The 115,343-nt window shown below is 35.6% G+C and carries 100 protein-coding genes and 12 tRNA genes (1 of these 112 running past the window's edge); 77 read left to right on the forward strand and 35 right to left on the reverse strand.

Annotated features, from left to right (window positions below; translation table 11 throughout):
• Nucleotides 1–24 precede the first annotated feature (24 nt).
• From DEU39_RS18585 to DEU39_RS18600, 4 genes are all read right to left on the reverse strand, one after another.
• Nucleotides 25–98: transfer RNA gene (locus DEU39_RS18585), tRNA-Arg, on the reverse strand.
• Nucleotides 99–110: 12 nt separating this feature from the next.
• Nucleotides 111–185, reverse strand: a tRNA-Pro gene (locus DEU39_RS18590).
• A gap of 244 nt (nt 186–429) precedes the next feature.
• Nucleotides 430–503: transfer RNA gene (locus DEU39_RS18595), tRNA-Arg, on the reverse strand.
• Between the two features lie 12 nt (nt 504–515).
• Nucleotides 516–590, reverse strand: a tRNA-Pro gene (locus DEU39_RS18600).
• Between the two features lie 232 nt (nt 591–822).
• On the opposite strand from DEU39_RS18600, the gene DEU39_RS18605 reads away from it, so the two are divergent.
• From DEU39_RS18605 to DEU39_RS18640, 8 genes are all read left to right on the forward strand, one after another.
• Nucleotides 823–1,368: a hypothetical protein gene (locus DEU39_RS18605; protein ID WP_228436841.1), complete on the forward strand. Its 546-nt coding sequence runs from the start codon at nt 823–825 to the stop codon at nt 1,366–1,368.
• Between the two features lie 95 nt (nt 1,369–1,463).
• On the forward strand, nt 1,464–1,907 hold the full coding sequence (locus DEU39_RS18610; protein ID WP_147367619.1) for a hypothetical protein: 444 nt from the start codon (nt 1,464–1,466) through the stop codon (nt 1,905–1,907).
• Between the two features lie 33 nt (nt 1,908–1,940).
• Nucleotides 1,941–2,276 (forward strand): hypothetical protein, encoded by a 336-nt coding sequence (locus DEU39_RS18615; protein WP_120232954.1) that lies wholly within the window; start codon nt 1,941–1,943, stop codon nt 2,274–2,276.
• A 47-nt stretch (nt 2,277–2,323) separates the two neighbouring features.
• Complete coding sequence (locus DEU39_RS18620) at nt 2,324–2,962, forward strand: hypothetical protein (RefSeq protein ID WP_147367620.1); 639 nt, start codon at nt 2,324–2,326, stop codon at nt 2,960–2,962.
• 93 nt (nt 2,963–3,055) lie between these two features.
• Nucleotides 3,056–3,403, forward strand: coding sequence for a hypothetical protein (locus DEU39_RS18625; protein ID WP_120232956.1), 348 nt, complete (start codon nt 3,056–3,058; stop codon nt 3,401–3,403).
• A 116-nt stretch (nt 3,404–3,519) separates the two neighbouring features.
• On the forward strand, nt 3,520–4,263 hold the full coding sequence (locus tag DEU39_RS18630) for a hypothetical protein (RefSeq protein WP_120232957.1): 744 nt from the start codon (nt 3,520–3,522) through the stop codon (nt 4,261–4,263).
• 125 nt (nt 4,264–4,388) lie between these two features.
• Nucleotides 4,389–4,991, forward strand: coding sequence for a hypothetical protein (locus DEU39_RS18635; protein WP_120232958.1), 603 nt, complete (start codon nt 4,389–4,391; stop codon nt 4,989–4,991).
• A gap of 126 nt (nt 4,992–5,117) precedes the next feature.
• Nucleotides 5,118–5,642, forward strand: coding sequence for a thermonuclease family protein (locus tag DEU39_RS18640; protein WP_120232959.1), 525 nt, complete (start codon nt 5,118–5,120; stop codon nt 5,640–5,642).
• A 154-nt stretch (nt 5,643–5,796) separates the two neighbouring features.
• On the opposite strand, the gene DEU39_RS18645 is transcribed toward DEU39_RS18640, so the two are convergent.
• The 3 genes from DEU39_RS18645 to DEU39_RS18655 form a co-directional block, all read right to left on the reverse strand.
• Nucleotides 5,797–8,883, reverse strand: a complete 3,087-nt coding sequence (locus DEU39_RS18645; RefSeq protein WP_120232960.1) for a T9SS type B sorting domain-containing protein — start codon at nt 8,881–8,883, stop codon at nt 5,797–5,799.
• Between the two features lie 91 nt (nt 8,884–8,974).
• Nucleotides 8,975–12,121, reverse strand: coding sequence for a T9SS type B sorting domain-containing protein (locus tag DEU39_RS18650; protein ID WP_228436843.1), 3,147 nt, complete (start codon nt 12,119–12,121; stop codon nt 8,975–8,977).
• 79 nt (nt 12,122–12,200) lie between these two features.
• A complete protein-coding gene (locus tag DEU39_RS18655) occupies nt 12,201–14,492 on the reverse strand; it encodes a fibronectin type III domain-containing protein (RefSeq protein WP_120232961.1) in 2,292 nt (763 codons plus the stop codon).
• Between the two features lie 386 nt (nt 14,493–14,878).
• Between DEU39_RS18655 and DEU39_RS18660 the strand changes: the two genes are divergently transcribed.
• The gene (locus DEU39_RS18660) at nt 14,879–16,522 is read left to right on the forward strand and encodes a helix-turn-helix domain-containing protein (protein WP_120232962.1); all 1,644 of its coding nucleotides are present in this window, start codon (nt 14,879–14,881) and stop codon (nt 16,520–16,522) included.
• Nucleotides 16,522–17,655, forward strand: a complete 1,134-nt coding sequence (locus tag DEU39_RS18665) for a hypothetical protein (protein WP_120232963.1) — start codon at nt 16,522–16,524, stop codon at nt 17,653–17,655. Before DEU39_RS18660 ends, DEU39_RS18665 begins: the two co-directional genes overlap by 1 nt.
• A 121-nt stretch (nt 17,656–17,776) precedes the next feature.
• Here the strand turns inward: DEU39_RS18665 and DEU39_RS18670 are convergent.
• The 3 genes from DEU39_RS18670 to DEU39_RS18680 form a co-directional block, all read right to left on the reverse strand.
• Nucleotides 17,777–17,850 (reverse strand) — tRNA-Arg (locus tag DEU39_RS18670).
• Nucleotides 17,851–17,892: 42 nt separating this feature from the next.
• Nucleotides 17,893–17,967 (reverse strand) — tRNA-Pro (locus DEU39_RS18675).
• A 15-nt stretch (nt 17,968–17,982) separates the two neighbouring features.
• Nucleotides 17,983–18,067 (reverse strand) — tRNA-Ser (locus tag DEU39_RS18680).
• Nucleotides 18,068–18,202: 135 nt separating this feature from the next.
• Between DEU39_RS18680 and DEU39_RS18685 the strand changes: the two genes are divergently transcribed.
• The 4 genes from DEU39_RS18685 (at nt 18,203) to DEU39_RS18700 (ending at nt 22,807) form a co-directional block, all read left to right on the forward strand.
• Nucleotides 18,203–19,228, forward strand: coding sequence for an N-acetylmuramoyl-L-alanine amidase (locus tag DEU39_RS18685; RefSeq protein WP_120232964.1), 1,026 nt, complete (start codon nt 18,203–18,205; stop codon nt 19,226–19,228).
• 72 nt (nt 19,229–19,300) lie between these two features.
• Nucleotides 19,301–20,701: an aspartate ammonia-lyase gene (gene aspA, locus DEU39_RS18690; protein WP_062676437.1), complete on the forward strand. Its 1,401-nt coding sequence runs from the start codon at nt 19,301–19,303 to the stop codon at nt 20,699–20,701.
• Between the two features lie 91 nt (nt 20,702–20,792).
• The gene (locus DEU39_RS18695) at nt 20,793–21,647 is read left to right on the forward strand and encodes a glycosyltransferase family 2 protein (protein ID WP_120232965.1); all 855 of its coding nucleotides are present in this window, start codon (nt 20,793–20,795) and stop codon (nt 21,645–21,647) included.
• 119 nt (nt 21,648–21,766) lie between these two features.
• Entirely contained in the window at nt 21,767–22,807 is a 1,041-nt protein-coding gene (locus tag DEU39_RS18700; RefSeq protein WP_120232966.1) for a hypothetical protein, read from the forward strand.
• Nucleotides 22,808–22,845: 38 nt separating this feature from the next.
• On the opposite strand, the gene DEU39_RS18705 is transcribed toward DEU39_RS18700, so the two are convergent.
• The 3 genes from DEU39_RS18705 to DEU39_RS18715 all read right to left on the reverse strand — a co-directional run bounded on the left by DEU39_RS18705 (nt 22,846) and on the right by DEU39_RS18715 (nt 26,081).
• A complete protein-coding gene (locus DEU39_RS18705) occupies nt 22,846–24,345 on the reverse strand; it encodes a lipopolysaccharide biosynthesis protein (RefSeq protein ID WP_062676434.1) in 1,500 nt (499 codons plus the stop codon).
• Nucleotides 24,346–24,353: 8 nt separating this feature from the next.
• Complete coding sequence (locus DEU39_RS18710) at nt 24,354–25,148, reverse strand: FkbM family methyltransferase (protein ID WP_062676433.1); 795 nt, start codon at nt 25,146–25,148, stop codon at nt 24,354–24,356.
• A 267-nt stretch (nt 25,149–25,415) separates the two neighbouring features.
• Complete coding sequence (locus DEU39_RS18715) at nt 25,416–26,081, reverse strand: DUF2461 domain-containing protein (protein ID WP_062676432.1); 666 nt, start codon at nt 26,079–26,081, stop codon at nt 25,416–25,418.
• Nucleotides 26,082–26,648: 567 nt separating this feature from the next.
• On the opposite strand from DEU39_RS18715, the gene DEU39_RS18720 reads away from it, so the two are divergent.
• The 9 genes from DEU39_RS18720 to DEU39_RS18760 all read left to right on the forward strand — a co-directional run bounded on the left by DEU39_RS18720 (nt 26,649) and on the right by DEU39_RS18760 (nt 34,993).
• Nucleotides 26,649–28,349, forward strand: a complete 1,701-nt coding sequence (locus tag DEU39_RS18720) for a DEAD/DEAH box helicase (RefSeq protein ID WP_062676431.1) — start codon at nt 26,649–26,651, stop codon at nt 28,347–28,349.
• 151 nt (nt 28,350–28,500) lie between these two features.
• Nucleotides 28,501–29,139: a DUF47 domain-containing protein gene (locus DEU39_RS18725; protein WP_027374906.1), complete on the forward strand. Its 639-nt coding sequence runs from the start codon at nt 28,501–28,503 to the stop codon at nt 29,137–29,139.
• Between the two features lie 13 nt (nt 29,140–29,152).
• Nucleotides 29,153–30,295 (forward strand): inorganic phosphate transporter, encoded by a 1,143-nt coding sequence (locus DEU39_RS18730; RefSeq protein WP_034700227.1) that lies wholly within the window; start codon nt 29,153–29,155, stop codon nt 30,293–30,295.
• Between the two features lie 246 nt (nt 30,296–30,541).
• Nucleotides 30,542–30,799, forward strand: coding sequence for a hypothetical protein (locus DEU39_RS18735; RefSeq protein WP_120232967.1), 258 nt, complete (start codon nt 30,542–30,544; stop codon nt 30,797–30,799).
• Between the two features lie 42 nt (nt 30,800–30,841).
• On the forward strand, nt 30,842–31,612 hold the full coding sequence (locus tag DEU39_RS18740; protein ID WP_120232968.1) for a GLPGLI family protein: 771 nt from the start codon (nt 30,842–30,844) through the stop codon (nt 31,610–31,612).
• Nucleotides 31,613–31,702: 90 nt separating this feature from the next.
• Nucleotides 31,703–32,674 carry a polyprenyl synthetase family protein gene (locus tag DEU39_RS18745; RefSeq protein ID WP_062676428.1) on the forward strand — a complete coding sequence of 324 codons (972 nt, stop codon included), beginning with the start codon at nt 31,703–31,705 and terminating at the stop codon, nt 32,672–32,674.
• 76 nt (nt 32,675–32,750) lie between these two features.
• Nucleotides 32,751–33,701, forward strand: coding sequence for a GSCFA domain-containing protein (locus DEU39_RS18750; protein WP_120232969.1), 951 nt, complete (start codon nt 32,751–32,753; stop codon nt 33,699–33,701).
• Nucleotides 33,702–34,223 (forward strand): DUF4269 domain-containing protein, encoded by a 522-nt coding sequence (locus DEU39_RS18755; protein WP_120232970.1) that lies wholly within the window; start codon nt 33,702–33,704, stop codon nt 34,221–34,223. It begins immediately after the preceding gene.
• 5 nt (nt 34,224–34,228) lie between these two features.
• Entirely contained in the window at nt 34,229–34,993 is a 765-nt protein-coding gene (locus tag DEU39_RS18760) for a TatD family hydrolase (RefSeq protein WP_120232971.1), read from the forward strand.
• Between the two features lie 57 nt (nt 34,994–35,050).
• Here the strand turns inward: DEU39_RS18760 and DEU39_RS18765 are convergent, their stop codons facing one another.
• The 6 genes from DEU39_RS18765 to DEU39_RS18790 all read right to left on the reverse strand — a co-directional run bounded on the left by DEU39_RS18765 (nt 35,051) and on the right by DEU39_RS18790 (nt 40,429).
• On the reverse strand, nt 35,051–36,355 hold the full coding sequence (locus DEU39_RS18765) for a DEAD/DEAH box helicase (RefSeq protein WP_062676423.1): 1,305 nt from the start codon (nt 36,353–36,355) through the stop codon (nt 35,051–35,053).
• 179 nt (nt 36,356–36,534) lie between these two features.
• Nucleotides 36,535–37,173, reverse strand: a complete 639-nt coding sequence (locus DEU39_RS18770; protein ID WP_120232972.1) for a porin family protein — start codon at nt 37,171–37,173, stop codon at nt 36,535–36,537.
• Between the two features lie 95 nt (nt 37,174–37,268).
• Nucleotides 37,269–37,760, reverse strand: coding sequence for a DUF6438 domain-containing protein (locus tag DEU39_RS18775; protein ID WP_120233171.1), 492 nt, complete (start codon nt 37,758–37,760; stop codon nt 37,269–37,271).
• A gap of 343 nt (nt 37,761–38,103) precedes the next feature.
• The gene (gene obgE / locus DEU39_RS18780; protein WP_076596748.1) at nt 38,104–39,087 is read right to left on the reverse strand and encodes a GTPase ObgE; all 984 of its coding nucleotides are present in this window, start codon (nt 39,085–39,087) and stop codon (nt 38,104–38,106) included.
• A 56-nt stretch (nt 39,088–39,143) separates the two neighbouring features.
• Nucleotides 39,144–39,722 carry an adenylate kinase gene (locus DEU39_RS18785; protein ID WP_034697446.1) on the reverse strand — a complete coding sequence of 193 codons (579 nt, stop codon included), beginning with the start codon at nt 39,720–39,722 and terminating at the stop codon, nt 39,144–39,146.
• 152 nt (nt 39,723–39,874) lie between these two features.
• A complete protein-coding gene (locus tag DEU39_RS18790) occupies nt 39,875–40,429 on the reverse strand; it encodes a phosphoribosyltransferase (protein WP_047374145.1) in 555 nt (184 codons plus the stop codon).
• A 396-nt stretch (nt 40,430–40,825) separates the two neighbouring features.
• On the opposite strand from DEU39_RS18790, the gene DEU39_RS18795 reads away from it, so the two are divergent.
• A complete protein-coding gene (locus DEU39_RS18795) occupies nt 40,826–42,415 on the forward strand; it encodes an ABC-F family ATP-binding cassette domain-containing protein (protein WP_120232973.1) in 1,590 nt (529 codons plus the stop codon).
• 156 nt (nt 42,416–42,571) lie between these two features.
• On the opposite strand, the gene DEU39_RS18800 is transcribed toward DEU39_RS18795, so the two are convergent.
• Together DEU39_RS18800 and DEU39_RS18805 are read right to left on the reverse strand one after the other, a co-directional pair.
• On the reverse strand, nt 42,572–43,495 hold the full coding sequence (locus tag DEU39_RS18800) for an alpha/beta fold hydrolase (protein WP_120232974.1): 924 nt from the start codon (nt 43,493–43,495) through the stop codon (nt 42,572–42,574).
• 13 nt (nt 43,496–43,508) lie between these two features.
• The gene (locus DEU39_RS18805; protein WP_065119740.1) at nt 43,509–44,093 is read right to left on the reverse strand and encodes a hypothetical protein; all 585 of its coding nucleotides are present in this window, start codon (nt 44,091–44,093) and stop codon (nt 43,509–43,511) included.
• Nucleotides 44,094–44,271: 178 nt separating this feature from the next.
• Between DEU39_RS18805 and DEU39_RS18810 the strand changes: the two genes are divergently transcribed.
• From DEU39_RS18810 to DEU39_RS18995, 38 genes are all read left to right on the forward strand, one after another.
• Nucleotides 44,272–45,558, forward strand: a complete 1,287-nt coding sequence (locus tag DEU39_RS18810; protein WP_062676417.1) for an adenylosuccinate synthase — start codon at nt 44,272–44,274, stop codon at nt 45,556–45,558.
• Nucleotides 45,559–45,880: 322 nt separating this feature from the next.
• Complete coding sequence (locus DEU39_RS18815; RefSeq protein WP_120232975.1) at nt 45,881–46,723, forward strand: energy transducer TonB; 843 nt, start codon at nt 45,881–45,883, stop codon at nt 46,721–46,723.
• A 164-nt stretch (nt 46,724–46,887) separates the two neighbouring features.
• A complete protein-coding gene (locus DEU39_RS18820) occupies nt 46,888–47,661 on the forward strand; it encodes a ParA family protein (RefSeq protein ID WP_002981269.1) in 774 nt (257 codons plus the stop codon).
• 69 nt (nt 47,662–47,730) lie between these two features.
• On the forward strand, nt 47,731–48,621 hold the full coding sequence (locus DEU39_RS18825) for a ParB/RepB/Spo0J family partition protein (protein ID WP_034697457.1): 891 nt from the start codon (nt 47,731–47,733) through the stop codon (nt 48,619–48,621).
• On the forward strand, nt 48,622–49,260 hold the full coding sequence (locus DEU39_RS18830; protein WP_034697458.1) for a DUF5683 domain-containing protein: 639 nt from the start codon (nt 48,622–48,624) through the stop codon (nt 49,258–49,260).
• A gap of 61 nt (nt 49,261–49,321) precedes the next feature.
• Nucleotides 49,322–50,023 carry a 4-hydroxy-tetrahydrodipicolinate reductase gene (gene dapB / locus DEU39_RS18835; RefSeq protein ID WP_062676415.1) on the forward strand — a complete coding sequence of 234 codons (702 nt, stop codon included), beginning with the start codon at nt 49,322–49,324 and terminating at the stop codon, nt 50,021–50,023.
• A gap of 131 nt (nt 50,024–50,154) precedes the next feature.
• Nucleotides 50,155–51,801 (forward strand): signal peptidase I, encoded by a 1,647-nt coding sequence (lepB, locus tag DEU39_RS18840; protein ID WP_120232976.1) that lies wholly within the window; start codon nt 50,155–50,157, stop codon nt 51,799–51,801.
• Nucleotides 51,801–52,475 carry a signal peptidase I gene (gene lepB, locus DEU39_RS18845; RefSeq protein ID WP_183037444.1) on the forward strand — a complete coding sequence of 225 codons (675 nt, stop codon included), beginning with the start codon at nt 51,801–51,803 and terminating at the stop codon, nt 52,473–52,475. Before lepB (DEU39_RS18840) ends, lepB (DEU39_RS18845) begins: the two co-directional genes overlap by 1 nt.
• Before the next feature lie 11 nt (nt 52,476–52,486).
• Nucleotides 52,487–53,104, forward strand: a complete 618-nt coding sequence (locus DEU39_RS18850) for a WbqC family protein (RefSeq protein WP_062676412.1) — start codon at nt 52,487–52,489, stop codon at nt 53,102–53,104.
• Nucleotides 53,105–53,191: 87 nt separating this feature from the next.
• Nucleotides 53,192–54,874: a S8 family serine peptidase gene (locus DEU39_RS18855; protein ID WP_120232978.1), complete on the forward strand. Its 1,683-nt coding sequence runs from the start codon at nt 53,192–53,194 to the stop codon at nt 54,872–54,874.
• A gap of 124 nt (nt 54,875–54,998) precedes the next feature.
• The gene (locus DEU39_RS18860) at nt 54,999–55,490 is read left to right on the forward strand and encodes a lipocalin family protein (RefSeq protein WP_047433063.1); all 492 of its coding nucleotides are present in this window, start codon (nt 54,999–55,001) and stop codon (nt 55,488–55,490) included.
• A gap of 26 nt (nt 55,491–55,516) precedes the next feature.
• A complete protein-coding gene (locus tag DEU39_RS18865) occupies nt 55,517–56,206 on the forward strand; it encodes an OmpA family protein (protein WP_062676410.1) in 690 nt (229 codons plus the stop codon).
• A gap of 107 nt (nt 56,207–56,313) precedes the next feature.
• Nucleotides 56,314–57,201: a decaprenyl-phosphate phosphoribosyltransferase gene (locus DEU39_RS18870; RefSeq protein ID WP_120232979.1), complete on the forward strand. Its 888-nt coding sequence runs from the start codon at nt 56,314–56,316 to the stop codon at nt 57,199–57,201.
• A complete protein-coding gene (locus DEU39_RS18875) occupies nt 57,198–58,517 on the forward strand; it encodes an FAD-dependent oxidoreductase (protein WP_062676408.1) in 1,320 nt (439 codons plus the stop codon). The genes DEU39_RS18870 and DEU39_RS18875 overlap by 4 nt, the downstream gene beginning before the upstream one ends.
• Complete coding sequence (locus tag DEU39_RS18880) at nt 58,517–59,242, forward strand: SDR family NAD(P)-dependent oxidoreductase (RefSeq protein WP_062676407.1); 726 nt, start codon at nt 58,517–58,519, stop codon at nt 59,240–59,242. The genes DEU39_RS18875 and DEU39_RS18880 overlap by 1 nt, the downstream gene beginning before the upstream one ends.
• 3 nt (nt 59,243–59,245) lie before the next feature.
• Nucleotides 59,246–59,833, forward strand: coding sequence for an HAD-IB family hydrolase (locus tag DEU39_RS18885; protein WP_062676406.1), 588 nt, complete (start codon nt 59,246–59,248; stop codon nt 59,831–59,833).
• 24 nt (nt 59,834–59,857) lie between these two features.
• The gene (locus tag DEU39_RS18890) at nt 59,858–60,325 is read left to right on the forward strand and encodes a hypothetical protein (protein WP_120232980.1); all 468 of its coding nucleotides are present in this window, start codon (nt 59,858–59,860) and stop codon (nt 60,323–60,325) included.
• 2 nt (nt 60,326–60,327) lie between these two features.
• Nucleotides 60,328–61,503 carry a cysteine desulfurase family protein gene (locus tag DEU39_RS18895; protein WP_120232981.1) on the forward strand — a complete coding sequence of 392 codons (1,176 nt, stop codon included), beginning with the start codon at nt 60,328–60,330 and terminating at the stop codon, nt 61,501–61,503.
• A gap of 83 nt (nt 61,504–61,586) precedes the next feature.
• Complete coding sequence (gene trxA / locus DEU39_RS18900) at nt 61,587–61,904, forward strand: thioredoxin (RefSeq protein ID WP_062676403.1); 318 nt, start codon at nt 61,587–61,589, stop codon at nt 61,902–61,904.
• A gap of 126 nt (nt 61,905–62,030) precedes the next feature.
• A tRNA-Asp gene (locus tag DEU39_RS18905) sits at nt 62,031–62,104 on the forward strand.
• Between the two features lie 32 nt (nt 62,105–62,136).
• Nucleotides 62,137–62,210, forward strand: a tRNA-Asp gene (locus tag DEU39_RS18910).
• 33 nt (nt 62,211–62,243) lie between these two features.
• Nucleotides 62,244–62,317 (forward strand) — tRNA-Asp (locus tag DEU39_RS18915).
• A 34-nt stretch (nt 62,318–62,351) separates the two neighbouring features.
• A tRNA-Asp gene (locus DEU39_RS18920) sits at nt 62,352–62,425 on the forward strand.
• 232 nt (nt 62,426–62,657) lie between these two features.
• Nucleotides 62,658–64,571, forward strand: a complete 1,914-nt coding sequence (locus tag DEU39_RS18925) for a polysaccharide biosynthesis protein (RefSeq protein ID WP_120232982.1) — start codon at nt 62,658–62,660, stop codon at nt 64,569–64,571.
• Between the two features lie 331 nt (nt 64,572–64,902).
• Nucleotides 64,903–65,613, forward strand: a complete 711-nt coding sequence (locus DEU39_RS18930) for a polysaccharide biosynthesis/export family protein (RefSeq protein ID WP_228432267.1) — start codon at nt 64,903–64,905, stop codon at nt 65,611–65,613.
• Between the two features lie 3 nt (nt 65,614–65,616).
• Nucleotides 65,617–67,959 (forward strand): GumC family protein, encoded by a 2,343-nt coding sequence (locus DEU39_RS18935; RefSeq protein WP_120232984.1) that lies wholly within the window; start codon nt 65,617–65,619, stop codon nt 67,957–67,959.
• 54 nt (nt 67,960–68,013) lie between these two features.
• Complete coding sequence (locus DEU39_RS18940) at nt 68,014–69,309, forward strand: nucleotide sugar dehydrogenase (RefSeq protein WP_120232985.1); 1,296 nt, start codon at nt 68,014–68,016, stop codon at nt 69,307–69,309.
• A gap of 11 nt (nt 69,310–69,320) precedes the next feature.
• The gene (locus tag DEU39_RS18945) at nt 69,321–70,487 is read left to right on the forward strand and encodes a nucleotide sugar dehydrogenase (RefSeq protein WP_120232986.1); all 1,167 of its coding nucleotides are present in this window, start codon (nt 69,321–69,323) and stop codon (nt 70,485–70,487) included.
• Nucleotides 70,488–70,498: 11 nt separating this feature from the next.
• Complete coding sequence (locus DEU39_RS18950) at nt 70,499–72,019, forward strand: oligosaccharide flippase family protein (protein WP_147367621.1); 1,521 nt, start codon at nt 70,499–70,501, stop codon at nt 72,017–72,019.
• 2 nt (nt 72,020–72,021) lie between these two features.
• Nucleotides 72,022–73,086 carry a polysaccharide pyruvyl transferase family protein gene (locus DEU39_RS18955; protein WP_120232988.1) on the forward strand — a complete coding sequence of 355 codons (1,065 nt, stop codon included), beginning with the start codon at nt 72,022–72,024 and terminating at the stop codon, nt 73,084–73,086.
• On the forward strand, nt 73,079–74,065 hold the full coding sequence (locus DEU39_RS18960) for a glycosyltransferase (RefSeq protein ID WP_120232989.1): 987 nt from the start codon (nt 73,079–73,081) through the stop codon (nt 74,063–74,065). Before DEU39_RS18955 ends, DEU39_RS18960 begins: the two co-directional genes overlap by 8 nt.
• Complete coding sequence (locus DEU39_RS18965) at nt 74,062–75,264, forward strand: O-antigen ligase family protein (protein ID WP_120232990.1); 1,203 nt, start codon at nt 74,062–74,064, stop codon at nt 75,262–75,264. Before DEU39_RS18960 ends, DEU39_RS18965 begins: the two co-directional genes overlap by 4 nt.
• Entirely contained in the window at nt 75,254–76,171 is a 918-nt protein-coding gene (locus tag DEU39_RS18970; protein ID WP_120232991.1) for a glycosyltransferase, read from the forward strand. Before DEU39_RS18965 ends, DEU39_RS18970 begins: the two co-directional genes overlap by 11 nt.
• Entirely contained in the window at nt 76,155–77,255 is a 1,101-nt protein-coding gene (locus tag DEU39_RS18975) for a hypothetical protein (RefSeq protein WP_120232992.1), read from the forward strand. The genes DEU39_RS18970 and DEU39_RS18975 overlap by 17 nt, the downstream gene beginning before the upstream one ends.
• A complete protein-coding gene (locus DEU39_RS18980; protein WP_120232993.1) occupies nt 77,255–78,388 on the forward strand; it encodes a glycosyltransferase in 1,134 nt (377 codons plus the stop codon). Before DEU39_RS18975 ends, DEU39_RS18980 begins: the two co-directional genes overlap by 1 nt.
• On the forward strand, nt 78,388–79,575 hold the full coding sequence (locus DEU39_RS18985) for a glycosyltransferase family 4 protein (RefSeq protein ID WP_062676389.1): 1,188 nt from the start codon (nt 78,388–78,390) through the stop codon (nt 79,573–79,575). The genes DEU39_RS18980 and DEU39_RS18985 overlap by 1 nt, the downstream gene beginning before the upstream one ends.
• 291 nt (nt 79,576–79,866) lie before the next feature.
• A tRNA-Asp gene (locus DEU39_RS18990) sits at nt 79,867–79,940 on the forward strand.
• Nucleotides 79,941–80,225: 285 nt separating this feature from the next.
• Entirely contained in the window at nt 80,226–81,251 is a 1,026-nt protein-coding gene (locus tag DEU39_RS18995) for a L,D-transpeptidase (protein WP_120233172.1), read from the forward strand.
• Here the strand turns inward: DEU39_RS18995 and DEU39_RS19000 are convergent.
• The 3 genes from DEU39_RS19000 to DEU39_RS19010 form a co-directional block, all read right to left on the reverse strand.
• Nucleotides 81,244–81,771 carry a hypothetical protein gene (locus tag DEU39_RS19000; protein WP_120232994.1) on the reverse strand — a complete coding sequence of 176 codons (528 nt, stop codon included), beginning with the start codon at nt 81,769–81,771 and terminating at the stop codon, nt 81,244–81,246. The two genes, DEU39_RS18995 and DEU39_RS19000, sit on opposite strands and share 8 nt — an antisense overlap.
• Before the next feature lie 4 nt (nt 81,772–81,775).
• Nucleotides 81,776–83,095 (reverse strand): PDZ domain-containing protein, encoded by a 1,320-nt coding sequence (locus DEU39_RS19005; protein WP_120232995.1) that lies wholly within the window; start codon nt 83,093–83,095, stop codon nt 81,776–81,778.
• 120 nt (nt 83,096–83,215) lie between these two features.
• Nucleotides 83,216–83,854 carry an alpha/beta hydrolase gene (locus DEU39_RS19010; protein ID WP_062676386.1) on the reverse strand — a complete coding sequence of 213 codons (639 nt, stop codon included), beginning with the start codon at nt 83,852–83,854 and terminating at the stop codon, nt 83,216–83,218.
• 245 nt (nt 83,855–84,099) lie between these two features.
• Between DEU39_RS19010 and DEU39_RS19015 the strand changes: the two genes are divergently transcribed.
• Complete coding sequence (locus DEU39_RS19015) at nt 84,100–84,531, forward strand: hypothetical protein (RefSeq protein ID WP_228432265.1); 432 nt, start codon at nt 84,100–84,102, stop codon at nt 84,529–84,531.
• Between the two features lie 43 nt (nt 84,532–84,574).
• On the opposite strand, the gene DEU39_RS19020 is transcribed toward DEU39_RS19015, so the two are convergent.
• The gene (locus DEU39_RS19020; protein WP_062676385.1) at nt 84,575–85,213 is read right to left on the reverse strand and encodes a response regulator; all 639 of its coding nucleotides are present in this window, start codon (nt 85,211–85,213) and stop codon (nt 84,575–84,577) included.
• On the reverse strand, nt 85,203–87,176 hold the full coding sequence (locus tag DEU39_RS19025) for a tetratricopeptide repeat-containing sensor histidine kinase (protein WP_120232997.1): 1,974 nt from the start codon (nt 87,174–87,176) through the stop codon (nt 85,203–85,205). The genes DEU39_RS19020 and DEU39_RS19025 overlap by 11 nt, the downstream gene beginning before the upstream one ends.
• A gap of 201 nt (nt 87,177–87,377) precedes the next feature.
• On the opposite strand from DEU39_RS19025, the gene DEU39_RS19030 reads away from it, so the two are divergent.
• Nucleotides 87,378–87,794 (forward strand): hypothetical protein, encoded by a 417-nt coding sequence (locus tag DEU39_RS19030; protein WP_062676383.1) that lies wholly within the window; start codon nt 87,378–87,380, stop codon nt 87,792–87,794.
• Between the two features lie 72 nt (nt 87,795–87,866).
• On the opposite strand, the gene tyrS is transcribed toward DEU39_RS19030, so the two are convergent.
• Nucleotides 87,867–89,162 (reverse strand): tyrosine--tRNA ligase, encoded by a 1,296-nt coding sequence (gene tyrS, locus DEU39_RS19035; protein WP_120232998.1) that lies wholly within the window; start codon nt 89,160–89,162, stop codon nt 87,867–87,869.
• A 199-nt stretch (nt 89,163–89,361) separates the two neighbouring features.
• On the opposite strand from tyrS, the gene DEU39_RS19040 reads away from it, so the two are divergent.
• Nucleotides 89,362–89,922 (forward strand): RNA polymerase sigma factor, encoded by a 561-nt coding sequence (locus DEU39_RS19040; protein WP_034692096.1) that lies wholly within the window; start codon nt 89,362–89,364, stop codon nt 89,920–89,922.
• A gap of 89 nt (nt 89,923–90,011) precedes the next feature.
• Here the strand turns inward: DEU39_RS19040 and DEU39_RS19045 are convergent, their stop codons facing one another.
• Entirely contained in the window at nt 90,012–90,644 is a 633-nt protein-coding gene (locus tag DEU39_RS19045) for a hypothetical protein (RefSeq protein ID WP_228436847.1), read from the reverse strand.
• Between the two features lie 115 nt (nt 90,645–90,759).
• Here DEU39_RS19045 and lipA point away from each other — a divergent pair, with 115 nt between their 5' ends.
• Nucleotides 90,760–91,626, forward strand: coding sequence for a lipoyl synthase (lipA, locus tag DEU39_RS19050; protein WP_002981042.1), 867 nt, complete (start codon nt 90,760–90,762; stop codon nt 91,624–91,626).
• 216 nt (nt 91,627–91,842) lie between these two features.
• On the opposite strand, the gene DEU39_RS19055 is transcribed toward lipA, so the two are convergent.
• Complete coding sequence (locus DEU39_RS19055) at nt 91,843–92,736, reverse strand: AraC family transcriptional regulator (protein ID WP_120233000.1); 894 nt, start codon at nt 92,734–92,736, stop codon at nt 91,843–91,845.
• A gap of 183 nt (nt 92,737–92,919) precedes the next feature.
• Here DEU39_RS19055 and DEU39_RS19060 point away from each other — a divergent pair, with 183 nt between their 5' ends.
• Nucleotides 92,920–94,119 (forward strand): MFS transporter, encoded by a 1,200-nt coding sequence (locus DEU39_RS19060; RefSeq protein ID WP_183037446.1) that lies wholly within the window; start codon nt 92,920–92,922, stop codon nt 94,117–94,119.
• Between the two features lie 71 nt (nt 94,120–94,190).
• On the opposite strand, the gene DEU39_RS19065 is transcribed toward DEU39_RS19060, so the two are convergent.
• Nucleotides 94,191–94,571, reverse strand: coding sequence for an STAS/SEC14 domain-containing protein (locus DEU39_RS19065; protein WP_047432974.1), 381 nt, complete (start codon nt 94,569–94,571; stop codon nt 94,191–94,193).
• Between the two features lie 114 nt (nt 94,572–94,685).
• On the opposite strand from DEU39_RS19065, the gene DEU39_RS19070 reads away from it, so the two are divergent.
• Entirely contained in the window at nt 94,686–95,891 is a 1,206-nt protein-coding gene (locus tag DEU39_RS19070) for an NAD(P)/FAD-dependent oxidoreductase (RefSeq protein ID WP_120233001.1), read from the forward strand.
• Nucleotides 95,892–96,033: 142 nt separating this feature from the next.
• Here DEU39_RS19070 and DEU39_RS19075 read toward each other — a convergent pair whose 3' ends face one another.
• Nucleotides 96,034–97,224 (reverse strand): VWA domain-containing protein, encoded by a 1,191-nt coding sequence (locus DEU39_RS19075; RefSeq protein WP_120233002.1) that lies wholly within the window; start codon nt 97,222–97,224, stop codon nt 96,034–96,036.
• Between the two features lie 352 nt (nt 97,225–97,576).
• On the reverse strand, nt 97,577–98,251 hold the full coding sequence (locus tag DEU39_RS19080) for an SIMPL domain-containing protein (RefSeq protein ID WP_062676377.1): 675 nt from the start codon (nt 98,249–98,251) through the stop codon (nt 97,577–97,579).
• A gap of 309 nt (nt 98,252–98,560) precedes the next feature.
• On the opposite strand from DEU39_RS19080, the gene DEU39_RS19085 reads away from it, so the two are divergent.
• Nucleotides 98,561–100,354 (forward strand): histidine kinase, encoded by a 1,794-nt coding sequence (locus tag DEU39_RS19085; protein WP_120233003.1) that lies wholly within the window; start codon nt 98,561–98,563, stop codon nt 100,352–100,354.
• Between the two features lie 25 nt (nt 100,355–100,379).
• Here DEU39_RS19085 and DEU39_RS19090 read toward each other — a convergent pair whose 3' ends face one another.
• A complete protein-coding gene (locus DEU39_RS19090) occupies nt 100,380–100,733 on the reverse strand; it encodes a WG repeat-containing protein (RefSeq protein WP_120233174.1) in 354 nt (117 codons plus the stop codon).
• A gap of 175 nt (nt 100,734–100,908) precedes the next feature.
• On the opposite strand from DEU39_RS19090, the gene DEU39_RS19095 reads away from it, so the two are divergent.
• Together DEU39_RS19095 and DEU39_RS19100 are read left to right on the forward strand one after the other, a co-directional pair.
• Complete coding sequence (locus DEU39_RS19095) at nt 100,909–101,643, forward strand: LytR/AlgR family response regulator transcription factor (protein WP_065119735.1); 735 nt, start codon at nt 100,909–100,911, stop codon at nt 101,641–101,643.
• 74 nt (nt 101,644–101,717) lie between these two features.
• The gene (locus DEU39_RS19100; protein ID WP_120233004.1) at nt 101,718–102,260 is read left to right on the forward strand and encodes a lipocalin family protein; all 543 of its coding nucleotides are present in this window, start codon (nt 101,718–101,720) and stop codon (nt 102,258–102,260) included.
• A 65-nt stretch (nt 102,261–102,325) separates the two neighbouring features.
• Here DEU39_RS19100 and DEU39_RS19105 read toward each other — a convergent pair whose 3' ends face one another.
• Complete coding sequence (locus DEU39_RS19105) at nt 102,326–102,799, reverse strand: hypothetical protein (protein ID WP_120233005.1); 474 nt, start codon at nt 102,797–102,799, stop codon at nt 102,326–102,328.
• Nucleotides 102,800–102,913: 114 nt separating this feature from the next.
• On the opposite strand from DEU39_RS19105, the gene DEU39_RS19110 reads away from it, so the two are divergent.
• The 4 genes from DEU39_RS19110 to DEU39_RS19125 all read left to right on the forward strand — a co-directional run bounded on the left by DEU39_RS19110 (nt 102,914) and on the right by DEU39_RS19125 (nt 112,275).
• The gene (locus DEU39_RS19110; RefSeq protein WP_062676371.1) at nt 102,914–104,164 is read left to right on the forward strand and encodes a CinA family nicotinamide mononucleotide deamidase-related protein; all 1,251 of its coding nucleotides are present in this window, start codon (nt 102,914–102,916) and stop codon (nt 104,162–104,164) included.
• Nucleotides 104,165–104,252: 88 nt separating this feature from the next.
• Nucleotides 104,253–107,651, forward strand: coding sequence for a polysaccharide deacetylase family protein (locus tag DEU39_RS19115; RefSeq protein WP_120233006.1), 3,399 nt, complete (start codon nt 104,253–104,255; stop codon nt 107,649–107,651).
• A 176-nt stretch (nt 107,652–107,827) separates the two neighbouring features.
• Nucleotides 107,828–109,885: a M13 family metallopeptidase gene (locus DEU39_RS19120; protein ID WP_062676369.1), complete on the forward strand. Its 2,058-nt coding sequence runs from the start codon at nt 107,828–107,830 to the stop codon at nt 109,883–109,885.
• 293 nt (nt 109,886–110,178) lie between these two features.
• Nucleotides 110,179–112,275: a M13 family metallopeptidase gene (locus DEU39_RS19125; RefSeq protein WP_120233007.1), complete on the forward strand. Its 2,097-nt coding sequence runs from the start codon at nt 110,179–110,181 to the stop codon at nt 112,273–112,275.
• A 60-nt stretch (nt 112,276–112,335) separates the two neighbouring features.
• Here the strand turns inward: DEU39_RS19125 and DEU39_RS19130 are convergent, their stop codons facing one another.
• Nucleotides 112,336–113,382, reverse strand: coding sequence for a hypothetical protein (locus tag DEU39_RS19130; protein ID WP_120233008.1), 1,047 nt, complete (start codon nt 113,380–113,382; stop codon nt 112,336–112,338).
• A gap of 354 nt (nt 113,383–113,736) precedes the next feature.
• Between DEU39_RS19130 and DEU39_RS19135 the strand changes: the two genes are divergently transcribed.
• The gene (locus DEU39_RS19135) at nt 113,737–114,183 is read left to right on the forward strand and encodes a type VI secretion system contractile sheath small subunit (protein WP_041461881.1); all 447 of its coding nucleotides are present in this window, start codon (nt 113,737–113,739) and stop codon (nt 114,181–114,183) included.
• 20 nt (nt 114,184–114,203) lie between these two features.
• Nucleotides 114,204–115,343 carry the 5' portion of a DUF5458 family protein gene (locus DEU39_RS19140; protein WP_062676366.1) on the forward strand. The gene runs 222 nt beyond the window's last position, so 1,140 of the gene's 1,362 nt are visible here — the first part of the coding sequence; it begins with the start codon at nt 114,204–114,206; its stop codon lies beyond the right edge, outside the window.

Consider the following 115,343-nt stretch of genomic DNA (forward strand, 5'->3'; position numbering starts at 1 on the left):
TACTGTTTCCAGTAAGTCTTTAAGTGAGCGCGAAAGGATTCGAACCTTTGACCGTCTGCTTAGAAGGCAGATGCTCTATCCAGCTGAGCTACGCACCCTAAATTTATAAGTCGGGGCGGCAGGATTCGAACCTGCGACCTCCTGGTCCCAAACCAGGCGCGATGACCGGACTACGCTACGCCCCGAAGGATCATCAGTAACGATTTTTACTTCGTTTTTGCGGTTGCAAAGGTACAATACTTTTTGGAATAAAAAAATAAAATTAGAGATAATTTTTAATTATTTTTTCGTGAACGCTCTTTGATTCGTTGTACCTGTTTAATAATCATATTCTTATATTATTTTTATTATTCCTCACTAAAATGGAGAACTTTTATCAGGGCCTGAGCAAAAACAAAAAAGACTCACTGTTTCCAGTAAGTCTTTAAGTGAGCGCGAAAGGATTCGAACCTTTGACCGTCTGCTTAGAAGGCAGATGCTCTATCCAGCTGAGCTACGCACCCTAAATTTATAAGTCGGGGCGGCAGGATTCGAACCTGCGACCTCCTGGTCCCAAACCAGGCGCGATGACCGGACTACGCTACGCCCCGAAGGATCATCGATAACGAATTTTACATCGTTTTTAGGGCTGCAAAGTTGCAATTCTTTTTGGAATAAAAAAAGAAAATGAGGTATAATTTTTAATTAATTTTTTATGAACTCTTTTTTATTACCTTTACCCTATTAATAACCATTGATTTAGCCCTCTTAAAAATGATGAAAGAATTTTCTTTTTTTTTGTTCACATTAAACATTATTACCCCAAAATATAGAAAAATAACCTTGAAAACAGAAGTTCGTTTTCTTCTGTTCTGTTTTTTGATGATGCTGTATTCTTGCTGTAAGGATCATGAATTTGTTAATTACACTATTGCTAATGCATCACTGAGTTTACCCAAATCAATGAGCATTAAAAAAGAAAGGGCCGAAGATTCTCAGATATACAGCATTAATGCTGGAAATAGGCATGTTGGCTATATTTACTATGGTGATTATAAACCTTTTGAGGAAAATTCTTTTTTCATTACAGATGATAAAGAATTATATGGAAAATATAAAAACAGAGAGTTAAAAGCTTATTTTTCTGATAATTCTGATAGAGATTACAGAAACGGAATTTATAATGTTAATTATTATTACTATGATACAATCAATAAGCACAGAACTCAGATTATGATGCCGAAAAAAATGGATAAAGGACTTATTGGGATTCATTTTGACAGTGTAGATATTCATCAAAATAAAATGGCAATAATTATCAATGATTTAAGTGAAGAGAATAAAGAATTATTTTTAAAAGTTTTTAAAACTATTAAATTCAATCCGTAAATACCCAATATGCAAAGTTTACTATCGTGATGAATTTTTTTATCAATTATATTACCCACCAGAGATAGTACATGAAGGTTGGATTTGATAAAATCATGAAAATTGATCAGCCCGGTTTACCATTACGAAAAATAAATAAAATAGAAGTGACCATTATTCAATTACATATACTTGACTGGTATGATGATATTATAACATCATGGGTTTCACTGGAAAATGATTCCTATATTTTTACTTGTGTTCAGAAGGATTTTACAGATGGAGAGAAAACATATTATGGTGTAAAAACAGATGAAAAATCATCTAAAGAGATGCAGAATATCATAGGGAAAAAGACTTTTACTAAAAGGGATTGGAGTACCATAAATCGTATTTTTGAAGAGAATAACAAAAGTGATAATGTATTTTTATTGAGAACATTATCATTATCCGTGGGTTTGGATATTACTTTTAGTAAAGTGAGAAATTCAGATATCAGAACGATTATGCTTCCTGTTGATATTTCAACACTATATACTTGTCAGGATAGAGATTTGTAGAAAGCAGGCAGTTACTGACTAAAACAAGAATTAATGAAAGATATATTTGAATTTAAAATTGTAATTCATGAAGATATGCCGGAGAATCTGGTAGACCGTTTCATTGCTTTTATTGAAGGTTGTTCAGTATATTGGGGTGGTGGCTGTTCTGATAATCAGATCAATGGAGGATTATATACTGATGAGAATATAATAATTAATATCAATGATTTTGTGAAAGAATTTGTTGAATTTTTTTTACACCTGGAAATTACGATCCAGAAAATTGAGATTGATATAGAAGATTTTTATTTTTATCGTTTTGATCATGATTTTTTTATTGAAAATTATTCTTCTCTACCTGTCAATATTGGCTGTTGGAAATTATAATTATTCCGGCGAAAACTGAAATATCTCCAAAAAAGCATAAGTGTTTTATGAAGAAATATAGAGATACCCATCATTATTACCTTTCCAATTTTTTTAAACACAGTGAATTGAACTATGATAGCTTGTGGTTGTTTTATAACTATGAAGACGGAATCCAAATGGAAACTTTTTTTCCTGATCAGAAGGTTTATTCTTTTTTGTGGGAGTATGCGGATACAGATATTTTAATAAAAATTGATGAGTGGAAAAGAGCTTTCAGAAGAAATGCTATTGAGATAGTGCAAGAAGCTAAGTTGCATATCCGAAACTATTTGTCACAAGAGCGAAAAGTATATCTGGATTGCCTGGAAACCAGTCTTGTAACGGCAGATGGAAAATTTAAAGACCTGACTGCATATGATATAGGACAACGTTTTGTTCAGATTGTAGCCGATGAAAATATCTCCTTTACTGATATTGATTTAAGTTTTCTGGAAGTAACAGATACAGCAGATAAATTTCGAGCGTTGATCAGGATTCTGGATACTGATGGTATTCAGGCGCTCATCTTAAATGGTTACCATCATCGGGGAGAATTACTTAAAGTTTGCATTGTGAAGAAGGGAGAAACCGGCTTAATAACAAAGGAAGTATTGTCCTTACCTATTTTTGAAAACACCTATGTGGCGATTCCATTTAATTGGTAAAACTACAATTCTGCTGATGTTGGTATTTTTGATATTGCTTTTAACCTTATGATTGGTTTTTTTGAATTTTAATTGTTTTTTTAATTAGGAAAAATGAATAGAAATAAGAGTTTTGTAATCCTGTTGGTTATTATTGCTATAGTATTCCTATACAAACGGATATTTTCTTCAAAAAATGAAGGCAGTTTTATTGATGAAATTAGAGAAAAGGATATAAAATCAATAGTTAGAAAAAAGTATATGAATCATGATAATCACAATATACCATTTCTGGTGTATGGCCATCAAGATAGTATTGTAGTTTACAGAGATTGGTGGGATAAAGTTGTGGTTGGAGACTCGATAATAAAACCAAAAGGATCTTTAGAAGTGATTATAAAAAATTCTGATAAAATTGAAAAACTGGATTATGAAAATCAATTTAGTTTAGAGGGGCAATAACTTAATATATTTGGTTTTTCCCTAATATCAACAAACTTATACAAACTTACAGACTTTGCCGGATAAGATCATAGAAGTAAAGTCCGTTTATGAATAGAATAATTTAGTAAATAAAAATGGAGATATTCTTAAATAATATTAAAATAGATTATCTAGATCTTACTAGAGATGAGAAAATTGTTAATGATAAATTATTACTGAAAGTTAAGCCTGAAGCTAAATCCATTATTTTAGATGAATTAGAAAAGCCTGAAATCAAACTAACTGTAAAAATTTACAATAAAGCAGGTAAAAAAGGAATATTATATAAAACCCGATTTATCATAGACTATGTTTTAACTGAAGAAGACTATAATGAGCCAGATGGAATTGTTCTTTATGGAACTATGATTAATAAAATGAGTATTACGGGAAGTGGATATGATCAATATCTCATGAAAATTTTTTACGATTGGTTCAATCATTCAGAATTTAACTGGCGGAAGACTGAGAACAGTGAACTTAAAAACTCTTATCTCCAGGCTTGTTTTATTTGGAATAACGGCCTTTATAAAATGAGTAAAGAGAATAACATCATGAAAATGGATGGAGATCTTGTTAAAGACAACAAAGATTTTTTCTGTTATTTAGGTGAATTGTTCTTTGGAAAAAAAGGTTTTATTGGAAGTGGGTTGGATTCACTTCATGATCATACTATAGACGTAAGTAAGAATAATAATATGAAAGATTTTCATCTATATATCAATTCTGCACAAGCAATAGAAGATGCCTTAGGAGTTAATTATTTTGCAACATCTCTGGAGCTCTTAAAAAGAACAGGTCTTAATATTTACATAGATCATTTAGTCTTTCAGGATTAATTGCTTCAATTATAGTAGTTTTCCCTCTTTGAGAAAAACAATAAGGGAAATATCCATGTGTATCTAAAGTATGCTCAAGCAGTTTACTTGTACGTTGCAGATAAAAATAATAAACAAAGTAAGTGATGAAAAAAATATTCATTGTTATAGTTTTTTTGCTATTTAATGTGATCATTTGGGGACAAACTCCTGTCGGAAATACCAAATATGAAAAGTTAAAGACATTTTTAAAAAAAGATAGTTTGGCATTTCAACAGTTTTTAATGGCTAAAAAATGTTTTTGCAGAGAGAATTTTTTGACTCTTAATGAGCGTAGGGCTGTAAAAAAAACTAATCATTCTACTAAAGACTTAAATGAATTATTTCAAGTTTTAAAAAATGGAGGATATTTATTCTTCGCAGCAATTGATGCTCAAAAAATAGCCTCTTTTTTTAGTAATAAACTGATTGATGAATATGTTTCAAGTAGTGGACGTATCAGCGATGATGGTAATAGAATTGATAATAAAGATATACTATGCGAAACCATTTCTTCACAAACTAAATATAATTACAGTCAATACATTAGTTTCATTAACAATTTAGACAATTATATATTACCGCTAAATAAAGGGACTACCTTTCTTAAAGAAGATACATACTTGGATGAATTGTACTACTATTATCCCGGTAAAAAAGAACGCTGGTATAATTTTAACGATGTTCATAAAGTATTGGATGTTGAATAGTTCGCTCCGCAAAGTCTCCCGACTTTGAGGCAAAAAAAATGAAATAACTTAATTCAATATAAAAAACCTCGCAAAACGCGAGGTTTTTGTAATTAAACAAGACTTTCTAATCCCTATATTTGCTCCATGAAACGACTAATGCTGCTGTACGTACTTTTCCCTTTATTTCTATTCTCACAGACTACCGGAAAAGTGATCAAAATTTCAGACGGAGATACCATTACTTTACTCTTAAAAGGAAATCAACAAAAGAAAATTAGACTTGCCGAAGTTGATTGTCCGGAAAGCGGGCAGGCATTTGGAAAAAATGCGAAACAGTTTACTTCTGCTCAGGTATTCGGGAAAACGGTAAACTTTGTTGAAACAACTACAGATCGTTATGGAAGATCCATTGCGAAAGTATATTATGATGACGGGAAATATCTTTCCAAAGAGCTTATCAAAGCAGGATTAGGATGGTGGTATTTTTCCTACTCAAAAGATGCGTCTCTGGGCAAAATTCAGGAAACTGCAAAGCTTAAAAAAATGGGACTTTGGCAGGATAGTAATGCTCTTGCTCCCTGGGACTACCGTAAAATGAAACGTGAGCTTAGAAATAATAAGAAAATCGAAGCGGCAAAGAACGGTACAAAAATAAAAGGAGCTGCATAATATTCTGACGGAAGCTTGAAGATAGGAGAGGGTGTTAATAATTAAACGCCAGTATATATCTAAGGATAGAAGAAAAACAGAAACTGTCTCATTTTTTTGAGACAGTTTCTTTAAACAAAAAGTATTACAATCCTGATTAGGCTTTGTATTTGAATTAATTCCTATTTTTGACCATGATCCATCCTGTATAGGAAATGAGCTTTTGGGTATCCGGATCTGTCCATTTTATTTCATACCAATAAGTACCACTGCTCACTGGAGTACCACCGATGGTGCCATCCCATTTTAAGTTATTATTTTTATCGGATGAATGAATAAGCTGTCCGTATCGGTTGAAAATACCAAACTTCAGATCTTTCAAAAATCCAAGCTCTGAATAATCCAGACTATCATTGATGCCGTCACTGTTTGGTGTAATTGCATTGATGAGATTTGGAACCAGGATCTGAGTCTCCACAGGACGGCAATTATTGGAATCTTTTACGTAAAAAATATTTTTACCTCTCGGAAGACCTGTAAATATATTAGAATCCTGCCATATCATTCCATCCCTTGAATATTGATAAGGCGGTGTACCGCCTTCCACAGTAAGGGTAACTGTATTTCCTGTAGTTTCTATCTTTTTAATTTTTGGAACAGGAACAGATAGTACTTTTACAAACTGTTTCGTTTCGCATCCATTGGAAGTCAGGATTACCCAATAATTACCTATGGAAGCGGTGATAGATGGAGTAGTTGCTCCTGTGTTCCATAAATAAGAGGTATAGCCCGGCCCGGCATCCAATGTAACGCGTGCATCCGGACATATGTACTGATCCACCAGAAGAGCAGAAGGCTTGGGTGGAATCACAGTTAAAGTAATTGGGGCAAAATCAAAACAACCATTGCCAGTAATTACCTTTACATATACTGTTGTATTTGAAGAAATATAAGCGGTAGGAGTAGTTATTTCATTCGTCCCGTTTGTGGCATCCGTTAAAGTAGGATAATACTTTTTTGTCACAGGAGCAGTGCTTGTAACAAGGGCTGTGGTTAAATCGAAAGTTCCAGTATTAGGATTGCCTGGAACAAAGCATCCGTTGAGGGTTGCATTCTGCACATTAGGAGCAGGATAAAACTGAAGGGTAATTTTAGCATTGGCCGTACAGCCTTCCACTGTAGTTACTTTTACGAATACTGTCGCAGGAGCGACTGATGGATATGCATTGGCAGGAATAATTTCATTGGTTCCTGCATTTAAGTCAGCCATGGTAGGATAATATTTTCGGATGGCATTGGTTGGTCCTCCTACAGCAGCTGTAGTAAGATTGAAAATACCTGTTCCGTTGGTCTCGCAGGTTTTTACAGTCGTATCCGTTAAAATCAGAGGCTGTACTGTTATATTGACTTTTACCTGTTCACAATCTATAAAATCCGGGTCGTTTCCACAGAATTTATAAGTGAAAGTATCGGTGCTTGTTCCAGTATTGGCTGTATAAGTAAGAATTCCTGTTGAAGGATTTACTGTTAAAGTCCCGTTCACCGGAGCAGCAATGATCTGTACTGTTCCCGGGACCGGAGTCTGTGTAGAGTTGGAGAATGTAGGAGTGATGGCGGTAGGAGTACCGGCGCTGCAGACATTCATTGATTTTACAGTATTGACAAGGCAGGTGTATACTTTGTAGGGATATGTTGTGAGAGGATTACAGGTGCTTTTAGTAATTGATACGGTATAATTTCCTGCTTGGGTAGGAGTATAGGTATTATTGTTCGCACCCTGAATAGGAGTGCCGTTAAGATTCCATTGATAATGGTCAAAACCGCTTTCCACTTCTAACACAATTCCCGGAATACATTCTCCGGCGGATTTGCTGATTACCGGAATGGAATTGAAACCTGCAAAATATCCTCCGTAGCCAAGATTTCCACTACCTCCAATAATCCCGGCTGTAACGGCTTTGGTAGAAGTTACTGTTATATTTCCAGTGATATTGGGAATTGAGTATGAAACCCAGTTTGGAGTTCCGGTGACAGGAAATGGCCCTTCTGCTGCGGTGGGAGTTACGCCGTTTACTGCGACTCCGGCCCCGGTTTGGGTAAGAATATTAAGCTTTACAGAAAGAGGCGGATTGAATGTGGTATAATAAGGAAGTTCTCCTATTTTTCCTATTTCATCAATAACAGTAGGCAGAAAACAGTTAAGAGGCGGTATATAATTAAAACCTTCCGTAGCATCATTGTCTGCAATACCTGATAATAATTGATAGACATAAACATTCTTTGATGCTTTGATATACATATTATGATGAGAAGGCCCATTGAGTACATAATTCATTGCACTTACTCTGTAATATTGCCCTTCATTGAGTGTTATTACAGGTGTAGGGTTGTTGTTAAGCCTAATTTCTGTATTGTTCTCTGTCGCAACAATAATGGCTCCTTCAATTTCAGGAAGGAGATTTCCCATTCCTTTAATGAGAACAAACTCCTGTCCTAAACGTTCAACCGGAACAGACTGATCCATGATAATATCCTCCCCGTTATAAGGAGGTGTCATTCCAAACTGACCATGATAATTTCCATTGGTAACAGATACAGGTTTTGTAGATTCTATTTTAGCTCCGATAAAACCATCTTTATTTCCGGGTTTATTGGCGTAGCCTGCAAAAATATAAGACTGTCCTTTATTCAGAGTGATTGTAATACTGGGATGGGTAAGTCCGTTAAAATTATTGTAGAACCACGTTGTCATACCATATCCTGAAACTTTGATCTGGGTATTGTCTTCAGTTGCCAGGATACCACAGGAAAAATTTTGTGAAGACTGGTTATTCATCAATGGAGCATATACTGCATAGAATTTATTACCAATACCGGCTTTTCCCTTGGACGTCAGAATTTCTCCATGATTAACTTCCGAAAACCTGTAGGTGGCAAAAAAAGGAAGGTCTCCATGAAGATAAAGCCCTCTTGTTTTTACACTCATTGCATCGGTTGTATTTTGTCCTATCATCAGATTCATCGGGACATCAAATGTCTGCGGATTTCCTTTGCTGATAGTCACTGTTCCTATTACAGTGTTATTATTATAAATACTGACAGGAAACGGTGTTGTATTGTCTGTAGAAAGATATAATGCCTGTTTGGGTGAACCATTCGAAGAACTCGCCACCATAGGAGCAAACCAATGCTCTGTATCCCTTTGTGCAAAAACAGATGATGATACAAATAGTAATATAAAGATAAATAAGATCCTTTTCATAAGCTTTAAGGAAGATTAGATTAAATGAGGCAGACAGCTTTTCATGAAAGCCAGCTTTGTTACAGTTGATTGGTTGTTTTTAGATTAATCTTTAATTTTTCAGTAAGATCCATCCTGTGTATTTGATGATGGTGTCTTTCAGGGTGGGTTCTTTCCAGGTGATTACATACCAGTAAGTTCCGGTGAACAGTTTTTTATTATTGAACCTGCCGTCCCAAGTATAATTGTTAAAACGTGTACCAGTAAAAACATTGTTTCCATATCTGTCATGTACCGTAAAGGATAACTCTTTCTTGTAAGCAAATTCTGCGTAAGAAATACTATCATTTACATTATCTCCATTAGGTGTAATGGCATTGATGATGTTCATCACTGTCAGTTCTACCTGTATCGGCTCGCAGTTGTAAGAATCCTTTACATAAAACTTATTCTGACCATTAGGCAGGCCTGTAAACACATTTGAATTTTGCCAGTTAATCCCATCAATGGAATATAAGTAGGGTAGATTTCCTCCTATTACAGTAAGTGTTGCCTTATTATTGTCGAAATCAATTTGCCTGATAACAACGTCAGGTGCTTTTTTTACAGAAACATTCTGCTTTGTAAAACAGTTGTCATGTCCTAAAATCACCCAGTAATTTCCTACTCCTACATTAGAAATAGAAGAAGTTGTATCTCCTGTGCTCCATTCATAAGACTCATAGCCGGATCCTGCATCCAGTGTTGTTGTAGCATTAAAACATATGAATTGATCTTTAAGCAATGGGGAAGGATGAGGCAGTGTGACGGTAAGAGTTACTGTCGCAATAGTGTAACATCCTGTAGCATTGATAATTTTAATGTATACCGTTCCGCCGGAGGAAATGTAAACACTGGGGTTCAGGATAGCATTGATACCTGCTCCAGCATCCTGTAGTGTTTTATAATATTCTTTTGTAATACCTGTTTCGCTGGTAACAGATGCCTGGGTGAGATCAAAGCTTCCTTTATCCGGAGCGGAAGCAATATAACATGACGTTAAAGATGTATTCCGAACCTGCGGGGAAGGATTAAACAGGAGACTGATCTTTGCCTGGGCAGAACACCCTTCAAGGGTTGTTACTTTTACATAAATGTCTTTAGGAACAGATGATACATAAGCATTGGCTGGAATAATTTCATTAGTACCGGCAGCTAGATCTGCGGCGGTGGGATAATATTTCTTACTACTTCCCGATGGTCCTCCCACATTGGCAGAAGTGAGATCAAAAAGTCCGCTTCCGTTATTGCTGCATGCTTTAATGGAGGTATTCGTTACTGTGACTGTTTGGACAGTGATATTGACTTTTACTTCTTCGCAATCTGTAAATTCAGGAACATTGCCGCAGAATTTGTAGGTGAAAGTATCTGCAGCTCCGGTAGTGGCTGTATAAGTAAGTATTCCTGTTGTAGGGTTTACTGTGAGTGTACCATTGGCAGGCGGACTGATGATTTGTACCGTTCCCGGAACCGGAGTTTGGGATGAATTCGTAAATGAAGGCGTTATGTTTACCGGGGTTCCTGTTGAACACACCGTTAATGCTTTTGTGGTATGAGCTAGACATGAAAATGCCTTATAAACCGGTGTTGTGACAGAGGGACAGCTTCCACCCACAGATACGGTAACGGTGTAATTTCCCGGTTGAGTAGGAGTATATGTGTTGGTATTCGCTCCCGGAATAGCATTTCCGTTAAAATTCCATTGATAAGTTGTATAGCTATCATCTACTTCCAGTGACATTCCCGGAATACAGGTTCCGTTTTTCTTGGCAATAACAGGGATAGAAGAAAATCCGGCAAAATAACCACCGTAGCCTACATTTCCTTCACCGGCAGCAATACCAGCCGTCACAGCTTTAGTAGATTCTACGGTAATATTACCTGTAACATTCGGTACAGAATAAGTAACCCAATTAGTATTTCCGGTTACGGGGAACGGTCCTTGGGCGGGAGGTAAAGGTATTCCGTTAACAGTTACTGTAGCTCCTGTCTCAGTGATGATATTGAGTTTTACTGCAGGAGTGATAGCAGTATAATAAGGTAATACATTGATCATACCTATTTCATCAATCTTCTTAGGAAGAAAACAGTTGAGAGGAGGAATATAATTAGCCCCGATGGTAATTTCAACAAATGATGTTGCTGTTCCAGCCATCAATTGATAAACATAGGCTTTTTTGGTAGTCCGGATGTGCATGTTATAATGTCCGGTACTATTTTGATTCATATAAGAAGAAGAGCCGATCCGATAGAACTGCCCTTCATTAAGAGTGGCAATCGGATTCACATCATCATTGAGATATACCTGTGTATTATTCTCTGTAGCGGTTACTATAGCACCCTCTACATTTGATGCAATCGGAGCCATGCCCTTAACAAGGACAAAATCATCCCCTAAACGTTCTACCGGTATCGACTGGTCCATTAAAATATCACCGCCATTATTGGAGTTAACAATCTGACCGTTGAAATTTCCGTTAGTAACAGTTACAGGTTTATTAGACTCAATTTTAGCTCCAATAAAACCGCTTTGATTTCCTGTCTGGTTTCCTGTACCTTCTATAATATACGACTGCCCTTTTTGTAAGGTAAAAGTCATTGAAGGCGTATTGGTACCAGTAGTCCCATTGGAGAATTGAACGGAAGCTCCATAATTAGATACTGTTACCATTGTATTATCTTCAGTAGCAAGTACTCCACAGGTGAAATTGTTATTGGAAGAAGCTGTAGCAATAGGCCCATAAGCAACATAAAATTTGTTTCCAATACCAGCTTTTCCTTTGGACGTAAGGATTTCTCCATGATTTTTTGTAGAGAATCTGAAAGTACAGAAAAAAGGTTTTTCTCCTTTAACATAAATGCCTCGTCCGGTTACCTTAAAAACTTCTGATTGTGACCCCGTAATCATTTTATCCATAGGAATGTCAAAAGATTGGGGATTGCCTTTGCTGATTGTTACATTTCCAATGGCTGTATTATTGTTATAGATTGTGACGGGAAATGGAGTTGTAGAATCTGTCGATAAAAATAAAGCCTGTTTATTGGAATCATTAAGTCTGGACATCATTGGGGCAAACCAATGTTCCGTATCTCTCTGGGAAAAAAGCATATTGCTTCCAAATGATAAAATGAGCACTGCAAAAAGAAGCTTTCTGAGCAATAAAAGCCAGTGCTTTCCTGTTTCGGAAGCAGGCTTATAAACGAAGTAAAAATCTTTCATTGAATAAGTTTAAGGAGGATAAAAACTGTCATAAAAGCGATGGACAAGTTTCCACCGCTTTTGATGACAGAGACAACATTTATTTCTTTATAGCTTTTACGGTGTGGGAAGTACCGTCTTTCATGATCATTTTTATTAAATATATTCCTGATGCCAGATCTTTTAATGAAATTGTATGGTCAGGATTCCTGATCTCAGTGACGGATTTACCCGAAGCATCATATATCATAACGGATTGCATGTTTTTATGGTCAGTCATCATAATTACATCAGTGAAAGGATTAGGGGAAATGCTTGCTTTTGATTTCACTATGTTGTCCTGTACATTCATCGTTTGTGTGGGAGCCCATGAAACATTATCCCAGTAATACAATGCATTCCCTGAGGTTGCATATGTATCCCGGATAGCCAGTCTTGCCCCTGCCGGAACGGTATTAGGAATGACAATAGTGTACTCACTTCCTGTAGCTGGAGTATACGAGGTATTGGTAATATTCAATTGCTGGATCAATGTAAAAGTAGAAGCATCAGTAGGATTGGTCATATATCCCACCTCTAATTTTCCTGTATTCACACTGCAATAAGCATTCAGCTTCAGAGAATGAGTTCCTGCATTGATGTTGGTAAACTCAGGTAATACAGCAATGGATATATCTCCTGCAGAAATACTGCGTTGTAAAATATGTTTCGTTCCGGATAGAGCACCATTTCCATTAATATTTAAGCTTGCTATTCCTGTCACAATTCTTCCCCAGCATGGAGCATTGGTTAATAATCCCGTAGCATAAGAATCAAAATTTTCTGAAAGTGTTGCAACTGGTGCACAAAGAGTCTGTACCGATGCTATATTGCTCCATAGACTCTGATCTGAAGCACTGCATCTTGATCTTATCCATATATAATAGGTTGTTGCAGAGTTTAATCCCTGGATAGTATAAGGATTAGCTGTTACCCCTGTTATATTAGGTACGGTAGATGAGGTTGGCGCGGTGTTGTTGGTACTGTAATAAATGTCGTACCCCATTGCTGGTGTTGGTGAAGGAGCTGTCCATGCTATATTCGCTGTTGCGCTGGTTACATTGGATAAAACGATATTTGTTGGAGTAAAGCACGTTGGTTTAGGCTCCCAATATACATTATCCCAGTAAATATTTACAGAAGGAACACCTCCATGTCTTATGGCCAGCCTTGCATTGGCAGGAATGGTATTGGGAATTACAACACTATATTCAAATCCATCGAAAACAGTATTACTGATATTCACAGATTGGATATTCACAAAAGAAGAAGCATCCGTATCATTGGTTACGTAACCAATATCTAATACACCGGCAGTACTGCTTACTTTTGCTTTAAATCTTAACCAGTGGGTTCCCGCATTTACATTACTGAACATCGGAAGTACAGCAATTACTGTGTTAGCTGCACCATTGGCACTCTGATACATCGCTTTGCTACTGTTCACACCACTACCGGAACCAATTGTCTGGTATCCTGATCCTAAAATAATTCTATCCCAGCAGTCAGCATTATTAGGCCCGTTTACTGCACTTTCGAAGTCTTCAAACATTGAAGTTTTAGCATCGCACTTGGTTTTAAATATCCCCCTTAAAGACCATGCACTTTTATTAGATGTACCGCAAACTGATCTTACATAATAATAGTAAGTTGTAAAAGGTGAAAGTCCGCTGATGGGTGCTGAGATTGTATTACTGGTCCCTGATATTGGCGTAGAGGCATCCGGAATAGTGGTGGAAGAAGTATAATAATATTCATAGCTTCCCGGTGCTGTTGCAGGAGCACTCCAGGAAATCATTGCAGAATTGTTGGTTATATTGGAAGAAGTAAGTGTTGAAGGAACAAAACAGGTTGGTGAAGCATCGATCTTCAAACTGAAATCTACAAAATTTCCATAATTGTTAGGCCCGCATGGGGTTACAGGGTTCGGGAATGAAGTGCCGCTCTGTACCCTGATTCTATATATTCCAACGGCCTGAGAAGGTGGAATAAAAAACAGATCATCCACAACTGAATAGCTTGAAGGTCCTAGTGGATTTTCATAAAAATCATCAAAATCTCCATCATTATTCCAGTCGATCCAGACATAAGACTTTACTCCCGATCCTGCAAAATCCAGATGAACGTTCACTGTCCCTCCAGGATATGAAGATATTGTTTGGCTGGAAGAATTGTCAACATAAGCCTGATATGAAGATGCTGTATAGTATAAAGCTCCCTGATCAGAAAATATGGCATTCTTTAAATAGTTAGACTGGCTGGAAGTGCCGGCTGTAGGAACACAGTAGGTCTGTGCATTCAGTTGAAGAACTGAAAATAGGAAAATCATCCATAATAAGTAGTGTTTTCTCATTTTATTTCTATTTTTAAGGGTTAGATGTACCGGCTTTATCGTCAGATTTTGGGCGGTATACTTAATTGTGCAGTGTATTTTTTTTACTTCTTTTTTCTACATCAGTAAATATTGATTCATTGAATTATATCTTAAAAATCATATCTTAGATGATTAGAAGATTATCTTTAATTTTTTATAATGATAATGCTTAATAAGTATGATGGCTTCATTGAAATTTGAGAATAAGTCTAATATTTTGAATCAACTTAAAGGTTTGAACAATATTAGCGTTATATTTGCCCTTCGTCAAGGAATACGCTTGCATAATTCGTTGAATTTACAAGAATTTGAAAAATAAAATACTGTAAATCAGTAATTTGTATTTGAGTGTTTTAAAAGGAGTAATGATAGAAATATCAGATAAAAACAGTGGGGAAATGATCCTTATGTTCAAAAAAATACTGAAAAGTAATATAGCAATATTGTTTTTCATTCTGTGGTGCCCGGTTTTTATAAAGGGGCAGGCGATTCCGGATTTCAGTATTTTAACCGACAAAGCTTTTCAGAAATTATATCAGAATCCCGAAGAGTGTATCAGCTATTCACAGAGCCTTCTGATCAGTGATAAAAATGTGGAGCATAAAGTCATTCTGCGGAACATTATTTCCCAGGCTTATGCCCTTCAGGGAAACTATGTGCAGTCTGTAAGTATTTCCAATCAGAAAGAAGATGATGATAAAAAAGGAAGTCTTTCCCATTTTATTCAGTTGTTTGATGATTATAATCTGGCTGATCAGTATCAGAACTTAGGGTTGTACGGACAGTCGAAGAAAATCATTGCAGATATTTTAAAGGATTCAGAATTGTTAAAAACCAATAATCCCAAAGAACGGATGGTGCTTGCAAAACTATTCCAGCTTCAGGCTATAAATGCAGGGATTGTGAGGAACTATAATTCTGCTTTACAGAATATAGATAAAAGTAACTCCTACCTGAACAGTCATAACGCAGAAAACATGATTATCAAATGGGAAAATATCATTTTCCGGTCTACATTTCTGATGCGGCAGAACAGGCTGGGAGAATCAAAGAAATTACTTGATGATGTTATTCAGGACGTTGAAAAATATGAAAATAATGCCTTTATCTCTGCATTTGCCTATGAAAGTATGTCCCGATATTATTTTTTAAAAGGAGATTACAACGAAGCTGTAAAACAATTGGAAAAAGGATTTGCTCAAATTGAAAATCTTCCTTATAATGATCTGAAAATCATATTTTATGAATTGTTTGCACGGAGCTATCTGGCCCTCAATAATGATGAGAAATACTATTATTACAATAATTTATACACCGATTTAAAAGCAAAACTGGATTCCAATAAAAAGGAAGGAATACAATATGTTGTGAAATTGCTTGAAACCTACCATCACAAAAACCTTGAATTCCAGGAACAGAAGAAAGAAAAGCAGCTTAAAACTGCCGGTATTGCTATCTTGATTCTTATTGCGGGAATGGTTGCTTATCTCCTGAGCGAATCATCAAGAAGTAGACACCTCAAAAAACAGCTTGATTTCTTTGAAAAACTGAAAATAAAAGAAGAGCCTTCAGCTGTAGAGGTTGGCGGGCCGAGAGAAGATCCTGTAAAAGAAAATAAAAATCAGGAAAAGGATCCTTCTAAAATCTCAAAAGAAAAAGAAGATGAAATTTTACAGAAGCTTAAAGACTGGGAAAAATCTGACGGCTATCTGAATAAAAACATGTCACTGGCTATTCTTTCCGCACAGACGGGGATAAATACTAAATATCTATCTGAAGTCATCAATAACAATAAAGGAAAGAACTTTAACGGCTACATTAATGAGCTGAGAATTGATCATATTGCGCGTCTTTTGAAAACAGATCCTGCTTATCTTAATTATAAAGTAAGCTATCTGGCAGAATACGCAGGATTTTCATCTCATGGTGCATTTACGAACGTATTCAAATCTATTACAGGAATGTCTCCCAATACCTACATCCAGGAAATTATAAAAAATAAAAACTGATGAAATTCTTGATCCATATTGTTTTGATGATTCTTCTGCTTTTTCAGACAACTCTTGCCGGACAGAAAATTTCTGATGATTCTCTGATGAAGATTGCCAATCTGGAAATTTATAATAATCCGGACAATGCTATAAACATTGGAAAGAAACTGCTCCGAAAAGAAAGAGACCTCAATAAATCCATTAAAATATATCTGATTCTATCTACTGCAGGAATTGCCAAGAGAAACTTTGACGAATCTCTGCAATATATTCTGAAAGCAAGAGAACTGGTTCAGAAAACCAATGATCCTAAGATCCAAACCAGTTTTTTAATTGCAGCAGCTGTGCAGTACCAACAGATGGAACTTTTCAGCAAAAGCCTTGAAACATTGGACGAAGCTGACGAATATTTGGTAAAACTGCCTGAAGATTCCTATCTGAAAAATTTTGAAACAGCCAGAAGCTTTGCCCTGCGCGGAATGATCTATAAAAGCCAGTCGAATCCGGAAATCGCTCTTCAGGAGTTTTTAATCGCGATCAGAAACTTTGAAAAAATAAAAGAGAAAAAAGAGAAAACCTATTTCAACCAGAGTATCATTTATTACAATATTGGTCATTGTTATCTCAATCTTAACCAGCCGGACAATGCCGGAACGGCTTTTATGAAATCTATGAATCTTGCAGGTATGATCAAGGCAAAAAGTCTTGAAGCGTTTGCTTTAAAAGGCCTTGCAGAGATGAACAAGCAAAAACATCAGAATCAGGAAGCACTGAAACTGTTAATAAAAGCTGAAAACTTAGGTAAGGAAGCAGGTGATCTGTCCCTCAATGAAGGGATTTATAAAGAAATGGCGGATAATTATCTGGCGATGGGAAATCCTAATCTTTATCAGGTCTACAGCAGAAAATACTTTGAAACAAAATTTAAGAGAGAGCAGAGCGAACTAAGCTCCATCAATCACGCTATTGATGTCCACAATATGGAAACTCAAAAGAAAAGTAAAAAGCTAGCCACCCGATATAATTATTTTATGGCTGGCATGATAATTCTTGGACTTTTTATACTGAGTATCTTTTTCTATTTTGTTATGAAAATCAGAAAGCAGAATAAGAAATATCATGACGAAATTAAACAGCTTATCAGGGATTAAATAGAAGTTTTTCAGTTTTAAATTAAGAGTACGATTTCTCTGTGATATTGTTTGATTGTAAAATAAGATCTGTAGCCTTCTAAAAACAAAAGACCTCACAATAAAAATTGTGAGGTCTTTGTGAGCGCGAAAGGATTCGAACCTTTGACCGTCTGCTTAGAAGGCAGATGCTCTATCCAGCTGAGCTACGCACCCTTAGAAGTTGATTCTCGCTTAGTAAATAAGCACATTAAAAAGTCGGGGCGGCAGGATTCGAACCTGCGACCTCCTGGTCCCAAACCAGGCGCGATGACCGGACTACGCTACGCCCCGAATATATAAGAAGAGCGGAGGGTAAGGGATTCGAACCCTTGCGACACTTTCGCGTCGACAGTTTAGCAAACTGCTCCGTTAACCACTCCGGCAACCCTCCTTTTTGTTTATTTTTTAATGATCGTTGTTCCGTTATTGCGAGTGCAAATATAGAACAGATTTCTTTATTTACCAAATAAAATTCAAGAAATTTTTGTGTATTTTTGAGGTAATAAATCATTCAAAAACCAAACTGATGCGTAAAACATTATATATCATCGGATTAAGCACTTTTGTTTTTTCATGTACTTCCCAACAAAATGTGAAAAAAAATACTTACAAACCGAAAACCCCAATAACACAGGCGAAACCGACGGTTCAAACAACTCCTCCGGTGGCTTCAAAACCAAAAGTTGTATCTGATCATGGAGTAGACTTTTTTACTACTAATATAGCAGACCCAACAAAAAATGATAATACGGCAAGTTATGGTTCTATTGTATCTGCGAAACCAGCCGGATATAAAGTGGTGAAAACTTATTTCCCTGCGGTAGCCCAGAATTTCAGACAACGTTATCTTATATTACATTATACAGCACTTCCGGACGATAAATCTCTTACCGTTCTTACCCAACAGGCGGTGAGTGCCCATTATCTGGTAAATAATACAGGAGATAACGAGATCTATCAATTGGTGGATGAAAATAAGCGAGCCTATCATGCAGGAGTAAGCGCGTGGAGAAATGACAAAAATCTCAACGATAATTCTATCGGTATTGAAATTGTAAATACAGGGTATACCACGGATGCTACCGGGAAAAGAACCTTTGCTCCTTTTAGCGATGACCAGGTGAAAAAAGTAGCGGCTTTGGTTAAAGATATTGTGACGAGATATCAGATCCAGCCTACGAATGTATTGGCACATGCCGATATTGCACCTACAAGAAAACAGGATCCGGGACCAATGTTTCCATGGAAAAAGCTTTATGATGAGTACCAGATTGGAATGTGGTATGATGAAGCGGCTAAACAGACTTATCTTGAGGCAGCACAGGCTGATATTACAGCAAGATATAATGATTCCAGCTTTATTTTCCTTATTCAGACGTCATTGCAGAAATTCGGATATGCACTTGATCTTAGCGGAAAATGGGATGATGCTACGAAGAAAACAATTGAAGCATTCCAATATCATTTCCGTCCACAGAATTATGACGGAATTATGGATGGAGAAACATGGGCAATACTCCAGGCTTTAAATCAAAAATATCCAACAAAATAATTCAAATTAAAACGCATCGGTTAGATGCGTTTTTGCTATCTTTAAACGATCAAAAACAGTAAAATATCTGTAATGGAAAATTTCAGAAAAGAAAGTGATTTATTAGGCGAACTGAATGTGCCTTTAGATGCTTATTATGGGGTTCAGACACAAAGAGCTATTAACAATTTCAAAATTTCAGGGCAGCTTTTGTCTTCATATCCGGACTTCATAAAAGGATTGGCTTTTGTAAAAAAAGCAGCAGCTAAAACCAATTATGAACTAGGACTTCTAGACGAAAACCTGTATTTTAAAATAGCAGAAGCATGTGATGAAATTGTAGAAGGGAAATATCATGAGCAGTTTCCGGTAGATATGATTCAGGGAGGTGCAGGAACTTCCATCAACATGAATGCGAATGAGGTGATCGCCAATATCGTGTTGGAAAAATTAGGAAAAAATAAAGGAGAATACGAATTCTGTTCACCCAATGACCATATCAACCTTTCTCAGTCTACCAACGATGCTTATCCTACAGCAATCAAAATGGGATTGCTTCAGATGAACATTGGGCTGGTAGAAAAACTGGAAAGAATTATCACGGCTTTCCGTGCAAAAGGACAGGAGTTTCATGATGTTATTAAAATGGGACGTACACAACTTCAGGATGCTGTTCCAATGACTTTGGGACAGGAATTTGAAGCATATGCTGCCACTTTAGAAGAGGATATCTCCAAACTGAATAACAACGCCAACCTATTTGTAGAAGTAAATATGGGAGCTACAGCTATCGGAACAGGCTTGAATGCTCCGGTAGGATATGCCACGCTTTGTGCTAAAAACTTAGCTCAGATTACAGGATTCCCGATTGTTTCAGCACCGGATTTAGTAGAAGCTACTCCTGACACGGGATCGTATGTAATTTATTCTTCAGCTACAAAGCGTCTTGCGGTGAAGTTATCCAAAATCTGTAACGACTTAAGATTACTTTCATCAGGTCCAAGAGCTGGTCTTTTTGAAATCAATCTTCCGCCAATGCAGCCAGGATCTTCTATAATGCCAGGGAAAGTAAATCCTGTAATTCCGGAAGTAGTCAACCAGGTTTGTTTCAAAGTATTTGGAAATGATCTTACCGTAACTTTTGCCGCAGAAGCAGGACAATTACAGCTGAATGTAATGGAACCGGTACTTTCACATGCCATCATGGAAAACATCAACTTCCTTTGCAATGCTTTGGATACGCTTCGTGACAAATGTGTGGTTGGAATTACTGCCAATAAAGAAGTTTGTCTGAATATGGTGAAACACAGCATCGGTATTGTTACAGCATTGAACCCTTACATCGGATACAAACAATCAACACAGATTGCAAAAGAAGCATTGGAAACAGGAAAGAGCGTATACAACCTTGTTTTGGAGAAGGGAATTCTTTCTCAGGAAAAACTGGATGAAATTCTTGATCCGAAAAACATGCTGAAACCGCATAACAAATAAAATTATCAACGATAAATGATCAATGATAATTGATGCCCTCAAAAGCTTCTCATCATTGATCATTTATTCATCATCATTTATACTATAATTTGTGAGGTTTTTAATCATAATTCCTGCCCATAACGAAGAAGACAACCTCCCATTTACTCTTAACTCTCTGCAACAGCAAAGCAGCAAAGATTTTAAAGTAGTGGTAGTGAATGACGGTTCTACAGACAGAACAGCTGAGGTCATCAGAAACTATACAGAAACTGATTCCCGTTTTGAAACAACCAACCTACAGAAATCTGAACATCAGCCAGGATCTAAAGTCGTTCACGCTTTTAAAAACGGACTTCAGACTCAAGCTATGGATGAATTTGATATCATCTGTAAATTTGATGCCGATATTATTCTTCCGGAAAATTATCTGGCGGAAGTAGCAACAGCTTTTATCAATCATCCTGAATATGGGCTTGTGGGAGGACTTTTGTATATCGAAAAGGATGGGAACTGGGTGTATGAAGGAAATTCCAATAAACATCACGTGAGGGGTCCTATGAAGGCTTATCGTAAAGAATGCTTTGTAGAGATTGGTGGTTTAAGGGAAACATTGGGCTGGGATAATATTGATTCCATACTGTTGGAAAATCATGGATGGAAAGAAGTTGTACTTCCGGAGCTCCATGTAAAGCTGATTAAAGTAAAAGGAGCCGATTACACCATACGTCCTGCTGATTATTACGGAAGATATTTTTATTTCTTGGGACTGAACAGGTTTCTGGCTTATATTGCCTCTTCAAAAGAAGCTATGAAAAGTAAATCTGTTTCATTTTTCTTTGATATTATTACATCTTATGAAAACTGCAGATCAAAGAAATTAGAACTGAAAATTACCAAAGAAGAACAGAAGGCCGTTAATGATCAACGTTGGAGAATGTTGAAAAAGAAATGGCTGAAAATGTAGAAGGTGATTTTTATACGTTGTAAATGTCCATCAATAGAAATGGGTTTTAACCGTTTAATCAAAAAAGTAAAGATTCCATTGGCTTTAGCCAAAATTTAAGATATAACTCCCGTTAAACTGTGAAAAAAATAGCTTACATAGAAATAGATACCCACGCAGAAATCGCCAAGGCTTTCATGGATATTATGGAAGGTTCTCAGGATTTTACGGTAGACTATTATTTTTCAAAAAGAATCAAAGATCAGGTAAGCCACCGCCATGAAGCTGTGTTTTTATCAGATAGTTCTATGATTCTGGATCAGTTAAAGGGAAAAGGATATGATCTTGTGATCATAGGTACTGTACACCGTTATTTTAATACATTTTTAGCAGTCACAAAAAGTTACAATACGGCAGTTATTTCCCATAATCTTAATTTCATAAAAGCTTCCAAGCTGGATCTGATGAAAAGTGTTTTCAAGGGAGACGTTATCTTCAGACTAAAATTGTGGTTGAAAGAAGGTTTGTTCTACAAAACCAAAGTGTATAATACTTCAAGAACTCTTTTCGTGCTGGATGAAGCTCTGATATCAGGCAGATATCATTATTTGCCACTATTTTACACAAGAGATTTTGATAAAGCAAAAAATGAAGACCTTATGGTGGTGATTCCTGGTGGTGTTTCGCAGAAAAGAAGAGATTATCATTCTATTTTCGAAACCATTCGGAAACTTAATCCGGATAAATCTTGCCAATTTGTTTTCCTTGGAAAAGCAACCGGACACGAGTTAAAACAACTTGAAAATCTGTCTGGAAAATTACCTGAAAATATTAAAATCACCTATTTTTCTGAAAGAGTTTCTTCAGAAGAATTTGAACAATGGATGCAAAAAGCAGATGTCCTATGGTGTCCGATTCAACAGGATACAGAATTTTTTGGTATGAAAGAAACGTATGGACTCACTAAAATGACAGGAAACCTTGGCGATGCCATAGCTTATGGAAAACTGGCTGTTTTTCCGGGAAAGTATCCTTCAAAACTGAATTTTATTATTCCTGAAAAAGAAAATATTCTCGAACAGTTAAAAACCGTTTCTGAAAATCCATTTGATTTTTATACAACATACAGCAGGAAAAAAGTTCAGAAAAAACTGGAGCAATTTCTCAAAGGCTTGCTATAAAAAGCTTTAGATTATTCTATTTTCTGTCTTAAAAGCAATTATTTTATCTTAAATACACTCTTAATAAATCTCATATTCAGGTAATCCTCAACAGGGAAAATCCTGGTGAAGTAATTTCCGACATAGATCAGTATCAAGACCACTGCAGGTTTGTATATCAGATTAAGCAGATTGCTGTTGAAGTTGGGAAGAACAATGGCTACTGTAATGGCTAAAGTACAGATAATAGAGACGAAAATCATTTCAATACTCAACGGCGAAACCTTAAATACAATATAATTGAAAACAATTTTCACAACATTGTAAATAGTAAGTGAAATAGCCGTAGATAAAGCAATTCCGATCAGCTTCAGATCCGTGTTTTTAATGAAATAATAATTCAAGCCGATAGTCAGTCCTGCCAGCAAAAGCATCACCAGAATATTGAATCTGTAATATTTTGAGAGTGAAATAATATTCCCGTTGAATCCGGTAGCAAGATCTATTAATACTGCAGAACCCCAGATCCAGACTACGGGTTCATATTCTCTGAGCATGGTTCCGTTCTTTGGCATAAATTGCGTCAGATAAGGAAATCCTACCATAATACAGGAGAATAAAACGGCACCAAGGAAATATAAGGTCAAGGATGTCTTCTTATGGAACCTGTCCAGTTCCACCATATCTCCGTCTGCCAGAGTTTTGTTGATGATAGGTGCTGAAATATTAAATAATCCAAGCTGGGGAATAGAAATTAACGAGATCAGAGCATACAGAACAGAATAAATTCCAACCTCTTCCATTCCCATAAATTCTCCGATCATAAAGCTGTTGATCGCCAGATAATTTCCAAAAGTTCCCAGGAATCCAAAGAAACTGTAATTGAAAAACTCTTTCCAGAAATTATTCTTTTTGAAATAATCGGTATTAAAATCCAGCTGAATTTTTTCCAGTTTGTTGGTGTAATAAATATATCCCAAAAGCATTAAAAAGAAAATTCCAAAAAAGAAAGCATATGCAATGATCTGTGACGTAGAAGCTGTAACATTCTGTGATAAAGCAAAGAAAAAAAGACAGAATGCTCCCAGGTTCGCTATTTTCGGAAACAGATTGTCGAAGATATTGGAAACTACAATTCTTTTGTAATTGGATGTGTATTTATTGAAAATAGCACAGAATGAAAGGATTAAAATCAATGGCAGAATCATTTCCTTGATCTTCCATGCTTCTGAATGTCTGAATTTCGGATAAAAATAGGGAAGTATAAAAAATACAGCCGTGAAAATAATAAAGTTGATAAAAACCGTCAGTAGTGACAGTGACAGCATATTCTGTTTTTTACCATCTTTTTCTACTTTGTGAAAAAATTTCACATTCGAATAAGAAATACCCAAAACAACAAAAGGGACCAGCATTTCAGCTGTAGGAAGAATGTAGCGTAGCTTTCCGTAAAATTCAAAATCATTCGGAAATATAAATATTGCGGAAACGGTGCCCAGCAAAAAACCAATATAACCGATAATGGAATATTTGAAGCCTTGTCTCGCTACTACACTCATAAGTTGTTTTAAATGTTTTTAGGTATAAAAATAATATTGTTGATGTACTGAGTTTTATTTTTTTCGTCGTTTGTATTTTGTGTTATAATATCTTCTGTAAGATTTTCAAGCGTAAAGCTGTTTCTGTTTAGATATCTGGCATCATATCCCCAGCTCATCACTTCGGATATTTCATTCCATATAGGAGTTTCATGGTGTCTTTGCTCCATTTCAACCATTAAGGTCGGCTTAAATTGCCTAATAGTTTCTCTCGCTCCGGAAAGAGTTTTTATTTCGTTTCCTTCAACATCTATTTTGATAAAATCAAGTCTGTTGAAATGTTCCAGTGCTGCCCATTCGTCAAGTTTAATAACTTTTACTTGTTCCGTATAGCTTTTCTCTTCTCCTTTTTCTTTGTAAGAAGTGTTTAAAGTACCACGGGAAGCAATAGTTTTACCATTAATGATGGGTACTTTGAATTCTGCAATCCTGTTTTCATCCGAAAGAGCAAGAGGGAGAATATGCATGTCAGAAAACAGTCTTTTCAGTCTTCTGTAAAGCTTTTTATTAGGTTCAAAACCATAAATATGCTCATGCTTCAATGTATTTTCCAGCTGATAAAGGAAAGTTCCCACATTGGCACCAATATCCAGTATCACAGCATTTTTAGGAAGGTATTCTTTGATCCATACCAATTCCGGTTCTACATTACGTTCCGAAAAGTTATTTTTATTAAGATTATTTAGAGCTTTAAAATATCTTTTTTTGTAGAAATTCGGGCTTATGTATTGTAGTTTCTCTGCAATTTTTTGGTATAAAGACATCTTTGGCTTTTTGGCGAACAGCAAAGATACGTAAAAATATAAAACTTTTCTTAAAAAATGTTAATTATAATGGCTTGATTTTCAGGATTGATTTCTTAAATTTGTTTTTGTAACCTGGGGAGTTTTACTATAATTTTGATTTGTCACAGAGACACCTGTATCCCCCTGAACATCTGATTATGACATTCTGTAGAAATAGAACTTCAACCAGAATGCACCCAATGATCTTTGAAAACGAGTGAGCGGTAGTTGAAAAAGTAAAACTATCTAGAGAAAAGGTGTATTTAGAAAATCATTGAAAGGTTTCATCAGTTTGAAAACTTTGGTCATGTTTTTTACAGCATTTTTGTCCAGCACTTCCTCATCTTTCAGAGAATATACTACAATAAAATTTTTAAGTTTGAGATATTCTCCCATAGGATCTTCTTTTTCAAAACCCTGAGGTATTTTCTTTAGTTTATCGTCCTGGTCAAGCTCGGGAAAATGTTTTTTGAAATCTTTATTATTGAGAATTTTTAGAAAATCGTCTCCATACAAAGAAATCTCTTTGCGGACTTCTTTCAGGACAGAAGATTCCGGCATGTAGATTCCTCCTGCTAAAAAGGACTTTCCAGGTTCCATGTGAAGATAATAACCTCCTTTCTGATTTCCTTTTCCCATCCCCAGAGAAGCTCCGAAATTGGTTTTATAAGGCGATTTGTCCTTTGAAAAGCGGGTATCTCTGTAAATTCTGAATAAGGCCTTTTTACTGTCTATTTTAGCAAGTTCTTCATCAAAACCAGACATCTCCTTAATCAGTTCATCAAGAAATGACACAACATTTTGCTGAGATTCTGTGTACAGGTTTTTATTTTCAGTAAACCATTCGCGGTTATTGTTTTTATTTAATTTGTTTAAAAAATCAAATGTTTTAGAAGAAATGCTTGCAGACATATTATGTGAGGTATTTTTAGTGTTGTTGCTAAGTCAGATTTGGGTAGGCTATTCAATCCCGAAATTTAGAATTGGAAATTCATACCACAATTCAAATGTACAAAATCTATTTAGGTTTTAAACTTTCAGTATGGATAATACACGGATATTAGATGATAAAGGAATTTGCAGTGGCAGATTGGGAATCAAAACAGGTTGATAAGTAAGGGGCTGCCAGGTACCGGATACCTGAAGCTCTCCTTATTCTTTTGAAGAAATTTTTATGTTATTTTAAGTGGTCTTTTGTGAGAAATTCAATGTTTTGCATAATAATATAAAAAGAAAAAAATATATGTTCTATGGTTTTATTTTTGAAAATTCATAAATATCACAGAAAAAATCAATCCAATTTAATAAAAAAAAATAATGTTTAACAAGTCCTTAGTTTAAGGCTGTTTTTTTTACATTTAATTTTCAAAAAATCAAAGAAATATTAAAAGATTCTGAATTTAAGATTGTATATTTAAAACTTTATTCAAAAACAAATCAAATATTTATTGTATCTTTGCAAAAATTTTAAAATAGTTAATGAATTTATTTACGGAAACCAATTTAAGTCCTGATATCCTTAAGGCAATTGGCGAACTGGGTTACGAAAGCCCAACAGAAATCCAAAAACAGACTATCCCTTTTATTCTTTCAGATATTCGCGACTTGATCGCACTTGCGCAGACAGGGACAGGCAAAACAGCAGCGTTTTCGCTTCCGATTTTGGATATGATTGACGATACGAGTCGCAAAATCCAATTATTGGTGCTTTGTCCGACACGGGAATTATGTCTTCAGATTTCGAAGGACATAAAGAATTACTCTAAGTATATGAAAGACATCAAGACAACTGCGGTTTATGGTGGAAGTAGTATTGTAGAGCAGATGAGATCTTTGAAGGACAAACCACAGATTATTGTGGGAACTCCGGGAAGAGTAATTGATCTTATCAACAGAAAAGCATTAGACTTTTCTGCGATTCATTGGTTAGTATTAGACGAAGCTGATGAAATGCTTTCTATGGGCTTCAAAGACGAATTGGAAACCATTCTAAGCGAAACTCCGGAAACTAAACAAACTTTCTTATTCTCTGCAACGATGAATAAAGAGGTGGAAAGAATTTCCAAAAATTATCTTACAAAGCCGCATCGTATTTCAGTAGGTTCTATCAACGAAGTGAAGAAGAACATTACTCACGAATACTATGTTGTAGGATACCGTCAGAAAAAAGAAGCATTAAAAAGATTAATTGATGCTAACCCTAACCAGTACTCCATTATCTTCTGTAGAACGAGAATGGAAACTCAGGAGGTTGCTGATTTCTTAATGCAGAACGGATATGCAGCTGATGCACTTCATGGTGATCTTTCTCAGGCACAGAGAGATACGGTAATGAAGAAATTCAGATTGAAAAATATTGATATTCTTGTAGCGACAGACGTTGCAGCAAGAGGATTGGATGTAAACTCTTTAACTCACGTTATTCACTTCTCTTTACCAGATGATCCTGAAGTATTCGTTCACAGAAGCGGTAGAACAGGTAGAGCTGGAAAAGATGGTATTTCTATGGCTTTAATAAAGCCTGAAGAAAGCAGAAAACTGAAACAGATCAAATCGGCAACGAAAATTGAAATTAACGAAAAATTCATTCCTACAGGTGAAGATATTATCAAAGCTCAGGTAGGTGGTGTATTCGAGAAATTATTAACGGAACACGAAGATCTTTTTGAATTTGATGATAGCTTAATCCCGGATCTGAGCAACTTTACAAAAGAAGAACTGGTACACCAGCTTCTACAGTTTCAGTTGAAAGATCTTGCTTTATACTACAAAGACAAGCATGACCTTGTTGAGCAGAAATTAAGCAGCAGAGACGATGACTATTCTAGAAGAGATCGCGGACGTGACAGAGACAGAGATAGAGGTCGCGACAGAGATCGTGGAGACCGTGGAAGAGACAGAGATCGTGGTGGAAAGCCAAGAAGAAGAGATGAAAACATGGTAAGATTTTTCTTCAACCTTGGTAAAAAAGACCATTTGAAGAAACTTGATGTTTTAGATATTATCAACAAAGCTACTGCTGGCGGAAAAACCAAAAAAAGAGCGGAAATCGGTGATATTGAAATCTTAGAGAAATTCTCTTTCTTCGAAGTTGAAAAATCGTTCAAAGACAATGTATTGAGCAATATTCAATCGATGAAGTTCAAAGGAAAAGATATGAGAGCTGAAGTAGCAAACTAATCTCTTCTTATACCATACAAAACCGGCATTGATGCCGGTTTTTTTGTTTGATAATCAGTAGTTAAGCGAATGTTAACAAAACTTAATGTTATATAGTTTCACGTACAATCCTTTTTTAAGAAATTTGCACACGAATTATAAATACTAAAAAATGGGAATTGGTAATATTTTCCACGCTTTTCAACCAAAAGATAAAATCTTCTTTGTACTTTTCGAAAAAGTAACTGAAAATCTAGTTGCAATGTCAGAAGAATTCAACACAGGAATCAAGGATTTCGATCTTAATGACGATTCAATGTTGAAGAAAATGAGCGACTTTGAACACAAGAATGATGAACTTACTCACGAAATTTTCGTAGAATTAGGGAAGAACTTCATTACACCTTTTGACCGTGAAGACATTCACACACTGGCAACAGGACTTGATGATATCGCTGATTATATCTACGCATCCACAAAATATATTTTCCTTTACAAATCACCGGAGATGAAGGCTTATTCAGACTTCTCTTTATTAATCCACAAAGCATGTCTTGAAATTCAGAATGCAATGAAAAACCTTAAAGGGTTCAAAAATATGGAACAGGTGAAAGAAGCTTGTATTAAGGTGAACTCTATTGAGAATATTGCTGACGATTTGCTTTCCAACTCAATGGTAGAATTATTTGAAACTAATGATGCCATCAACATTATTAAAGTTTCATCTGTATTAAACTACCTTGAAATTGTAACAGACAAAGCAGAAGATGTTGCCAATACGATTGAGAACATCATGATTAAATACGCCTAATACATAGCAAAAAATGGAATTTCCGATTTTACTTGTAGTTATTATTGCGCTGGCCCTGATCTTCGATTATATCAATGGTTTCCATGATGCAGCCAACTCAATTGCAACTATAGTTTCTACAAAAGTTTTAACTCCATTCCAGGCTGTACTTTGGGCGGCACTTTGGAACTTTGCAGCGTTCTTTATTGCTGCTTATATTATTGGAGAATTCAAAATTGGTAATACAATTGCCAAAACAGTTAATGAGAATTTTATCACTCTTGAGGTTATATTTTCCGGCCTTATCGCCGCAATTGCCTGGAACCTTTTGACATGGTGGTTCGGGATCCCTTCATCATCTTCACACACGCTGATCGGAGGTTTCTTAGGAGCGGCTCTTATGCATGCCTTCATGATGGATTATCATGATGTAGCTGCAGCACAACCCGGGCTTGGGATGTGGGATACCATTAAAGAAGCTTTCAGCCAGGTAACACAACAGGGTGTCGTAAAGTTTGATAAAGTAATTCCTATCTTCCTGTTCATTTTCATGGCACCAATCATAGGGATGATTATCTCGATCATTATAACTCTGATTATTGTACATCTTTATAAAAGATCAAACCCCCACAAAGCAGACCAGTCTTTCAAAAGATTACAGCTGGCTTCTTCAGCTTTATTCAGCTTGGGACACGGTTTGAATGATGCTCAGAAAGTAATGGGGATCATTGGTGCAGCAGTAATCTATTATCACGTAAATATGCTTCAGGATGCGCAGTATTTGAATATTCCTTCTGCAGAACGTTTTGATTATTTTGCACAGCATTATATCTGGGTTCCTTTGGTTTCCTTCCTTGCTATTGGTTTAGGTACAATGAGTGGTGGTTGGAAGATCATCAAAACAATGGGAACAAAGATTACGAAGGTAACTTCATTAGAAGGAGTAAGTGCAGAAACGGCAGGTGCTATTACCTTATTCATCACAGACCACTTCGGTATTCCTGTATCTACTACACACACGATTACAGGTTCTATCATCGGGGTAGGATTAACGAAAAGAATTTCAGCGGTAAGATGGGGAATCACTGTAAGCTTACTTTGGGCTTGGGTTCTTACCATTCCAATCTCTGCAATAGTAGCAGCAATTACTTATCTTGCAGTAACCTTCCTTTTCTAAAAAAACAAATCATACAATTATATAAACTTTGTCCATTTGGGCAAAGTTTTTTTATTGTGCAATGTTGAAATTTAAATTATTAATCAACGAACAGATATTTATTGTTGTGATCCATGTTTTTGTGTTTTGTTTAAAATAAGTTTCTTATTTTGTTGATTTCTATTGTTTTATAGTTTATTTGTTTTATACATTAGATAAACACTTTGCAATACTTTTGAACAAAAAAGTTTATTAATACAAATTACAATGAAAAAACTATTACTTCTTTCAGCATTTATGTTGGCAGCACTTATTAAAGCCAATAATTTTAATTTTAAGAATGAAAAAACAGCCCAAGCCGTTTTATTTACACGTTATTTAATAACACTAAAGACTGTTTGTGGAACTACTTATCAAACTGTTCTAGATACTGATTTCGATACGTATGATTGTGTAAATAATGAATGGGAAATGTATAATCAACAGGATTGTGGCCATGCCAGCTATGAGAATCCGCCTGTTTAATGTTTTCTGAAGCTGTTTGACCTACCTTGTATTTATTTTTTTATGAAAAAAAAATTAGGTATATTTTTTTATTTTCTTTTAATCTTTATTAAAAGTCAATCTCCTAAATTAGAAAGAGATATTTCTATACTGGAAGTCAGATACAACTTTTCATATATAACGGATACTTTGAATATAGAAAGCGTTGTTTCAGAACCAATGATACTCCTGGCTAATAGTAACAAATCTGTTTATTATAGTGAGAATTATAAAGCATTTTCTGATGGTTTTAAGAAACAGCTGGAAACTGCAATAAAGACTGGCAGTATTGTAGAACCAGGTAAATTACTACAATCGAAAGTAAGACATTGTGTTTATAAGGATAATGATTCTATCTACATATCAAATCACTTAGGTAATGACTTTTATACCTTTCGTACAGAAAACATTCATTGGAAGATTGATAACTTGATAACTAAAGTTATTCAAGGATATAAATGTACAAAAGCTGTTGCTAAAGTTGGAAAGAGAATATATATAGCATGGTTTACTCATGAAATACCTGTTAATGATGGTCCTTATAAGTTTAAAGGTCTTCCCGGATTGATTTTAGAGGTCAGCGATGAAAAAAAATATTTTAATTTTGAGTTTCTTTCTATAACTAAAACGAATTTACCTATAGAATATAAAAAAGGATTGTTGATTACTCAAGCTCAATACATAGAAAAGCGTAAAGAATACATTAATGACCCTTCCCAGGGTAAAATTAATACTCCAGAGTACAGAAAAAGAATTGAAAAAAATAAGAAGAAATTTAATAATTTTTTAGAATAGCGAATAATCATAAAAATCCTCATCAAAACGATGTTTTTTTGTTTTATAAAGCCTTGGAAAATCGTATTTTTGTTCAAATTATAAGATTTTATGGAATTTTTAGACAGATACCAGCAGATTGTTGCAGATGCCATCACTAAATATACTTTTAAAGATAAACCTTCGGAGCTCTATGATCCGATGAACTATATTATTTCCCATGGTGGAAAACGCCTTCGTCCTATTATGGTGTTAATGGCATGTGATATGTTCGGTGGAGATCTTAAGCAGGCAATCAAGCCGGCATTGGCTATCGAGTTTTTCCATAACTTCACCCTGATCCATGATGATATTATGGATGAGGCTCCTTTAAGAAGGAACAAGCCTACTATTCATACTTTACACGGGCTTAATGTAGGAATTCTTTCCGGAGACGGACTGATGTTGAAAGCGTATAAGTTTTTTGAGGATCTGGAACCTGAAATATTCAAGGCATGTATCAGAATATTTACCCATACAGGACTTCTGTTATGCGAAGGTCAACAGTACGATATTAATTTTGAAACTCAGGAAAATGTTACTTTTGATGACTATATCAGAATGATTACTTATAAAACCGGGGTATTAAGTGCTTCTTCATTTGAAATCGGAGCTTTGATTGCAAGAGCAGATTTTAAAGATGCCAAAGCTATTTTCAATTTCGGAAAACATATCGGAATTGCCTTCCAGATTATGGATGATTATCTTGATGTATTCGGAGATCAGGCGCAGTTTGGTAAAAAACATGCCGGAGACATCTACGAAAACAAGAAAACTGTTCTGTATCTGCTAGCAAGAGAACACGCTACAGACGAAGAAAGAAAAGAATTGGACTACTGGTATTCTAAGAAGACTGAAAATGTTGATAAAGTATATGGAGTAGAAAAGATCTTCAGAAGAACAAAAGTAGATGAAAAAGCATTACGTCTGATTGAAAAACATAATGAGATTGGACAAAGTTATCTTCAGAAAATTGATGTGCCGGAAGAAAAGAAAAAACCTTTTATTGAACTGGCCAATTATTTGTTGAGAAGAGAAAGTTAATATAGGCAGCAGATGATAGGTAGCAGGTAACAGTAATTTGTCCGCTACTTATTTCCTGCAACCTAACCCTTATACAATGAAATTCAGAACAGAAGTTGATATTCCCGCATCAGAAAAGAAGATTGAAATTGAAGATAGAATATTTTCAATAGGCTCATGTTTTGCCTCTGAAATGACGGATTTACTCCAGGACGGACAACTTCAGACCCTTAATAATCCTTTTGGAACTATTTTTAACCCTTTTTCTATTAATAATGCAGTCAACAGATTACATGACTCTGCATTTTACGCAGAAGAGGAACTGATCACTTACAATGAAGAATATATATCTCTGGATCATCATACCAGTTTTGATACCCGTTATATTCATCAGACCCTGGATAAGATTAATGGAGCTATTGAAGCAGGAAATGCCTTTCTTCAGGAAGCCGACTGGATTATTATTACCTACGGGTCCTCATTTATTTATGAATTCCTTCCCAAGAACAAGCTGGTAGCCAACTGTCATAAAATTCCGCAAAAGTTTTTTGAGAAAAGACTGCTATCTCATCAGGAACTCACCACTTCAATTTACCAGACGATTCTGGATCTTAAAGATATTTGTAAAGAAGGAGTACAAATCTTATTTACTGTTTCACCTGTAAGGCATACCAAAGATGGAATGGTAGAAAATCAGTTAAGTAAGTCCAAATTAATCACTGCTATCCACGAGTCTATTTCTCTCTTTGAAGACTGTCATTATCTGCCTGTCTATGAGATTTTGATGGATGACCTCCGGGACTATCGCTTCTATAAAGAAGATATGATTCATCCTAGTACACAGGCGGTAAATTATATTTTTGAGAAGTTTGGAAAATCTTATTTTTCAGAAGAAACTCAGAATTTTATCAAAGAAAACTTTAAGATTATGAGAGCCCTGGAACATAAAACCAGTGATAAGAAAGATCCTAAGTTTATCGAGTTCAGAGAAAAACTGGATCAGAGAATTGAAGTACAGCGTAAAAAAGTAAAACATAGAATATTTTAAATGCTTGATTTCACCAGAATTGACTATCTGAAAGATGGAAATGAAAGACAGAAAAAAGCTTACGAAATTCTTACAAAATATCGTGTTTTTGATAAATTGAAGGACTATTCTCCTATTTTAGCAGGAACTGTTCCTATAGAGATTGACATCAAAGGAAGTGATCTGGATCTTATTTTCGAGGTGGATTTAAAATATGAACAGGATTTTCTGGATGATTTACTATTTTGTCAGCTTATTCCTCACGATGTAGAAGTGGAATATCCTATTGTAAACGGGGAAAAATGCATGACTTTAAATTTTATGCTGGAAGGGTTTCCCATTGAGATCTTTGGACAGAATAAGCCTACAAAACAGCAGAACGCTTATCTTCATATGATGGCCGAATACAAAATATTAAAAGAAAAAGGAGAAGAATTTAAACAAAGAATAATAGAACTTAAAAAACAGGGAATAAAAACGGAGCCCGCTTTCGGAATATTGCTGGGACTTGAAAATCCTTACGAAGATCTATTGAAATTTTAAATAAAATGATTGATACACATACACACTTATACGCAGAAGAATTTGATGAAGACAGAAAAGAAGCTATTCAAAGAGCAGTAGATAAAGGAATTACAGAATTTTATCTTCCTGCTATTGATTCTGAATCACATGAAAAAATGCTGCAGCTGGAAACAGAATATCCGGGACAGATTTTTTCAATGATGGGATTACATCCTTGCTATGTAAAACCGGAATCCTGGGAAAAAGAACTTGAAATTGTAAAAAAATATCTTGATCAAAGACATTTTCCAGCAATTGGAGAGATCGGAATTGACTTGTACTGGGATAAGACGACATTGGATATTCAGGTAAAAGCTTTTGAACAGCAGATTGACTGGGCAATAGAAAGAGACCTTCCGATTGTGATCCACACCAGAGAAAGCTTTGATGAGACTTTTGAAGTTTTAGAACGAAAAAAGCACCCGAAACTAAGAGGAATTTTCCATTGTTTTTCAGGGAATCTCGAACAGGCGCAGCATGCTATTGACCTTAACTTCATTTTAGGAATCGGTGGAGTAGTGACCTTTAAAAACGGAAAAATAGACCAGTTTCTGAATGAAGTTCCGTTGGACAAAATTGTTTTGGAAACAGATTCTCCATACCTGGCACCGGTTCCCCACAGAGGAAAAAGGAATGAAAGCTCTTATCTGGACCTGGTTGCCGGAAAGCTGGTGAATATCTATGGAAAAGATTTTTCTGAGATAGACCGCATCACGACAGAAAATGCCAAGAATCTTTTTAAATTATAAAATTCTGAACTTTAAGATAAATAGAAACCCTTTTCGTTTTTGAAAAGGGTTTCGTTTTTATTTTTTTCTGGTGAAATTCTTATTCTTAGGTTTTTTAAACCCTACTGAAGCCCCCGCTGCAGGCTTTTTACGGTTATTATTTGGCCTTGAATTATTACCATTACCTGTTTTAGGTTTTCCACCCCCTGCAGCTACAGGTTTGTTATTAGAATCCCTTTTCTGTGCTACCAGGTCATCAGTATGGAACGGATGATCCTTGATTACAGGAATTTTCTTTCCAATTAGTTTTTCAGTATTCTTTAAGTTCAAAAGATCAAGTCCGTCTACAAAAGATATAGAATTACCTTCGGCTCCTGCTCTTCCTGTTCTTCCGATTCTGTGTACATAGGTTTCAGAAACATCAGAAAGCTCAAAATTGATCACGAATTTCAGCTCATCAATATCAATCCCTCTGGCAGCAATATCAGTCGCTACAAGAACTCTTGTTTTTCCGGATTTAAAATTATTCAACGCATTCTGTCTCGCATTCTGAGATTTATTACCATGAATCGCTTCTGCGGAGATATTGTCCTTCTGAAGCTTTCTGGAAATCTTATCTGCACCGTGTTTTGTTCTTGCAAAAACCAATACAGAGTCTGAAATATCATTTTGAAGAATATGAGAAAGCAAATTCAGTTTGTTGTCTTTTTCTACGAAATACACAGATTGTTTGATAGTATCTGCAGTAGAAGAAACCGGAGTTACCTCTACCTTTACCGGATTATTCAGGATCGAATTAGCCAGTTTCTGAATTTCAGTCGGCATTGTTGCTGAAAAGAATAAAGTCTGTCTTCTCTGAGGTAAAAGTTTAATGATTCTTTTTACATCATGTACAAAACCCATATCCAGCATTCTGTCTGCCTCATCAAGAACAAAAATCTCAAGATTTTTCAGGCTGATGATTCCTTGTGCAATAAAATCCAGAAGTCTTCCCGGAGTTGCTACCAGAATATCAACACCCTTTCTCAAAGCTGCTTCCTGATTTCCTTGTTTTACTCCTCCGAAAATAACAAGTTGCTTTAAGGGAAGATATTTACCGTAAGCATTAATATTTTCCTCAATCTGAATCGCCAGTTCTCTGGTGGGAGTAAGGATTAACGCTTTTATATGTTTATTGGGAATTTTATTTTTAGATAAATTCTGTAAAATAGGGATAGAAAAAGCTGCTGTCTTTCCTGTTCCTGTTTGCGCACAACCTAAAAAGTCTCTGCCTTCCAGGATATCAGGAATAGATCTTTCCTGGATAGGAGTAGGAGTCGTGTATCCCTGTTCCTGAATTGCTTTTGCAATAGGTTCTATTAAGTTTAAGTCTGTAAAATTCAAATGAATTATTTTAAAATTTAAATAAAAATTCCTTCAGTCTGAAAGAATTACATTCTGCAAAGGTAGTCTAAATATTTTTAAGTATCTTATTCCACTTTTTTTAGACTTATTGCTTATTGAAAAATAGAAATGGCAACCCGAATGTGAGCCGCCATTTTTTTCTGTTACATATCCGCAGTTTATTTAAATCTATATCCTACACCAGCCTGAAGAAATCCAATTTTAGTAGGAACAGCATTGCTTCTATTCATTTCTATAAAATTGAAATTGTATCTGGCGTCAACAAAAAACTTTTGATTAATCTTATATTCTGCACCCAGAAAAGGAAATAAGTTCAAGGTTTTTAAAGATTCGTAATTGTGGGTTTCAGCCTCATCAAAAACAGTATTCATTTTTACTTTGGATGATATATTAAATCCTAAGTTCATCCCTACAGAAGCAGAAAGCTCTGGAACAATATAATATTTTACTGAAATGGGAACCTGTATCTGGTTGAATTTGTAATCAAAGTGCATATCACCCACGTCTACTACTTCATTGCCTACCAACTCATACCAGGGATAAGCGTCTTTACCACCCAATTGAGTATATAGTAATTCAGCCTGTAAGCCAAATTTAGAAGATAAAGGCTGCTCTGCTGCAATACCTAAATAAAAATAGGATTTTGAATCCAGCCCGGTTCCAAAAAACTTCATATTGGATAATGAATATCCTCCCTTGACGCCAAAGCTCATAGATGCCTGATCTTTTGTGTTTTCTTGTGCTTTAAATATTGCTGAGAAAGCAAATACTGTGATAAAGAAAATGTTCTTCTTCATATTTATTTTTAAATGATTAAAAGTTTTTATAAAAAAATAATTCCTCCAAACGAAGGAATTACTTTTACAAAGATAATTTAAATATTTTAGTGAAGCTATTTCACTTTATCCCATTGTTGATTCTTTCTTAAGTTTTCAAAAAACTGATACACTTCCGAAAGCTTTTCACTTCCACGTTTTCCATAATCTTCCACATTTTTTGAAGTTCCGTCAGCAAATTTGATTCTTAAATAAGACGTTGGAAGATCGGTAATATTGTGTTCACCGTACTTATCATTCAAACTTTTTACATGTAAGTCATCAAGTAAACTGATTAATTTATTGTAATCTTCTTCTTTAATGGTTCCTTTAAAAGTACCTTCACGGGGCTTTGAAAACTCATCTTTTGAAGGCTTATCATTAAAATTAAAATGTTCCGCTTCAAAAACTGCAGTTCTGTCCGGATTGATTGTCATTGTAAAAACAGGGCAGAATCCAAAACATGGAGTAGCCTCATATTCAATTTTAGTATATTTTGAACTTACTTTTTGAGAAGTTATACACGATGTTAACAATACAAATGCACAAATGGCTAACAAATATTTCATAGTTTTTTCAATTTGAAAAGGTCTCCCAATAATTGTTCCAAAAGTATTCATCTTACTATGTTTTTATGTTAAATATAGAAAAGGAAAGTTGTTTAAGCCTTTGCTTTTTTGAACCATTAAGATTGTATTAAGGTGTTAAGAATATAAAGATAAGCTTTGCCGTATGCTTAAGAAATCAGGATGATTCATCTTAACTTTACTTCATTTCTTATATCCATTCTTAATGGTTTAAAATATTGAATGGAAGAAATTGTATAAATGAAAACAGCCTCAGGTTCTCCTAAGGCTGTTGTTTTATAATGCAGTTCTATTTTCAAAATAAAACTGATAAATCAATGTATTTCTATCCGTGCAATTGTTTCCAGATAGCATCTTTCAGCTCCATAAGACCTTCTCCGGTAACACCTGAGAAGAACAGAGGCTGTTTGTTTTCCGGGAACTCTGCTGCAATTTCCTTCTTCAGTTCATCATCCAAAAGATCAGATTTTGAAACAGAAACAATGAAATCTTTATCCAGTAATTCTGGGTTATATTCTTTCAATTCATTTTCAAGAATTTTAAACTCCTGGAAATGATTTTCAGAGTCAGCCGGAATTAAGAATAAAAGGATAGAGTTTCTTTCAATATGTCTCAGGAATCTGTGTCCTAAGCCTTTTCCTTCTGCTGCTCCTTCAATAATCCCGGGAATATCAGCCATTACAAATGATTTGTAATTTCTGTAATCTACAATCCCAAGGTTAGGAGTTAAAGTGGTAAAAGCATAATTGGCAATTTTTGGTTTTGCCGCAGAAACAGATGCTAAAAGTGTAGATTTTCCAGCATTTGGAAATCCAACAAGTCCTACATCGGCCAAAATTTTAAGTTCGAAAACCACATAGCCTTCTTCACCATCCATTCCGGGTTGAGCATATCTTGGAGTTTGGTTGGTAGAGGATTTGAAATGTTCGTTTCCTTTTCCTCCTTTTCCTCCCTGCATCAAAATGATTTCCTGCTTATCTTCAAGGATTTCTCCGATAATTTCACCTTCTTCATTTTTAGCGATAGTCCCAATTGGAACATCAATATAAATATCAGAACCGTCAGCTCCTGTCAGCTGGTTTTTCGCTCCGTTTTCACCTCGTTCAGCTTTTATGTGACGAGTGTATCGGAGTGGAAGCAAAGTCCATTCATTAGCATTTCCTCTCATGATGACGTGTCCGCCACGACCTCCGTCGCCACCGTCAGGACCACCTTTAGGAATATACTTTTCACGGCGAAGGTGGGCAGAACCAGCACCTCCGTGTCCGCTTTTACAATGGATCTTTACGTAATCTACAAAGTTAGACATATAGTTTGTGTTGCGGGTTGAAGGGATGAAACTTCTTATCCCTTGCCATATCCCGATTATTTAATTTTCTCTACCTCAGCGAAAAGTTTTTGGGAAATCTCATCAATTTCTCCAACACCGTTTACTTCTACATATTTACCCTGCTGCTTATAAAGCTCGGCAACTTCTGCTGTTTTGGTATAATATTCTTTAATTCTGTTTTCGATGATCTCTACATTGCTGTCGTCTGATCTTCCGCTGGTTTCACCTCTTTTCAGAAGTCTTTCAACCAAAATTTTGTCCTCTACTACCAATGAAAGACAGATGTCAATCTCATCATTCAGTACTTCTTTAACGATGGTTTCCAAAGCTTCTGTCTGAGCAGTTGTTCTTGGATATCCGTCAAAAATAAAACCGTTGGTATCAGTAGGTTTTTTGATCTCGTCGATCAGCATATCTGTTGTTACCTGATCCGGAACCAATTCTCCCTTATCGATGTATGACTTAGCCAGTTTTCCAAGTTCAGTGTCATTTTTCATATTGTATCTGAAAAGATCACCTGTTGAAACCTGTTTTAAATTGAATTTCTCGATTAGATTCTGAGCTTGTGTTCCTTTTCCACTTCCTGGAGGGCCGAACAGAACAATGTTTATCATAATGTTGATACGCTTCCAGCAATGGGCATTTTGCTTCCGGCTTGTGGCTTTTGGCGGCTTGCTTTTTTGCTTTCAGCTTTTTTAAGTTATTATTAAATTTATTTCTTTATATAATTTTAAGCTAAAAGCTATCAGCTAATAGCCAACAGCATTTAATGGTTGATTTGTCCGTCTTCCAACTGATATAAATTCGGAAGGTTTCTTCCTAATTCATCATAATCCAGCCCGTATCCAAGTACAAATTTGTTCGGGATTTCTTTTCCGATATAATCCAGTTTGAAATCTTTCTTGTAAATCTCAGGTTTCAATAAGAAACTAGCCAGTTTTACAGATTTTGGACGTTGTGTTTCTTTGAAATATTTGAAAAGACTTTCAACGGTATTTCCTGTATCTACAATGTCTTCCACAAGAATAATATGACGGTCTCTTACGTCTTTAGTAAGCTCCATTTTCTGATAAACGATCCCTGTAGATTCTGTTCCTACATAAGAACTCATTTGAATGAAGGCAATTTCGCATTCTCCCGGGTAATATTTTAAAAGATCAGAGAAGAACATCACCACTCCATTTAACACCCCAATGAAAACAGGAACTTCATCCTTGTAATCTTCATAAATTCTTAACGCTGTCTCTTTTACAATTTCCTGAATTTCGGCATCCTTTAAATAAGGAACGAAAGTTTTGTCGTGAACTTTAATGCTTTCCATAAAATTTTTAGTAGTTGGCAAAGTTACGGATTTTTGATTAAAATACTTTCCTGTTTTTATCAGTTTGAAAGTTTGATGTTTTCCGGATCACAAAATTCAATATCCTGATGAAGTCTGTTTAAACATTCATAACAACAAGCTTTTTAATGAGATAGAATGGTATAGCCTCAAAAAATAGATTTTAAAAATACTTTTGAAAAGCAGGTGTTTGAAATAAGGAAGAAAAGGATAATGATAAATGTCCTGATTATTGATGAAAACAAATATTCAGAAAAATGAGTATCTTTGTTCTTTCAAAACCCAAAAAAACAGACATGTAGGATATCATTTCTTTCAGACTCAATAAAACGGTAACAAGAATGTTGCTGGTGTTCAACCTTTATTAAGAAAGAAATCATGATTTTACTGCAAAATATATCCTTTGGGTTTCCGGGAGGAAATCTTCTATTTAATCATATCAATTTAACAATACAGTCTCATACCAAATCTGCTCTGGTAGGGAGTAATGGCGTGGGAAAATCAACCCTGCTGAAAATAATCGCGGGAGAAATACAGCCTCTAAACGGCAATACCAATATCCGGGGTAATATCTTTTATGTACCGCAGATGTTTGGAAATTTAAATGATCTTACCATTGCAGAATGCCTGAGGATAGATCAGAAACTCCATGCTCTTCAAAAAATTACCAATGGAGAGGTGGACGAAATATATTTTGAAACGCTCAATGACGACTGGGATATTGAAGAAAGATGCCAGAATGCTTTGGAGCATTGGGGGCTCGAAAATTTTGAATTAACTCAAAAACTGGAAGACCTAAGCGGAGGACAGAAGACTAAAGTTTTTCTCGCTGGAATTCAGATCAACCAACCTGATATTATCGTATTGGATGAACCGACCAATCACCTGGACAGGGAAGGAAGAAAACTCTTGTATGATCTTATTGACAAAACAGATGCAACAGTGGTTATCGTAAGCCACGACCGTATTTTGCTCAATCTTGTAGATACCATATTCGAATTAAGCAATCAGGGAATTGCAACTTATGGTGGAAACTATGACTTTTATGCCAAACAGAAAGAAGTGGAGGAGGAAGCATTGCAAAATGATATCCATTCCAAAGAACGTGCTCTGAAAAAAGCAAAAGAAAAGGAGCGGGAAACTCTGGAACGAAAGCAAAAACTGGATGCAAGAGGTAAAGGGAAGCAGGAAAAATCCGGAGTAGCCAGAATTATGATGAATACGCTTCGGAATAATGCTGAAAAAAACAGTTCAAAACTTAAAAATGTACACGCAGAGAAAATTAGTGGGATTTCCGGTGACTTAAGAGATCTGCGTTCCTCCTTAAAGAATTCTGATCAGATGAAAGTTAATTTTAATGATTCCAATCTACATTCAGGAAAGATCCTTGTTACCGTTGAAGATATTAATTTCACTTACGGAAAAGAAAAACTCTGGAAAGAAAACATCAGTATGGAGGTGCGAAGCGGAGACCGAATATCAGTGAAAGGCTCAAACGGTTCCGGAAAAACTACCCTGATAAAGCTTCTGTTGGGAAATATTAAACCTTTGGAAGGAAAAATAAATAAGACAGAATTCAACAGTATCTATATTGACCAGGAATATTCCCTTATTGATAATGATTCAACGCTTTACGATTTTGTACAGACTTTCAATGACAATGCCATGCAGGAATCCGAAGTGAAAACATTACTGTCCAGATTTTTATTTTGGAAAGATACCTGGGACAAAAAATGTGGAATGCTAAGTGGCGGAGAGCGTTTACGGTTGCTTCTTTGCGGTCTTTCCATTAGTAATAAAGCACCCGATATGATTATCCTTGATGAACCTACGAATAATTTAGATCTCCAGAATGTGGAAATTCTCACCAATTCTATAAAAGATTATCATGGAACTCTACTGGTGATTTCCCATGATGAAGTTTTTCTTCAGGAGATTGGAATTGAAAGAGAATTGATGCTGGGGTAATTATTATATTTCTTGCAAATCAGACAAAATCCTTTAGATATTCAATAGGGGTGGGCTTTAGCCCGCCTTCAACATCAAAACAACTCCATCGGCTTTAGCCGAAACTTATACAGAAATTCCAGATCAATGCTATCTGGAATTTTTATTTTGTTCTTATTATTTTAAGATCCAGTTATGGATTTCCTTCAGAACCTGTTCTCTTATGGATTCGTTTAAAATCTCATGACGCATATCCGGATAGATTTTCACGTCCACATTTTGAAAACCATCAATTTTTAAGTTGTTGACGGTTTGCATGACTCCTTTTCCAAAATCACCGATCGGATCCTTCTGTCCGCTTACGAATAAAAAAGGAAATGATTTAGAAATAGGTGCAGCCCAGTTTCTCGCTGTCGCTTTTTTATAAATGGTAAATAAAGTATAAAAAGCATTATGAGTAAACGGAATTCCACAAAGTTCATCCTTTTCAAAAGCTTGTCGGTTTTTAGGATTTACACTGAGCCAGCTGGTATCACTGAAATCTTGATCCTTTTTAAAATGTTTGTTATTGACGCTCGTAAAAACAGAATTCAAAAAAGTACGGTGACGAGGAGCGATAGCTGTGGCTAATGACAAATAACCTCTCAATATATCGATTCCCGGTAAAGGTCCGCCGGTTCCTGTAATGATAGCTCCGGAAAATTTACTGCTTGCTTTTTGAAGAAGACATCGTGTAATAAAAGATCCCATAGAATGTCCCAGAATAAAATGGGGGACATCCGGATATTGTTCTGCAAGATAATCTGCCATCATTTCTGCGTCTGCTACAAGCCTTTCATCCGGTTTTTCAAGCTGAAAGAAACCAATGTCTTTTTTGTCCTTTACCGATTTTCCATGTCCCAGGTGATCATAGGTCAATACAGCAATTCCATGAGACGCAAAATATTCTGCAATCTCTGCATATCTTCCGCTGTGTTCCTGCATACCGTGAACAATGATAAGGGTGGCTTTTGTTGTCTCCGGAGAAAACAGAGTGTAGAAAAGTTCTGAACTGCTGTTTATTTTTGATGGTAAATAGGCAGACTTTTGTGATGGGTTCATAGTAATTGGAATATTATTTTATTTCAATATCTGGAAGTTTATAATTTCCAACCGTTTCAATTAATTTTGAAGAATTGGTTTTTAAATTATTAAAAAAAGAATCAATATTTTCAGGATACCCTCTTTCACTCAGTGCAAAAAGAAGAACGCCTTTATTCTTTCCATTACTAATGATTTTGTAGCGATAAATATTTCTTTCTGCAATAAGTATTTCCTTGCCGTCCTTTGAATTTTCACTGATAAGAAAATCTAAAATATATTCTTCCTTATTTTCAAAAATCTGGTAATTGACGACTGGGTTGGTCTTTTTCATTTCCTGCAGTTCAGCTACTTTTTGATCCACAACATCCTTGATATTAAAATCACCTTTTATAAAATCGACCAATACCATACTGTTGTATTTATGGATGTTATCATGTGAGCTTACATATTCCTGTTTAAAATAATTTTCATTAGGATGCGAACTCCATACGAGATTATATTCCTTTTGATTTAGCTTAATGGGACCACGTATATTTAGATAATCATTTACTTTATTTTGAGCGTTCACATAAATAAGAGGGATTATTAAAAGTAGAATCAGAATTTTAATTTTCATTTGTATAAATTTATAGTAAATATAATCCATTTTATATAGGTGTGAAAGTAAAAAGGTAGAAATGAAGTAATATTCAAACTCATGATTTTCACCCCAACTCAAAATAAATATCCTCTATAATTTGGTCGTCATTTTTTTTCAGAGTAATTTTGCACGAATCTAAAAACAAAAGTAAAATATGTCAACTTATGTAGTTGTAGGTCTTCAGTACGGAGATGAAGGCAAAGGAAAAATCACGGATGTTTTATCAGCAAAATCGGACTATGTAGTACGTTTCCAGGGTGGAGACAACGCTGGTCACACGGTTTATGTGGGTGATGAAAAATTCGTTCTACACCTTCTTCCTTCAGGAGTTCTTCAATGCAAAGGGAAATGTATCATTGCGAACGGAGTAGTGGTAAACCCTAAGTCTTTCATTAAAGAAGTTGGTCAGATCGAGAGCAAAGGCTTGAGAACAGATCATATCTTTATCAGCAGAAGAGCGCATGTCATCATGCCTTACCACATCCTTTTGGATACTTACCGTGAAGAGGAGCACGGAGGAACTCAGATCGGAACTACCAAAAAAGGAATCGGACCTTGTTATGAAGATAAAATTGCAAGAGTCGGGATCAGAATGGTAGACCTTTTAAATCCTGAGATTTTAAGAGATAAAATTGAGAAAAACTTAAAAGTTAAGAACTCTCTTTTTGAAAAATATTACGGAAAACCAACGTTAGACGTTGAAGAAATCTACAACGAATATTTAGCAATCGGAAAACAGCTTCAGGACAGAATTGTTGATACTGAATTAGAGCTTAATGAAGCGATCAGAGACGGTAAAAACGTTTTATTTGAAGGGGCACAGGCATTAATGCTTGATATCGACTTCGGTACTTATCCATACGTAACTTCATCTTCTCCATCTACAGGAGGTGTTTGTTCAGGAGCAGGTGTTCCGCCAACTTCACTTCAGAACCTTATCGGGGTGGCAAAAGCTTACTGTACAAGAGTAGGAAACGGACCTTTCCCTTCTGAACTGGATAACGAACTGGGTGAAAAAATCAGACAGATCGGTGGTGAATTCGGAGCAACTACAGGTAGACCAAGAAGAACAGGTTGGTTAGACCTTGTTTCCTTAAAGCATGCTTGTATGATCAACGGAATCAATAACCTTGTGATTACTAAGCTTGACGTTCTTACAGGAATTGAGAACCTGAAAGTAGTAACCCATTACAAAACTGAAGACGGAAAAATCATCGATTATTTCACTTCGTCAACAGAAAAGCTGTACAACTACGAGCCAATTTACCAGGATTTACCAGGCTGGAGCGAAGATATTACCAAAGCAAGAAGCTATGATGAACTTCCTGATACTGCGCAAAAATACATCGAGTTTATTGAGAAATACTTAGGAATCAACGTATACTTAGTTTCTGTAGGTCCTGAAAGAAGTCAGAACATCATTAGAAAAGAATTATTCTAATATTTCTTAGAACATACAATAAAAAGAGATCATCATTGATGGTCTCTTTTTTTGTTTTTATGAGCCTTGTCAAGTTTTTAAACCTTGATGTGGGTAAGTGGTCATTAAGTTTATTCCTCATTTACTTGAGAAGAAATAACTCCTTTTTCTTCTATAAACTTTTTACTTGTAAATGTTAAAATTTAAACTTTATCATAAAATTTTCTAATATTATGTTGTTTTGATAAAATTTTGGCAGATGTTTTGATATTGAAACACTACTTATCGATAAGAACAATAAAACTAATAATCAAAATTTTTAACAGTTTAAATAGTAGTAGTGATGAAACAACATAACCAAAACCAGGAATTTCGGTTCAACGAGGTCCTGTTCGAGCACCGCAATAAAGACTATGGTGCCTATGTATTAAGAAACGAATCAGATAGAATATTAACCAAAGCGCTTTTTATCGGAGCAAGTTTAATGGCTGCAGTATCCATTACGCCGTTTGTGATTTCTGCAATGAAACCTGTGGACGAGCCTGTAGGAACGGTATATGAACTTCCGAGAGTTGTTGAAATTCAGGAGGTAGAAAAGCCGAAAGATCCGCCGGTACAAATTGTAAAACCAACTCCTCCGGCTCCTGCTGTAAAAACTTATGATGACAGATTGCCGGAACCTAAAGCAATTGTTACCAATGAAAAGCAAGTTGAGGATAAAATTAATGCAGTAGCAAGCACACAGACATCGGAAGGCAAAGAAGTACCAAATACAACCTATATTCCAATTGTTCCACGTGTTATCGGAGGAGATGGGCCACCAGCTGTAAAGGCTGATCCGGTAGTGGAAAAGACGGATCCTACAATTATTGATAAGGATCCTAGTGTAGAAGCTAGTTTTGCAGGAGGAATAGATTCCTTCAGAAATAAAGTAATGAACAGCTTCGATGGTTCAGGATTTGAATCAGAAGATGTTGTAAAGACGACAGTTACCTTTATTGTAGAAATGGACGGAACGATCTCAGGGGTAAAAGCTAACGGAACCAACGCCGATTTTAATAATGAGGCAATGAGAACAATTAAAATGATTTCCAATAAAGGAAAATGGATCCCTGCCAAAAACAAAAAAGGAGAATACGTAAGAAGTTATTTCAAATTTCCTATCTCCATGAAATTTGAGAATTAATACGGAAAAGTAAATTTCAAATAGTTATCCACAAAGAATTTTTTTTGTGGATAATTTTTTTTATCGTTAAATTGCTTATTAACAATATTTTAACTCAATTTTGATTTTCCCCACTCACCGAGAGCAAAGAAAAAAGTGTATTTTTGAAACTTAAAGTTCTAATAATGGCAAAAATCATAGGTATTGCTAATCAAAAAGGAGGTGTTGGTAAAACTACCACCGCTGTAAATTTGGCAGCAGCATTAGGAGTATTGGAAAAAAGAATATTAATCATTGATGCTGACCCTCAGGCGAATGCAACATCCGGTCTGGGTGTTGAGGATGTTCAGTATTCTACCTATAATCTTCTGGAGCACAGTGCAGATACAAGAGTTTGTATCAAGAGAACTGCAACTCCGAACCTGGATATTATTCCGTCACATATCGATCTGGTAGCAGCGGAAATTGAATTGGTAGACAAGGAAGATCGTGAGTATATGCTGAAAAAAGCGCTGGCAAGTGTAAGAGATGATTATGATTATATTATCATCGACTGTGCGCCGAGTTTAGGTCTTATTACCGTCAATGCGCTTACAGCTGCAGACTCTGTAATCATTCCAATCCAGTGTGAGTATTTTGCATTAGAAGGGCTTGGTAAATTGTTGAATACCGTTAAAAATGTTCAGAAAATTCACAATAAAGATCTTGGAATAGAAGGTCTTCTTTTAACCATGTATGACAGCCGATTGAGATTATCCAATCAGGTTGTGGAAGAAGTAAATTTACATTTCCCTGAAATGGTTTTTGAAACCATTATCAGTAGAAACGTAAGATTGAGTGAAGCACCAAGTTTTGGAGAAAGTATCCTGAATTATGATGCAGAAAGTAAAGGAGCTGTTCAGTATATTCAGTTAGCTGAAGAAGTTCTTTTGAAGAATGAAAACTTAATAAAGAATTAAATTAATAATAAATGGCCAACAAGTGAATGCTAGACATCACTTTTCAAACATCATTTATCAATTATATCTATGAAGGACAAAAAAAGAGCTATGGGACGCGGCTTGGGCGCCATTTTAAGTGCAGAATCCAAAGCAACTATCAATTCCGCTACTGATGAAGGAGCAGATAAGTTTGTGGGAAATATTGTGGAAGTTGCGCTTGAAGATATCTATCCGAACCCAACGCAGCCGAGAACTTATTTTGATGAAAAAGCATTAAACGAACTTGCACAGTCCATTAAAAACTTAGGCGTAATCCAGCCGATTACCCTTAGAAAAGACGGTGAAAAGTTTGAAATCATTTCCGGGGAAAGACGTTACAGGGCAACTAAAATTGCAGGTTTAACAACTATTCCTGCCTATATCCGTTTAGTCAATGACCAGGAGCTTCTTGAAATGGCTCTTGTTGAAAATATCCAGAGAGAAGACCTGGATGCTATCGAAATTGCACTGACTTATCACAGGCTTCTTGAAGAAATCGGTCTTACTCAGGAAAACCTGAGCCAGAGAATAGGAAAGGACAGAAGTACGATTACCAATTCTATCAGACTGTTAAGATTAAATCCGGATATTCAGAATGCTATCAGAAGCGGTGAGATTTCTGCAGGACACGGAAGAGCAATCATCAGTCTTGAGAGTGAAGAAGATCAGCAGGTTTTATTTGATCTTATTATCAAAGAAAAATTAAACGTTCGTCAGGCTGAACAGGCTGCTGCTGCATTGAAGAACCCGAAGTCTCCTGCTGCCAAAAAAGCAAAAGTCGAGCTTTCCAATAACTATAAAAAAGCCCAGAAGACCATAGCAGATATCTTAGACGTAAAAGTAGAGATCAAATCTTCTGGAAATGGTAAAAAAGGTAAAATTGTTCTGGACTTCAAAAATGAAGAAGAGCTGGAATATATTTTATCCCATATTAAATAAATGAAGAAAATATTTTTCACATTTTTCTTGTGTATCGCTGCAATGGCTTACTCACAAGTAAAACCTATAGATACCGTTCGGATGCAGACTCTTCCGAAAGAAGAACCTCGTGTGGTAAAACCAAGCAAAACAGAAGCAAAGATTATTGAAGATCTTGAAAAAGCGAACGGTCCCACAGCAAAAACCATAAAGCTAAACCCTACCAGAGCGGGATTATATTCCGCAGTTTTACCTGGATTAGGACAGTTTTATAACAAAAAATACTGGAAAATTCCCATTGTCTGGGGAGCCGTAGGTGCTGGGGTTGGTATTGCCGTATGGAATGATAACCAATACAAAAAATACCGTGAGTATTACGTGGCAAAACTGAATGGAACTCCTAATGAATTTGTAGACAGTCACCCGTGGCTGGACAAAAAAGCTTTAGGTAACGCACAGGACAGAGCCAAAAGACAAAGGGATTATGCCATCGCCATTACAGGGTTGATCTATATCCTGAATATTGTAGATGCTGTAGTAGATGCACACCTTTACGAAAGCCGCCATGATCCGGATTTGGTTTTTAAACCATCGGTTATTCAGGATCAGTATGGGTATAGCGCACCAAAAACAGGATTCAGTTTAAGTTACAGATTTTAAAAGACAATACACCTGCAGAAGTTCTGAGGATCAGATGCAGATTAAAAAATAAAAAGATTATATGAAAATAGCATTAGTCGGTTACGGTAAAATGGGTAAGATCATTGATGAGATCGCACAGAAGAGAGGTCATGAAGTAGTTGCCCGTCTGAAGGAAACCCCAACTGCTGAGAATCTTAATAATCCGGATGTTGTGATTGAATTTTCACTGCCGGAAGTAGCATTTGAAAACATCAAAGCTTGTCTTGAAAATAAAATTCCGGTGATCTGCGGAACAACAGGATGGCTTGATCAAAAAGCTGAAATTGAAAAATTAGCGATAGATAATGATACTGCTTTCCTATATGGTTCTAACTTTAGTTTAGGCGTGAATTTATTCTTTGCTCTCAACGAAAAGCTTGCGGACCTGATGAAGAACGTAGATGAATACTCTTGCCAGCTGGAAGAAATTCACCACATCCACAAGAAAGATGCTCCAAGTGGAACAGCCATTTCCATAGCAGAAGGAATCATTCAAAACAACCCGAAATTCGATGCATGGAAACTGGAAGAAACAGAAGGCAAGCAGCTGGGAATTTTTGCGGTACGCGAAGACGAAGTTCCTGGAACACACAGCGTATATTATAGAAGCGAAGTAGACGAAATCGAGATCAAGCATACCGCTTTCAACAGAAACGGTTTTGCGCTGGGAGCGGTAGTCGCTGCCGAGTGGATTAAAGATAAAAAAGGAAACTTCGCAATGAAAGACGTTTTGGGGCTTTAATTTGTAACAAATTCTGTAAATTGCAGACCAATAAGCAGAAAATGATGAATAGTGAATTGTAACAGCGGACTGCTTTTATCATTTATTACTCATCATTTATCTTTATATCATAAGAATAGGCACAAAAATTTATGAATTATTTTTTAACTTATACAGTATATGTCATCATACTATCCGTGTTGATGGGGATTTCATCTTGGAAACTGTTCAAAAAAATGGGATATAGCCCTTTATTTGCTTTTATCCCTTTCTACAACTATTTCATTATTCTTAAAGAAACAAAACATCCGAAATGGTGGGCAATCCTTTCTTATCTCCCGATAGTAGGACCAATCATGATGTCGGTTTTCCACCTTTACTTAGTGAAGAAGTTCGGCAAAACACTTTTCAAAGATCAGATTCTTACCGTGATTCTGCCGTTTATTTATATGGCGGTCATCAACTATTCTAAAGATGTAGAGTTAGAAGATGAAAATACAAACGATCTGTTTCTTACAGATGAAGAGAAAAATGATAAGAAGAAAGATACATTCATTGGTTCTATTACCTTTGCCGTAGTCTTTGCTACCATTATTCACGTTTTTGTAACACAGCCTTTCGGGATTCCTACAGGATCTATGGAAAGAACTTTATTGGTAGGTGACTTCCTTTTCGTAAACAAATGGAGTTATGGTTACAGGCTTCCAATGCGTCCGGTAGCAATACCTTTCCTTCAGGGAACCATTATGGATACAGGACAGAAAGGTAATCCTAAAGATGATCCAAAGTCTTACGTAGATGCAGTGAAGCTTCCTTATACAAGAATTTTACAATTCAATAAACCACAGAAAAATGATGTAGTTGTTTTCAACTATCCTCAGGATTCAGTACATACTGCTATTGACAGAAAAGACCCTTACGTAAAAAGATGTGTGGCTACAGCAGGAGATACTTTTGAAATGAGAGCCGGAAGACTTTTCGTTAACGGAAAGCCGGAGACTGTTTTGGGAGATCAGGAAGTACAGCACAGATACCTTGTAACGACGGATGCTCAATTAGACATTCCTACTTTATATAAAGCTTATGGATTCTTACCGGTTCAGGAAGTGCAGCAGAATAACGGAGGTTTCCTTTATGGATTTCAGGGTTTAACGGATAAAATTGCTAAAGAAATCAAAGAACTTCCTCACGTTATTGATATGAAGGAAGATGTTTTGGCAAAGGAAGAATCTGGTATTGCTTATATAGATCCTGAGACAAAAACTAAAATTGATACTACACAGTCAATATTTCCAGTTAATAAAGCTTGGAATACTGATTGGTACGGACCTGTCAGAATTCCTACAAAAGGAGATGTAGTAGTGATCAATCAGGAAACACTGCCAATGTATCAGTGGATCATTTCTGAATATGAGCACAACAGCTTAGAGAAAAAGAACGGAAAGATCTTCATTAATGGTAAAGAAGCAAATCAGTATACTATTCAGCAGGATTATTATATGATGATTGGTGACAACCGTGATGCTTCATTAGATGCAAGATTCTTTGGTTTCGTTCCGGAAGAAAATATTGTTGGAAAACCAATGTTTACATGGATGAGTCTTCAGGGTGCATTCTCGGACAGCAGCTCTACTTATCAGGCACCATTTAAAATCCGTTGGGAAAGAATGTTCAAAGCTACCAATACAGGAGAAGCCAATAAAACTTCTTACTGGTGGATTGCAGCGATGATCCTGATTTTATTCTTCGGATGGGATTATTTCGTGAAATTATTCGGAAAGAAAAAAACTGAAGAATAGTGTTTAAAAGTAAAATATTTAATAGAGTCCTTTTAACAGGCAGCTTTATTGTAACTCTTTTTATTATTGCAAAACTCTCCGGGGTTTTGCAATATGCTTTTGTACCAGAGGCAGGAAATGAACCAACTATTAAAAGAAAGTCGTTTATTTTCATGACTAATATCTTACCTTATGAAAGATTTAAAATGATTGCTTATAATCAAAATAATTTAGATTACCCTGCTGGAGTCTATGTACAAAGATTAATAGGGGTGGGAAATGATAAGATTTTGATTAAGAATGGAAAATTATATGTTAATGATACTTTGATAGATCAATTCAATGTTAAACATTCTTATAAAATTGACAGAGGTTATGCAAACGATTTGATCTATAAAGGAGTTGAAGATAATGAGATTATTCAAATTGATGATGATTATTTTATAACTCAATTAAGTGAAAAGGAGCTTAATAATAACTTTTTTCACGAAAGATTTATAAACCCTAATACAGACGAGGATATTTACAAAGTTTATTCTAAAGATTGGAGTGCCGATAACTTTGGACCAATAGTTGTTCCAAAAGGAAAATTATTTTTCTTAGGAGATAGTAGAAATGGAAGCTTAGACTCACGTTATCTAGGCTTTGTTGATGAGAATGAAACGATTGGAAGAGTATTTTATCCTAAAAACTAGATTTTATTATTATGCAAAATATTTTATTGCCGGCATTTTATATGCCCCCAATCTCATGGTTCTCAGTGTTTTTGAATCCTGAGAATGAAATTGTATTTGAACAGTTTGAAAACTTTCCGAAGCAGACGTATAGAAACAGAGCCAATATTTATGGTGCCAACGGAAAATTGTCATTAATAATTCCTATTAACCATAACGGAAAAAGAGAATTCAAAGATGTTGAAATCTCTTACCGTGAAGACTGGAGAACCCTGCACTGGAAATCAATCAAAACAGCATACCAGAGCTCTCCTTATTTCGAATACTATGAAGATAAGTTCAGAAAAATATTTGACCTTAAAGAAAAATTCCTTTTGGATTTTAACCTTAAAGGGATAGAAGTGATCCAACAGATACTGAAAACAGAAAAGGCACACTCTTTGAATGAAGAATATATCAAAAATCCGGAGAGTATTAATTTCAGAGAAAAGTTTTCGGCAAAGCTTCCTTCAGAATTTCAGATGGAAGAATATTACCAGACATTTTCTGATAAATTAGGATTTTTGGAAGATCTTTCGGTTCTTGACCTTATTTGTAATAAAGGCCCGGAATCATTGGTGTATATAAAAAATATAAAACAATCATATTAGCATACAATCGCTTTTGATGAAATTTTCAGGATAGAAAACATGAAGGTGGCGATTGGAATATGTCTTTAAAAAATTAAATATCAACATATGAAAAAGGTATTATTAGCTGCAGTTTTTTTAGCAGGTTTTAGTTTCTCTTTTGCACAGGAATCTAAAGCTAAAAGTATTGATCCCAACGAAGATAAAGATCTGATGACATGGTATCATAAAGATTTTGCAACTTCGAAAGTATATGGAGTAAATACAGCAAATGCTTATAAATACTTGGAATCTAAAGGACTGAAGCCGAAAACCGTAGTGGTGGGAGTGTTAGACAGTGGAGTACAGGTAGATCACCCCGGATTGGTAAAGAACCTATGGTCAAACCCTAATGAAGTTCCCGGAAATGGTAAAGATGATGATGGAAACGGATATATTGATGATGTACACGGATGGAATTTCATAGGAGGTAAAAACGGTGATATTGATATCGATAATATGGAAGTAACAAGAGTTGTTGCCAAATATAAGCCTATTTTCGAAGGAGATGATTCCACAAAAAATAAAGCCAACCAGGCTAAAATGAAGGATGAGTTTGAGATGTACATGAAAGCCAAAGATATGTTCAATAAAAAAAGTGTTGAGGCAAAACAAAACTTCCAGACCTATTCAATGTTGAACGAGCTGATTCCTAATATGGTAAAGCTGTTAGGAGGTAAGCCTGTAACCGCTGAAACTATTGCTGCAATCAAAGCTCCAACGGATCAGAGAGACGCGATTGCCCTGGATTTTTTAGGCCAGATTTCACAAAGCCCGGAATTCAAAGGAAAATCAGCAGCTGAATTTGAAAAAAAGATGAAGGACGAAATGAAAGAAGCTATCGATCATTTTGCTCCTGCGGCAAAACAATATGACCTTTCATACGATCCGAGAAAAGAAATTGTAGGGGACAACTATGATGACTATTCTGAAAAAATCTACGGAAATAATCATTATGAAGGACCGGATGCAGAACATGGAACCCACGTAGCAGGTATTATTGCAGGGCTTCCACAAGGAAAAGAAATTCAGTACGGAGTCGCTTCCAAAGTAGCGAAGGTCATGTCTGTAAGAACAGTTCCTAATGGTGATGAAAGAGATAAAGACGTTGCGAATGCTATCAGATATGCAGTAGATAACGGTGCGAAAGTATTAAATATGAGCTTTGGAAAACCTGTTTCTCCTGGTAAAAATGTAGTTTGGGATGCTTTTAAATATGCTGAAGATAAAGGAGTTCTTTTAGTAAAGGCTGCAGGTAACGAAAATGAAGATGTAGCAGAACATCTGGCATATCCTACCAACTTTAAAAATGTTACAGACGAAAAACCGTTTGTAAGCAACGTTCTTGTAGTGGGAGCAAGTACCAATAAAAACAATGCCCTGAGAGCGGATTTTTCTAATTACAATAAAAAGATGGTAAACGTTTTTGCCCCGGGAGAAGAAATCTATTCTACCGTTCCTAAAAACGAATATAAATACCTTCAGGGGACTTCTATGGCATCGCCTGTCGTTGCCGGAGGAGCAGCTGTTTTATTGGCTTATATGCCTGATCTGAAACCTTACCAGATTATCGAAGCCCTTGTGAAAAGCAGCAATCCAAGTACAGCAGATGGGTTTGGAGACCAATCTCAGGCTGGTGGAGTTATCGACCTTAAAAAAGCAGCAGAATATGCATATACGAATTTCTACAAAGGGAAACCTTCAGGCACAGCCAAGCCTTCGAAATCCGTAAAAAAGGCTGTTAAAAAATAATTTATCTCCCTCTGTTTAAGGAGAAACCATAAAGAGTCCGAATTTTTTCGGACTTTTTATTTTTTATTTTAAATTTTGGCACGGTTTTTTGTAACTTTATAGTAACAAAATAATAAACAACAAAATGAAAAAGTTACTACTTGCAGGGATGTTGGGAACATCACTTTTTGCAGTTTCGTGTTCCTCTGTTAACAAAGCAGCTACATCTCAAAATCAAAGAGCCGACTTCCTTAAAATGAAAGGAGACTGGCAGATTGTGAGCATAGATTATGATAAAGGTTATAAAATTAAACCTTTTGACGAAGGTGCAGACGCACAGTGCTTCGTAGGAAGTCACTGGAGATTGATTCCTAATAACTGGACAGGAGCGTATACTTTAAACGGTGGTGGAGATTGCCCGGCAATTACACAGCCTATCAAATTTGAAGTAAAAGGCGGTAATACGTTTATGTTTAAAAAAATTGCTTCAGGTACAAAAGCAAAACAGAATACAGCTGGTTACAGCCTTACCATGATCAATCAGAGTACAGATCAGTTTTCACTGGAGCAGGATGTTCCTTTTGAAGGAGGTAATGTAAAAGTAGTTTACAACTTCCAGAGAACAGGAATGAAATAATTTATCAACATAAAAGATCAAAAAAAATGAAATTTACAAAAACATACGTAGGAGCCCTTTTCTTGTCATCAGCATTATTATTGACAAGCTGTGAAGCGGTTCAGAATTCAAATCATCAACAAAGAGGTACAGCAGTAGGTGTTGCTTCAGGAGCAGTACTTGGAGGTATCCTTGGTAACAATGTAGGTAAAGGTGGAAATGGAGCTATCGGAGCTGTATTAGGAGGTATTATCGGTGGTGTTGCAGGTAACGTTATCGGTAACAAAATGGATAAGCAGGCTAAAGATATTAAAGAAACTTTACCAGGAGCTCAGGTAGAAAGGGTAGGAGATGGTATTAAAGTAACCATGAATGAAAGTATTGTTAACTTTGCATTTGATTCTTCAAACCTTACTTCTGTAGCACAGACAAACCTTGATAAATTAGCAGAAGTATTAGCTAATAACCCAGATACCAATATTAATATCTATGGTCACACAGACAGCAAAGGTTCTGATGATTATAACCTTAAACTTTCTCAAAGAAGAGCAGACGCTGTGAAAGCATATTTATCCGGAAAAGGAATTGCATCAAGCAGAATGTTTACAAAAGGTGAAGGTGAAGCAATGCCTGTAGCAAGTAATGATACCGATGAAGGAAGAGCTAAAAACAGAAGAGTGGAGTTTGCTATTACTGCCAATGAAAAAATGATTAACGATGCCAAGCAAGGGCAATAGTTAATTTAATATATAAATATTTTCGTAAAAGACCGCCCCGGCGGTTTTTTTTGTATTTTTATGCTAGAAATTTTGAATTTATTATTTTTGTATTTGAAATAACATAAATGAAGAAATATTTAAAACTGCTCCGTGTGGAGCAATGGGTGAAAAACCTTTTTGTATTTGTCCCTCTGTTCTTTTCAGGTAATATTACCAATATAGATCTGCTTCTCAAAAGCATTTTTGCATTTGTTATATTTTCACTTGCAGCAAGTATTGTCTATATCCTGAATGATTACAATGATATTGAAGCAGACAGAAAGCACCCGGAAAAAAGAAGAAGACCATTAGCGAGTGGAGCTATTTCAAAATCAAAAGCGATAGGAATTCTTATAGGCTTGGTCATTACAGATATTGCTCTTGTATTTTTTACACAGATCTATTTCCACGAGTATCTTTGGAAATTTGCGACCATTGTAGGATTCTATGTGATGATGAATCTTGCCTATACTTTCAGGTTGAAGCATGTTCCTATTATTGATATCTTTATTATTGCCATAGGGTTTGTACTGCGTGTACTGGCTGGAGGTTATATCACCGGAATCAGTATATCACAATGGGCGATTCTCCTGACGTTTGTATTGGCTTTGGTACTGGCTATAGGAAAAAGAAGGGGGGAGCTTATCAATGCCCAGGTTTCAGGAAAAACAAGAAAAGCACTGGATGGCTATAACGTGCAGTTTGCAGATATTGCTTTATCCATTTCTATTACTCTGGCTATTGTCTGCTATCTGATGTTTACACTCTCTCCGGAAGTTCAGGCAAGGTTTCACGAAAGAGTTTTTTATACTGTGATTTTCGTGGTATTCGCGTTGCTAAGATATCTTCAGCAGACACTGGTTTATAACAGAACGGAATCTCCTACAAAAATTGTTTACAGAGACCGCTATATACAGGTTACTTTATTACTTTGGGTAGTGGCATTTTTAATTCAAATTTATTTTAAGAAATGAAACCGAATTTCATACAAAAAGTTACAAACTGGGGAAATTTCCCAATAGTGGAGAAGGAGATGAGATCTGAGGACAGTTTCGGAAGAATAAAAGAATTTGTACTCAGTCACAACGAGGTTATTGCGAGAGGAAACGGGAGATGCTATGGCGATGCTTCGTTGGGAGAATCTATATTTTCAACTAAAAAATTAAATAAATTCATCAATTTTGACCGTTTGAACGGGATCATAGAATGTGAATCCGGAGTGTTGCTTTCAGATGTACTGGAAATAGCAGTTCCACAGGGATACTTTTTATACGTTACTCCAGGGACAAAATTTGTATCAGTAGGAGGAGCTATCGCTTCCGATGTTCATGGAAAAAACCATCATGCAGAAGGATGTTTTTCCGAATATGTGATCGAGTTTAAGCTAATGACTGAGAAAGGTGAAATTATTACCTGTTCCAGAGAAGAGAACTCAGAGAAGTTCTGGGCTACTATCGGTGGAATGGGACTTACAGGAATTATTCTTACCGCAAAATTTAAACTTAAAAATATAGAGTCCGCATACATCCGTCAGGAAAGTATAAAAGCAGACAATCTTGATGAGATATTTAAGCTGTTCGATGAAAGTGAAAACTGGACCTACACTGTTGCATGGATTGATTGTCTTCAGAAAGGAAAAAATATCGGAAGAAGTATTCTCATGAGAGGAGAGCATGCATTTCAGCATGAGCTTCCCCAAAGTTTTTCCAAAACGCCTTTACGGTTAAAGAAAAAACTGCAGCCTACAGTTCCTTTTTATTTTCCGGGATTTGTACTGAATGCCCTTACCGTAAAAATATTCAACTGGTTGTACTATAAAAAACAGTCTAAAAAAGAAGTGAAAAACTTTATCGACTATGAGACGTTTTTCTATCCTTTGGATGCGATCACAGATTGGAATAAGATTTATGGAAAGTCCGGTTTTATACAGTATCAGATGGTCATTCCTAAAGAGACTGGAAAAGAAGGAATGAAAAGAATCCTTGAAACGATTGCCAAAAGCGGAAACGGATCATTCCTGGCAGTTTTAAAACTTTTTGGAAAGAACAATCCGCAGGCTTACAACTCATTCCCTGTGGAAGGGTATACATTGGCTCTTGATTTTAAAGTTAATTCGAAACTGAAAAAACTGGTAGATCAGCTGGATGCGATTGTTCAGGAGTTCGGGGGAAGAATCTATCTTACCAAAGACAGCATGAGCAGATCATCACTTACCAGTTACCTGAAAAATATTCAAAATCCTAAATTTGTGTCTTTACAGCACAAAAGAATCATAAATAACAATTCATAATGATAGTTCTGGGAAGTACATCTGAAGTGGCACAGGCTTTTGTGGAAAAAGCACTTCAGGAAGGAGAAAAGTTTGAAAAAATCTATCTTTTCACTTCAAATAAAGAAACTACAGAGCGTTTTGCGAGACACATTGATGTAAAGTTTCTGCAGCAGGCGGAAGTCATTGAACTGGATCTTACAAAAGAAATTGATTACAATAGATTTGATTATATCAATTCAAATGTATTATTTTGTGCCGTAGGATATTTAGGGGAAGGAACCGAGGAAGGACTATATGATAACAGAAATACAGAACGTATCATTGATATCAATTATTCAAAACTGGTTCCTGTGATGAATTATTTTGCCCATAAGTTTGAAAGCAGAAGATCAGGAACGATTATCGGGCTTTCATCTGTGGCAGGAGACCGGGGAAGACAGAGCAATTTTATCTATGGAAGTGCAAAAGCAGCTTTTACTGCCTATCTGAGTGGTTTGAGAAACTATCTTTTTGATAAAAAAGTACACGTTCTTACTATAAAACCAGGGTTTATGGAAACTAAGATGACAGAAGGTCTGCCTTTAAATCCGAAACTGACAGCCACTCCCAAACAGGCTGCTTCCTGTATTTACAAAGCCTTCAAAAAGCAGAGGAATGTGGCATATGTTTTGCCGGTTTGGAGTATTATTATGATGATTATCAGGAATATCCCTGAGTTTATATTCAAGAAATTAAAGCTTTAAAAAATGAAAAAATTGTATTGTTTTGATTTTGACGGAACCCTTACGTATAAAGATACTATGTTTATGTATCTTAAATTTTACGATTCTACAAAATATCGTATACAATTTTTAAGACATGTACCTCTTTTTATCCTGCTGAAGCTGAAACTGGCTGAAACAGAAAAAGTGAAAAAAAGCTTTATCGGTTCTATTTTAAAAGGACAGACCCAGGATAAAATAGAGCAAAAGTCTAAACAATTTTTTGAACAGCATTATCCTAAAATAGTGAGGGAAAATGCATTAGACTTTATAAAAAATATCGATAGGAATAATACACAGAGTTTATTGGTAACCGCTTCATTAGATATCTGGGTGAAACCTTTCGCTGATGAACTGAAAATGGAGCTTGTTTCTACGCGGGCAGAGTTTAAGAACGGAGTTTTCACAGGAAATTTTGTCGGAAAAAACTGTAACGGGAAAGAAAAACTGGTAAGAATTAAAGAGGAAATCAACGATTCTAAATACGATAAAATTATTGCATTTGGTGATACTTCAGGAGATCGGCCAATGTTGAAATGGGCAAATGAGGGACATTACCAATTTTTTCACTAATTTTGGGAGATAAAATTGTAAAAAATGAAAAGCCTGTTAATCGCATGTACAGCAATTTTCATGAGCTGTGCAAGCACTTCATCTCAGAAGTCTTCTCCTGGACAGGGAAATGCTGAACTTATTGTCTCTGAATCCCAGGGAGGGGCAGACACTCCTGGCTTTAGAATTATTAAGGAAGAAAAGGATTTCCGCAATATTATCAGTGGAAGTTTTGGTATCTCAGAAATAGGAAAAGAATCTTATATCAAATATCCGCAGTTTCCAAAAAATAAAAAAGTCGTTTTATACAATTTGGGAACCTTCAGATCTGGTAGCCACAAAATTGAGGAGATTAAAAGTATATCTGTGAAAAATCAGATTCTGTATGTAGAAGTTCCGGCTGGCGAACCTTCCGGTGGAATGGAAATTCAGGTGATCTCAAGCCCTTGGTTTATATTTACTGTTCCCACAGATTACAAATTTACCTCTGTAGAATTAAAATATTCAAAATAATAATGGATAAAGTATATTTAGATAATGCCGCAACCACTCCGCTTGCAGAAGAAGTTATAGATGCAATGGTGGGCACAATGAAAATGAATTTCGGAAACCCGTCTTCCACACACAGTTTTGGTCAGGAAGCAAAAATCCTTATTGAAAATGTAAGACGACAGGTTGCAGACTATCTTCATGTAACTCCTGCTGAAATCATTTTCACTTCCTGTGGTACCGAATCAAACAATATGATCATTAAATCCTCGGTAGAACACCTTGGAGTAGAAAGAATCATCAGCTCTCCCCTGGAACATAAATGCGTTTCTGAAAGTATTCTGGATATGAAAAGCAGAAAAGGAGTAGAAGTAAACTATATCCGCCCGAATGAAAAAGGAGATATTGATCTTGCTAAATTGGAAGAACTTTTAAAAGCTTCAGATAAAAAAACATTGGTAAGCTTAATGCATGCCAACAACGAAATTGGGAATATCATCAACCTTAAACAGGTTGCCCAGCTGTGCAAAGAACATCATGCACTTTTCCACTCAGATACGGTCCAGACAATGGCTCATATGAACCTTGACTTCTCTGATATTCCTGTAGATTTTGCATCCTGCAGTGCCCATAAATTTCATGGGCCAAAAGGAGCTGGATTTGCGTTTATCAGAAAAGCAACAGGTTTAAAAGGAATTATTACCGGAGGACCTCAGGAAAGAAGCCTTAGGGCGGGAACTGAAAATGTTTGTGGTATCGTAGGATTAGGAAAAGCATTAGAACTTTCTCTGAATCATATGGAGGAATATACTAACCATATGCAGAGTATAAAGGATTATGCAATTGAAAGACTTTCTGCTGAAATAGAAGGAATTAAATTCAATGGAAGAAGTGCTGAAAAGGACAACAGTCTTTATACAGTTTTAAGTGCTTTATTACCTTACAAAAATCCACTCATAGGACTTCAATTAGATATGAAAGGGATTGCCATCTCTCAGGGAAGTGCATGCTCATCAGGAGCTTCAAAACCTTCAATGGTCATGATGATGGTGCTTTCTGAGGATGAAATGGATCACTGTACTCCATTACGTATCTCGTTCAGCCATATGACGACCAAAGCGGAGATTGATACATTGGTCAATGCATTAAAGGAAATTTCAAGCGATTACACTATAGAAAAAACTAATGTTGAGCATAGATAGGCTTGTGCTCTAAAAAGCGTAATTTTGAATATCCAATAAAGGATTAAAAGAAAATAATATTAATTAAAATAAAAGAAACAAAAATGGCTTTAGAAATTACAGACAGCTCATTTCAGGATACGGTTTTAAAATCAGAAAAACCGGTATTAGTAGACTTCTGGGCAGTATGGTGCGGACCTTGTAGAACTTTAGGACCGATCATCGAAGAAGTAGCATCAGATTTTGAAGGTAAAGCAGTAGTTGGAAAAGTAGATGTAGACAACAACCAGGAGATTTCTATGCAGTATGGTATCAGAAATATTCCTACTGTTCTTATTTTTAAGAATGGAGAAGTAGTAGACAAATTAGTAGGTGTAGCTCCAAAAGAGGTAATTGCTGAAAAATTAAGTGCTCACTTATAAAAAAAATAAGTTTGATAATGAACGCCTTCCAGTATTGGGAGGCATTTTTTTTAAAATAATTTGCAGGTAACAAAAAAAGTTGTAATTTTGCAACCACGAAAAAGAAACGACGTTCTTTAAAATAATGATCCGGTAGTTCAGCTGGTTAGAATGCCGCCCTGTCACGGCGGAGGTCGCGGGTTCGAGTCCCGTCCGGATCGCAGAAGTTTTCTCAATTTACTTTAAAAAAATTGATCCGGTAGTTCAGCTGGTTAGAATGCCGCCCTGTCACGGCGGAGGTCGCGGGTTCGAGTCCCGTCCGGATCGCAGAAGTTTTCTCAATTTCTTTTTAAAAAAATTGATCCGGTAGTTCAGCTGGTTAGAATGCCGCCCTGTCACGGCGGAGGTCGCGGGTTCGAGTCCCGTCCGGATCGCAGAAGTTTTCTCAATTTCTTTTTTAAAAAAATTGATCCGGTAGTTCAGCTGGTTAGAATGCCGCCCTGTCACGGCGGAGGTCGCGGGTTCGAGTCCCGTCCGGATCGCAACTATCAATCAAAGTAGTCAAAATACTGTAAAATACTTATTTTACAGTATTTTTTTTTGGAATATGCGTATTAATTTTAGGTTAAAATATTTTGTGGCACTAGTAATTTATATTTTGAATAAAAATTAACGTATGCTATTAAAAATATTAATAATAATTATTATCTTCGCCTGATAATAAAACCACCAATTGTTGAAATAATGAAAAAGATACTTTAGGTTTATTTGTGTATGGGGAATGTTTTTAAAATCAGGGAGTTAAGATATATACCCAGGTGGTCGGTTTTTCTTATTGATGTTTCAGTCATTTTTTTTTCAATTTTAGTTTCATATTTTCTTCTGAATAGTCTGGAGGTAAAACTTAACTTTACTAAGTATCAAAAGGAAAAGATATTTTCAGTGGTGCTTATTAATATTCTGTGTATAGTTCTGTTCAAAACTTATGCAGGAATTATCAGACACTCTACTTTTTTTGACTTTTTTAAAATTGTATGGTCTTCGGGCAGTGCTCTTATTGTCTTGCTTGGACTGAATTTTATGTCGGAACTGATATTGGGCAAACCCGTATTTTTATATCCTGTTCTTTTTTTATTTTTCTTTGTTTCCATTTTTCTGATGTTTTTTTTCAGAATGGCAATCAAAAAGCTTTTCGGTGTCTTAATAGATTCTAAGGATACTCTATCCAAAGCTAGAATTGCTATTGTAGGAGTAGAGGATACTTCAGTGTCATTAGCAAAGGCTATTATTCACAATCCCGATCATCCCTATCAGCTAGCAGGATTTCTCACTGCAAGATCAGATTCTAAAAAAGCAAGGTTGCTTGGCTATAAAATTTATAATAAAAAGCAATTTCTTAAGAGTGATACTCTGAAAGAACAATTTGATGCGGTTTTAATCAAAGATGTGATGACAAAGCAAGAGATAGAAGAATGGACTAGCTTTGCATTGGATAAAGGATTGAAAGTATTAAAAGTACCCGTAACCAATATCATAAAAGAGGATGATAAGGTGAGAAGTATCCGTCCTCTTCAGATTGAAGATTTACTGAATCGTCCGACAATTAAAATAGAAAACAATGAGGTAAAATGTTTTCATGTTAATAAAAATATTCTGGTAACCGGAGGTGCAGGGTCTATAGGAAGTGAGATTGTAAGGCAGGTTGCTCAGCTAAATTCGTCATTGATTGTTGTGGTAGATCAGGCTGAGTCTCCTTTATATGAGTTGCAGCTTGAATTATTAGAAAGATTCCCAAATCAAAGGTTCAAATTTATACTGGCTGATATTTCAAACTATTCCAGAATGGAGAAATTGTTTGATGATTATCAGTTTTCAATAGTTTATCATGCGGCAGCCTACAAGCATGTACCATTAATAGAAGATAATCCACATGAAGCTATTTTTGTCAATATTGGAGGAACTAAAAATGTGGCACTCTTATCGAAAAAATATAATGTAAATCGTTTTGTGATGGTGTCTACAGATAAAGCTGTAAATCCCACCAACGTAATGGGAGCTTCTAAAAGAGCTGCTGAACTTTTTGTACAGTCTCTACAAAATTCTTCGGAGAATACAACAAAATTTATAACAACGCGTTTTGGAAATGTATTAGGTTCCAATGGCTCTGTAATACCACATTTCAAAAAACAAATTGAAAAAGGAGGTCCGGTGACGATTACTCATCCCGATATCATTCGTTATTTTATGACGATTCCTGAAGCCTGCGAATTGGTACTTCAGGCAGGAACAATGGGACAGGGAGGAGAGATTTATGTTTTTGATATGGGTAAACCGGTTAAAATTTTGGATTTAGCGGAAAGAATGATCAAATTATCAGGATATACTCCAGGTATCGATATTAAAATTGATTTTATTGGCTTAAGACCTGGTGAAAAACTATATGAAGAACTTTTAACGAATAATTCTACAACTATTCCTACCCATCATGAGAAAATTATGATATCCAGAGATCCATTGATGAAGTTTGAAGATATAGATATTTTGTGCTCGCAAATTATTCTTTCAGCAATGAATAAAGATAGTTTACAGATTGTGAGAATATTAAAAATAATTGTGCCGGAATTTAAAAGCAATAACTCTGAATTTGAAATTCTTGACAAGATATCTGAACATGAAGCATATGAATGAAATTAAAGAATAAAATACATAAAAAACTGATATAAAATAATAATTTTGCTATTTTAATTCCAAACGGAATGAAAATTGCTAGAGAAAGAATTGATTTAAATATAAAGATTAAATACCTCTCACATTCGTAAACTTCTTATAAATATAGAATACTTATGTGGTTAGTTTTCTTCCTATTAGGTATCTTAAATTAAATTTAGTTCAGATAGATTTTAAATAATAACACAAGTAGACTTAGAATAAACAACATATGAATAAAAAGATTATTACATATATAACATTGTTATCGGTTATTTTGTTATCATGCAGACCGAAGCAGAATATGGTATATATGTCGAAACATAATATGGAAGAGGAAGTTGCGAAAGCAAAATTTCAGGGATTACATATTCAGGAAGGAGATGTTCTTCTTATTCTGGTATCCGCACTTGATGAAATTGCCGTAAAACCTTTTAATCTTAATACTGCAAACAAAGTAGGGAGCGACAGTGGAAGAGGCATCAACCAATACGTAGAACCAAGTCAATACCTTGTCAATGAAGAAGGTTATATTTCTTTTCCGGTTTTAGGAAATGTATATACTAAAGGGATGACACAGGTGCAGCTAAAACAGGAACTGGAATCACGCCTTAAGAGATATCTAACAGATCCATTGGTGACTATTACCCTTAAAAACTTCAATGTGAGTGTTTTAGGAGAGGTAAAACAACCAGGGCAGAAAGAAAGTCTCTCTCAGAAAATCAATATTTTTCAAGCACTTGGACTTGCAGGTGATATGACGGATTTCGGAGACCGTACCAATGTAAAACTTATACGCACAGGAGAAGATGGTGCTGACCAAGTGGTGAATGTTGACCTTACAAGATCCGATATTGTGAGTTCGCCGTACTATTATATGAAGCAAAATGACATATTATATGTACAGCCGGACAAAAATAAGCAGGTTCAGGCTAATTCAAATCCGAACAGAGCTCTTACATTCCAGATTATTGGTGCTTTACTTACAGCGGGTACACTTATTATTGCTTTAACTCGAAAATAAAATATGCAGCAGATAGAATTTCAGGAAAGTGAAGAATCTTTGAATTTAAGAAAGATCATTGGAAAATATTTAGTAAAATGGCCTTGGTTTATAGCATCTGTCTTATTATTTGTTACTATAGCCTTTATATATTTAAGATATGCTGTGCCTCAATATGAATCGACTACTACTTTAAAATTTGATAAGAAACAGTCTGATTTAACAGGAGCACTAATTGATCTTGATAACTTAGGACTTGGTTTAGGAAATGCAGATGAACTTAAAAGTGAAGTGGCTGTGGTAAACTCCAGACCAATCCTTATGAAAGTTGTTGAAAACCTAAATCTTAATATACAATATTATAATTCGGGTGAGATAAGGGATTCAGAATTATTTATCAAAGTACCGATTGTTGCAAAAATTATTTCTTATAAGAATACCAAAAAATTTGTTTCTTCCCAATACATGGTAAAAGAAGTCAACGGAAACGAATTTGTTTTGGAAGATAAGGAAAACAAAAAAGTAAAGGGAACTTTCGATAAAAATCTAGCTCTTGATTTTGGAACTGTAGTTCTTCAAAAAGTACCGGGTCTTACCTTTAAAGATAAATATAAAATTGTCTTCTGGAATCCTATAGAGAAGGTGAAATCTTTGGAAAAAAAGATCCAGGTTGATCTTCCGGATCAGAAGGCTATGCTTATGGACATTAAGATTGTAGGAACTGTTCCTGAAAAATCAGAGGCTATTCTTAATGAGGTAACCAAACAGTATAATCTGGATGGGCTAAGAGATAAAAACTTACAAGCTCAAAATACTCAGGAATTTATCGATAAACGATTAGAGGTTATTTCACGAGACCTTTCAGGAGTGGAGAATCAAAAAGAAGATTTCCAAAATCGTAACCGAATCGTAGACTTACAGGCGCAGGCTCAGTTGGCGCTTCAGAATACAAATGATAACACAAAACAAATTCTTATACAGCAGACCCAGCTGGATCTTCTTAACTCTCTTCAAAATGAAGCTTCAAAAGGAGATAATCAGCTTATGCCCTCTAATTTAGGACTTAATCCTTCTTTGGAACAGGCCATTTTACAATATAATAATCTTGTTATCACTAGAAATAAAACTTTGAAGCAAGCAACCAATGAGAACCCTGCAGTGATAGAAATGAATAAAGAAATTTCTTCACTAAAAGAAATTGTAAGAGATAACATTCGTCAGCAAAAAGCAACCGTTCAGGCATCTATCGCACAGATAAACAGCCAAATTTCTGCCAGTACAGATATGATTGAAAAGGTTCCCGGACAATCAAAAATCTACAGAGGTATCGAACGTCAGCAGAATCTTAAGGAGCAGCTTTTCCTTTTTCTTTTACAGAAAAGAGAAGAAAACGCAATCAATCTTTCTGTGAATGTTCCGAAAGCTAAAATTGTAAACCCTGCTTATACAGATGATATTCCGGTTTCACCTAAGAAAAATATTATTCTTTTGGCAGCGGCTTTATTGGGATTAATGTTACCGTTGGGAGTATTCTATCTTTTCTTTATGTGGGATGATAAAATCTACAGCCGTACAGATATTACTGAAAATTCGCCACTTGGAGTGTTAGCAGATATACCATCGCTGAAGGATGGTCACAACCATTTGGTACAGAGGAATGATTTCTCAGAGTTGGCGGAATCATTTAGAATATTGGTTTCCAACCTGAAATTTCTGCTTCCTAAAAAAGATTCAGCGAAAGTCATATTGGTAACTTCTTCAGTGAAAGGAGAAGGAAAAACACTGGTTTCAGTGAATCTTGCTCTGACACTGGGAAGCAAAAACGGAAGATCATTACTCATTGGTTCGGATGTTAGAAATCCGCAAATACAGAGGTATGATGATGAGCGTGTTAAGAATGCAGGTCTTACGGAATATTTATACGATGAAACGACAGATATAGAAGATCTTATACATATTTCCGATACCAATCCTGAATGTGATGTAATTTATGCGGGATCTATTCCTCCAAATCCTCAGGAGCTTCTTTCCAACGGTCGTTATCAGAAGCTTATCAGTGAGATGTCGTCCCGTTACGAATATATTGTGATCGATTCTGCTCCGCTGATGCTTGTTTCGGATACATTGAGTATTTCTGATACTGCTGACGCTTCTTTATACGTGGTAAGATCAGGAGTATCAAGAAAAATATTAATAGATTTTGCCAATAAACTGGTTAAAGAATCAAAGATATCAAACGTTTCTTTCGTGATCAATGATGTTTCTAAAAATGTTGGTGGTTACGGTTACGGATACAACTATGGCTATGGTTACGGATATACAGCTGATAAGAAGAAAAACTGGTGGCAAAAGCTTTTTAATAAATAAATCAAATTATCTTCAAAATAAACATTAAAATAAAGTAAGAACATCACATTTAATATGAATATACAGAATAAAATTGGGGTAATCGGATTGGGGTATGTAGGATTACCACTGGCCCGTTTATTTGCAACAAAATATGCCGTAGTAGGTTTTGATATCAACCAGGCCAGAATTGCAGAACTGAATAGCGGAAAAGATTCCACTTTGGAAGTAGAAGATGAAGTACTACAGCCGGTTTTAGTGAAAGATAACCCATTTTCAAACTCATCAAAAGGATTGCTTTGCTCATCTGATCTGGAAGATATTAAGGAGGCTAACATCTATATCGTAACTGTTCCTACACCGGTAGACAGACATAATCGTCCGGACCTGACACCTTTATATAAAGCATCTGAAACAGTAGGAAAAGTATTGAAAAAAGGGGATATTGTTATTTATGAATCTACTGTTTATCCTGGTGTTACAGAAGAAGAATGTATCCCTGTGCTGGAAAAAGTTTCGGGATTAAAGTTTAACGAGGATTTCTTTGCAGGATATTCTCCTGAAAGAATCAATCCGGGAGATAAAGAACGTACCGTAGAGAAGATTTTAAAGGTAACTTCAGGTTCTACACCAGAAATTGGTAAAAAAGTAGACGAATTATATAAATCTGTAATTGCAGCAGGTACCCATTTGGCACCTACTATTAAAGTAGCTGAAGCATCAAAAGTTATTGAAAACTCACAACGTGATATCAATATTGCTTTTGTGAATGAGCTTGCCAAAATATTTAATCTTCTGGATATTGATACACACGCAGTTCTGGAGGCAGCAGGAACGAAATGGAATTTCCTGAAATTCAAGCCCGGATTGGTAGGAGGACATTGTATCGGGGTAGATCCTTTCTATCTTGCCCAGAAAGCGCAGGACGTAGGATATTATTCTGAGCTTATCCTTACCGCAAGAAGACTGAATGATTCCATGGGGCAGTTTGTAGCTTCGGAGGTGGTAAAAACAATGATTAAGAAAAGGATCAACATTACGGATGCCAAAGTACTGAATCTTGGAATCACTTTTAAAGAAAACTGTCCGGATGTAAGAAATACGAAAGCTGCAGATGTTATCAATGCGCTGGAAGACTATTCTGTAGAAGTTACAACGTATGATCCGTGGGCAAATCCAGAAGAAGTAATGCATGAATATGGTATACAATCTACCAATTCTCTTGAAGATGTGAAGGAACAGTTTGATGCAATTGTTCTCACAGTTTCTCATGATGAATTCCTGAATATTGATCTTTCCCGCTATCTGAAGGAAGGAGGAGTTTTATATGATGTTAAAGGAATTTTAGAGAAATACGATAATCGTTTATAAAAAAATAGAGAATGAAAATAGCAGTCGTAGGAACAGGGTATGTAGGTTTGTCTAATGCCGTCTTATTGGCCCAACATAATGAAGTTGTAGCTTTAGATATTGTTCAGGAGAGAGTAGAATTGCTTAATTCTAAAAAATCTCCTATTGAAGATGAAGAAATCAGTACGTTTCTAAGTACTAAACCCCTTAATTTCAAAGCCACTTTAGATAAGAAGGAAGCTTACGATAAGGCTGAATATATAATTGTCGCCACTCCAACAGATTATGACCCCACTACCAATTATTTCGACACAAGCAGTGTTGAGAATGTAATTAAGGAAATTGCAGAGTATAATTCTAAGGCTGTAATCATTATTAAATCTACGGTTCCTGTAGGTTATACCGTAGACTTAAAAAGCAAAATGCATTTAGATAATGTGGTGTTTTCTCCTGAATTTTTGAGAGAAGGTAAAGCTTTATATGATAATTTATATCCTTCCAGAATTATTGTCGGGGAGCAAAGTGAGCGAGCAAGAATTTTTGCAGAATTACTGAAAGAAGGTGCCATAAAAAAGGACATTCCAGTATTATTTACAAATCCTACAGAAGCAGAGGCAATTAAATTGTTTTCAAATACCTACTTAGCATTGCGTGTGGCTTATTTCAACGAATTAGACAGCTATGCGCAGATTCACGAACTGGATACCCGCCAGATTGTAGAAGGTGTTGGTCTGGACCCAAGAATTGGTTCGCATTATAATAATCCGTCTTTTGGATACGGAGGGTACTGCCTGCCTAAAGATACCAAACAGCTTTTGGCAAATTATAATGCAGTTCCCAATAATATTATTCAGGCAATTGTAGATGCTAACAGAACCCGTAAAGATTTTATAGCAGATTCAGTACTGGCTAAAAAACCCAAAAAAGTAGGAGTTTACCGCCTGATCATGAAGGCAGGTTCCGACAATTTCAGAGCATCTGCCATACAGGGCGTAATGAAAAGAATTAAAGCTAAGGGAGTAGAAGTGGAAGTGTTTGAGCCGGCCCTTAATGAAGAGTCTTTTTTCGGTTCCAGAGTGGTAAAAGATTTAGAACTTTTCAAGAAAGAATGCGATGTCATTATTTCTAACCGCAATGCGCCTGAACTTGCTGATGTACAAGAAAAAGTGTACACAAGGGATCTATTTGGTAATGATTAAAAGTAAATAAATTGTCAAGTACAAAAAAGATCGCAAAAAATACAATATTACTCTACATAAGGATGATAATCAATATGGCTATCTCCTTATATACTTCAAGGATTATTTTACAGAAGTTAGGCGTAGAGGATTTTGGGATATATAATTTAGTAGCTGGAGTAGTTGTATTATTTTCGTTTTTAAATAATGCCATGACAAGTGCTACTCAACGATTCTTAAATATTGAGCTGGCTTCAAATATTAAAGAAAAAGTTAATAGAGTTTTTTGTATGAGTCTCAATATTCATATAATTATCTCAATCATTGTATTGATTTTGTCTGAGACTATTGGATTATGGTTTTTAAATTACAAGTTAAATATACCTGCTCACCGACTTAATGCTGCAAATTTTGTATTTCAGTTTTCTATTATTACAACAATAATCAATATCATTAGAATACCCTTCAATGCTACCATACTGGCGAATGAAAGAATGTCATTCTATGCCTATTTGGGTATAGTGGAGACTGTGCTAAAACTGGCTATTGTATTTTTATTATCGCTTTTTGTTGAATATGATCAGCTCATAGTGTATTCATTTTTATTATTATTGGTCAATCTTATAATTAATGTAATCTATAAAATTTATTGCTATAGGAACTTTAAGGAAGAAACTGCTTACCATTATTTTTCTGACAAAAAACTATTCAGAGAATTATTATCTTTTTCTGGTTGGAGCTTATTCGGACAAGTGGCTGTTTTAAGTTCAACGCAGGGATTGAATATGATTATGAATATATTCATCGGTGTAACTGTAAATGCGGCCTTAGGTATTGCGAATCAGGTAAATAGTGTTTTGTATAGTTTTGTTTCCAATATGCAGGTAGCATTTAATCCACAAATTACTCAGAGTTATGCTTCAAATGATTTGGAAACACATAAAAGATTAGTATTAAATACTTCGAAATATTCAGTATTTCTCTTTTTAGTTTTATCAATACCGATTTTATTACATACAGAATTTATTTTAAAATTATGGCTTGGTGTTAATTTACCTCAATACCTTGTAAGCTTCACTCAAATAGTTATAATAGGCTCTATTATTAATGCTATAGTTGGACCATTCTGGATGTCTGCCAATGCCATTGGAAATATCAGAAATTATCAATTAGGGGTTTCATTGATATTATTATTAAATCTTCCGCTGGCATATATATTCTTAAAATTAGGTTTTTCTCCTGTATATATTATGAGCTTAAATGTTATTTTAAATTTATGCACCTTCATATTTCGTTTTCTTTATGTTAATCATAAATTGAAATATGATTGGCCAGACGTAGTACTTTATTTAAAACAGACCTTTCTGGTTATTTTCTCTTGTTTTATTCTGGTATGGGTCATAAAAAAAATAGATTTTAGCAGTTACTTTTTTGCAATATCTTCAACCATTGCTGCTGAGATTATTTTGTTGGTATTAATTATTCTTATTGGTATTAAGCGGGAAGAGTATTTACAGTTTAAAAAAACAATCATAAAAAAAATAAAGAAATAAATATGGATTTATTTAACAAAATAAAAAATAAAGCAAATTCAATTATCAATAATATACAGAATAATGCCAGAGTAGATAAAATTGCTGATGAAATTACTAATTGCAGGTCAAAGCGGTTATTTTTATTTCAGACTCCTACTCATACTAATATTGGAGATCACGCTATTGCCGAGGGGCAGCTAAAATTTTTTCAGGAAAATTTACCCGGGCATCACATTTTTGAGATCAATCAGTCTCAGATGAAGTATTTTATAGAAAAGTACAGAAATAATATTAAGCCTGATGATTTGATATTTGTTCATGGAGGTGGCAATTTCGGGAATGAATATATGAGGGAAGAAAATTTAAGGAGAATGGTAATTCAGAACTTTCCTGAAAATAAAATTATACTGTTTCCACAAACGATCTATTATTCAAATGATCAGATTGGTGAATCTGAATTAAAAAGAACACAAGATATTTTTGGAAAACATAAAAATTTGATTTTAACAGCCAGGGAGGAAAAATCATTTGAATTAATGCAAAAATATTTTCCAAAAAACAAAATAATTCTGACTCCCGATATTGTTCTTTACACTGAATATAGTTTTGAAAATGAACGGGAATATGCATTGGAAGTAATCAGAAATGATCAGGAATCAATATTAACAGCAGATGATAAAGATAAAATTACTCAAATCTTAAAAGGAAGATTTGACAAAATAATTAATTCTGATATGCATTGTGACAAAATAACAGATTTAGATATAAAATCTGTTAGAAAGAAAATATTGACTAATAAGTTATTACAATTTTCTAAGGCAAAGATAGTGGTCACTGACAGATTACACGGAATGGTTCTTTGCATCATTACAGGAACTCCATGCGTGGTTTTTTCGAATTACAATCAGAAAGTTATAGGAACTTACAACTGGATTAAGTATTTAAAATATATCAAGTTTGTTAAAAATGTAGAGGAAGCAAACACAGCAATAGATGAGTTATTGAATAATGATAGCTATGAGAAATATAACCCTCAGGAGATAAGGAAGTTTTACCTACCATTAATAGAGAATGTAAATGAATGATGTTTTTTTATCAATTATCGTCCCAATATATAATGTTGAAAATTATATAGAAAAATGTATTGCCAGTATAATACAAAATACTTCTGCTAATTTTGAACTGATCCTGGTAATTGATGGATCTCCGGATAATAGTATCAGTATTTGTAAAAAATATAAAGAAGCGGATAAAAGAATTGTCATCCTGGAAAAAGAAAACGGGGGGCTTTCTGATGCCAGAAATGCCGGATATAAAATAGCCAAAGGGGAATATATCTGGTTTGTTGATGGAGATGATTATATTGAAAGTGATAGTATTGATATCTTTTTTGAAAAAATCAATAAAGAGACCGATATTTTCTTATTTAATTATCAGGAAATTTATGAAAATAAAATTGTCAAATTTGAAAAATTTGAAAATGAAGAAAAGATCAGTGGCCACGATTTGCTGTTAAAATACAATAACTATGGTGTTCAAGCATGGACACAGATCTATTCAAAAAAGTTCTTGGATCAACATAAGATCATATTTGAAAAAGGAGCCATCTATGAGGATGTGTTATTTAATACACAAGTCTATAGTAAAAATCCTGCTCTGCAAGTTATTGACAATATCTTCGTAAACTATGTACAGAGGGGAGAGTCAATCATGAAAAAAAAGCAGACTATAAAAAATGTAGAATCAGTTTTAAAAATTTTAGAATTATATAATAGGAAAGATATAATAAATTTTTTTCCAAAAAAGTTCATAATAAACAGGCACCACTATTATTTTAGTTTGCTGTTCATTTTTTTACATAAGAGTAATATGAAAAAAGATGAAATTATGGATCTTTTAAATAGCATCAGTAAAAAAAACTTTTTTGTTTTTACAAGAGAGTATGATTCTTTTATTGTGAAATATATTAAAAGAAAACTATTTCCTTCCAAATCGGTTTTTATTTATAAGAATTGGAATTTTATTTTCCTTCTGATAAGGTTGGATAATTTGATTAATAGATGAATTACTTAAAGAAAAATATAACCCTAATATTAATCATTTCACAGATATTTGGTTTATACGGTGGTATGCTACAAGCACCGAGACTTCTTGCTATTTTATTTTTACCTTTACTGATACAGGATTTAAATAAAAAGCTTATTAAAGGGAAAGAGTATTTATTGTTTTTCTTTTCTTTTATTATGTATTGTGTATTGTCAATGTTATTTTTAACATTTAATAATGACCAATCCTTAAAAGAGTTTGCATATGCGTTGATAAATTTTATTATTTTCGTTGAAATAGTAAATTTTAGCAAGTATATAAGTTTAAATAAACTGATAAATGGCTGGGTTATATTTGTATTACTAAGTATTCCAATTGCAATTATAGAAATTAATTTCAACTTACACTTTTCTAATTCAAAGTTTGGAGATGATACGGTATTAGGAGGTGTGGGAACTCTTAGAAAATATGCAGCTATTACTTTTGGAAATTATAATTTATATAATCACCTTTTGGCGATTTCATTTCCTTTTATTTTAGCTAAACTCAAATTTATTTCAAACAAATTATTTCAAACATTTTATATCCTTTTTATTTTTGCAATTGTTTGGGTTGTATTAACTAATGCAAGTCGTGGTACTATGCTGTGCTTATTAATATCTACTGTAATATATATTATTTTTTATTCCAGCAAGTCAATCAGCAAAACCATTATGTACACATTCATTTCAATAATAGCATCTGTTGCAGGGTATATATATGTAATGAATAATGCAGCATTTTCTTATTTAAAGACAAGAATAGAACAAAAAGGACTGGAAGACAATTCTAGAAAAGAAATGATCAATGTCGGTATAGACATGTTTATTGACTCAAAATTTTTGGGTGTGGGAGCTGGAAATTTTTCTGATACAGCGAATAAAATGACAAATAATCCTATCCTAGTACCCCATAATTTATTTATAGAATTACTCTCTCAATATGGGATTGTTGTTTTCTTTACATTTCTTTTATTGTTATTTAAAATTTTTAATCCCAAAAGGATTTTTAAAAAGCGTGAAATTCCAAACTATATCTTATTAGGATCATTACTGGTAATGCCATTAGCATTTACAATTAATAGTGTTTATTTAAATAATCCTTACATGTGGATTTGGCTGGCAAGTCTTTACTGTATATCATCATTTTATAAAACGACAACTAAAAATGTTAATTGATTATATAGATAGAACGTATTCATCGTTAAGAAAAATTTCTAAAGCTCAGTCTTTAGCAAGATTTTCTATAAGAAAGTTTTCAAATTTTGTCTTCCCGATATATCTTAAAAACACTAAAAAGGAAGTTGTACTACCCGAAAAATTGCCGGAAAATATTATCGTATCACTCACAACATTTCCGGGAAGAATATCCAAATTATGGATGGTTGTAGAATGTATGCTACGACAAAGTCTGCTGCCAAATAAAATTGTATTGTATCTGGCAAAAGATCAATTTCCGAATGAGTTGAAAGATATACCGGATAATCTTCTGGGTTACTACAATAAGAAGCAATTAGAAATAAGATTTGTAGATGAAGATTTAAGATCTCATAAAAAGTATTACTATGCCTTTAAGGAATATCAAAACGACGTTATTATAACCATAGATGATGATATTTTTTATCCGTCGAATATCATCAAAGACTTAATGGATTTACATAAGAAATATCCCGATACAATTTGTTGCCACAGAGCACATAAGGTTATTAGAAATGATGATAATACCATAAGCAAATATTCAAAATGGAAAAAAGTCTTCGGAAATTGTGGACCGACATTTGATCTATTTCACACAAGTGGGGGAGGAACTTTATATAAAAGTAATTTTTTTAGTGAAGAAGTTGTAAATAAAGATGCATTTGTCAGCTTATGTTTTATGGCAGATGATGTCTGGCTGAATATTATGGCTCAGTTGAATAGGACAAAGACAGTGAAATCCAATTATTTTTCAAACTTAATTCCCATTGAAAATAAAAATTCACTCTTCAAGTTAAGTCAGGAAAACGTTGCAGATGGAGGTAACGATAAGCAGTTACAGAATCTGATTCAAAATTATAATATTAATAATTATGAAATATTTAAGTGATTTTATAAAGCTTAGTGCGTTATTATTATTTAGCTTTTCTTTTGCTCAGCAAAACAGAGTAAGCAGGTATAATGCAGATATGCAGGCATCCAAAAGTTATGGTTTGCAGAAAATGGAACTGTCATCGAAGAGTAAAAATACTTATGATTTCATGGCATTAGGATATTTTATCAATGCAAATAACAATATGTATCTTAAAACAAAAGATAAAAAATATATTGATACTAATATTTCTGTCATAAAACCAATCCTGATTGATACGAATTCAAATACCTCGTACCAAAAGAATGGCTGGGTGATGAATGTCGCAAAAGGAAATCAGAATGCAGTAGCGAACGGACAGGAACATTTAATTTCGGAAGGATATTTTTTCAGATATATCGGTGAGTTTTTGGATATTCTAGCCAAGAATAAATTATATGCGAATTATCAACCGGCGATAGAAAGTGGTTTAAAATACTCCTTCGATAAATGGAAAGCCAGAAGCTTCAGCCAATATGGAGATTATTCATTATTGTTTCATCAGAGGCTTCATACAGGAGCAAACTGGGCTGTTGTTGCACTCTATCTGATGAAGTATGACGAATCTGATAAAAATTCATATGCTTTATTTGTAAATCAGTTTGATCAGCAGCTGAAAAAAGCGTTGGTTTTAAACAAGAGCGCAGGTAGCGTTTTGTATTATACGTGGAACAGTACATATCCTGATACTTTTTGTAAGGCGTTACAGAAAATTAAGAATTATAAACCGGTTGTACAGGATGTGTCACATGGAAATCATGTCGTATTATATTTAATAAAGGCAAGAGAATTGGGAAATGCCAATTGGTCTGACTTTAATTTCAGTTACCTATGCAATACCTTAAAACTTAAGATTCTGAAAGGAGACAGTATTGCTGATAATGTAGATGGTACTACAGATCCAAGTGTGCAGAATACAGGATGGAAAATATCGGATGGCTGGATGAAACTTATCTATTTTGATGCAAGTTTATACCCTTTAGTCGAAAAAAACCTTTCGAATTACAGTAATAAAATTAGCAACTCTTCTTTAGAGCTGCAGTTTAATTCAATTTATCCATAATGATACTTCACATTACAAACGATTACTCAGGATCTACAGTTTATAAAAATTTGGTGAGGGAGCTGGATAATAACGGGCTAGAGCAGATTGTATATAATCCATTTCGGGAATCTTCCAGAATAGGGAAAAATAAAATAGATTTTAAAAATACCCGCTCTCAAATTATCTATAGCCATATTTTATCAAAATATGCAGATCGGATTTTGTATAAAAGAAAAATTAAAAAAATAGTACAGGACATTGAAGCAAAAATAGACCTCAAGACCGTCAGATTTATTCATGCTCACACCTGGTACAGCGATGGTGGGGTGGCCTATGAGCTTCATAAAAAATATAATATTCCATACATATTAGCAGTACGAAATACAGATCTTAACGTGTTTTTGAAGTATTTTCTGCACGAAAGAGGCTACGGACAAAAAATACTTCAGAATGCAAATAAGATCATAACCATTTCGGCAGTCTATAAAAAAAGAATGCTTGAAGATCCCCGCTTGTCTCATATCATGAGCGATATACAGCAAAAACTAATGGTGATCCCAAATGGTGTAGACCCTTTCTGGATAGAATCAAAGGTTATAAACAGGAAAATTGTTGAGAATGAAAAAAACATTCAGCTGCTTTATATAGGGAAATTCAATAAGGGCAAAAATGTTTTTAACCTTATTAATGCTGTTAAGAATCATAATCACAAAATTCAGAATAAAATAAAATTAACTCTGATTGGAGGAGGAGGAAATGACGAGAAAAGAATCCTGGATTCTATTAAAAATGATCATTCCTTTGAGTTTGTAGGAAAAGTAGACAGTCTGCCTGTTCTAAAATCCTATTACGAACGAAGCGATTTCTTTACAATGCCTTCCAAAGCAGAAACCTTTGGCTTGGTCTATATAGAAGCACTTTTGCAAGGTTTACCGGTGATGTACACGCAAAATGAAGGGATCGACGGTTTTTATGATGATTCTATTGGAGAAAAAGTGGAGGACACTTCCGTTTCTGCAATCGAACGAGGGCTTGAACGGTTAATCCAAAAACGAGATCATTATAGTTTTGATATGGAACAATTGTTAAAAAATCATGACTGGAAGAGAATAGCTGAAGTATATCAACAATTATATATAGAAAAAAAATAATGAATATATTATACATCCACCAATATTTCGTAACTCCTCAGGAGCCAGGAGGAACAAGATCGTACTGGCTGGCACAAGAACTTATTAAAAACGGGCATAAAGTTACTATGCTCACCTCATCATCCAAATTTTCAGAGGATATTAAAATTGTAGAAATTGATGGTATTGAAGTCGTTTATATAAAAGAAGACTATGACCAGAATATGAGTGTTTCCAGAAGGTTGAAAGCCTTCTTGAAATTTATGTACAAATCATCTGTAGTAGGAATGAAACAGAAAGATATCGATTTGGTAATTGCTACATCTACTCCTCTTACAATAGGTATTCCGGCACTTATATTAAAGTGGTTTAAAAAGAAGCCTTTTGTTTTTGAAGTAAGAGACCTCTGGCCGGAGGTGCCAATACAGATGGGAGCCATAAAAAATAGTTGGACAATAAAAACGACTCGTCTGCTGGAAAAAGTGATTTATAAAAATGCTTCCCGTGTTATTGCTCTTTCTCCGGGTATGCAGGCTGGAGTTGTAAAGTATATTCCTAAAGAAAAAACATCCATGATTCCTAATATGGCTAAAATGGACGAATTCTGGCCTAGGGGAAAAAATGATCAACTGATGGAAAAGCTCGGCTTAAAAAAAGATTCCTTCAAAATAGTTCACTTTGGTTCTTTGGGATTGGCAAATGGGGCTCAGACAATTATTGAATCCGCCAAATTATTAAACAATAGAGAAGATATAGAATTTTTGTTTGTAGGAGGAGGTTCTACCGAAAAAGATTTAATAGAAGAAGTAGAAAAAAGTAATCTTAAAAATGTGAAATTTCTCGGAAAGTTCCCTATGACTGACGTATCTGAGATTGTCAATTTTTCGGATGTTTCGATGATTTCCTTTTTGGATATTCCTATTTTGTATACCAACTCTCCAAACAAGCTTTTCGATTCGTTGTCTGCAGGAAAACCAATTATTGTAAACTCTGCCGGCTGGACGAAAGATATAGCCGAAAAATATCATTGCGGATTTTATGTAAACCCCAACCGTCCGGAAGAACTTGCACAAAAAGTACTTTATCTGAAAGACAATCCTGAATTGGTAAAGGAAATGGGACAGAATGCAAGGAAATTGGCTGAAACAGTTTATGATAAATCCATTTTGTGTAAAAAATTTGTTGAAGTCATCGAACAAACAGAATAAATGATCAAGAGAAAGAATCTATTGTATGTACAAATTATAGATAAAGGGTTATCTTAGAATTTAAAGTAACAAGAATGTTGATTTTGTGTGTTTTTTATAATCGACTTTCTTAAATTTTCTAAGTAAAATAGGGCAGAAGAGTATTAAGTACAGCTCTATATTAATTTTTTTATCTTTGACAATCTGTATCTTAACAATAACTTTGAAAGAAAAGAAATACGTTTCTTTGGAAAAGTTAAAAAAATCTATATATTTGCACCAGTTAAAAAGCAAATGCTACCTTAAATAATTGATCCGGTAGTTCAGCTGGTTAGAATGCCGCCCTGTCACGGCGGAGGTCGCGGGTTCGAGTCCCGTCCGGATCGCAAAAGAGTCTTCTATTTTTAGAAGGCTCTTTTATTTATTACTCCTACTTTTGAGACTTATATTTTTGTGGAAAATTTCTTGATGAAGGTAAAGTTTTGGTTTAAAATTAAGTAAGTAATTATGTTTTTCTTTGGGCTTTTCAACTATAACTCCTCATTTACAGTAATAAAGCCTCCGTTTTTTTACGGTATTTTTAAGAATGTCTTTTAGGATTCAAATTTAGGTCTGATATTTGTACTGGGTAGCCAAACTAAATGGCCGATTTATTTATGAAAAACATATCTGTGAAAAAATCCTTTTTTTATATCTGTTTATGTGCTTTTTTTCTGGTTTCCTGTAAAAAGGAAATAGAAAAAATAAGTGATACTTTTAAAGATACAGTTTCTTCTTCGGAAGTTGCGGAGGTAGAAAAGGATTCTCTAAAGAAAGATTCTGTTCCTGTCGTTAAAAAAGAATCTGTTCCGCCTGTTATCCAGGAGAATGGCTTTTATAATGCCTTTGTTCTTCCCAAAGATAAAAAGATGCGTGATTCTGTTTACGCAGAATTCAGCAAGAAATATAGTGTGGAAGAAAGAACAGCTATTTTAGCCTTAAACAGATTGGATTCTAAAAGTAAATGGAATGCCGACACCTTGGTAGTTCCTGCAAAAATAGATACCACGCTGATGGCCTATTCACCGTTTCCAATGCAACTGGATGTGTTAAGCGGAGTGAAAAAGTTTGTCATTTTCTCATATCCTATACAGGCTTTTGCGGTATACTCTAATGGAAGTCTTGTAAAATGGGGACCAACAAGTATGGGTAAAAAAGCAGCCCAGACTACAAGAGGCCTTACTTTTGCCAACTGGAAAAAGAAACTGGCTATTTCCACTGTAAGCAGCGAATGGAAACTTCCTTACAATTTTAATATTCACAATATAGGCGGAATCGGGTGGCATGAATATACACTTCCCGGATATCCTGCTTCACACTCATGTTTACGATTGTTGAGAAAAGATGCCCAATGGTTGTATTCCTATGCAGATACCTGGATTTTGAATCCCGGTGGAGCTACTACTAAAGCCAGAGGTACAGCAGTAATGGTATTCGGAGATTATAAATGGGGAGGAAGAAAACCATGGAGAAATCTTTTGGATGATCCTAATGCCAACAATATTTCCGTTGAAGAATTGACGAAACTTTTAGAACCAGACGTTCCGAAGATGCTTAAAGAACAAAGCAACAGAGAAAAAGTTGCAGATTCTATCAAAGCAGCAAAAGCAGCAGCTCCTATTCAAAATGAAAAACCTGTAGAACCTCTGTCTAATTAATTTTCTTTTCAAATTGTAAAGTAGATTCTTCAGCAAACTTTCTAAGTTTAAGCATTTCCTCTTTACCTTTATGTTGCCCAAATCTGGCAGCGATATACGTAAGAAGAATAAAAAATAACATGATAAAAGAAGCGCTCAGTGCCCAAGGGTATTCTGCGCTTTTTATTTGCTTTTCTACGTAATACATTGTGAAAAAGGTCATCCAAAGAATAGAAAAAGAAAAATACAGGAACATAAAGAAGGTCCACACCGCAGAACTGGGACCGAACACCCCACGTATGGTCGTATGCTCATCTTCCATTTCTATCCGTAAGGCAAGGCTGGGTTTCCAGTAATTATCATATTCTGTTTTTACCCAGATGGTAGCCACTTCTTTATTGATATTGCCTGAAAACTCATCTTTATGCTCTTCCATATATTTTTTCAGATTTTCAGCATACTCTTCCTTAGTAAGATGAGTAAACATTTTAAATCTGGGTCTGGTTCTTATTCTGTCTAAGGTGGTTTCTTCAGTATTCATATTATTATTCTTGATAAGGAATAGGGTCTTGAAGGGTAAAACTTAGTGTGAGTTTTTCATTTTTCCTTTGAATGAGCATATTGATAGTTCTACCTTCATTAGATTTCATAAGCTCTACAATTTTTTCAAGGGTCATCTCGGAAGTAGGATCTCCATTAATACTTAGAATTCTGTCTTCCTTTTTCAGTCCTGCTTCATAGGCCGGCGAATCTTTTCTTACTCCGGCAATAGAAAATATAGGTTTTAGACTGAATTTATATTGAAAAGCATCCTTATAAACTTCATTTACTGCCGTAGCAGATTTTTGGGTTTCAATACTTATTCGGTCTTGCTGCCATTCCAGCCCGTCCTGTTTGAAATCCAATCCGCTCATATTAAAGTGAAAAGGATCATTAAAATATCTGTTTCTTTTCAAATATAACTTTTTGTTAGGATAATCAAAAATGACTGTAAATCTGCGCATAATTTCGCTGCCTATAGAGCCTTTCCTGTTTTCTACTAAGTTGACGTGTTGTATAGAGAATTCATCCGGCATAGAAGTGAGAGGCTTTTCAAACTTAAAATTTCCAAGGTAAAAATTATGAATACGACTTCTTTTACCATAAACATCTCCATTAAAACCACGGCCAAGAAAATCATCAATATTAGGCCTGTTATAAACAAAATTTTTAATCAGTGTAGGGAAGAGCCATATCGCATCACTGTTTCCAATATCAATCAGCAGTTTTGAGTCTTTCTTTTCATTTGTCATTTCTACACCTGCATACATATAGGGCTTATCTCTTTCAATGGTAATGGGGAATTCTTCAAATTTTCTGATTTTCTTTTCTAAAAGAGCAGCATTTTCAAATACAGTTATTTTCTTGGATGAATAATCGATATAAATAGGATGATTTTTGAAGAAATGATAGCCAATCACTCCATTTACAGGAATTCCTACGTGAGGCGAAATATTAAATTCTTCATCAATAATGATATAAAGAGACATGGAGGTATTGATAATCCCATTACCTATTTTGCCTATATTGCGCTCAGACTTCAGTCCATCAATACTTAAACTACCCCCAAGCCCGGAAAATTTGACTTTTTCAACATTGCTTAGCTTCACTTCTTTGTTTTCCAGGCTGAAAAGGATGGTTTCAGAAACTCCCGTATCCAGAAGAAAGGTGAGTTCAGCACCGTTGATATTAATAGGAATAAAGATAAGGTTGTTGATAAGCTGAAAAGGAATGACTGTTTTTTTAGTATTAATTAACTCAAAAGTATTTTGAGCATTTACAAAAATGCTTAGAAATAATCCCAGTAAAAGCAATTTAAATTTCATTTACTGAATTTACTGAATTTATCTATATGATAATAAAAAAACATTCCAAAAGCTGGAATGTTTATATAAGTTACAATGAAGTAATGTTTTTTATTAAATTTATTCCAAAATAGGTTTTGTTTATTTTGAAAAGAAGTCCATCAAATCCATATAATTCTTCTGGTTGACTCCATGTCCGCTCATATATTCCCTGAACGTGAAATAACAGCTAAGATCATAAAGAAGATCAGCTGCTTTTCTTCCCCATTCCAGAGGGATCACAGCATCATCCGTACCATGAGAAATGAAGAAACGCAGCCCCTCCAGTTTCTTTTTATCTTTTACAATACCCTCCAGAATTTTATCTTCAGGATAACTGCTCATACAGGCAACACGATTGAAAAGCTCAGGATGTTTTAAAGCCAAAGCATAACATAATATACCACCCTGGCTGAAGCCACAAAGATGAGCTTTGCTTTCCGTAAGCCCATAGTGGTTGACAATCTTTAGTATACTTTCCAGAACTGCATGTAAAGATTCGTTGGCCTGGGGAACATCAATGAAATTTTCAGGATCATTAAAATTGATATCATACCATGAATATCCTTCAAATTGAGTATCATGTGGAGCTCTGAAACTTACAATGATCCAGTCATTGGGAAGAGTTTCTCTAAAACTGAAAAGATCCTGCTCATTGCTGCCGTAGCCATGAAGCATAAAAAGAATGGGAGTTTGGGAAGTAATATTTTCCGGCTCTCTTACTAGATAATCTAAATTCATACAGCAAAGATAATTAAATTACCTGCAGAATCTTAACTTTTATTATTCATACAATGAACTTCTGTTGCATGGTGGTTTATGTGTAATGATTAATTATTTGGAGTATATTTTTGAATTTTTCCGGGTCTTTCTGTTTTTATTGATTTGATATTATTTGGAAATCTTTATTGGAAAATTTTCATAAAAGTTATTTTTATATTAATAAAAAACTTATATTTGAAACATTAAAAAATCTATTTGGAGAAATGAAGCAATTTTACAATTCAAAAAGTTTACTTAGACTTTCTTTTTTATTCGTTTTATTATTTTCTGTAATCACCGTTGTTAATTCTTGTAAAAAAGATGATGATGAAGAATTTCAGGATCATGTGGTTCAATTCGAAGTGAAGACCACTGCCGGAGGAAATATTATAAGTGTTGTAACACAGGTAGGTACAGCTCAGAATACCATATACAATACTCCGCAGTCTCCTGTAACTTCACCATGGACAAGTGGAGAATTCTTTGTGAATTCCAGCCAGGCACAGCTTAATCTTGATGCGAATGCATCAATGCCGGATGATAATTCTGAATTGACAATCAATCTTTATATTGATGGCGAGATAGCAAGAACAGTGAAGAAGAAAGGTAAAGGGGTATTGGTTGCTTCTATTGATTATAGCTTCTTAGAACCTTAATTACTTTAACAATATATAAAAAACCGCTTTTAAAGCGGTTTTTTTATTCTTCAATCATACGTTGCTGTACTGCGAGGTTAATCAATTCTGTTGAGTTCTTTGCCTGAAATTTCTGTAGCAGATTCTTACGGTGAGTGTCTACGGTAAGAGGACTTAAAAAAAGTTCTTCAGCAATTACATTACTTGTTTTTCCCTGTGCTACCATCTGTAGAATTTGTTTTTCCCTTTTAGTCAGTCTTGGAATAGGAAGGGTAGTCTGAGAAGGAAGACTGATAATCTGTTTGGTTTCATTGCAGAAAACAATATCTCCCGAAAGAGCTCCTCTGATACCTATCACAAGATCATCAATGGAAGTATTTTTGAGAAGGTAACCGCTTGCTCCGTTTTGTATAGACTGCATAATAATGCTTCGTTCTGAACGGTTACTGAACATTATGACAGAGGTGCTTGGCGATATTTTTTTGATTTCTCGGCAGAGTTCTGTTCCGTTGGAATCTGGGAGCGTAATGTCCAGAAGAACAATATCTACCATTTCAGACCGGATGAAACTCAGTGTTTCTGCACCGGATGCAAAACTTCCTGCGACATTGAAGAAAGGCTGGCTTCTCAGCATCATTCTTAATCCTTCAATGACAATGGGATGATCATCTACGATGACAATATTTATTTTTTCATTCTCCATGGATGTTAAGTTCTATATTAATTGCTGTTCCTTGATCATCAGAATTGATTTCCATTTTTCCTTTCAGGTAGTTGACTCTGTTTTTCAGATTACGAAGTCCCATACTTTTGGAGGTATTTTCTATATTTTTATCAAATCCTTTTCCGTTATCTTCAATCGTGATCAGAAAATTCTCGCCGGATTGGGAGCATTGAAGCAGAATACTGCTGGCTTCGGCGTGTTTTACAGCATTGGCCAGTAACTCCTGTACAATCCTGTAAATATTAAGCTGGATATTTAAAGGTAATGCTTTGTCAATATCAATAGCCTGAAAATCAATTTCCAGGTTTTTTCTCTTGTAAAATTCACACAGGTCGAGTATCGCGGTTTCCAAACCAAAATTAAGCAATGATTCTGGCATTAAATTTCTCGCTACATGACGGAGTTCACTTACAGAGCTGTCCAGCTGCCCCAGTATCTTATAAAACTCCTGATCTTTTTCAGGGTTTAAATGACTGGAAGACCACGTAGAAAAGTTGATCTTTACGCCGGCAAGCATTCCTCCCAGACCATCATGAAGGTCTCTTGCAATACGTTCTCTTTCCCTTTCTTCGCCATCAAGAATGGCTTTGGTTAACGACAATTCTTCCTTTTGTTTAATATCATTGATTCTCTGTTCATTTATTTTTTTGTTTTTTCTGAAAATAATAAACAGAAAAATCAGAAGACTTAACGCCAGCAGTAAAACAAGACCCATTCCCCACAAATAAGAATTCTTTTTGTTGACTTCCAGATCTTTTTGATTCTTTTCAGCATTTAAAGTTGCTATTTTCCTTTCTTTCTCAGCAGTATTGAATTTAGTTTCGAGTTTGTTGATTTCAAGCTTTACATTTTCTGTATTCAAACTATCGTTGAGTTTGGAATATCTTTGTTCCCACAGGAGCGCTTCTTTAGTATCTCCCAGTTCTTCATTAAGCAAGGAAAGCTGCTTATAAAAAGTTTTTCTGTTATTAAGATCAATAGCCAGAGATTTTTCCGTTAAAACATCTTCCAGGGTAGTCTTAGCTTCTTTATATCTTTTAAGTTTCTTTAAAATGTCAAACTTGTTGAAATAAAACATTTGAGCCAGAAGATTCTGATTGTACTTTCTGGTATACAATATTCCTTTTTCTATCACAGGAAGAGCTTCCTCATTTTTCTGCCGGGTAATATACAACAGGGTTTTGCTGTAATAATAAAAAGCATTGGATGAAGATTCAGGATATGTCCTGACAAGCTTTTCGGCTTTATTCAAATACTTTTCAGCCTGGTCTCCATTGGCCTGATAACAAAAATTGTTGGCAGAATTGAGATAGGTAAAAAATAGCTCCGCAGAATTCGGATATTGTTTTTCAAGAATTTCAAGGGCTTTGTTATTATAACCTTCAGCTTTTTTAAACTGGGCATTATAAGTAAGAATAACTGCAAGCTGAGTATACAGGAATCCCAGGTTTCTGCTGTTCTTATATTTTTCAACCAACGGAATACTCTTTTCAAGCATGATTTTAACCAACGGAATATACCCCTCTTTATCCTTTTGAGAAACTCCGTAGCTGTACCAGGCAAGAGCCTGAAGAAAATCGGATTCTTCATTTTTAAATTTTGATAAAGACTGAATAGCCTGCTGATAAGAAACAGCAGCCTTGTTTTTATTTCTGTCCAGATTATACTGTCCTTCGTAATAATAATATTTTGCCGAAATAAAAGGATTGTTTTGAGCCAGTATTTTCCCTTTTGCAAGATATTTTTTACTCAAAACCGAATCACTGTTCCTGTAATAATTTGATAAAAGAAAAGAGGCCGTTGCTTTTGAAGGATCGGAATGATTTCCTTTTGTAATGTTTTGTAAGCTGTCTATATAAGCTTTCTCATTAAGCGGAATGATTTGTTGGGATTGTAAAGTAAAAGATAAAAATAGACTTAACAGGACAAGTAATCTCTTCATTATGGATCAATTCTGTAAAATGTTTTTTTAAAACGTTCAATTTAATTAAAAATTTTAGCATAAAAAATACCTGAATTTAGGTAGAAAAAATTACTGGTTTTTCAGGATTGATAAACGTACGTGATGCTCATAGCTTTGCAAACATCAAATCATGAATCATAGAATATTCAATATAGTAACTAAAATTTAAACAAAAAGATTATGAAAAAAATGAGAATGAATCAGCTGTTAAGAGGAGCATTTGTTGCAGTAATAGCAGCAATGCTTATTGGATTTACGGCTTCATGCAGTAAAGATAACGATGACAATGAGAATGGAGCAGGAAAAAGTCATAAAGTGGTTTTTAAAGCAATCGCTTCTTCAGGTAGTAATATTGAGGTAGCGGTTTATGGAATTGACGGTAATCCTACCACTGCAACAAGTCTTAGCGGAACAACATGGAGCAGCCCTGAGGTAACATCAGAACCGGGAGCATACAATGCCACCGTTGGAGTAAACGCTGTCGGACCGGATGCTTCTGCAACTTTGAAAGTTCAGATCTGGGTAGACGGAGAACTGAAGAAAGAAGGGACTTCCAGCGGACAGTATCTGTCGGCTTCTACAAGCTATACATTTTAATATTAAATTATTTTAGGACATAAAACGGGCGCTGAGATTCATCTCAGCGCCCGTTTTTATATGTATCTTTTACTAATTTGCTCTTACAATAAAGTAGCTTTTTTTACCTTTTTGTAATAATAAGAACTTACCATCGATAAGATCCGTTTCATTAGCTGTAAAAGTATCATTTACTTTTTGCTTGTTGACAGAGATTGCATTTCCTTTAATCTCTCTTTGAGCTTCACTCTTAGATTTTAAGAACCCTGACTTTTCAGAAAGAAGATCAACAATATTCACTCCTAAAACATCAGCTTTTGCAATTTCTTTCTGAGGAACTCCATCAAAAACTTCAAGGAATATTTCCTCATCAAGACTTACAAGATCTTCAGCAGTAGAACGGCCGAAAAGGATTTCAGAAGCTTTCAGTGCTTTCTCATACTCTTCTCTTCCATGTACCCAAACTGTTACTTCTTCAGCCAGTTTCTTTTGTAGTTTTCTTTCGTGTGCCGCTGTTTTGTGCTCTTCAATTAAAGCTTCAATTTCCTCTTTTCCTAAGAAAGTGTAGAACTTAATGAATCTCTCAGCATCTTCATCAGTAGCATTCAGCCAGAACTGGTAGAATTTGTAAGGAGAAGTTTTCTTTTTATCCAGCCAGTAATTTTCTCCACTTTCAGACTTCCCGAATTTGGAGCCGTCTGCTTTGGTGATCAAAGGAACCGTTAATGCAAATGCTTCACCCTGAGCTTTTCTACGGATCAATTCTGTACCTGTAGTGATATTTCCCCACTGGTCTGAACCTCCCATCTGCAGCTTTACATTATTGTTTTGGTATAAGTGGAGGAAATCATATCCCTGGATGAGCTGGTACGTAAATTCTGTAAAACTCATTCCGTCTGCCCCTGACTCTCCAGAAAACCTTTTCTTTACAGAATCTTTAGCCATCATATAGTTGACTGTGATATTTTTTCCTACATTTTTAGCAAAATCAAGGAAAGAAATATTCTTCATCCAGTCGTAGTTATTTACCAGCTCAGCTTTGTTAGGCTCGTTTCCTTCGAAGTTTAAGAATTTCGAAAGCTGGTTTTTTAAACAGTCAACATAGTGTAAAAGAGTTTCTTCATCCAAAAGATTTCTTTCAGCAGATTTTCCGGACGGATCACCAATCATTCCCGTTGCACCTCCCACTAATGCAATCGGCTTGTGGCCATGAAGCTGGAAGTGCGCTAAAATTTTTATCTGGATAAGACTTCCGATATGTAAAGAATCGGCAGTAGGATCAAAACCAATATATGCAGTAGTTACCTCTTTATTCAGTTGTTCATCGGTTCCTGGCATCATATCGGCAAACAAACCACGCCACTTTAGTTCTTCTATAAAGGAATTCATTGATTTTTAACTTTAAAATTTTAAGATGCAAAGATAGTAAATTCATAAGTATTAAGGGTAAAAGCGAAACAGCAAAAATGTCGCGAAAAGAAAGTCACAAATCATGAAAATCTTTGTTAACTTTAAGAATTGAACAAGTTCACATTTTTGCCCTTTTACTCCTTTGTTTTTTACCCCAAATAATCTATATTTGTTATTAATGAACGACGAACAGCTATTCCTGCTCATCCAGAAGGCCAAAGATAAAGATCAGAAGGCTCAGACTAAACTCATCAATATTTTTTGGGTAGATGTTTTCTCTTTTGTCATGAAAAAGGTAAGAGATGAAAATGATGCGGATGAAATTACCGTCAATGTTTTTTCAAAAGTATTGTCAAAACTGGATATGTTTGATCCTCATTTTCAGTTCAAGACCTGGATATTGACCATTGCCCAAAATACTGTTATTGATTTCTGGAGAAAGAAGAATCGGGATAACGAAGACGCTGTTGAAAACCTTGATGAAGTCAAAAACCAATATGCAAAATCACCTGAAGAGCTTCTGATTTCTGAAGAAGAACAAAAGAAAATCATCAAAACCATAGAATCGCTGGATGCCAATTATCAGGACATTATCAAGCTGAGATTTTTTGAAGAAAAAAGCATCAAAGAAATTGCTGAAGAGCTGGGAATCTCCGTTGCCAATACTAAAGTAAGAGTAATGCGAGCCAAAAAAGTCTTAGCCGAACTGTTGAAGAATAATGAATTTGATGATCATTAAGCTCAATAATTCAATACATACTATTCAATAGAAACGTATTTTAACCCGTTTACTAAAAATACAAATTCAAAATTGGCTTTAGCCAAAGATTAAAAATAAACCTCTTCTTTTGTTTTCGGAAGAACTATTTTTTGCTGCTTTTCCTGATTTCTGTTCTGCAGATTGATCTTCAGCCCTTTTTTAATATAAGTTTCTTTTAAAGACTTACCATATTCCGCAGTATTTTCTACCTCTTTCGAATAATTAAGCTGTCCTGTTGAAAGGTTAAAATCTATCTCTTTCCAGTAATCACCAGGTCTTCCGGAAGTGGAGGAGGTTCCTATGAGCTCAAAATGCCCGTTCTGAAATCTATATTTATCTGTAACATCCCATTTCCAGCTGCTTCCGCCGTTTTGGGAAATAATCAGAATTCCTTTTTCTATTTTAGTTTCTCCATAAGGATCACCCATCATCCCTCCGCCATTGCTTTCCATAACAGCGTTTCTGGATTTTTCAAGAATAGTCCATGCTCCACCTGTTTTTTTCAGAATCTGAATTTCACGGATGTTTCCCATATCAGTCGTATCCTTTGTATTGTAAATAATTACTTTCTCAGGAATTTTATCACCATCAAGATCACCATCTACTGTTTCAATAACTGAAGAACCTGCAGGCTGAAATTGTTTTTGGGCCAGACAAAATGTTCCGCATACAGCGAATAAAAGAAAGAATATTTTTTTCATAAGAATATTTTGAGCAGATAAATATACAAATGAAATTTGAATGATCAATTTCATCAATATATCCGGTTGATGGTTTCCATTAAAAAATCCTTAACTTTGAGCTTCAATTTTAGAAATGGAAAATTCAGTTCAAGACACTACCGTTCAAAAACCAAAATGGATCCGCGTAAAACTTCCTACCGGAAAGAATTACAGAGAGCTGAGAACTTTGGTTGATAAATATAAATTAAATACCATTTGCCAAAGCGGAAGCTGCCCGAACATGGGAGAATGTTGGGGTGAAGGTACAGCTACTTTCATGATTTTAGGAAATATCTGTACAAGAAGCTGTGGATTCTGTGGCGTAAAAACAGGAAAACCGCTTGACGTAAATTGGGACGAACCTGAAAAAGTAGCAAGATCCATCAAGTTAATGAAGATCAAACATGCCGTGCTTACTTCTGTAGACCGCGATGATCTGAAAGATATGGGTTCTATTCTTTGGGGAGAAACAGTGAATGCTGTCAGAAGAATCTCTCCGGGAACCACAATGGAAACATTGATTCCTGACTTTCAGGGTATCACAAAACACCTTGACAGATTAGTAGAAGTTGCTCCTGAAGTAATCTCTCACAACATGGAAACCGTAAAACGTCTGACCAGAGAAGTAAGAATTCAGGCAAAATACGAAAGAAGCCTTGAAGTATTAAGATACCTGAAAGAAGCCGGACAAAGAAGAACCAAAACAGGGGTAATGCTTGGATTAGGTGAAACTAAAGATGAGGTTTTCCAGACGATCGAAGATATTAGAAATGCCAATGTAGATGTCATTACACTTGGACAATACCTACAGCCGACTAAAAAACATCTTCCGGTAAAGAAATTTATCACTCCTGAAGAATTTGATGAATTCGGGGATTTTGCAAGAAGCCTAGGTTTCAGACACGTTGAAAGTTCTCCACTCGTAAGAAGTTCTTACCACGCAGAAAAACATATTCACTAAAAATACAGACCGTTCAGCAATGAGCGGTTTTTTGTTTTTTAGGTAGCAGGGATCAGGTAGCAGATTATAGGTGATAGGTTGCAGATATTAGTGGTTACTAATGAAGGCGGCAATCGTTACAATAACGACTGTCATCATTCCCATCCTTTGGAGGGGGTGTCAAAAATTCAAAGAATTTTTGACGGGGTGGTTCCTACAACACTCAACAAAGCCTACTTAACAAGTCGTATCCTTCTTAATCACTCCAATCCTACCATTTATTTCAATCGGTCTGAAATGTTTTTTCTTAAACTCCGAAGGCGTTTCTCCCGTATGCTGTTTGAAAAGTTTATTAAAATAAGAAAGACTTTCAAAACCTACCTGAAAACAAACTTCTGTCACAGACTGATCTTTGAGCAGGAATATTTTAGCCTGATTGATCCTGTAATTGTTAACAAAATCAGTAAACGTCATATTCGTCTGCTTTTTAAAATACCGGCAGAAAGCAGGAGTACTCAAACTGACAACCTGGGCCACTTCATTGACATTGGGTTTCCGGTCATAATTTTCGTGGATATAATCGTAGATGGTTCCCATTCTGATTTTATCATTCAAAAACCATTTGATCCGGGTATCTTCCTTATTCAATTCTTTCACTTCTGTGGAATGGGCAAGAATTTGCAGAATTTCAATCAGCCCAACCAAGGATTCAAAAGAGTTTTTATCTTTAATAGCCTGTAGTTTTTCAACAACTGTAATTTTGGTTTCTCCGGAAAATGAAAGTCCGAGATAGGAACGTTCCAAAAGGTTCTTAATATTCTCAAATTCCGGAACAGGAAGGATAATATCCTGAAGGAAGCTTTCCCGCATCTGTAATACAAGCTGCCTGCATTCGGTCTGAATACCATAGTCAAAATTAAGATGAGGAACGTTGGAACCAATCAGTAAAAGATCGCTATCCGTAAAGCCGGAAATGTTTTTTCCAACGTGGCGGATTCCATTCACAGCTTCTACATACACCAGTTCAATTTCCGGGTGATAATGCCAGAAAAAACAGTTTTTCAGAGAAGGAGAAAATAGTTTGAAGGATTTCCCTTTTTCAAACTCAATAATTTCTTTCTGGATCTTCATTTTGTTCTTATTTGATTGTTTCTGAATTTAAAATTAAGTAAAAAGGTTAATATGGAGCAAATTTTTATCATTCAAGTAGGAGTGAAATTCAAACTTTCTTGCGATTTTTGCACTTTCAAAATAAAGATACTCAGGTGATCCTTTAACTTGAAGGAAATTAATTCAGAAAAAGATTTAGAGACAATGAAGATTGATAAAAGAATAATACCACTGGCAATTGGTGGTTTAGGGATAGGAACAACGGAATTTACCGTTATGGGACTGTTGCCGGATATTGCCAAAACATTACAGATTACGATTCCGCAAGCCGGACATTTGATTTCAGCATATGCCATGGGCGTGGTTATCGGAGCTCCAATCCTGATTGGATATTCTGTAAAATTCCCTCCGAAAAAAGTCCTGATGGCTTTTATGATCCTTTTTACATTATTTAATGCACTTTCTGCTATTGCTCCGGGATACAACAGTATGCTGGTTATCCGTTTTATGTCCGGACTTCCGCATGGAGCCTTCTTCGGTGTAGGAACAGTAGTGGCTTCAAGAATGGCAGGAAAAGGAAAAGAAGCATTTTATATATCGATGATGTTTACAGGGCTTACGGTTGCCAATCTCGCAATGGTGCCTCTGGTCACCTATATCGGGCATACCTTCCATTGGAGACTGTACTTTGCAATTGTAGCAGTGATTGGTCTTTTTGCCATTTTATTTTTAAAAATGTGGCTTCCCAATCTGGAATCCAACCAGAATACCCACTTTATGGAAGAACTGAAATTCCTTAAAAATAAACAGTCGTGGCTGGTATTGGCTATTACAGCCATTGGATTTGGAGGATTGTTCACATGGCTGAGCTATATTACTCCTTTAATGACTGTTGTTGCCGGGATTAAAAGCAGCCAGATGGCTTATGTAATGGTCCTTGCCGGGGCCGGAATGGTAGTTGGAAACCTGGTAGGAGGTATCGTTTCAGATAAGCTGGGACCTGAAAAAACCTGTGTATTGCTGATTTTCCTGATGATGGTTTCTCTCGGAGGTGTTTTCTTACTTGCTGAATATAAAAATATTGCTTTGGTATTGACGTTCATGTGCGGTGCGCTATCCATGTCTATCGCATCACCCATCAATATTATGATGATGAAAGCTGCCCCGAAAAGTGAAATGATGGCCGCAGCTTTTATGCAGGCAGGGTTCAATATTGCCAATGCAATGGGAGCGTTCCTTGGAGGAATTCCTTTGGAATATGGGTACTCCTTCAACTATCCATCGTTGGTGGGAGTAGGGATGACCTTTATCGGATTGGTTATAAGCGTAAGATATATGTACCTGTATGGTTCAAAAACTGAGAAAGAAGAAATAGCTGCAGAATGCGTATCATGTGATAAATAAAAATGAAGTCACAGTTAAAAATAACATCGCCTGTTTCAGTAAGAAACAGGCGATGTTTTATCAAATAAATGTTATGCCTCTACCTCATCTCCGTTTTTACACCAGTAGAGGGCATTGTATAAATTTTCTTTGGGGAAAGATTTAAACTCTCCCGGCATCAGAACACTGAAAACACTGGTGAAATCACGTATTCCTTCTTTATCCGTAACAATGGCTGACCGGTTCCAGTTGGTAAGATTTTTCAGTCCCAACAATAAATCTTCAAGCCACGCACCCATGGTAAAATTATCCAGATCGGTATCCAAATACAATAAATAATTCAGCTCACCGAACTGCTCTACCTTCTCTTTTACGCGCGGAATTACCAGTTTTTCAAAATCCTCTTTCGTTACTTCTCCCGTTGCATTGAATGCCGCAACATTCTCCGGGGCTTCTGGAATAATTGTTATCATAATCAATATTTTATGGTGGTTCAGTTTAAAAGAATAACAATAATTACACCATAATTTAGTAGAAAATTGTTAAAAAAGGTATAAATGTTGTTAGTTTCAGTGTAAAATATTAATATGAATCTCAAATCAAATGAACCTTTCTGGCTTTTAAAAAACGGATTGTTAGCATCTTATCCATCTTTAAAATCAAATGAAGAATGTGATGTTCTTGTTATAGGAGGCGGCATTACGGGAAGCCTGATCGCTCATCAGATGATAAAAGACGGGTATAAAACCATCCTGATTGATAAACGTGAACTTTGCAACGGAAGTACTTCCGCTACCACTTCAATGTTACAATACGAAATAGATGTTCCTCTCTATGAACTGATCGATCAGATTGGGAAAAAAGGAGCGGTCTTAAGTTATAAAGCCTGTAGCGATGCTATTGATACATTGGAGAAAATCACAAGAACCATCAGATCCAAAGCAGGTTTCAAACGCAAAAAATCATTATACTATGCCTCGAAAAAGAAAGACCTGGAATGGCTGAAAAAAGAATATGAAGCGAGAAAAGCCGCCGGATTTGAAGTAAAGTGGCTGTCTTCGGATCGTGTTATGGACCAGTTCGGGTTTGAAAATACGTATGGCGGAATCTTGTCAAAACAGGGCGCAAGCATTGATGCTTTCCAATTCGCTCATGAGCTTTTCATGCATAATGTAAAGAAGGGATTGAAGATATTTGATAAAACTGAAATGGTAAAAGTGGAGGAGCATAAAGGATTTAATCTGGTCACCACAGACAGCGGATTTCAGATCAAAGCAAAAAAAATGATTTACTGTATAGGATACGAAAGCAAAAATCTGATCAAAGAGAACTTTGTCAACCTTAAAAGTACCTACGCGGTCGTCTCTGAAATTGATAAAGACAAGTTCAAAAACATCAGCAGCACATTAGTATGGAATACTGATGATCCTTACCTCTACATGAGAACTACTGATGATGGAAGACTTCTCATTGGAGGAGGAGACGAAGACTTTTATGATGCCGAAAAACGTGATGCTATATTGTATAAAAAAGAAAAAGAAATTCTTAAAAATTTAAAGAAAATAAAACCCGATTATCATTTCTATACAGACTTTGTCTGGGCTGGAACTTTTGGGGAAACAAAAGACGGCTTACCCTATATCAGTGAGCATGAAAAATTTAAAAACTCTTATTTTGTGTTAGGCTTCGGAGGAAACGGAATTACTTTTTCAGTCGCGGGAATGGAAATGACTTCTTTGTTCATGAAAGGCAAAAAGCATTCGTTATCAAGATATTTTAAGTTTGGAAGGTAAATTTTCATGCTTTATCTTATATATGACAATACTCCAATTGTTGTGCCCAATTCCCCTCCTGTGGAGGGGTGTCAAAAATTCAAAGAATTTTTGACGGGGTGGTTTAAAAAAGCAGGCAGTCACAAAAAGACTGCCTGTTCAACTACAAACTATACCCGTTCTTTTTAGCAAGTTCAACAATAGAACTCTCAATGGCTTTTCCCAAATCATCAGAATCTTCTGTTCCTCTTTTTTTCATTTCGGAATCAATATAACCCTGGCGTTTTTTGGAAAGTTCTTCTATTTCCTTTTGAATTGTATCGCGTGCCGCAGATTTGGCAGCAATCGTTTTTTGAATTTCTTCCTTGCTTTTTCCTTTCAACTCGGCAGGAAGTTCACTTTCTTTAACATTGGCGATAAATCCGGCATCTTTTTCAGCTTTATCTACCAGATCCCAGTGATCATTTTTGTAAGCATTCTTTTTAGATTTGGCAACTGTTCTTTCTACCAGATTGGAAGCTGACTGCATTTCTGCGTTTTTATCCTGTGTGATCTGCTTAAGCCTGTACTCTGAACCATGATTTCCGTAGTAGATATAAGTATCATTTAACCTGGCATTGCATTCGGAAATTCTTTTGTCGTAAGGTGTTTCAATGTACATCACTTTTCTGTCGCTGTCGATATTGAAGTATTTTCCACCTCCCAGAGATGCCCCGTTTTGCCAGAACGTTTGGATTCCCTCTTCGCGGCTTCCGCAGAAAATGGTGTTGGTGTAAATATTTTTACCTTTCGCTTTTAAAACAACTTCCTTATAATTTATTTTTCCCTGATCAAATGCTTCATTACCTGCGATATAAATCAGTTTCATACTTTTCTCATTGCTGTCCCAGTTCAGGTTGGCAGCAGCATCACGGATCACAGCACCACAATATTCACTGCCGCCATTGGTTCTTAATGCGAACAGCTTTTCAGAAACAAGATCCAGATCCTGAGTGAGGGGAGTTACCTGACGGATGTAATTTTCATCACGAATTCCGTCGTTGCCGTATTCATACAGTGCAATTTCGATCTGGGGAGCTTTTCCGTTGTATTTAAGAGTGGTCAGCGTATTCACAATATTCCACAGTCTGGATTTTGCCTGATCAATCAGTCCGTCCATACTATTGGAAGTATCAAGGAGAAGAGCAACCTGAATTTTATTGTCTTTTACCGTTGAGGTTAGCGGAATTAATGTTGCTTTTTGTACCGGTAAATGATCGTCAGTATTACTTTTTGCAGCAAGGTTTTCCTGAATGTTTCCGGAGCTTAAGAAAGCTGTACCTGCTGCAAGTGCTAAGATTTTTAAAGTTGTCATATTGTTGTTTTTTATTGGTTATTTGTTGTAATCGGAAATCTTTAAATCCTTATTATTTTAAATTCCTGAAGTAAAATTATCCCTATTTGAGGCTTGAAATCACGAAACTTGGTGAACGGAAAGTTTCACTTGGTGGATGACAAAATAAGGAAGGCTCTAATTGTATGTTTAGTGTGATAGTAATAAATCTAATGTATCATTTCAATACTGTCAGGCTGAGTGGAGTCGAGGCCTTTACAATTCGAAAAACTTTAAAAGACCGACAGGTATTTTTCTTCAGCCATAACCCGATAACCCAATAGTACAAAAACAAAAAAGCCGCCCAAAAGGCAGCTTTCTCACATCTGTTATTTTAAAGGATTTCATATTTTGTTTTGATGCTGTATTTCAGCTTGATATTTTCAATATTATCAAAAGAATAATCTACAGGAGCGTCAGCCATTTCCACCTGCACACCGTAAGATCTTCCTTTATAAGCTGCAGGCATGATCACATCACTGGTGTAGTCTTCTATCTCTACAATTTCAAGAGCGTTTCCTGTTTTTTTACCCATGCTTTCCAGTAGGTAGTCTGCTTTTTCTTTAGCGGCTTTCAAAGCATTGATCTTCACTGTTTTTTTGAAATCCGCAATTTTAGTATTCTTTACCTCTGCAATATTCAGGCTGCTTACCCACTTTTGATTCAGGTCTTCAAAGATTTTGCTGAGGTTTGATTTTGTACCGGCTTTAAACTGATAGTTCTTAGAAAACTTAGCTGTCTTAGAATAGATATTCTGGTACATCGCTTTGAATTTGATATCCTCGTTCTTTACTCCTGCATTTTTTAAAATATCAAATAACTTCTTTTCATTATCTGCCAGATCGTTTTTATTATCAGCTTTTATCCCGATGCTAAAGATAATTTCATCCGGTTCCACTTCCATTTCGGCAACGCCTGTTACTTCAATGGCGTTTTTCTTTACTTCCTGAGCATTTACAAAGCTTCCAAGGGTTAAAATTCCGATTAATAAAAAATGTTTCAATTTCATAATTTCCTGTTTTTAAATTTTTAATTCTGATGTAAAATTACGCTGATCAGAAACCAGATTCCGGGAGACTTGGTGAAATAGAGTTTTCACTTGGTGAGTCTTGAAAAAAGTATTGTTTTGAAAAAAAATCTTTTAAACCATTAATAGAATCAAGAGACTTAATTTTGTTTAAATGCTTAAGTGGTGACCTTCTCTTTATTCAAAAAAAATCATCTTACCCCAGAGTATCAAACACTCAACTTGGTGAAGGGGAAACTTCACTTGGTGAATAGTTTTTGAGCAGACTATATATATGTATATCTTTGTTTTATGAAAATGCTTAAACTCTTTACTATCGTTTTACTTGTGCTTTTGGGAAATATAATCTATTCCCAAACCACTACTAACAGCAGTGCTGCTGTGGAAGAAGTACAGGTAGAAACGAAGAAGCTGAAAAAAGCAATGGACAAGAAAAATGAACCTGCCCAGGCAGATTCTTATTATAATATCGGAGAAACATTCTTCAATGGCGGAAACTTTGCGAAAAGTGAAGAATATTATACAAGAGCCAAAAAGCTGTATGAAAAACTCAACGATAAGCCCAATATTGAGAAAGCTACCCGAAGATTAGCCCAGTCACAGGAAAAGCAGAATAAAATAACACCAGCCATCAGCAATTACAGCATGGCTGCACAGGTAAGCTATAGTGAAAAAAGTAAAGCGGTCAATGCTAATGATGTAGCAAGACTTTCTTCTCCCACACCGGAGCTCAAAGCAGAAGCCATTCAGAATAATATCAATCTGACCAAAAAAGAAAATGAACAGGGCGATCTTGCAGAAAGTTACAGCCAGCTTGCAGATGTTAATCTGAGACAGAAAGACGTTTCCAGTGCCGAAGAAAATCTGAATACAGCCTATAAAATTTCTAAAAAAGAAGCTCCTCAGCAAGCGCTTGCCATCAATCAGAAACTGGCAGATCTTTATGTGGAAAACAAAAACTTTGAGAAAGCTATTGAAGCTAAAAAGAAAGTTCTGAAGGAGGATTTTGTGAAAGAGAACTCACAGGAAAAAGTGAATCAGATTCAGGAGCTGGCCGATATCTATATTAAAAAGAATGATCCTAAAGAAGCCGTAGACCTTTTGAAAAATGCCTACGGAATTGCTTTAGACAAAGGTCATACGCTGGAAGCACAAAGAAGTGTAAAGAAACTGGATAGCCTTTATGCGATTTCAGGAAATGTGGATGCCTCAGTTCAGCTTTACAGGGATTTTTTGGGAAAACTTCCGAATCTTGTTTCCAAAGACAGAAGCCTTGTTGATAATAAAATTCTCGAAGATACAGAGCAACGAATCTCACAGCTGGAAAAAGAAAAAGAGCTTAAAGACGAACTTATACGAAAGAAAAATGTCTTTAATTACAGTCTGATCGGTGCATTGGTTTTGCTGACAGGACTAATCATGTTTATTTTCAGCACCCTGAAAAAGGTTCAGACGAAAAATAAGAAAATTGCCCTTCAGTCGTTACGTCGTGAGATGAATCCTCATTTTATTTTCAACAGTTTAAATAGTGTCAATCACTTTATAGCCACCAATAATGAACTGGAAGCGAATCAGTATCTTACCAAATTTTCGAAGCTGATGCGCGGTGTAATGGAAAATTCCACTGAAGATTTTATTCCTTTTCAGCAGGAGCTAGATCTTCTTCAGAATTATCTTGCTCTGGAAAAAACGCGTTTCGCAGATAAATTTGATTATGAAATTGAAGTAGATGAAAGCCTGAATATGCAAAATCTGCAAGTTCCGGGAATGCTGATACAGCCGTTTCTGGAAAATGCTGTCTGGCACGGACTCCGCTACAGAACTGACAAAGGATTTTTAAAATTAAGCTTTAAAAAAAGTGAGTCTCATCTGAACATTCTTATTGAAGACAACGGAATAGGTATTGAAGAAAGTAAAAAGCAGAAAACCCAGCACCAAAAGACCCGAGAGGGAAGAGGGATGAAAAATACGCTGGAAAGAATTCAACTTCTGAATGATCTCTACAAAAAAGAGATCACCTGCTCTGTAAAGGATAAGGAAAATAGTAATGGTGTTTTGGTAACTATCCAGGTCAATTTGAAGTAATTGAATTCAAATCGATCTGTGGTTTCTATTTGATATATTTTTTCTTTAAAACAGAAAAATTCTTTTTGATATAGTCCAGTTCATAATGGGCAGGAATGATTTCAGTACCTGAACGGTTAATAAATCCATAGGTCCCCGTTATGTTTTTTACCAATGCCAGATCCTCAGAGTATTCACCGAATTTATTAATCCTGGAATACACAGGTTGAGTGATGATTTTTCCGCTTACATCTGAAATTCCATACGTTCCGGAATTGGTTTTTGTAAGTCTCCAGTTTTTATTGATCTTACTGATATCCTCTCTTTCTGAAATTTTCATCTGTGAAAAAGAAAAACTGAATACACTCATGCAGCAAAGAATAAGAAGTTTTGATTTCATATGATTTTGTCTGGTTTATTAATTTTAATCTCTAAAATAAATCTTTTGCACCTTTCCTGCAATAAAAGTTACCAAAAGTATGGCTAGAGAACTTGTGTCAGCAAATTGTAAGGTTGGTTAAATATTCCTAATTTGCACCTGCAATCTAATGATCTACTACCTAAAATCTGATCTGATGAAAATAAAAGCTGTAATTATAGATGATGAACTCATAGCAAGAGAAGTTTTACGAAACTATCTGACCAAATACTGTCCGCAAGTGGAAATTCTGGGTGAAGCTGAAAATATTAAAGAAGCCGTGCCATTAATCGCTGAAAAGCAGCCTCAGCTGGTCTTCCTGGATGTGGAAATGCCTTTTGGAAATGCCTTTGATGTACTGGAAGCTACCAAAGAATTCTCCTATGAAACTATTTTCATTACTGCATTTTCACAATATTCATTACAGGCTTTAAATAAATCAGCAAGTTATTATATTCTAAAACCTATTGATATTCAGGAACTGATTCTTGCAGTCAATAAAGTAACAGAAAGTCTTGAGAAAAAAGATGAACTCAACCGGAATAAAATCCTTCTTGAAAACCTGAAATTAAAACCTGAAAAACAGCAATTGATTTTGCCAACTTTACAAGGATTTGACGTCGTAAAAACCGAAGATATTGTAAGACTTCAGGCGGATGGAAATTTCACTCAGGTATATCTTACGGATGGTTCAAAGAAGATGGTATGCCGCTTTCTGAAACACTTTGATGATCTTCTGGAAAATCCGTTTGTGAGGGTTCACCGTTCCCATATTATCAATACAGGTTTTGTGAAATCCTACCATAAAAGCGGAACAGTGATGCTGTCTGATGATACAGAAATTGAGGTTTCAGGAAGCTTTAAAGATAATTTCCTGAAAGTATTTTCATAGAATTTATTGTACCTTAACAGACTTAAGGCATTATTTTTGACGTTTTTATAACAACCATACAAAATCTTTCTGTCATGAAAACTATTCATAAAATTATACTTCCCGTTTCGTTAGGAGCATTGGGGCTTATCGTTTTCAATTCCTATTCTGTAAGGATTCCCAGAGGTGCATCTGCTGTAAAGAATTTTGATCTTAAAAAATATCTGGGCAGATGGTATGAGATTGCCCGTTTTGATTACAGGTTCGAGAAAAATATGGACAATGTTACTGCAGAGTATACAGAGAATCCGGATGGAACAGTTCAGGTCAGAAATAAAGGTTATGATTACGTTAAAAAAGTATGGAATGAATCTATTGGAGAGGCAAAATTTGTAAAAGACCCGACAGAAGCACGCCTTAAAGTTTCATTTTTTAAACCAATATGGGCGGGTTATAACGTTATAGATATTGATGAAGACTATCAATATGCTCTTATAGCAGGAAGCAGTTTAAAATATTTATGGATTCTTTCCCGTACTACCAATATTCCTGAAAGCATCCGCCAGCGTTTCATTCAGAAAGCAAAAAAAATAGGCTATAATACTGATGAACTGACCTGGGTAAAGCATAACCAATAAAAAAACGAAGAAAACAGATGAGGTTCCTAAACTAATTTGCTCTCTGTTTTCTTTATTCTAAGCTTTTAGCTGTTTATATATTCCTTCCATTCTTCAAAACGGTGGTCAATAACCTGTTTCATCAGATCATAATTTTCGTAGGTGTCTTCGATGTGGTAGAATGTCTCGTATTCGTAGTCGCTTTCCTCTGCTTTGGCATCAAAAATATTCACATAATCATCAGCAAATGAACTATATCGGTTACCGAAATCAGTATCGTCTGCATAATAGTCTTTGGCAAAAAGATTTCCCAGTTCATTCAGATCATATTCGGAAAATTTTCCATCGCAGGAATCCATAACAAATTCTGCTCCAGTCATTTCTCTTCGTTTTAGTTTTTCTATTTCTTCTGCAGCATCTTCTTTCAGTTCATCGGAGATCAGATTGTTATGAATACACCAGTTCAGAAACATTCCTGTATGTGTTGCCCCGTTTTTCTGAGGAAGTCCTTCCGGAAAATCACCACCATAATGCCATGACGCATCATCATATTTAGACATAATTTGTATTGTAGTTTTTGATAATTCTGGCAAAAATAGAAAAAATCAATTTATATTGCCGCTGCCATAGAATTTTCCGTCATTTGCATAGAATTTTTTTCAACAAAAAAACATATGGAAAAAGCTGTTCTGATTACTATCGGGGATGAAATTCTTTCCGGAAATACGGTAGATACCAATTCTAATTTTATTGCAACTGAACTTAAAAATATTGGAATAAAAGTTATTCAGATTCTTACAATCTCAGACGAAATTGAAACCATTAAAAATGCTTTAAGTACTGCCTTTGAAACCGGAGACTTAGTCATTACAACCGGAGGACTTGGGCCAACCAGAGATGATAAAACCAAAAAGGCACTTGCTGAATATTTCAATGATGAAATTGCATTGGATGAGGTAACCTTCGATCATTTGAAAGGCTATATGGAAAGAAGAGGACGCGCAGATATTCTGGAGAGAAACAAAGAACAGGCTTTTGTACCTACAAAATCCATCGTTTTTCAGAATCATTACGGAACGGCACCATGTATGATGATGGAACAGGACGGGAAATTGTGCTACAGTCTTCCTGGAGTTCCTTATGAAGTAAAACCACTGATTAAGGATCAGATTATTCCTTATTTACAGCAAAGATTCAGCCTTCATTATATCCATACCAGAATTGTTTCTGTAGTAGGAATTCCTGAGAGTATCCTTGCAGACAAAATTGAAGAATGGGAACTGGCGCTTCCTGAAAATATTGCACTGTCTTATCTTCCGGTAGGAACACGTGTAAAACTCCGTCTGACAGCTTCCGGTGAGAATGAAGAACAGTTGAAACAAAGAACAGAAGAAGAAATTCAAAAATTACTTCCTCTTGTACAAGGTCATGTAATTGCCGTAACTGAAGATAAAATAGAAAATATTCTGGCAGAAATGCTCACTGAAAGAAATTTGACGATTTCTACTGCAGAAAGCTGCACGGGAGGTGAACTGGCCAAAATGATTACTTCAGTTTCCGGAAGCTCAAAATATTTTCTAGGGGGAATGGTAGCTTATGCCACAGAGAAAAAGATTAAAATTCTAAATGTTTCCAGAGAAACCGTTGATGAGTTCACTGTAGTGAGTGAACAGGTGGCACAGGAAATGGCCAAAGGCTGTCAGGAATTGTTTGAAACTCATATTTCCCTTTCTACAACAGGCGTTGCCGGGCCAGGAAAAGGAGAAGACGGTAAAGATGTAGGAACGGTTTACTATACAATCAGGATCAATGATCAGGAAGTCACCTCCAAATTATATATGCCACATCTGGAAAGAGTAGACTTTATGGATTTTGTTTCCCAAAAGGTGATTCAGGATCTGGTAAGTCTTCTCGTAAACAGTTAAATACGATATATCTTTTTAATTTTTTTTTAATTAATTTTTATATAGTTTTTCACGCTTTTTGAAAGCCCTACAATAAATTTCAAAAAGCGTGGAAAATTCCAAACAGATTTTTCAGACCAGCAGCAAAAAACGCTGGAAAAGTGTCCAATGGGGAAGCCGTATTTTTATTTTCATAGGAATACTGCTTCTGCTTGCTTTAGGTCTGATGATGACTCTGGACAGAAGTCCTAAAATACCTTTTAAAGAAGATTATAAAGCGGTAATTACAGCTAATAGACCTTATCTTCAGGAGAATAAAATTTCAAAAGAATATAAAGGTTTCAGAAGCTTTATTTCTGAAAAAACAATCCATACCAGCCTCGACAAAATTGAGAAGGCGAGAGCAGAAAGATACAAGAATCAGAACCGAAACTGGGCCCAGTTTCCGGCAGGAATTCGTTCTGCATTTTATGTAGCGTGGGATCCTCAATCGCTGATGTCACTGAAAAGAAATATCAGACACGTCAATCTTGTTTTCCCTGAATGGTTTTTCCTTGATCCCAAAACAGGAGATCTGAAAACCAATGTAGATCCGGAAGGATATAAAGTGATCAAAAGAACAGGTGTGGCTGCCATGCCGATGCTTAGTAATAACTTCGACAGAGAATTCCGTTCAGAAGGACTGGTAAAAGTTCTTAATGATCCCCAGAAAAGAACTCATCTAATCCAAAAAATCACTCAGCAATGTAAAAAATACCACTTCAAAGGAATTAATATTGACTTTGAAGATATGAATCTGAATTCTGATGAGAATCTGATCGCCTTTATGAAAGAACTTTCAGAGACTTTCAAAAAAAATCAGTTACTGGTTACGATGGATATCATGACGGATAATGATGATTACAATATTCCAAGGCTGAATCCTTATGTAGATTATTTTGTGCTGATGGCTTATGATGAATATTCAGCAGGAAGTGATGCAGGTCCGGTTTCTTCTCAAAAATGGATTGAAGAGCAGACTGGAAAAATTGTAAAACAAACCTCTCCTCAAAAGATTATTTTAGGGTTGGGAGCATACGGTTACGACTGGAGTTCCAATAAGGATGATAATACTTCTGTTACTTATATGCAGGCAATTACCAAAGCCAGTGCCAGTAAAGCAGTTATTGATTTTAATGACAATACTTTTAATTTAAATTATTCTTATACTGATTCTAAAAATTTAACCCATACCGTATTTTTTAATGACGCCGCTTCTATCTTCAACACAATGCGTTTCTCTTCAGAATATCCTCTGGCCGGAACAGCGCTCTGGAGATTGGGAAGTGAAGACAGCAGAGTCTGGAATTTCTATGATAAAGATCTTACTTTCGCCGGACTTTCAAAAGTGAATTTGAAATCACTTGAAAATGTAAAAGGGCAGACCATGGTGGATTATATCGGAGACGGAGAAGTTCTGGATGTTCTGAATACCCCTCATGACGGAAAAATTGCACTGGAGATTGATCCGAAAGAGAAAATTATCACAGACGAAAATTATGTCACTTACCCAAGTTCATATGAAGTAAAAAAATACGGAAGCGCTCCTCAGAAAGAGCTTGTCCTCACTTTTGATGACGGTCCGGATGAAACGTATACGCCGCAGGTATTGGATATTCTTTCCAAATACCACGTTCCGGCAGCCTTCTTTCTGGTAGGATTAAATGCAGAAAAAAATCTTCCGCTTGTTAAAAGAATTTACAGAGAAGGACATGAAATAGGAAATCACACCTTTACCCACGAAAATGTAGCAAAAGTAAGCCCGGAAAGAGCTTTGCTGGAAATGAAACTGACAAGATTGCTGATCGAATGTATTACTGGTCACAGTACCATTCTGTTCAGAGCTCCTTATAACGCTGACTCTGAGCCTACCACTTCAGAAGAGATTATTCCGGTAGCATTGGCCAGACAGCAAAACTATCTTGATATTGGGGAAAATATAGACCCTGAAGACTGGCAGCCGGGGATAAAAGCAGATGAAATTGTAAAACGTGTAATGGCTGGAATCAAGCAGCAGAGAGGAAATATCATTCTTCTTCATGATGCAGGCGGAGATACCAGAGAAGAAACGGTAAAAGCTTTAAAAATTCTGATCCCGACACTTCAGAAACAGGGCTATCATTTTACCAATCTAACGAATATTCTGCACAAAAGCAGAAACGAGTTGATGCCTGAAGTTCCTAAAACGAGATCATATTACATCATGCAGCTGAACCTTGTATTGGCTACTGTTATCTACGGAATAAGCCATTTCCTGGTTGCATTGTTTACCATTTTCATTGTGTTAGGAATGATCAGATTACTGCTGATGGCATACTGGGCTTTTAAAGAAAGAAGCAAAGAAAAAAAACTGGGTGAGTTTCCGGTTCTGAAATCTTATCCGAAGGTTTCCATCATAGTTCCTGCTTATAATGAAGAAGTGAATATTGTGTCTTCCCTGCAGAATTTGTTGAAACAGACTTACCCCAATTTTAATATTATTATGGTAGATGACGGAAGTAAAGATTCTACTTATGAAAAAGCATTGGAAGCATTTCCGGATCATCCGAAACTGAAAATCCTTACCAAAGGAAACGGTGGAAAAGCCACTGCCTTGAATTTCGGAATATCACAGACCAATGCCGAATATGTAGTATGTATTGATGCTGATACGAAACTGCAACAGGATGCTGTGAAATATCTTATTGCAAGATTTTTAAATTCAAGTGCGGAAGAAAAAATAGCCGCTGTAGCAGGAAATGTGAAAGTAGGAAACAGAGTCAACTGGCTTACCAGATGGCAGGCTATAGAATATACAACAAGTCAGAATTTTGACAGGCTGGCGTATGCACATATCAATGCCATTACCGTTATTCCGGGAGCTATCGGAGCATTTAAAAGATCCGTGATCATTGAAGCAGGAGGCTATTCATCCGATACTCTGGCAGAAGATTGTGATATTACGGTGAAAATATTAAAAGCCGGATATACTGTAGCGAACGAAAACAGAGCAATAGCAGTAACGGAAGCTCCCGAAACCACAAAACAGTTTTTAAAACAACGTTTCCGCTGGACTTATGGAATTATGCAGATGTTCTGGAAACAGAGACAGACTTTCCTTAACCCCAAATATAAAGGATTGGGACTTTGGGCAATGCCGAATATTTTATTATTCCAATACATCATCCCATTTTTCTCGCCATTGGCAGATGTGATTATGTTCTTTGGAATCCTGTCCGGAAACGGAGACAAAATATTCACCTATTATCTGATTTTCCTTTTGGTAGATGCTTCATTAGCATTAGTAGCATTCATCATGCAGCGGGAAAAACTGATCAATCTCCTGTATATTATTCCACAGAGATTTGGGTATAGATGGCTGATGTATATTGTATTATTTAAAAGTTTAAGAAAAGCATTGAAAGGCGAAATGCAGTCCTGGGGATTCCTGAAAAGAACCGGGAATGTAAAAGAGATAGCAACTTCTTAATGAGGTTGGTGGCTGAAGAATGAGGCTGGAGGTTGTTTTCATGACTTTCATAACTTCCAGCTTTCTGTGCGCAACTTCCCACTTAGGATACTTTCATGTTATTTATTTAAATTTGTTTTCATATTCAAGTAACAAATCTGAAATAAATCATACATATTCTAAAAATTGTTATCATAATGAAAAAAATAACGCTTTCTTTGTTTTTAATAGCAGGGATCTGCACTCAGACTACAATGAGCGCACAAGCTAAAGCTGCTAAAGTAGCAGTGAATAACACAGATAAAGGTTTAGACCTTAGCTTGATGGACACTTCAGTACGTCCGCAGGATGATTTTTACAACTATGTAAGTGGAACCTGGATGAAAACTGCCAAAATTCCATCTGACAAACCAACTTGGGGAAGCTTCAACAAACTGGCTGAGGATACGGATAACAATTCCATGACCATCCTGAACTCTCTGCTGAAAGATAAATTTGCTGACGGAAGTGAAGGAAAAAAAATTCAGGATCTGTATGCTACTTATATGAACATGCAGAAAAGAAATGCCGATGGAATTAAACCAATTCAGGAAAACCTGAACAAGATTGACGCTATTAAAAACATGACTGATCTTCAGAACTACCTTACTTCTGTAACGAAAGAAGGTGAAAATGTTTTCTACGGATGGGGAGTGGATGCAGACCTTAAAGATTCTAAAATGAATGCAGTTTACTTAGGTAATGCTTCTCTAGGTTTAGGAAGAGATTACTATCAGAAGGTAAACGAAAAAAATACTGAAGCTATCGCTGAATATCAGAAATATGTAGCTTCCATGCTAAAAGAATTAGGATACAAAAATGCTGATGAAGCAGCAAAAGGTATCGTTAATTATGAAAAGAGCATCGCACAAACTTACCTGACCAATGAGCAGAGCCGTGATAACACGCTTCAGTACAATCCTAAGACGATGGCTGAACTTTCTGCTTTGGTAAAAAATGTTGACCTTCCAGGTTATCTTAAAAAAGTTGGGGTAAATTCTGACAAAGTAATTATCAGTGAATTAGGATTCTATAAGAACTTCGATAAATTGGTAAATGCTCAGAATCTTCCTGTAATCAAAGATTATCTGAAATTCCACATGATCCACGGAAGCGCTTCTTACTTAAGCGAAAACTTAGGAAATATGAAGTTTGCTTTCTATGGTAAATACCTTAGAGGACAACAAGAGCAAAGAGCTCTTAACAAAAGAGGATTTGAGTTGATCAACGGTTCTTTAGGAGAAGCTTTCGGAAAATTATATGTTGAGAAATATTTCCCTGCTGAAGCAAAAGCTCAAATGGTGGAGTTGATCGACTATTTAAAGAAAAGTTTCGCTGTTCACATCAATAACTTATCTTGGATGTCTTCAACAACTAAGGAAAAAGCAATGCAAAAGCTGAATAAGTTTACTGTAAAAGTAGCTTATCCGGACAAATGGAAAGACTATTCAAAATTAAATATCGTTTCTGAAGCTAAAGGAGGAAATCTATATCAGAACCTTCAGAACATCGGTGAATGGCAGTATAACAAAGATTTGGCTAAAATTGGTAAGCCAGTAGATAAAACAGAATGGGGAATGACTCCTCAGACTGTAAATGCATATTACAACCCGGTAAACAACGAGATTGTATTCCCTGCAGCGATCCTTCAGCCGCCATTTTTTAACCCTAAAGCAGATGCAGCTGTAAACTTCGGAGGTATCGGAGCGGTTATTGGTCATGAAATGAGCCACGGATTTGATGATTCAGGTGCACAGTTCGATGCAGATGGTAACTTAGTAGACTGGTGGACTCCGGAGGATAAAGCAAACTTCGAAAAAGCAACAAAAGCTCTTGCTTCTCAATATGACAAATACGAGCCTGTAAAAGGAACTTTTGTAAACGGTACTTTCACAAATGGTGAAAATATTGCTGATTTAGGTGGTGTAAATATCGCTTATGATGCTCTTCAAATGTACTTAAAAGATAAAGGAAACCCAGGAAAAATCAGCGGATTCACTCAGGATCAGAGATTCTTCCTAAGCTGGGCAACCGTTTGGAGAACATTATCAAGTGAGAAATATATGGTGAATCAGGTGAAAACCGATCCACACTCTCCAGGATACTTCAGAAGTTTTGGTCCGCTTATCAACGTTGACGCTTTCTACAAAGCATTCGACGTTAAAAAAGGAGATAAACTATACAAAGCTCCGGAAGACAGAATCAAAATCTGGTAACAATAACAGCCGCTCAGCAATGAGCGGTTTTGTTTTTTTAGGTAGCAGGTGATGGGTTGCAGATTATAGGTAATAAATAATAAGTAATCATGATTAGGAATCTAAGTGATAATTTTATATTAACGGTTTCCATCATTCCCCTCTTTCGGAGGGGTGGCAAAAATTCTTTGAATTTTTGACGGGGTGGTCTAATAACATTAAACTTTAAATCCCGAATTATCAATTATCATTCATTACATATCATTAAAGTTTGTATATTTGATAAGTTTGTGTAAAATCAAAAATTATCTTTAATGAAAAAGCTAAATATTGGAATACTTGTCCTTTCAGGTATTGTATTTCTTAACTCATGTGGTGCAGCAAAGACTGTAGGGACAGACAATAAAACAGAAGCTACAGCAAAAGTAGTTGAACCGGTAAAAGAAGAAGCAAAAGAAGAGGGAATCAATTTATCGTATATGGATACCAGTGTCCGTCCACAAGATGATTTTTTTAGCTATGTGAATGGAAACTGGGTGAAAACGACTCAGATTCCTTCAGATAAAGCAAACTGGGGATCTTTCAATGCATTGAGAGAAAATGTAGATGATGCTTCATTAGATATATTAAACAAAATTCTTACAGAATCATATCCTTCCGGGTCAGAAGGACAGAAAATCCAGAATCTGTATGCCTCTTTTATGGATACCAATAAGAGAAATGCAGAAGGTCTGGCTCCTATCAAAGCTGATCTTGCCAAAGTAGATGCTATTAAAAGTCTTGGTGATCTTCAGAAATATCTTTTAGAAGCTACAAGATTAGGCGATAACTCTTTCTATGGATGGAGAGTAGGTGCTGATATGAAGAATTCCAATATGAATGCGGTGTATCTTGGCGGTCCGGATCTTGGTTTGGGGAGAGACTATTACCAGAAAGTAAATGATGCCAATACTAAAACACTGGCGGAATATCAAACCTACGTTGGAAAGTTATTCGGAGTTTTAGGATATAAAAATACTACTCAGGCGGCACAGAATGTGGTAGACTTTGAAAAACAGCTTGCTAATTATTTATTGACTCTTGAGCAGAACAGAGATGCCAATTTAAGATATAACCCTAAAAAAGTATCAGAATTATCTGGGCTTGTGAAAAACGTTGACCTGGCAAAATATCTGAAAGATGCAGGAGTAAACACAGACCGGGTGATCATCGGAGAACTGAAATATTACCAGAATATGGATCAGTTCATTACCCAGAAAAACCTTCCTTTACTGAAAGACTATCTGAAATACCATATTATCAATGGAAACGCAAGTAATCTGGATGACAATTTGGAGCAGATCAGATTCGATTTCTATGCTAAATATTTACAGGGACAAAAAGAACAGCGTCCGATGAACAAAAGAGGGCTTACCCTTGTCAATGGTGTTCTTGGTGAAGCTTTCGGAAAATTGTATGTAGACAAATACTTCACTCCAGAAGCTAAAAAGCAGATGGAAACGTATATTGATTACCTTTTAAAATCATTTAAAACACACATCGCAAATATAGACTGGATGTCTCCTGAAACCAAAGTAAAAGCTCAGGAAAAACTATCCAAGTTTACAGTGAAAATCGCTTATCCTGACAAATGGAAAGATTATACTCAGTTGAAAGTAGAATCACCAAAAGAAGGGGCTACATTATATTCTAATCTTCAGAATGTAGCAGCATGGCAATATCAGAGAAGCTTAGATAAAGTAGGAAAACCTGTTGACAAGACAGAATGGGGAATGTCTCCACAAACTGTAAATGCTTACTACAGCGGATCAAACAACGAAATTGTATTCCCGGCAGCCATTCTTCAGCCTCCTTTCTACAATCCTAAAGCGGATGCTGCAGTGAACTTCGGAGGAATCGGAGCCGTTATTGGTCACGAAATTTCTCACGGATTTGACGACAGCGGTTCACGTTTCGATGGAGACGGTAACCTGAATAATTGGTGGACGGATGCAGACCGTAAAAACTTTGATGCAAAAGTAGGCCAGTTAGCTGCTCAGTACAGTGCTTACGAACCTGTAAAAGGAAGCTTCGTGAACGGTAAATTTACAAGTGGTGAAAACATTGGTGACTTAGGTGGAGTAGCAGTGGCTTACGATGCCCTTCAGATGTACTTAAAAGATAAAGGAAACCCTGGAAAGATCAGCGGATTCACTCAGGATCAGAGATTCTTCATGAGCTGGGCAACGGTTTGGAGAACGAAAGCTACCGATCAGTATATGATCAACCAGGTGAAAACCGATCCCCACTCTCCGGGAATGTTCAGAGCATTTGGTCCGTTGGTTAATCAGGACTCATTCATCAAAGCATTTGATATCAAACCGGGAGACAAAATGTATAAAGCTCCTCAGGACAGAATAAAAATCTGGTAATTTTACCATAAATTGTTAGAAAAGAAAGAATCCGATTCAATACGAAGCGGATTCTCTTTTTTAATATTCTTTCTTATAGTTTCGGAGCACAAACTTTATTCCGGTTTCTATAATATCTCCCATGGTTTTACAATATTTGAAATTAACATCATAGGTGAGTTTTTGTAAAGCTGTTCTTAGTTCTATGACATTGGCTTCCGGTGCAAGATTGTCTTTTTTCATAATAGAAATAAGTTCATCAAATCTGTTTTGACTGCTCGTTACTCTTTTTACAATTTGTGAACGTACTTCTTTGCGGTATTGTTCTATGGAACTTGGCTTCAGCTTTTCCAATACCATATTCACCATTTGATTATTTTCTTTGAAATACTGTGGAAGATAAACTTTCAGATTTCCCTCATACGTTTGCTGATCAAAATCGATAGGACGGATTCTGTAAATAACCTGATCAAAATCGTGTATCGGAATCACCACATAATTATAAGAACGCATATCACCAAGGAGTCCAATAAGGCAACGCTCATTGAATTTCACAAATTCTTTGGAAATCTGTGCTTTTTCAAGTTCGGAGCAGTTGGATAAATGTTTCTGAATAAAAACGTCTCCGGGAATTCCTAAAATATGTTCCTCGATCAAAGTGTTTTTGTAAACCAGAAAGTTTATTCGGTTGGGGGAAAGCAGATCTTCAAGTTCCAGCCCGAATATTCGGGAAGCATCTGCCTGTTTAATATAAAAATAGGTGTAATTATCGTTAAGTATATTTCTCACCCGAATACGAAAAGGTTTAGAATTTCCGAACGTACAAAAGTCGATCGTATCAACTTTCAGATATGGTAAAGTAGCAATATCTCCATCAGAATGAAGGAGGGTATAGATTTTATTTAAATTGGCCTCTATTTCTTTAAACTCATATTCAGAATACAGTACCCCAAGCCACAAAGTATCTTTGCCATCTTTATCCAGAATTCTTACACTGTCGCTGAACCTTAAAAGATCTTCATACAGAAACTTAATCTTGGTCGTTCTGTTATATTTTTCCAAATATTGCTGTAATGCTTCTGAAACAGGAAATATCGGTTTTCTGAATGCTATTTTTACATCTTTCATGACACTGTTCACTTTGTTTAAATATAAAGAATAATTTTTTGTAAAATCTTAGCAATTCTTATTTTAACATTTATCAGACATGTTTTTAAAAGAGTAAAGCGGACAAAAATTTTATTTTATTTTTCTTGGAAGACTTTATTTATTTTTTCATAGCTTAGTGATATCGTAATACGGTGATTTTATGTTGAATAAATGCAGAAGAATTTAGATGATCCAAGAAAAATCTTAGTAAAATTTTGTATGTTACAGTTTTTTTTTAAATTTAAACATTGGATTGGTAATTTATTTGATTCATCGGTAAATTACTCAAGAACAGATCCAAACCAAAATAGTAAATCTCAAAATAACAATAATATGGCAATGTTTAATTATGGTGTTGGCGGAAACGAGGTAAAAGTAGACGCTAATGAAGCTATTCAGGAAATACAGGAAAATAAATCACTGATAGTAAGCCAGCTTACAACAGAAGAGTCTTATACCCCTGAAATCGTAACAGGATTAAAAACAGTGGAAGACGTTTTCAGACATTTCCAGCCTTCAGTATCGGTACAGCACGAAACAGAAGATGGTGGAGTGGTAGAAGAAGAATTCCGTTTTCAAAACCTTGGAGACTTTACCCCTAAAAGCCTTACTCAGAAGTCAGATTATCTGCAGCAATTGAGCATGGAACAGGAGCAGTACAATAAAATAGTACGTCAGCTGAAAACAAACAAAATTCTACGCAATATGCTGGAGAACGATCAGACAAGAGCGGCGTTCATAGAGGTATTGAAAGAAGTGGCACAAGAACTTGAAAAATAATTAAAGACTTACATTAAATCATGGATAGCAAATTACAGGCACAAGAAAGCCAGCAGCAGGGTCAGCAGCAACACGCAGGGCAGCCGAAGGGTAACCCGCTTGCAGAGCTCAATAAAATGGGAGGATTTGGCTTTGTTGAATCCGTTGTAGACGGTATTGCCAATATGAACCCCACAAGAAAGGCAAGAAAAGAAATCTTCCTGAACGATAGCAATAAAGCAGAAGAAAGAAAAGAACTTCTTCAGAAGATCAACCTTTGGGTAAACCTTTTAGAAGGTAGCGAATCTGCTGATAAAATGGCTGATACGTGCAAAAGTAAAGCACAACAGGCCGACGAGAATTTAAAGAAAAACTTAAAAAATACACTGGATGCTGTTCGTATGTTGGAAACCAACTACAGAACAGTAGCCCAATTCTACAAAAATACAGAATTGGATAAAGTGGATAACGTAAGTATCGTGAATGCAAGCCTTGAGCAGGTTTCCGATCTGGATAATCCTCTGTTCATTGATGCTATTTCAGAAGAATTCAAAAATTATTATGACCGTCTTGATCTTAGAGATAACTACTCAATCCTTGCCATACCTGGATATTTAGGATCAAACAAGGTCATCGAGAAGTGGGCAAAAATCTGTAACGAAAACAAAGTAATGATGGTTACAGACTTCGCTAACCTTGATAAGCCAGATGACGTGGTAGATTTATTCCACTCTGCCAATCTTACAGGAGGTGAGCTTCACAGAAGTAACGTTATTATGACGTGTAACTGGCTGGTAGGACGTGGTAAAGCTGAAGAAGTAGGGGAAGAAGAAAACGTAGAGCTTCCGCCTTCCACTTCATTAGCCGGAAAAATCCATAAAACACTGATGTCTCAGGTGGCAGCAGGTAAAAAACATGGTAACATCAACGAAGTAGACGCCGTAAAATTCGAGCTTAAGAAAAGTGAAATTTCTCAGCTGGAAAAAATGGGTCTTGTACCAATGGTTAACGAGTACGGAAAAATTATGGCTTTCTCAGCGAAGACCTTATTTACAGGAGACAATATCGGTCTTCAGACGTATTCCGTAGTTCGTGTATTCGACTATGTAACCAAAGTATTATTAGACTTCCTTAACAGAAGAGCTTTCGAAAACTGGAACGCTAAGAACGAGGATGATTTG

Origin of the sequence: Chryseobacterium sp. AG363, from assembly GCF_003610675.1 — a bacterium.
GTDB classification, from domain to species: domain Bacteria; phylum Bacteroidota; class Bacteroidia; order Flavobacteriales; family Weeksellaceae; genus Chryseobacterium; species Chryseobacterium cucumeris.

Coding starts and splice junctions, on each gene's coding strand:
- DEU39_RS18655 (WP_120232961.1), bottom strand. CDS start 14,492: ATGAGAAAACACTACTTATTATGGATGATTTTCCTATTTTCAGTTCTT.
- DEU39_RS18965 (WP_120232990.1), top strand. CDS start 74,062: ATGAATTACTTAAAGAAAAATATAACCCTAATATTAATCATTTCACAG.
- DEU39_RS18860 (WP_047433063.1), top strand. CDS start 54,999: ATGAAAAAGTTACTACTTGCAGGGATGTTGGGAACATCACTTTTTGCA.
- DEU39_RS19070 (WP_120233001.1), top strand. CDS start 94,686: ATGAATCTCAAATCAAATGAACCTTTCTGGCTTTTAAAAAACGGATTG.
- DEU39_RS18715 (WP_062676432.1), bottom strand. CDS start 26,081: ATGTCTGCAAGCATTTCTTCTAAAACATTTGATTTTTTAAACAAATTA.
- DEU39_RS19075 (WP_120233002.1), bottom strand. CDS start 97,224: ATGACAACTTTAAAAATCTTAGCACTTGCAGCAGGTACAGCTTTCTTA.
- DEU39_RS18625 (WP_120232956.1), top strand. CDS start 3,056: ATGAATAGAAATAAGAGTTTTGTAATCCTGTTGGTTATTATTGCTATA.
- DEU39_RS18830 (WP_034697458.1), top strand. CDS start 48,622: ATGAAGAAAATATTTTTCACATTTTTCTTGTGTATCGCTGCAATGGCT.
- DEU39_RS18770 (WP_120232972.1), bottom strand. CDS start 37,173: ATGAAGAAGAACATTTTCTTTATCACAGTATTTGCTTTCTCAGCAATA.
- DEU39_RS18720 (WP_062676431.1), top strand. CDS start 26,649: ATGAATTTATTTACGGAAACCAATTTAAGTCCTGATATCCTTAAGGCA.
- tyrS (WP_120232998.1), bottom strand. CDS start 89,162: ATGAATTCCTTTATAGAAGAACTAAAGTGGCGTGGTTTGTTTGCCGAT.
- DEU39_RS18925 (WP_120232982.1), top strand. CDS start 62,658: ATGGGGAATGTTTTTAAAATCAGGGAGTTAAGATATATACCCAGGTGG.
- DEU39_RS18635 (WP_120232958.1), top strand. CDS start 4,389: ATGAAAAAAATATTCATTGTTATAGTTTTTTTGCTATTTAATGTGATC.
- obgE (WP_076596748.1), bottom strand. CDS start 39,087: ATGTCTAACTTTGTAGATTACGTAAAGATCCATTGTAAAAGCGGACAC.
- DEU39_RS18665 (WP_120232963.1), top strand. CDS start 16,522: ATGAAATTCTTGATCCATATTGTTTTGATGATTCTTCTGCTTTTTCAG.
- DEU39_RS18800 (WP_120232974.1), bottom strand. CDS start 43,495: ATGAACCCATCACAAAAGTCTGCCTATTTACCATCAAAAATAAACAGC.
- DEU39_RS18615 (WP_120232954.1), top strand. CDS start 1,941: ATGAAAGATATATTTGAATTTAAAATTGTAATTCATGAAGATATGCCG.
- DEU39_RS18610 (WP_147367619.1), top strand. CDS start 1,464: ATGAAAATTGATCAGCCCGGTTTACCATTACGAAAAATAAATAAAATA.
- DEU39_RS18640 (WP_120232959.1), top strand. CDS start 5,118: ATGAAACGACTAATGCTGCTGTACGTACTTTTCCCTTTATTTCTATTC.
- DEU39_RS18740 (WP_120232968.1), top strand. CDS start 30,842: ATGAAAAAAAAATTAGGTATATTTTTTTATTTTCTTTTAATCTTTATT.
- DEU39_RS18970 (WP_120232991.1), top strand. CDS start 75,254: ATGTTAATTGATTATATAGATAGAACGTATTCATCGTTAAGAAAAATT.
- DEU39_RS19045 (WP_228436847.1), bottom strand. CDS start 90,644: ATGAAAAAAATATTCTTTCTTTTATTCGCTGTATGCGGAACATTTTGT.
- DEU39_RS18975 (WP_120232992.1), top strand. CDS start 76,155: ATGAAATATTTAAGTGATTTTATAAAGCTTAGTGCGTTATTATTATTT.
- DEU39_RS18895 (WP_120232981.1), top strand. CDS start 60,328: ATGGATAAAGTATATTTAGATAATGCCGCAACCACTCCGCTTGCAGAA.
- DEU39_RS19040 (WP_034692096.1), top strand. CDS start 89,362: ATGAACGACGAACAGCTATTCCTGCTCATCCAGAAGGCCAAAGATAAA.
- DEU39_RS19010 (WP_062676386.1), bottom strand. CDS start 83,854: ATGAATTTAGATTATCTAGTAAGAGAGCCGGAAAATATTACTTCCCAA.
- DEU39_RS18660 (WP_120232962.1), top strand. CDS start 14,879: ATGATAGAAATATCAGATAAAAACAGTGGGGAAATGATCCTTATGTTC.
- DEU39_RS19110 (WP_062676371.1), top strand. CDS start 102,914: ATGGAAAAAGCTGTTCTGATTACTATCGGGGATGAAATTCTTTCCGGA.
- DEU39_RS18865 (WP_062676410.1), top strand. CDS start 55,517: ATGAAATTTACAAAAACATACGTAGGAGCCCTTTTCTTGTCATCAGCA.
- DEU39_RS18790 (WP_047374145.1), bottom strand. CDS start 40,429: ATGGAAAGCATTAAAGTTCACGACAAAACTTTCGTTCCTTATTTAAAG.
- DEU39_RS18960 (WP_120232989.1), top strand. CDS start 73,079: ATGAATGATGTTTTTTTATCAATTATCGTCCCAATATATAATGTTGAA.
- DEU39_RS19130 (WP_120233008.1), bottom strand. CDS start 113,382: ATGAAAGATGTAAAAATAGCATTCAGAAAACCGATATTTCCTGTTTCA.
- DEU39_RS18890 (WP_120232980.1), top strand. CDS start 59,858: ATGAAAAGCCTGTTAATCGCATGTACAGCAATTTTCATGAGCTGTGCA.
- DEU39_RS18755 (WP_120232970.1), top strand. CDS start 33,702: ATGCTTGATTTCACCAGAATTGACTATCTGAAAGATGGAAATGAAAGA.
- DEU39_RS19085 (WP_120233003.1), top strand. CDS start 98,561: ATGAAAATGCTTAAACTCTTTACTATCGTTTTACTTGTGCTTTTGGGA.
- DEU39_RS18645 (WP_120232960.1), bottom strand. CDS start 8,883: ATGAAAAGGATCTTATTTATCTTTATATTACTATTTGTATCATCATCT.
- DEU39_RS18795 (WP_120232973.1), top strand. CDS start 40,826: ATGATTTTACTGCAAAATATATCCTTTGGGTTTCCGGGAGGAAATCTT.
- DEU39_RS19095 (WP_065119735.1), top strand. CDS start 100,909: ATGAAAATAAAAGCTGTAATTATAGATGATGAACTCATAGCAAGAGAA.
- aspA (WP_062676437.1), top strand. CDS start 19,301: ATGGAAAATTTCAGAAAAGAAAGTGATTTATTAGGCGAACTGAATGTG.
- DEU39_RS19090 (WP_120233174.1), bottom strand. CDS start 100,733: ATGAAATCAAAACTTCTTATTCTTTGCTGCATGAGTGTATTCAGTTTT.
- DEU39_RS19065 (WP_047432974.1), bottom strand. CDS start 94,571: ATGATAACAATTATTCCAGAAGCCCCGGAGAATGTTGCGGCATTCAAT.
- DEU39_RS18735 (WP_120232967.1), top strand. CDS start 30,542: ATGAAAAAACTATTACTTCTTTCAGCATTTATGTTGGCAGCACTTATT.
- DEU39_RS18725 (WP_027374906.1), top strand. CDS start 28,501: ATGGGAATTGGTAATATTTTCCACGCTTTTCAACCAAAAGATAAAATC.
- DEU39_RS19105 (WP_120233005.1), bottom strand. CDS start 102,799: ATGTCTAAATATGATGATGCGTCATGGCATTATGGTGGTGATTTTCCG.
- DEU39_RS19030 (WP_062676383.1), top strand. CDS start 87,378: ATGAAAAAAATGAGAATGAATCAGCTGTTAAGAGGAGCATTTGTTGCA.
- lepB (WP_120232976.1), top strand. CDS start 50,155: ATGAATTATTTTTTAACTTATACAGTATATGTCATCATACTATCCGTG.
- DEU39_RS18620 (WP_147367620.1), top strand. CDS start 2,324: ATGAAGAAATATAGAGATACCCATCATTATTACCTTTCCAATTTTTTT.
- DEU39_RS18630 (WP_120232957.1), top strand. CDS start 3,520: ATGGAGATATTCTTAAATAATATTAAAATAGATTATCTAGATCTTACT.
- DEU39_RS19015 (WP_228432265.1), top strand. CDS start 84,100: ATGAAGCAATTTTACAATTCAAAAAGTTTACTTAGACTTTCTTTTTTA.
- DEU39_RS18980 (WP_120232993.1), top strand. CDS start 77,255: ATGATACTTCACATTACAAACGATTACTCAGGATCTACAGTTTATAAA.
- DEU39_RS18730 (WP_034700227.1), top strand. CDS start 29,153: ATGGAATTTCCGATTTTACTTGTAGTTATTATTGCGCTGGCCCTGATC.
- DEU39_RS19025 (WP_120232997.1), bottom strand. CDS start 87,176: ATGAAGAGATTACTTGTCCTGTTAAGTCTATTTTTATCTTTTACTTTA.
- DEU39_RS18935 (WP_120232984.1), top strand. CDS start 65,617: ATGCAGCAGATAGAATTTCAGGAAAGTGAAGAATCTTTGAATTTAAGA.
- DEU39_RS18750 (WP_120232969.1), top strand. CDS start 32,751: ATGAAATTCAGAACAGAAGTTGATATTCCCGCATCAGAAAAGAAGATT.
- DEU39_RS18650 (WP_228436843.1), bottom strand. CDS start 12,121: ATGAAAGATTTTTACTTCGTTTATAAGCCTGCTTCCGAAACAGGAAAG.
- DEU39_RS18985 (WP_062676389.1), top strand. CDS start 78,388: ATGAATATATTATACATCCACCAATATTTCGTAACTCCTCAGGAGCCA.
- DEU39_RS19020 (WP_062676385.1), bottom strand. CDS start 85,213: ATGGAGAATGAAAAAATAAATATTGTCATCGTAGATGATCATCCCATT.
- DEU39_RS18710 (WP_062676433.1), bottom strand. CDS start 25,148: ATGTCTTTATACCAAAAAATTGCAGAGAAACTACAATACATAAGCCCG.
- DEU39_RS18885 (WP_062676406.1), top strand. CDS start 59,246: ATGAAAAAATTGTATTGTTTTGATTTTGACGGAACCCTTACGTATAAA.
- DEU39_RS18760 (WP_120232971.1), top strand. CDS start 34,229: ATGATTGATACACATACACACTTATACGCAGAAGAATTTGATGAAGAC.
- DEU39_RS19005 (WP_120232995.1), bottom strand. CDS start 83,095: ATGAAATTTAAATTGCTTTTACTGGGATTATTTCTAAGCATTTTTGTA.
- DEU39_RS18685 (WP_120232964.1), top strand. CDS start 18,203: ATGCGTAAAACATTATATATCATCGGATTAAGCACTTTTGTTTTTTCA.
- DEU39_RS19000 (WP_120232994.1), bottom strand. CDS start 81,771: ATGAATACTGAAGAAACCACCTTAGACAGAATAAGAACCAGACCCAGA.
- DEU39_RS18820 (WP_002981269.1), top strand. CDS start 46,888: ATGGCAAAAATCATAGGTATTGCTAATCAAAAAGGAGGTGTTGGTAAA.
- DEU39_RS18930 (WP_228432267.1), top strand. CDS start 64,903: ATGTCGAAACATAATATGGAAGAGGAAGTTGCGAAAGCAAAATTTCAG.
- DEU39_RS19135 (WP_041461881.1), top strand. CDS start 113,737: ATGGCAATGTTTAATTATGGTGTTGGCGGAAACGAGGTAAAAGTAGAC.
- DEU39_RS18870 (WP_120232979.1), top strand. CDS start 56,314: ATGAAGAAATATTTAAAACTGCTCCGTGTGGAGCAATGGGTGAAAAAC.
- dapB (WP_062676415.1), top strand. CDS start 49,322: ATGAAAATAGCATTAGTCGGTTACGGTAAAATGGGTAAGATCATTGAT.
- DEU39_RS18705 (WP_062676434.1), bottom strand. CDS start 24,345: ATGAGTGTAGTAGCGAGACAAGGCTTCAAATATTCCATTATCGGTTAT.
- DEU39_RS18880 (WP_062676407.1), top strand. CDS start 58,517: ATGATAGTTCTGGGAAGTACATCTGAAGTGGCACAGGCTTTTGTGGAA.
- lipA (WP_002981042.1), top strand. CDS start 90,760: ATGGAAAATTCAGTTCAAGACACTACCGTTCAAAAACCAAAATGGATC.
- DEU39_RS18825 (WP_034697457.1), top strand. CDS start 47,731: ATGAAGGACAAAAAAAGAGCTATGGGACGCGGCTTGGGCGCCATTTTA.
- DEU39_RS18745 (WP_062676428.1), top strand. CDS start 31,703: ATGGAATTTTTAGACAGATACCAGCAGATTGTTGCAGATGCCATCACT.
- DEU39_RS18945 (WP_120232986.1), top strand. CDS start 69,321: ATGAAAATAGCAGTCGTAGGAACAGGGTATGTAGGTTTGTCTAATGCC.
- DEU39_RS19120 (WP_062676369.1), top strand. CDS start 107,828: ATGAAAAAAATAACGCTTTCTTTGTTTTTAATAGCAGGGATCTGCACT.
- DEU39_RS18940 (WP_120232985.1), top strand. CDS start 68,014: ATGAATATACAGAATAAAATTGGGGTAATCGGATTGGGGTATGTAGGA.
- DEU39_RS18850 (WP_062676412.1), top strand. CDS start 52,487: ATGCAAAATATTTTATTGCCGGCATTTTATATGCCCCCAATCTCATGG.
- DEU39_RS19080 (WP_062676377.1), bottom strand. CDS start 98,251: ATGAAATTGAAACATTTTTTATTAATCGGAATTTTAACCCTTGGAAGC.
- DEU39_RS18815 (WP_120232975.1), top strand. CDS start 45,881: ATGAAACAACATAACCAAAACCAGGAATTTCGGTTCAACGAGGTCCTG.
- DEU39_RS19100 (WP_120233004.1), top strand. CDS start 101,718: ATGAAAACTATTCATAAAATTATACTTCCCGTTTCGTTAGGAGCATTG.
- DEU39_RS18775 (WP_120233171.1), bottom strand. CDS start 37,760: ATGAAATATTTGTTAGCCATTTGTGCATTTGTATTGTTAACATCGTGT.
- DEU39_RS19055 (WP_120233000.1), bottom strand. CDS start 92,736: ATGAAGATCCAGAAAGAAATTATTGAGTTTGAAAAAGGGAAATCCTTC.
- DEU39_RS18855 (WP_120232978.1), top strand. CDS start 53,192: ATGAAAAAGGTATTATTAGCTGCAGTTTTTTTAGCAGGTTTTAGTTTC.
- DEU39_RS19125 (WP_120233007.1), top strand. CDS start 110,179: ATGAAAAAGCTAAATATTGGAATACTTGTCCTTTCAGGTATTGTATTT.
- trxA (WP_062676403.1), top strand. CDS start 61,587: ATGGCTTTAGAAATTACAGACAGCTCATTTCAGGATACGGTTTTAAAA.
- DEU39_RS18785 (WP_034697446.1), bottom strand. CDS start 39,722: ATGATAAACATTGTTCTGTTCGGCCCTCCAGGAAGTGGAAAAGGAACA.
- DEU39_RS18955 (WP_120232988.1), top strand. CDS start 72,022: ATGGATTTATTTAACAAAATAAAAAATAAAGCAAATTCAATTATCAAT.
- DEU39_RS18805 (WP_065119740.1), bottom strand. CDS start 44,093: ATGAAAATTAAAATTCTGATTCTACTTTTAATAATCCCTCTTATTTAT.
- DEU39_RS18875 (WP_062676408.1), top strand. CDS start 57,198: ATGAAACCGAATTTCATACAAAAAGTTACAAACTGGGGAAATTTCCCA.
- DEU39_RS18810 (WP_062676417.1), top strand. CDS start 44,272: ATGTCAACTTATGTAGTTGTAGGTCTTCAGTACGGAGATGAAGGCAAA.
- DEU39_RS19060 (WP_183037446.1), top strand. CDS start 92,920: ATGAAGATTGATAAAAGAATAATACCACTGGCAATTGGTGGTTTAGGG.